This window comes from Pedobacter petrophilus (assembly GCF_009674725.1).
GTDB lineage: Bacteria > Bacteroidota > Bacteroidia > Sphingobacteriales > Sphingobacteriaceae > Pedobacter > Pedobacter petrophilus.
In genome coordinates this window covers 1-115,343 of record NZ_WKKH01000007.1, presented here as the reverse complement: position 1 = coordinate 115,343, position 115,343 = coordinate 1, and the positions used below count along the sequence as shown (strand labels likewise).

Below are 115,343 nucleotides of genomic sequence, written 5' to 3'. Positions count from 1 at the left end.
TCTCATTATAAGGCTGACCGGATTCTACCCGTCTTTTAAATTCATCAAGATAAGCCTGTGAAAATTTTTGCGTTTTATTGGCATTTTGAGGGAAAGCACCGTCACCGTTTACAAAAGCCTCTGAGAACATTTTTGCCCAGGTATAACCGTCAGTAACAAAATCCGGCACCTGCAGGGGGCTTTTTATGGCATAATTGCTCGAGTAAGAGACATTTGTACGCCCTTTTTCAGCCTTTTTGGTGGTGATCAATACCACACCAAATACACCTCTTGCACCGTAAATAGCAGCCGATGCAGCATCCTTTAGAATAGAAACACTTTCTACATCATTTGGATTGAGCAGACTCGGATCACCTTCAAACCCATCAATAAGAATTAAAGCGCTACCACCCTGCCCGATTGAAGTCGTTCCCCTGATGTTATAGCTTGGTGACTGCGTTGGTTTACCATCCATCATTTTAAGATTTAAATTGGGAAGTAAACCCTGAAGGCCTTGCGTTAAATTGGTGATTGGTCTGTTTTCTATGCTCTTCGCAGTAATCTGATCTACAGCACCTGTTGCATTTTCTCTTTTTTGCGTACCATAACCTACCACAAGAACCTCATTTAAGGTACCTGTTTCGCCTTTTAAGGTGATGTTTAACGGCGTATTTTCACCTGATTTAACCAGAATTTTGTTTAAGGTTACACTCGTGTAAGAAATAAAACTAACCATCACATTATAGGTGCCAACTGGCACAGAAATGCTAAAACCTCCATCCAAATTACTCTGAACAGACTTATTTAATTCTTTAATCAGGACACTGGCCCCTGGAAGAGGCAAGCCGTTTTCATCGACAATTTTACCCGTGATGGTTCCGGTTTCCTGATTTTCATAGACAGAGCGTGTACTGTCAAAATTAGCTGCAGCTAATGTCGGTGCAGTGACTGTACCGGTAAGCAAGCATGCCAATGAAGCACAGACAACTATCTTCTGCTTTAAAAGTAGATTTTTTTTCATTGATGGAATAATTATTACAGACCAGTAAATCGTTTTACCAATTGGCCTTGTGTTACTTTAAGGTTTGGGCAAAACTAAATCACTAATGTGAAGACTGTGTTAAATTATTTTAACATATAAACTCGAGTTGGCCAAAAGGTAACACCAACTATTTAGGCCGGATCGTGCCCATTTATACAAAGCAATTTTGATAACTCCATCACGTGAACAAGTTAGATTGAATTTAAAACGCTTTTTCGTGAAGGAGAAAAAATCCTGTTATATAGGGAGTTGATGTTTATATCTTTACAGACGAAAATGTTGAAAGTTCATTAGCTAAGTACTGCTCTAAAATAGGTACCAACCTGATAGTTATCCCCATTAGAAGCCTTTAAGATGATAAATATTATATGCATTTAAACTTAAGTTGAAGAAGCCAGCTTAGATATTGTTAAGATTAAAGAAAACAGAGAAGTGAACTTTTTGGGTTACTGCTTATTTAGACATCCGGAATCCTTTTCTAATAATAATGCCTGCCTAAGTGATCAGATCGTCATTAAATTTAACGCGTGTTTTTTAAGGATCTGAAAATATGTGCTGATGAAAAGTAGTTTATAAACGACCGGTTAAAAACGAACAGCGACCTATTTCAGCCCGGTTACAATCCAAAAAGGTCTTGTTCTTTCTTTGTCATCCCTTCCTTTTATCTGCTCTGTGAGTGGCGTGGGATCAATATTTATAAAGCCTGATTTTCGGAAAAGGGCTTTCACTTCATTAATATCGTAAAAATTAAAATCAGCCTGTGTCCAGGGCAGGTCTGCACCAAATTCTTTTTCAACAAACGCGAGCGTAAATATCCCTCCTGTTCTCAATACGCGGTAAATTTGCTCAAAATAATACATTGGATTCTTCCAGAAGTAAATGGTATTGACTGTTATGCAGCAATCAAAAAAGCCGTTTTCAAAATTTAGATTACCATTTTCTTCTTCAGGCAGAAACTTTGCGGCGCCTTCTTTTATTTTTAAGTTCAGTTTCGATTCGGCTTCCCTCACCTGCACTTCAGAACCAATCCCATAGTAACTGATTTTTTTTCCCTTGTTTAGAAGATATTTCAGATGTGAAGTATTTTTAAAGCCCAATTCCAGTACGAAAGAATGATCTGCCAGCTTTAATTGTTCTACTAGGATAAAAGCTGCATCATTTAAAGGTAGCATCATCTCATGTCCTGATTCTTTTTCTTTCATCTGAATAGGGACGCACATTTTATTGCCTGCTTTTTTATAAGTTATTTGTGTCTCTGTCATTATTTATTAATTCTGCACTTATACATTAGTGGTTTGAACTGATGGCGGTTTGCTGCAAAATTGATTAATAGCAGGTAACGGGATTTACAAAAAAGGGATTTTCTTTTACAAGAAATGTAAATTTTTAAAATCGTCTGTTATAGTTTCGTTTTTTTTGTCATAATTGTAATTATGGGAATTAATGTGAGCAAAAGCCAAGACAGCTGGAAAGAGGTAGGAGGTAGCTTTAAAAAGCTTCCCCGGCAAGAAAACTACCTTAAAGAGAGAAGAGACAGATATAATTTTTCCTTTAGTGACGCTGAAGTGTTTCAGATCAATACCAGAGACTTATATATTGTATACACCGATAGTTTGTTCAAACAACATCAGCTGCATTTTCGTCCGGATGGCAATGTGCCAGATATGGTCAAATTACGCTTTACCCTGTCTGGCAGTGGTAACATTTACAATCAGGTCAATAAACAACAATATCTATTTCGTTCCAACCAGCAGAACATCATTTATATGCCCGAGCTTGAGGGCACTGGTGAATATGATACGACCTGCAACTACCGGTTCTTTGAAGTGCATTTTACCAAAGAAAAATTTCTACAAATCGCTGAGAATTCCAGCGGTCTCCTGCAGGTTTTAGCAGACCGGCTGGATGGTGGGCAGTTTGCACAGATCCACAAGCAAAGCCTGCCGATCTCCTGGGCGATGCAGAACTGCATCCATGAAATTATCCACTGTAGCTATACCGGAAAATTAAAACTTTTGTTTATTGAGTCTAAATGTACAGAATTACTTGTGCTTCAGGCGGAAGCATTTGAAAAATCAGTGACCAAAAACAACAATTTACTGCATTTATCTGCCTATGATATAAACTGCATTTATGCGGCAAGAGATTATCTGATCGAGAATATTAATGAGCCACCAGGCATGGCGCAACTTGTCAAGTTATGTGGCATTAATGAATTTAAATTGAAACAGGGATTTAAGAACCAGTTTGACAAAAGTATATTTGCCTATGTGAGTGATCACAAGTTGAACCAGGCCAAAGAGCTCCTCTTAGAAGGCCATTCTATAAAATCTGTTGCATTTCAATTGGGATACTCATCTGTTCAGCATTTTGGCAATGCTTTCAGAAAAAAGTTTGCAGTTTCGCCTGGAAAGCTTAAAGTATAAAACCTGCGGATTTATATAAAGTCAGGATTAATCCCGGTGCGTAAGATTCCTGCAAGCGCTACTGTCTTAACAATATCTCGTCAACGAATGTAGGCGATCAATAAGTAAGGGCTTTTAAAGCTAAGGCGGTGAACTACCCACTCATATGGTGGCCATTATGATATACCAGATCACCTTTATTTCTGTGGTCTATAGCCTTCAGGCCCGTCGGAATTGATATTAATTCACCAAAAAAACAAATACCTGCAAATTATTGATTTGCAGGTATTTATTTTTTTTGGACCTCAGAATTTAGGATTGGCTATTATATAATAATTTACGGTATCAGCAGCTTCCCTGATTTCTTGTACCCAACATTAAGGTTATGGCTGAAGTGTAAATATAGCCTCGTTTTGCCTGTTTAAAAATTTCTTACTGAATTTGTTGGCTTCTGCTATAGTTAGCTTTTTTAACGCGGTTTTTGTTTGAAGAACATCCGGTAAAGAACCATTATCTTCCAGCTTTGATTGTACATAATCCACCCAAAACCCATTTGATTGCATAGCCACATCATTAGCCAAAATTTGTTCCGCCACAAATTTTCTAAGTTCATCATGAGTTAATCCGGATGATGACAGCTTAGAAATTTCATCATTAGTAGCTGCAATCAAATGCTCAACCCTTCCTGGCTCACAATCAAAGGATATATTTAAAACAAAGAAATTAATCGGTAATTTTGATTTACTAACGGAAACCTGCGGAGAATAAACGCCACTTTCTACTTCCCTTAATCTGCTGGTTAACCTCATTTGTATAGCAGATTGTAATAAATCGAGATATAGGTTGCTCTCCTCCTGATAATTATATTCCCCACTCAGAACAAGCTGTACCGTTGCCTTATTAATTGTCCTTCCCCTTAAATCTTTCCTGATCTTTCCCTTTGGATACCGGATTTTAAGGTCTTTTGCTTCCTCCTTGCCACTCCCAACAGGCAGACTACCTAAATACTGGCAAACCAGGTTCTTAAGGGAATCAACATTGAAATTTCCACTGAAAACATAAGTAAAGTCGCCTGGATTTGCAAAACGCATCAGAAATATCTCGCGAATTCTGTTCTCCTTAATTTTATCAAAATCTTCTAATCCGGTAGGTTTTCTTCGTTCGTTATAGCCGGATAACACGTAAGTGACGGTGTCAGCCAAAGCACGTTCAGGATTTTGAGTACGATTTCTGAATGCTGATTTTGACTGAGAAATTATCCTTGAAAATATTTTGGGGTCTAACCTTGGGTTCGTGTGGTAGAGGTATAACATTTCAAATGCCGTCCTAAGATCTGCAGTTGAACTCATTCCTTCAAACCCTTCAGATCTGTCTCCGATATAAGGCTGCACTTCAACCGCTTTTTTATTGAGCATACTTTCCATCTCACTCGGGTTAAACTGGCCAAGGCCACTGCTTTTGATAAAAGCGGTTGCATTTTTAACGGTTGGAAAATCTGCATTGCTGTAGAGAGAGGTTCCGCCTTTGCTAAAAGCGGCAAATTGTACCTGATTATTTTTAAAGCTGGTTGGCTTAGCATAAATGTTCATCCCGTTAGCCAGTTGCCAGTGGTACATTCCAAGCAAGGGTATGGAATCTTCATTTATCATTTTCCCGGGCTGAGGAGATTGAGAAATCAGCTGATCAGGTTCATTCTGCCTTTCATAAGGCTTGATCTCAATTTTTTCAACAGTGCTGATCCAGGCATTAAGTAATTGCTGATCTGGCATCTTATCTTCAATTGCCTTCGGACTAAGTACAATGATTGATTGATCTGCACTGCTGAAGTATTCTTGAAAATATTCACCTATTTGTTTCGTATCAATGGCATTAATGTTCAGCTTTACTAAACGGTTTCGCTCCTCAATGGTGAGGTAAGCATCACCTTTCAGAAAATGCTGGAGATAAGCTTCTGCATAATCAGCAGATTTCACATTGCTACTTTCAGACAAAGCTATTTCCATGGAACGGGCAAGCCGATCGCTGGCAGATCGAATCTCTTCTGCAGAAAACCCAAACCGTTTAATCCGCTCTACTTCAGTCCAAAAACCAATAAAACCGGCGTTAACCTTTTCAGGATCCAAAACTACACTCATGCTAAGCGCATCAATGTTAGCGATCAGTGGCGAGATGGATGCATTCGCACCAAGATAGGCAGGAGAATCATCGCTATACACCTTTTGAAATCTTTTTGCAAGAAGCATATTTGTTAACTTTTCCGTCAATTCTCTTTTAAAATCACGTTCGCTTGTCAATGTAAACCCCTCTTTTTTGAAATAAAATTGAATAGTAGCCTGACCAAGCTGTGCTTCACTAAGCTTAATAAAATCCTTTTCTGTCTTCAACTTTACCTTATATTCAGGGCGGGCAACCGGTTTATCAGCGGGTTTGAGATCTGAAAAAAGGTCCTTGATCTGCTTTTCTACTGCATTTACATCAATATCTCCTACTACAATTAACGCCTGAAGATCAGGCCGGTACCATTTTTTATAGAAATTCCTGGCAATTGATACATCAGCACTCAATACCACATTATCCGTCCCGATAGGCATTCGCGCTGCAAATCTGGAGTGGTTGTACAAGATAGGCCGGTAAACTTCTGCCAGTTTGGTACCCGTATTTGTCCGGAGTCTTCTTTCTTCCTGGATCACTCCCCTTTCACGTTCAAACTCACTCTTACTCATAGTAGCATCCGCTGCCCAATCACGCATGATTTGCATGGCATTACCCCACAATTTCGGATCTCCGGTAGGTATAGGCAATTGATAAACAGTTTCATTAAAGCCGGTATAAGCATTCAGATCTGCACCAAATTTAACTCCTGCAAGCTCCAGGTAACTAATCAGTTCATTTTTAGGAAAATGCTTTGTTCCATTGAAATTCATATGCTCAATAAAATGAGCTATCCCGCGTTCGTTATCCTCCTCGAGGATTGAACCTACCTTATTGGCTAAGAATAAGGTGGCACGTCCGGCAGGGGTAGCATTCTTTTTTAAATAGTAACGAAAGCCGTTTTTTAAAACACCTGTTTTTACAGTTGGATCGTTGGTAATAGCTACTTCTTGCCCTAGTACAATTTGATAAAAGCATACCAGGGCCAATATTGTTGATGTGATTATTTTAGTCATTAATCTTTATATTTTATGTTAGCATCCATTTCTGATCTACAAGCTATCGCTTGATCAGGAAATTCACCTACCTTCTCTTTCTGGATATCAGCATCAAGGAAACAGACACGGCAATAAGCCCGGGTAAAATAGCCAGCATGGCCCATTTTATCCATTTAATCTCCTCATCACTCACCAATATATGATTATCAACTGGTTGAGGACGGGTGGTATCAATAGGAAACTGCCCCTTGCTAAACCATCCCAAGAGTTCTGTTACGAAAGTAAAATTAATGGCACGAGGGTTTGTCCTCACCATCTCCGCATTACTCATAAAGTCTGCATCCCCAATAATAAACATGCGTTGTTCTGTTCCAGACTGTTTACGGCGCAATGCGTACGCAATAGGAAAAGATTTCTTATTCTCGTTTTTTCGTAGATCTACTAACTCACTCGTCTTGTCTGCGGCTAAACCATCAATCTGCCAGGTATCTGCGGCCTGGGTAACCAGAACAGGCAGATTTTCAAAACGATTACCCGGCAGTTGCTCCAGTACGGCTGCCGTTGGTGTAGTCACGAATGCAGTATCTTTATTCACAAAACTGCTATTTTTAACTAGTTTGGTCCAGTTCTTTATCGCTAACCCGCCCAATATAAATGACGGATCAAAGTTTTTACTTTTCTGAACGAGCATACCAGGGGCAAGTTTTGTATTCAGCAAGGCAAGAACCGGATTAGAAATCACCGCACTGCCTGGCTCAACAGCGATAAGCATATTTCCACCTGCAGCAATGTAATTGGTTAGATTTTTAATTTCTTTGGGATTTAAAGAGGTGATGGCATCAGCCAATACGAGAATGTCAACATGTTTAATTAGTGCAGTATCTTCTAAACTAACTTGCTTCACATCAAAGCCCTGATTAATGAGTGAATAACGAAAAGCAATTTCATTGGTTGAAACCTGGTAGTCACGATCGCCGGAACGGGTAATGTCTCGCTCGCGATGACCTGTTGAAAAGCCAACCCGCGGCGGGTTAACAATCAGGCGTTTCAGTGCGGCAGAAATCTCTTTTTCAGATGGAGTCTTGAATAAATCATCAAAGATTCTCAGCATGGTGCTTTTTCCTTTATAAGCAACCACCCGGACAACTCTATTTCGTTCTGGCTTAAGATCTATTCGTTTAGCAATCTGTTCCGGACGAAGCAATGTTTCAAAATCTAAATCACTTGCCTTCGCAACCTTTCTTGCTAATTGCTCATCGCTCAAGCCAGGATTTTCCTGATATAGCCGCTCATTTGTGGAATGATCCCAATAAAGCACATAATCCATACGCATATACGGCATATAACGAAAATACATGTCGAAGTTCTTCTTATCAGCGTTTAGATAAGATGGAAGGCCCATGTAATAGTTTTCATCAAGTAAGTTTACATAGGTAGTTATGGAAACGGGCTCGTCAAACTTTGCAATTATCTTTCTACTTTCCAGGGTCAGTGTGCGGCGATGGTTAGCCGTCATATCAGCATAAGCAATGAGCTGAGGCCGGGAACTTAAATAGCCCAATAAAAGCATACTCACTACCAGTAAGGTATACTTCAACATTTTAGCTGAAAGACTTACCGTTCGCCGCTCAAACTGGAGTTTTAATAAGGTTAGACCCAAAAACAACACGATAACGATCAGGAAATAAAAAACATCATTGGTAGACAGCAGGCCATTAATCGATTCCTCTGCCCTTCCGTTAATAGACAAAAAGTAAGTGATATCCCTGACAAAGTTGATATCTTGCCACAAGGTGCCTACGAAGTTAAGCATTGCCAGAACAACAAGGGTGCTAATGGCAGCCACAACCTGATAACTGGTAAGGCTAGACATAAATAAACCAATGGCAGAGTAAGCACAAATTAACAGGTAAAGCCCGATGATTCCCGAGAGAATGAATAAAAAATCTGCATTTTCAACTGTAAACATGGTAATTGCGCCTAACAGAAGCAAACAACCCATCAGCATCAGGCAATAGATAATCATTGCCAGGTACTTTCCTCCAACAATGTCAACCATTCTGATGGGTGAAGAATACAATAGCTTGATTGACCCGCTGTGGGTTTCCCGGCTAATCAGTCCCATGGTAAGTAAAGGAATATATAGATACAGGTATTCCTGCACCTGAGGAAATAGTGACCGGAAACCCGCAAAGATGATATTGGTCAGATCAGTTGCCTGCTGTCCCATTTGTTGTGCCTGTTCCATGCGCTCCAGCATGGAAGCATATAGCCAACCCGTCTGGAAGATGAAAACAAGCAGAACTATCCAGGCTACAGGAGAATAAAATAGCAAGCTAAGTTCTATCTTCGCAATCCTTAATATATTTTTCATTTTATTTCAAATTATCTTTGTACAAACTGCCGCCCGTACTTCATGAAGTAAAGTCACAGCAGGTACAATGTTTTTCTTATGATGATTTCTGATTGGACAGTTGGGCAAAAATCTGATCCAGTGAACTTTTTTCAAGCGAAATTTCAGACATCCGCCAGCCATATTCTACACTTGCCCGAATTAAACGTTCGGTTATGCTTTGCACATCGGCAAAATGGATTCTGAAACGGGTGCTACTGATGGCCACAACACTTTGTACCCCATCAAAATTTTGAAGCGTGCTGATTGCCGGAGGATTTAAAAGCGTCATGACTAAACTATCCGGCTGAATGTAGTTATTGAATGCATCCATGGTGTCAGAAAATACCATTTTCCCATTATCAATCATTTTAATCTGACTACAGGTTGCCTGAATTTCAGAAAGGATATGCGAAGAAAAGATCACGCATTTTTCTTCTCCAACTTCCCTGATCAACTTTCGGACCTCAAAAATTTGATTTGGATCTAATCCGTTGGTGGGTTCATCCAGCACCACAAGTTTTGGTTCATGAATAATCGCCTGTGCAATGCCCACCCGCTGCTTGTATCCTCCTGAAAGATTCGATATTAAACGATTACGAAAATGCGCGACTCCACATTTTGCCATCGCTTTATCAACTGAAGAAGGCACATCTTTTTTATCTATAAGCCTTAAATGTGCACACTGCGTAAGATATTCATGAACGGTAAGCTCCATATGAAGCGGGGCGTTCTGAGGCAAAAACCCGATCAGCTTCTTTGCCGATATGGGATCATCCTGCATGTTATACCCTCCTATTTTCACTAAGCCCCGGGTCTGATTCAGCACCCCGCACATGATATTCATGGTAGTAGACTTCCCCGCACCATTTGATCCCAGCAAACCAAATACACCCAGCTCACTGATTTCTAAATTGATATCTTCTATCGCCCAGGATGCGCCATAGCGGTGCGAAAGATTATTAATCTTTACAATATTGTTTTCCATTAAATTTGTGGTTTTGTTTCATTGGCCTGCAAAGAATACCGAAACTTGTAAATTATCTGTAGCCCTGATTTTGGGTTAAATTTGGATTCGCATCAATAGCTGTTTGAGGGATTGGATACAACTGCGCAAAACTTCGCCAGGTTCCGGGCTTTGCTAAGGCCATCACAGCATCAATTGTACGTGATCTTCTTAAGCTGAGCCAACGGTCGCCACGCTCGCAAAAAAATTCTATCCTTCGCTCCTTTACTACTGCATCTGCTAAGTCTGATCCAGCTGGTAATGGAGAAATACCCGCTCTCAACCGAATAGTGTTTAAATCCGCTATTGCGTTCGCATTATTTCCAAGAGCAACATTTGCTTCTGCTCTCAGCAAATACATTTCTGCCAGGCGTAAAACAGTCGGCGCCTCTGTTCGCGTTGACTGAGTGGCCGAATCAAAATTGTAATTTTGGTATTTGAAAGGCTGTTGCGCCGTTACACCATTAAGTGTTACCTCCTTAATCCATGCGGTTCGCCTTAAGTCTCCTGGTTCAAAAGCACGGAGCAAAGCTGGAGTCAGGCTAAACCTTACTGAAAAAGAAGACGGACTGCTCACAAATTCCTGTCCCTCATTGGTGTAGCCTGAAGTGGCACTTAACGCCGAGCCGAGCTGTAAAATTGCTTCGCGTGAGTTTACTAAAAATACATTACCAAGCTGATTGCCAGGCAACAAAGTATATAAATCAGTGCGATCAATCACTTCACTGGCATTTGTAACGGCATTTTGCCAGTTACCTACTTGCAGATATGCTTTTGCAAGTAATGCGCTGGCTGCACTTTTATTCACCTGAAGTCTGCTCCCTGATAATCCGTTGGTTACATAGGCCTCTGCTAAATTGGCTTTTGCTGCCCTAAGGTCCAGAATAATCTGCGCGTATACGGCTGCGAAAGGTGTTTTCGGAAGTAAGGCGGTTTCAGTTATATCAGTTGAAAGTACAAGCGGAACATCTCCGAAAAGATTTGCCAGTTGCATGTAACAATATGCCCGCATGGCTAAAGCTTCTCCGGTAATTTGTTTAGCCAAAGTTTGGGGTACTACAGTGTTATTATTTAATCCGGCAATAATACTATTGAATTGATAGATGCTGGTATAGCTATCCGCCCAGATATCGGATATTAAACTGCTTGTTTGTGCTTCATAAGTATTGTTTTGAAGTACATTATATCTTGTCGCTCCGGATAAGGAAACCATTTCATCTGCGGCAAGCGCATTGATCAGGGTGAGGTTTAAGCTATAAGTCTGCGACTGTGTCATGCCCGAATAGGCACCTGATAATGCAGCCATTGCTGTTTCCGAAGATCCAAAAACAACCGAAGAAGGACGTTCATTGCTAGGTGGATCAATGTTTAATAACTTTTTACAGCTTGTACTTGTAAACACCATCACCGCAATTAGCGCTATAGTAAAGAATTTATTGTTCATGGTCATTCTGTTTAAAAGGTAAATTGTAATACACCAACTATCGTTCTCAACGGTGGCAAGTTTAATCCCCTGAATTCAGGATCAAAGCCTTCATAATTTGTAATTGTAAAAAGATTTTGCCCCTGCAACTGAAATCTGAGATTCTGCAGCTTTAATCTTTTCAACCATTTACCCCTGAAATCATAAGAAACACTTGCATTTTTAAGCCTGATAAATGAGGCGTCTTTATATATGGCATCCGAACTAGTGTAATTGCTATAGGCATCATAAGCATTATCAAAGTTACTGGTGATTTGCGGTTGATTACTCAGACCGGAATTGACGTATTCCAGAATAGGACCGGAAGCAGCATTGTTCATGAATCCGGGAGGAAAGAAAGATTCCGACAATATGGTTCGGGCTGTTTGTTTTACAAACTGGAAAAGAAAATCTACAGTTATCCCTTTATAAGATAATGTATTTGATACACCGCCATAAAATTTTGGCTGTGAACTGCCAGCGAAATACCTGTCACCTCTCCCCGTTTCAAGAAAGCCAACATTGATCGATCCGTTCCCGTTCAGATCTGCAACGGTAGGCAAACCAGTGGTTGGGTCCATTCCGGTATATTGATAAACCAGATTACTCGTTAACGGCCTGCCTACCAAATATCTGGAATAGTAAGATGTATTTTCTATATTAGGGAAAGACAATAGTTTATTGCTGTTCACAGAGAAATTGATGTTTGTACTCCAACTGAAGTCTTTACTTTTGATGTTCTGTGAAGAAAGGGTAATTTCCAATCCTTTATTTTCAACAGTTGCAGGTAAATTTCCCTGATAACTTGAAAACCCTGCCTGGATACTTAAAGGAAAGCTTACCAGTTGGTTTCCGGTTACGTTTCGATAGTATGCGGCTGTTAAGGAAATCCTGTCTTTAAAAAAACCCAGATCAATCGCTACCTCTAGTTTTTTTGTCTCTTCCCACCTGTAGGCATCGTTTGCAATCCTTACCGGAGTAAGTCCATTGATTCCATTATATTGATAGGGCACAGAAACATAAGAATCCAGGTATTGGTAATCACCAATTTGATCACTTCCAACAATTCCATAACTTCCTCTTAGTTTTCCAAAACTTAGCACCGATAATTCCTTGGCAAATTTTTCCTCGGTAAAAATCCATGCTGCACCTACCGAACCAAAGTTTCCGTAACGGGAGTTCGGACCGAAACGAGATGATCCGTCTCTTCTAAAATTCAGATTGACTATATATTTACTTTCCCAGTTGTAATTAACCCTGGCAAATACTGATGCATATTTGTATTGGCTGGAACTACTTGAAACGCTTACCGTATTGGCAGAGGCAAGATCTGTCAGGAAAGCATCAGAAGCAAAACCCCTTGCAAGCGTATAATAAGGCTGATTAGAATTTTGCGATTGCCATGTGCCGCCAATCATGGTCGTTAATTTGCCTTTTAAGATGTTACGGTTATAATTTAATTGTGGCTCTATGATGTAATTGGTAGTATTATTATTTACAAACATACTGCTGGACTCATTGGTACTTACCCCGGGATCCATCGAAGACATGGGATTAATTCTGGATTGATCCATATCAGACCTGCTAAAACCCAAAGACGTTTTGAAGCTTAAACCTTCCAGAATATGGTAATTAAGCACCATATTGGTTAAGAGCGTATTCGTCTTATTATCCTGTAGCTGACGAAGTTGCCCAAGCGGGTTAACCGGAATTCCGAAAGCAACCCCACTCCAGTATAAGCTTCCATCAGGATTGTATAATGGATAATTTGGCGGAAGATTATAAGCTGCGGAAGTAAGGTCGAGCACAGAAATATTATTCTGTTCTGCACTGTAGATGGCAGAAATGTTCACTTCAAACTTCCGATCTAAGCTAAGGTGGCCTACATTGAGGTTGGCAGCCGTTCGCTTATATCCCTGATCTTTGGTAAACACATTTCCCTGGCGCCAGTGCGTTCCGCTAATGCGAAAATTGGTACGCTCATCCCCACCTCCAAGCGCAAGGTTTGCTTCAGTCATATTCGCCGTATTGCCAATAAGCAATTTCTGAAAATCGGTTTGCGCACCCTGATCCCAACGGGTTAAATCGAAAGCAGAATCATCTATCGGATTAACTCCGGTATTTACATAAGCCTGGCGGCGGATTGCAAGGTAATCTTGTACATTTAAGGTATTCACAAAGTGACTTACTTCTGAAACACCATGTTTAACTATTCCATCAAGCGTGGTTTTACCTGCTTTGCCCTTCTTCGTGGTGATGAGCACGACACCATTTGCACCTCTCGATCCATAAATGGCAGTTGCATCAGCATCCTTTAGAATATTAATGCTTTCAATATCAGCAGGATTTATACTATTTAAAGGACTCGTTGATCCATTCGCAGCATCAAGCGAATTGCCTGTTTGTGCATTAACCGCCTCAGCTAAATAAGGAACGCCATCTACTATAAATAAAGGATTGTTTCTTCCTGCAATCGAATTGGTACCCCTAATGGTAAACACCATTGGTGCTCCCGGAGAACCGTTTCCCTGTGTAATGTAAACCCCTGCTACCCTACCCTGCAAGGCCGCTGCCGGATTAGAAGCAGGTGTTCTTTCCAGTTCTTTAGCAGTTATGCCCATATCTGAACCTGTACTGGTCCGTCTCGATGCCGTTCCATATCCAATCACATTTACCTCATCCAATCTTCCGGGATCAGGCTCCAGCCTGGATACAATTTGCTGGCCGTTACTGGCAAGAACTGATTTATTCTTATAGCCGATATAGGTGAATAAAATTAAGGTTGCGCTGTTGGGTATCCCGATTTGGTAAATCCCCTTCGAATCTGTAAAAGCAATATTGGTTGCATTGTTGAGGTGCACAGATACGCCCGGAAGTGGTTTCCCTATCTCATCGAGTACAATACCGCTTTGTAAAAAGCCCCTTTCTGCAACGCCTTCTGCTTTAGCATTGGATGTAGGCTGGCTTTGCCTGGCGGGATTACTTTTTAAGATGACAAATTTATTATCGACCATTTCGTAACTGATTTCATATTGTCTCAGTATTTTTTCTAAAACAGTAGAGAAGGTTTCGGTCTGAAAATTGCCGTTTATTTTTTTTCCCTTATTGATAAGGGCTTCATTGTATACAAACTTAACTTTAGTTTGAAGTTCTAAATCTGCAATAATCTGCTCTAAAGAATAATTAGTAAATGCAATGCTGATTTTCTTTTCGGAAATGGATTGTGCGAAAGATTGCAGTTGCAATAAAAGCAAGGTGAAAAGCAGCAGGGATGGCAGCTTAAATTTGCCGGTTTTTTGCGATGGTTCGATCGCAGGTTTCACTGGCAATATATGGACACGGAATTTCCATGTCAAATATTTTTTGTACATTTGTTTGGTTTGTTTATTTGAGAAAGTAAGAAAAAAGCCAAAATCGTTAGTGTTGTCGCACTGGCGTTTGAGCTGACAGGTTGGGGTTATTTATACCATCAAAAACAGCCCCCTCCTGTTAGTTTTATTTTGTTATCATCAATTTTATAGTTTGCATTGATAGCGCTGCATAAAATCTGCAAAGATTTGTTGAGTGATAAATTAGTTAAGTCTGCAGTAATCACACAAGCGTTATACTCACCGGTATAGCCTTCAAATTTTATATTGAACTTTTGCTCGAAGCGTAACATAATTTCCTCAAAAGGGACTTTATCGAAAGCCATATCATATTGCGTACCTGAAGTAAGGGTTTTGATTTTATCTCCTTTACCCTCTTCCTTAAATTGTTCTACCTTACCCACCAAAGCTTTAAAGCTTTGATTTGCCTGAACAAAGTATATTTCGTTTCTACCATCCTGACGATTGTTGGAAACTTCAACTTTCCCGGTTAAAACATCGATATCATATTCATTATTCCCCGTTCCCGACCGAAGGTTGAAACTCGTTCCCAATACGGTGGTGGTGAAACTTCCAGACTTAATTTTGAATGGCCAACGTTTGTTGTGAGCGATTTCGAAAAATGCTTCTCCATTTAAAACAACTTCTCGTTCGTTCTTTGCAAAGTCTTCCGGAAAAGATAGCTTGCTATTCTTTTTAAGCCAAACAATACTGCTATCGGGGAGGATAATTCTTTTTGTACTTCCATTACTTTCCACCTGGTGTACAGTGGCCATATTTTCTTTTGTTTGTTTATTGTTTATGAAATAAAGGGAAATTCCAGCAACAATCAGTATAGCCGCTGCAACCCCTGCCCATAGCGGATTTAAGAAAAAACTCCGTTTTTCACGTATCCCCAGGGTATACTGAATACTGTTAAACATTTTTAATTTGGTGTTTTGCTCATCTCCATCAATCTCTAAATTTTCTGGAAGCGGCTGATCATACCAATCGTCAAGCTCTTTTTGCTCAACTTCATTCAGCTGCTTCTTTTTCCATTTTAGAATTAAGAATTTTATATGTTCGGGAACAGACATGTTGAATTGGTTTGGTTGATTTATTATAATAGCGTGTAATTTTGAAGCGAACACGTACGCTGACTGAAAATAAAAAACAAAAATCCCTGTTATTTATTTAAAAATTCAAAAAAAACCAATAATATATAGGAATTATAATCTTTAAATGAACTTTTCAGCACGCGAATGGCTTTACTGATTTGTGTTTCGACTGTTCGATGGGATATTTTGAGTTCTGAGGCTATATTTTTCGCACTCAAACCCTCGTTTCGGCTCATTTTAAATATAAGACGACATTTTTCCGGCAATTTATCGATAACGACATTAATCTGCGACTGTAGTTCTTTCATTTCAAGCGAATGAAATTCTTCATCTTGTATCCAAAGGTCAAAATTTTCTGAACCTTCGAGCGAAATATCATTTCTTCTATGCTTTTGTTTAGCAATAAAACTAAGAATCTCATATCTTAAAGATGCAAAAACGTAAGTTTTGAAGGTAAACAACAATTGGATCTTCTGGCGGCGATGCCAGATGCTGATAAACAACTCCTGAACTACTTCTTCTGCGTCCTCCTTGTTTTTCAGCCTGGCAAAGGCCTTAGCAAGCAAAGCCTTCCAATACCGGTCATAAAGTTCAGAAAAAGCCGATATGTCTCCATTTGCTGACATTGAAAGCAACAACTCATCGGATTCATTCGGGTATCTATTCATTTACCTATCACACTAAAACCCCTAATATAGATAAATTACTTCGTACTAAAACAGAATGCAATGAGCAGGGCCTGGTTAGCTGCATAGCGTTCGTCTATTAAAAAGGTTTTCGCTTAACCATGTTAACTTTATAAACAAAGGCCTGCTTCTCAGCATTGCCGGCTGGTAGATAAATATTCGTTTTCCTCCGCATCGCTCACTGCCAGCCATAAAAAACCAGGCATTTAAACCAGATGGTGATCCTATAAAATAACACGCCTGTTATTATTGCTAACATTCGTCATCTGACTGCCCCGATACCTTGAAATTCCACAAAAAAAACCAATGGCTCCAACTAAATATCAGAAGTGAAAACACCTGAATTTAAATCGTTTTGCTTATACTTCATGGTAAGTATGAGAAAGTTTACAACTTAGCTAAAAAAAATGCTTTCGTTGCTTAAAAGAAAATTCTAATTCAGTAGATTTGAATCCTTATCAGCAATATTTTTTACGTCCCCAAAGAACAAAGTACAACACCTAACCAATGAAAAGAATTATCACATTTTTCACTATTCTTTTATTTTCCTTCAATACTTACGCACAGGAGAGCTTTATTGGGAATATTAATTATATGCTTCTGGAGAAGTATGTTGAATTGGCCAAACAAAACTACCCTAAAAGAAAAATGTACAAAGCCAGCGAATTAAGTGCTAAAGCTAAAGTTGGAGTAGCCAGAGCTACTTACCTGGATGCGTTTACGGCCTCTTACAACTATAGTCCAACCAATGCTTCTAAAATAAACACAACCAATAACTATACGCTGAACGGCCTGCAACTTGGTATTTTTTTTAACATGGGGATAATATTCAGGACACCGGCATTTGTTAGGCAGGCAAAAGAAGAACATAATGAAAAGATTTACCAGGCCCAGGAGTACGACATTTTACTGGCTTCCGAAGTAAAGAAAACCTATTACGAATATTTACACGAAGCTGCAGATTTGAAAGTTAAGGCGCAAACGTATACCGATAACAAAGCGGCGAGTGACGGGCTCAGGTATAAATTTGAGAAAGGTGAGGCTAGTCTGGATGATTACACTAAAGCAAAGACGATAGCTTCCTATGCTAATTCAGAGCGATTATTGGCAGAGCTTAATTTATTAAAAGCTAAAGATTCCCTCGAAGCATTAATTGGTGTACCCTTAGAGAACGTGAAATAAGCAATTATGAATATTCAAGAATTTTTAAATCTGACGCGAAAATACAAGTGGCTGATCATTTCAGTCCCTGCCCTGACGCTGATAATCACTTTTTTCTTTATTAAAAATCTCCCGAAAGAATATAAATCTGAAGCAAAGATTTCTACAGGTTTGTTAGACCCATCCCGGCAGGTTGCAAACGAATTACAAGGTTATTCAGGTCCGGATGTTATTATAAAACTGAACCAACAGTTTACCACGATTATCGATGTAATGAAAATGCCGAAGAACATGAGCATTTTGTCTTACAGGTTGATCTTACACGACCTTAAAAATCCAACGGCACCCTTTAAGCCGTTAAGTGATAATCTTAAAAACCTAAATAATGCTCAAAGGCAAGAGGCTATAAATTTGTTCGAGAGCAGACTGATTAAAAGAGAAGCGTTAACACCGCTGGATAATGGTAAGCCGATGCTTTATGATCTTGTGATGTCTATGGGCTATGATGCAGAAAGCCTTAACAGGAAACTGAGTATTAACCACGAGCAAAACAGCGATTTTATTTCCGTAGATTTTTTGTCTCCGAACACTTTGCTTTCTGTTTTTGTGGTAAATACCCTCTCCAGCGATTTTATCAATAATTACAGTTTAGATCAGATCAACAATAAAAATACATCCATCCTGGTGCTGGATTCGCTCCTGAAGAAAAAGGAAGCCATCATGAATGAACGGATTTTGCAGCTGAAAGATTATAAAATTAAAAACGGCGTATTAAACCTCGATAAGCAATCACAAATCATTTATCAGCAAATTACCGATAATGAGAATAAAAAGAGCCAGGCGCTAATTGATAAGCAGGCTGCGCTGGCTGCATTAAAAAGTGTAAACAATAAATTAGACGGCAGATACATTGACAAGTATCTTGGGGCAGAAACAATCGTCGATAATCAGGATATTATCAATTTAAAAAATAAAATCGAGGCTGCAGAAAATATTTATCTGGACGGAGGCTATAAAGCTACGGATAAAAAGAAAGTAGATTCGTTGCAGCTTTTACTAAGCGCAAAACTATTGAAATCAAATGACCGGTACGTGAGCGACCCGCTCATCGCTAAACAAACGCTGGTTCAACGACGCATCTCCATAGGCATAGAATTAGAACAAACAACAGCAGGCATAAAAGATATTGACCGCGAACTGGATAAATTAAATGCAAAATTTACCGGGATGGTTCCATTTGATGCGGGAGTTCAAAACTTTGAACGCAATGCCGATGTAGCGACCAAAGAATATCTTGAGATATTAAGCCGATATAATCAAACCAGCCTGGATAAAAATATTGGTTTGCGGTTACAACTGGTACAGGAAGGCGTGCCAACCAGACCGGAATCGTCTAAAAAACCATTGTACCTGGCATTGAGTGTTGCTGCCAGCTTCGCGATTTGTTTCTTTCTGTTATTTATGATTTACTTTTTAGATCATTCTATTAACGATGCAAAAGAGTTAAAGGCAGCCACTAAAGGCAAAGTGATTGGTGAATTGAATTCCATTAAACCTAAAAACAGAGATATCAGGAAAGTGTGGCTGGAGGAACATCCCGAGGAGGAAATTTCCCTATTCAAAGATCAAATGCGGGCGCTTCGCTTTGAAATTGATCATCTGCTTGCTGTGGGGAACCAAAAAGTTTTAGGCATCACAAGTATAAAATCATCGAAATCTCCAATCTTCACACTCCTCAGCTTAACTTACTCGTTCGCTTCGCTGGGCAAAAAAATCTTGTTGATTGGTGATGCTGAAATAGCAATTGAACTGGAAAAATTAAAGATCCCTACTCATCAATCCATTGGGAATGTTCTGGCAGGATCACCAGTTGTAGCAGATCAGTCTGTTACTTTTTTAAGCAATAATTTAGGGGGTAAATCACTGCTGGAGAAGGGCCATCAGGAAGGTATTGATCAGATCTTTAATGCATTTAATGTACAGTTTGATTTAATCCTGGTGTATTTAGATCCGGTTGATAGTTTATCAGCCGTTAAAGAATGGATCTTTTTTACAGATCGTTACATCGCTTTATTTATGGCCGGCGATTCCATTGATGGCCAGGAACTGGAAAAACTTGTACAGCTAAATGAAGATCAGAAGTTTACAGGATGGGTTATTAGCGGCGTTAAAGCTTAACAAGCAGGTCAGATGCTTCAAAAACTGAACACCTATATCATCGATCATAAAAAAAAGATCATCTTTTTTATGATCTCCGCGTGCCTCTCCATACTGGTTGCAGGTTCCATTAGCAAATTCGGATTTTTAGGGCCTTTGTGCGCGGTAGCTGTAGCAGTGGCAGGTGCATTTTTAATTTCTGCTTTTAAAGACCCTAAACTTGCCTTTTGGGTCTATTTTGCCTATTGCTTTCTGTTAGGTTTTTTAGTTAAAGCTTTCCTCCAGATTCCGGTGGGCCTTGCATTGGAAGCAATATTACTGCTCACCTGGTGCAGCATCCTGATTAATATGGACAAATTCAACTGGCAAAATTTAAAAAATGACCATGTTTTATTATCCGTAGTCTGGTTTGGCATTAGTTTGCTGCAAATATTAAATCCTTACGGTGGAAGCATGGTGGCCTGGTTTAACGAACTCAGGTTTGTAGCATTAAGCTGGTTACTCATCGCACCATTGGTATTTTTAATATTTAACAGCCGTGCAGACTTAAACCGGTTTATTATCTTCATTCTGCTTTTCTCCTCACTGGCCTGCTTATATGGCGCAAAACAACTTTATTTTGGGCTGACCCGTGGCGAACAAGAGTGGATGGGGATGGGTAATGAGGTTACCCATATGATAAAAGGTAAACTCCGGGTGTTTTCCATTTATTCTGATGCCGGTCAGTTTGGTGCCTCACAAGCCATCATGGCGGCTATTTCTTTAGCCCTGCTGATGGGTCCATTCAGCTTGGGCAAAAAAATAATTTTCGGTTTAGCCACCCTGGTATTTCTTTATGGAATGGCCATTTCAGGAACCCGGGGAGCACTGTTCGCCCTGGCAGCAGGCGTGGCATCTGCTTTATTTTTAAGTAAAAATTTTAAAGTGTTACTGGTGGGCGTTCTTTTTTGCGCAAGTGGTTTCATCATATTAAAATATACAACCATCGGGGAAAATATATTTCAGGTTAGTCGTTTACGTAGTGCATTAAATCCGGCAGATGCCTCTTTCAAAGTGCGGTTGGATAACCAGGTTAAACTAAAATCAATATTGAAAGATTTGCCTTTTGGTGCTGGTTTAGGGATGAGTGGGATGAATGGAACCACTTATAATGGCGATAAACCCATAGCCAACATCCAGCCAGACAGCTATTGGGTAAAGATTTGGGTAATGTATGGAATCGTTGGCCTCATCATCTGGTTTGCCTTTACCTCGTATATTATCGGTAAATGCAGTGGCATTGTGTGGAAGATTCAGGACCCCAAGTTAAAGGCAAAGATGAATGCCCTTACTGCCGGAACGATCGCCTGTTTTATTTGTAGTTATGGTAACGAAGTCATGAATGGAATGCCTTCTTCGGTAATTATGTTTATGTCATGGTCGTTTGTGTATATTGCACCATGGCTCGATAACAAGCTAAAACAAACTGAATTTGATGGAACTGATCATAATTAACATTCTAAATATATTATTTTGGATTTTAGGCATTTACCTGCTTTTAAATTGTTTGTATTTAGCCTTTTTCGCCATCGCAGGTTTATTTGCATTGCCCAAAACGCAAAAAAATGCCAGTGAATATAAAAAGATTGCACTGCTCTTCCCAACCTATCGGGAAAACAGTGTCATTATAGAAAGTGTAAAATCAGCATTAAAACACCAATATAACGGCCTGTTTGAAGTGGTGGTTATTGCAGATGGCTTACAGCCCGAAACCAATGTTACTTTAACAAAATTGGGCGCCAAAGTAATTGAAGTTTTTTTTGAGAAAAGCACCAAAGGTAAGGCGCTTCACTTTGCCATGGAAAGGCTTAAAGATCAGGGTTTCGATATTGCGATGGTATTAGATGTTGATAATGTACTCGGGATAGATTGTTTAAATTACATTAACAGCTCCTATCAACAAGGAAACAAAGTTATTCAGGTACACCGGACAGCTAAAGATGTAGACACCAGCTTTGCCTTTTTAGATGCCTGTAACGAAGAAGTAAATAACCAGATTTATCGCAAAGGCCATGCGGTTATGGGCTTATCGGCAACGCTGATCGGATCGGGTATGGCTTTTGACTTTCCGTATTTTCATAAATTATTAGGCGATATCGGCGAAACGGTTGGTGAGGATAAAAAACTGGATTTTATTATTGCCAAAGATAAAATCAAAGTAGCTTATTTAAATGATGTGTTTGTTTACGATGAAAAAGTAGATAATGCCCAGGTGTTTACCAACCAGCGCACCAGGTGGATTGCCTCGCAAATAGAGTTCCTGAAAACATATGCCCTGGAAGGATTGGTAAAATTATTTCAGGGAAACATAGGGTTTTTTAATAAAACATTGCAAACCTTTCTGGTACCCAGGATATTGTTGCTGGCATTGTTGTTTATAATGGCCATTCAAGCCTATTTTAACCCTGTCGGACCAGGCAAAGTATTCTGGACAACTTTATTCCTGAGTATTTGCTTCACCTTGTTAATTGCCATACCAAAAAAATTCTACGTAGATAAAAGACTTTATTTAGCCGTTTTACAAATCCCAAGGGCAATGATCGGAATGGTCATCGCATTATTCAGCATTGGTAAGGCTAAAAAATCTTTTATGGTAACTCCACATCATAATAAAACAGTTAACAACAACTAACCATGCCAGTAGAGCTGCTCGCCGTTATAGGTATCCTGTTTGGAATCATCGGTTTTATTAAAGGGGTAAACACCTCAAAACATACCATAAAAAAGTAGGAAATGTCGATTTTAAACAACAGAGACATTATTGTAGTGGGCCAACAACCCTGGGATACTGCTATTGGCAGTAACTGCAAGGATCTGGCACTGGAATTTAGCAAAAATAACCGCGTATTGTATATCAATGCACCACTGGACAGAAGGACAAGTTTTCAGCAAAAAGATGCCGAAACGGTTAAAAAACGTTTGCGAATCATTGCGGGAAAAGAAGAGGGTCTTGAACAGGTATCGCCGAATTTGTGGGTTTATTACCCCAAAATAATAGTCGAATCCATTAACTGGATTAAAATCGTCCCCCTCTTTCGCTGGCTAAATAAACTAAACAATCAGAAATTTGCCAGAGATATCAATTTTGCATCAAGGAAATTGAACTTTGAAAATTTCATATTATTTAATGATAATGATATTTTCAGGAGTTTTCATCTAAAAGAACTTTTAAATCCAGCGCTCAGTGTTTATTATTCCAGAGACTATATTATTGCTACCCCCTATTGGCAGTATCATGGCAAATACTTAGAGCCTCGGTTGATTGAAAAAAGTGATCTCTGCGTAGCAAATTCCGTTTTCCTGGCTAATTATTGCAGGAAATATAATCCTAATTCTTTTTATGTTGGACAGGGTTGTGATTTCACGCTCTTTAGAAATGATGTTCATATCCCTATACCCGAAGACCTTTCCACAATTAAAGGCCCGATACTGGGATATGTAGGTGCCATATTATCCATCAGACTTGATGAAGAAATTCTGTTACACCTGGCAAAAGAACGGCCAGACTGGAGCATTGTATTGGTTGGACCAGAGGATGATGATTTCAAAAAAAGTGAACTCCATCATATGGGCAATGTACACTTTTTAGGAAGCAAAAAGACTGAAACCTTAGCGGCGTACATTAATGGCTTTGATGTGTGTTTAAATCCGCAAACGATAAATCCGCTTACCATTGGTAACTACCCTCGTAAAATCGATGAATATCTGGCGATGGGTAAACCCGCTATAGCTACCAAAACGGAGGCAATGAGCATTTTTGAGCATCATGTGTACCTGGCAGAAACGAAGGAAGACTATGTGGCATTAGCAGAAAAGGCATTGGCAGAAAACAGCGAAGATATATCCCGTGAGCGGGTTAACTTTGCACATACCCATACCTGGGAAGAAAATGTAGCGCAGATTTACAAAGCAATTAATGAGGTGTCGAATAGCGTTACCGGGGATAAAAGTTAACATAAATATTTATAGAACGAATGCCTACCACTTCCATTATAACTGTCAATTTTCATCAGGCAGCAGTAACGATCGCATTACTCGAATCCATCGATAAATATTATGACGGAAAAAATGTGGAAGTCATCATTGTGGATAACGGAGCGGAACAAAACCAGGAAGAGATCTTTTCTTCCCATTTTGGAAATATTAAATATATCCAGTCCAGAGAAAACTTAGGCTTTGCCGGTGGTAATAATTTAGGAATTAAACAGGCAAGTGGCGATTATATCTTTTTGTTAAATAATGATACCGAATTACCTGCTGGTTGTATCGAAAGCCTGTGCGCTGAATTTGAAAAAAATGAAAACATAGGACTTTTATCTCCATTATTACTGTATTTCGACAGAAAAGACGTGATTCAATATGCAGGTTTTACCCCTGTAAATTACCTCACTGGCAGAAATGCAACCATTGGAGAATTAGACCACAATGAAGGGCAATATGCTGATAAAAGTTATCAAACAGGATATTGCCATGGTGCTGCAGTAATGTGCCGCAAAGTAGATTTGCTAAAAGCCGGATTAATGGACGAAAACTATTTTCTGTATTACGAAGAGCTGGACTGGTGTGAAAAATTTAAAAAAACAGGTAAGCAAATCTGGTTTACAGGTAAAACCCACGTGTACCATAAAGAATCAATAAGTGTAGGTTTGCAGAGCCCCATGAAGATCTATTTCCACACCCGCAACAGGATGCTCTTCATTAGAAAGAATACAGGTTGGATGAATACCATTTTCTTTTCCATCTACTATACTTTCATTGCTTGTCCGAAGGCGGTGTTTAAATTCATTTTCAACCATCAATCGCATTTGGCAAAATGGGTAATCAAAGGCCTGTTATGGAATTATACCCATGGTAAAGAGAGCAAAATTTTAGGATTTAAACTGCGCCCATAAATTCTATCTACCGCAGCCTTTTCAAAATGGTTAAAACTGCATATTTGCTAAAATGATACAGAGACTTTACCAGGCCTAATTTTTCACTTTCTCTCAAAATCTTCCAGGTTTTTACAACAGCCTTCAGTTTATTGGATGAAAGCGAATCCTTCCTGATTCTGTATAAAGCCAGCGGTTCATTAATCCCGTATCCCAACTTACATTTTTTAAATAATTGAAGAAAGAAAATCCAGTCTTCATGCCCCGCCGGTGAAAATTCTAAATTGCCAATCACACTTTTTAAAACCATCGAGGTTGAAAATATAATCATATTGTGAGATAGTAATTGTTCGTAACCAACACTAAAGGGAGCCGGAGTTACCCCTGAGATTGTCACGCCATCCTCGTTAATCCGGTTATAGGCGCAAAAAGTCATGGCCAACTTTTTATCTTCCATATAAGCCACCTGCCGGCTTAGTTTGTTTTCCAGCCAGATATCATCACTATCCAGAAACGCGATATACTTACCGCTGGCTTTTGTCATCCCAAGATTTCTCGCATTCGAAACCCCCATATTTTTCTGCAAAGGAATAAATTGCACGTTGCTATACTTGCGGGCAAATTTTTCTACGATTGTAGAGGTATCATCTGTTGATTGATCATCGATAATAATTAATTCCCATGACGGATAATCCTGGGCAACGATTGAATTCAGGGTCGCCGTAATAAACTTAGCAGAATTATGGCAGGGTACAATAATCGATACGAGTGGTTCCAATTTGATTTGTTTTAAAATCTGATGCGTGAGGACTAAAATATAAAATTATTACAGACCTTTTAAGCTTCCGTAAAATTTAAATAAAAACCAGTACTTTAGTCAAGCTTTTTATATGGATAGAAGACGTTTTGTAATCAACCTGGTTTCCAATCTTTTTAGTGCCCTTTCCGGTATAGGAATTTCGTTCTTTTTAACCCCATATATTGTAGCGCATTTGGGTAAAGAGGCTTATGGCTTTTTTCCATTAACCAATAACTTCATCATGTATGCAGGTATTGTTACCACTGCGCTAAACTCGATGTCGAGCCGGTACATTACCATAAGTTTAGAAAAAAAGGAAATCAAGGAAGTAAATACCTATTTCAATTCGATTCTGTTTGGAAATTTATTAATTTCTTTCTTTTTCATCCTGGTGAGCGCATTATTTTGCTATTTCATCAGTAACATCCTCGACATCCCGACCCGCCTGTTTGCCGATGTAAAGTTGCTTTTCATTTTCATGTTCATCAGTTTGATCATCAATGTCTCTTCAGCTGTTTTTTCCGTAACGGCATTTGCACTGAATAGATTTGACAGGTTAGCCTATATTAATATTGCTTCAAATATCATAAAACTGGCCATAATTATTCTGTTGTTTTATTTTTTCACGCCAAAGATTTACTTTCTGGGGTTGGTTACAGCCATTCTATCACTTTATACGCTGATCGCAAATTACAGGCTTACCAAAAAACTGTTGCCTGAAATAGTGATCGATTGGTCTTTCTTTTCCAAAAGCACACTATCCGTGGTTGTTGGTGCAGGAATCTGGAACTCCATTATGGCACTCTCGAATGTAATCAATACGCAACTTGATTTACTGATTGCCAATCATTTTTTTGGAGCATCTGGTATGGGTTTTTTATCCCTCACTAAATTTATCCCGAATGCTATATATATCCTTCTCGGGATCATCGTACCTATATTTTTACCGGAGATGTTTAAGGCTTATGCCCGAAATGACATGGAAAAATTAAAACACACTTTAGATCAGTCGTTTAAAGCCATATTCCTCGTGGTTTTAGTCCCGCTAGCTGTCTTTTTTATTTATGGTGAAGACTTTTTTCATTTGTGGTTACCAACTCAAGATGCCAGAGGGCTGCATATTCTTTCGATTATTACGCTTGTTCCCTTTATCGTTCATGGAACGGTTGAAACGGTTTATCATGTTTTTGTAATCACCAATAAATTAAAAATGGCATCTGTGTGGGGCATTTTCATCTCCGTTTTAAATTATGTTTTAGTGATTCTGTTATGCCTGTACAGTAATTTAGGTGTATATGCCATACCTGTTGCAGCCTTAATTAGCGGTGTATTCAGCCACCTTACTTTTACCCCATTATATGCCGCCTACTGCCTGGAAGAAAAGCGATGGTACTTTTTTGTTAAAATGATTAAAGGGCTTGCCGGATTTATATTACTCTTATTGCTTGCCTATTGCTGGAAAAGACTAAATCTGTTTACGATTGATTCCTGGATTACCTTTTTAACCAATAGTTTAATCATCGGCTTAATCCTTTTGGTAGTCTCTTTATTTATGAAGTTTGAACATAGCGAGTTGTACGAAGGTTATAAAAAGATTAAAAAGAGAGTTACGCGATGATACCGAAAATTATACACTACTGCTGGTTTGGAAGAGGAGAAATGCCGGATCTGGTATTAAAGTGCCTTGCCTCCTGGAATCAATATCTTCCGGAATATGAAATTGTAGTATGGAATGAGGAAAATTTTGATGTGAATCAGTATCAATACGCCCGCGAAGCCTATCATGAACGTAAGTTTGCCTTCGTCTCCGATGTTTGCCGGTTATATGCCCTTAAAACGATTGGCGGTATTTACCTGGATACAGACGTAGAATTTCTTAAACCACTCGATAAGGCTATAGTGGAGCATATTGCTTTTACAGGATTCGAAGATAACTTATTACTATCGTCGGCCATTATGGGAAGCATTAAGGGGAGCCAGTGGATTGATGATTTACTCTCCTATTATCACAACAGAAGCTTTTACCTGGCAAATGGCGGGTTAGATCTCCATCCCAATACAGAGAGTATAACGGCGTTTATGAAAGCGCAAAAATCACTCAAAACAGATAATACTTTACAAGTCATCGATAACTATTGTACGATTTATCCAAGTGATTATTTCAGTCCTAAAAGCTGGAAAACACTAAAAATAAATATCACTGAAAATACTTACAGTATCCATCATTTTGCAGCCTCCTGGCTTCAGCATTCCAATTATAGCCCTATGGGCAAATTAGCGAACTTATTACTGGGAAAAAGAATTTCCGATTTTTTAGCTAAATACTATAGAAATTTTAAGCGTTAAGGATTGGAAACAAGTGATAAACCAGGCCCATTAGTTTAGTTATTCGTTTCGTGCTTTGATCTCTAACTGAAGCTCCCTGATCACTTCATCAAGAATCCTGTTCACATCGTCAATCATCGGGATCAGTTCCTCTTTACTGCCATCTTCATCGCTCAGCGATTCAATGCTCCTGATGGTACGTTGAATCGATTTGATTTCCAGATGATCAATAGTAGATTTTAACTTGTGTGCCAGTTTTGACACCTGGGGAAGATCACCTTGCTGAAAGGAAGCATTCAGATTAGTTAAGGCATCAGGCACCTGTTCGCAAAACATCTCAATCATTCGGGTTACAAAATCTTCCCTCCCCTTACTGATTACCCTCAAGCCAGCTAAACTATATAATGGCTCAATAAATTCAGGCTCAGGAGTATAAACTGGTTTCTTCTTTATCCAACTGTCAATCACATCGATAAGATGTTCTTCATTAATAGGTTTGGTAAGATAATCATCCATGCCGGCAGCCAGGCACTTTTCTCTTTCTCCCGGAACAACAGAAGCCGTTAGTGCGATGATCGTGCCAGCGTATCCCTGTAATCTTAACATTTTGGTCGTTTCATATCCATCAAGTACCGGCATCTGGATATCCATCAGAATGATATCATATACATCTTCCTTAGCCATATCCAGCGCAATCTGTCCATCCTCAGCATTTAACACCTGCGAGCCATAACTTAATAATATGGTACTGGCAACCAGCCTGTTCGTTTCATTATCATCAACAATAAGGATTTTCCGCCCTTCAAATAACTCCTCATTGTAACCCGTTTTTGCCACTTTCGGGAGGTCAGTATCCAGTCCTTTCCCGAGTTTAATCACAAAAGAAATTGCTGACCCCACTCCTTTTTCACTTTCCACCTTGAAATGTCCGCCCATTTGATCTACCAGTTTTTTGGAGATACTCATCCCCAAGCCTGTACCTCCATATTCACGGGATACAGATTCGTGCTCCTGGCTGAAAGTATCGAAAAGACGGTTTACAAATTCAGGATCCATTCCAATTCCGGTATCTGTCACTAAAATATCAATTTCCTGGCTATCTTTCTCCTCTTTTAAAACGGTAGCGGTTAAGCGGACTGATCCTTTTGCGGTAAATTTAATGGCGTTGCTCATCAGGTTCCATACCACCTGGTTAATTCTATGCGGATCGCCCATTAGTACCGGAGAGATATTCTGACTTTCAGGAAGAATACAGCTAATTTCTAATCCCTTTTTCTGGGCTTTATGGCTGATTACCTGCATAACATCAGAAAGAACGCCAGAGAGATCAAAACCAATATGTTCCAGGTTCAGTTTTCCGGCATTAATTTTTGAGAGATCTAAAATATCATTAATAATCACCAAAAGGGCTTTTGATGCGGTTTGTATCGTTTGGTTGTAATAATCCTGTTCGTCGGTAAGCGTAGTTTTTGCAAGCTCATTGGCCATGCTGATAATCGCATTCATTGGCGTTCTGATTTCATGGCTCATGTTTGCCAAAAACATTTCCTTTACATCTGATGTTTTTTCCGCATCTGTTTCTGCGGTGAGGTTTGGCGAAGTCTGCTGATTATTTTTCAACAGAAACTTTTCCCCGGCAAATAGAAACGATTTTTCAAATCCGAACTCCTCCCACTTCCCCGTAACAGCACCGGCTCCACCTTTTGGACTAATATTTATACCAATGCCAAAATTTTGTGAATCAAAAATGTCTTTCTCATCAGATTGCTCAAAATGATCAAAAAAATTTCCTCCAATACAATCACCGCAAACATTTTTCAATAGCGCTCCCATATGAGTGATGTTCATATTGGGATCCAACAAAATGAAGTAAGGAAAAAGCCTGTTTAATTGTACAGTACCGAGGGATAAAAAATTGGTTTCCATTAATCTGATGGTCTTAATCTGTTTAAATTTATAAAAAAACCCATAAAATCAGAATTTAAAAGACCATAATTATATAATACCGTACCTATAATCATTTTATTGATTATACTTAGATTAAATTATGTGGTTTTGCAGGCATTTAGATGAATGTTTACCTAAAAATATTCATTCCGGTCTTCCTTTTGTTCATTCTGATTCCTAAATAAACTGATTGACAGGCCTCATGAATTAAACAGGCAATAATGCGCTTTCAAAAAGCTATTCTTTTATGTCTTTTAAAAAATACTGATTAACTGAGTTCTGTTAAAAACTATGCTCCATATACTACTTTTACCGCTTTAATAACCAAGCAAATAACAAGGCAGGTCATGATTATGAAAACATTACAAAATTACTACTCCCTAAAGGAATAACACAAAGATGGACTACTTATTTTTTCTTATTATTGTAATTGACCAGTAAACATTTATAAGATGTCCGGGATTTGAAATGTATTTATTTATACGTTACACATTCAGGTAATTAAGATCGCTTTTGAATTAACTTAGTGTTACTACTATTTAACTTAAGTCTTTTGGCGTTTTTTGGTTAAATCTATAATACGTCGTCCCCAATGAGTAAAATTAACAATCCCCAGATACACATCCTCCTCGTTGAGGATGATGAATTCATGCAAGCTGTACTTGATGAGATTCTCAACGCAACCTATCGTATCGATATAAGACCTGACGGCCTGAGTGCATTGGCTTTTCTACAGGGTGGCAACATTCCAGACCTGATCATTTCAGACCTTAATACACCGAACATGAATGGTCTTGAATTAATACAGCAACTTAAAATAAGCGATTTCTTTCGTTCCCTTCCTATTATGATCTTATCTGGTGAAGAAAGTTCAGATAAACGTATTAAATGTCTGGATGCGGGTGCCGATGATTTTGTGGTGAAGCCCTTTAACCCGGCAGAATTAGAGGCGAGAATAAAAATGGTATTAAGACGAGCTGGAAAAAGTGTGATCTGATGGAAAAACATGATGGAACAGATCTTAATCTCCAGATCGTTGCCCTAATAGGCTTTGATGGGGATTTTTTGCATTCTTTTTTCGGGACTTGTGATTTTGAAGGCAGACAGCTGGTTCATTTTGAAAACGGGATGATACTGGTACAAGAATGGGAAGCTAAAACGCTAAACATAGCGGCTGTTATATCGAATAGTGAAATATTATCTAACGGTGGCCTTTCTTTGATAGAGACACTTAAAAACAGAAATCTGCCAGCGGTTCCTTTTTTTCTGGTATTAAGGTATTTCAATTCAAATTTAAGAATCCTGGCGCTTACCGCGGGGATTTCAGACGTATTCCGGCTCCCGATACAAAAAGACCGTTTGGAAGAACGTGTGCTTTTCTCAATCCGAAACTGGCCTTCACTCATTAAAGAACTGCCTGCTCAAACCAGATCAGTTTATCAGATTGGCCTGGCCAAGCGCATGTTCGATATATTTTTTGCCGGCATGGCACTCATCATTCTTTTTCCACTGCTCCTTTTGGTGGCGCTTTTCATCCGGCTGGAATCAAAAGGGCCGGTACTTTATTATTCTTTAAGAACAGGAACAGGCTTTAAGATATTCAGATTCTACAAATTCAGATCAATGTATATCAATGCTGATCAGAAAGTGAAAGACCTGATGCACCTTAACCAATATAATAATGAGGAGAAAAAGGAGCAGTTCAACCAGGTAAATCCGGTACTTTGTGAAACCTGTGCGCAAACGGGAAAATGCCAATATCCTATTTATGCAGATGGGGCAAAGTGGTGTGAGAAAGATGAGGTTTACCTCCACTCACAGAAAAACGGATCTGCTTTTTTTAAAATTACTAATGATCCCCGGATCACAAAGGTGGGTAATTTTATTAGAAACACGAGTATTGATGAATTACCACAGCTTTGGAACGTAATAAAAGGCGATATGAGCATTGTTGGCAACAGGCCTTTACCCATTTATGAAGCAGAAAAACTTACCACCGATAAATCCGTACTGAGGTTTGCCGCTCCGGCGGGATTAACAGGTTTATGGCAGGTAGAAAAACGTGGCAAAGGAAAAATGAGTGAAGAAGAACGTTTAATGTTAGATAATACCTATGCCAGGAACCAAAGTTTTACAAACGATATTAAGCTGATATTAAAAACAATACCAGCAATTTTTCAAAAAGAAAGTGTATAAACACTGGGTAACATGCAATAGAAAGACAAATATCTGTCAGACTTTCCTGTTGCAAATAGAATTAAGCCAGAAACCCGTAATTAAGCTATAACCTCAGAACAATCACTATCTCCTACCATATTGCAGGATTAAAAGATATTGAATTACGCCAAAAATTTGCGGGCTGCTGTAAAAAGCTTGCAGGTACAGAACGGCGCTTAACTGATTCGGCTTTTGGTGATGACCACGGTGCAAAATAAATTGAAATGCAAGAAAATGAATCAGCCCGCCTGCGCGCGCTCTACAGTTATGAAATCATAGACTCAAATAAGGAGCGGGATTTTGACAGGCTCACAGAAATTGCTTCTTTGATTGCGGGTTGCGAAATCTCACTGATTTCCTTTATTGATAAGGACAGGGTTTGGTATAAATCAGCTACAGGGCTTTCTGTAGAGGAGGCTCCAAGAGGATTTACCATGTGTGAATGTACCCTGGCCTCAAATGAGATGTTTCTGGTAGAAGATACCCTGAAAGATGAGCACTGGAGTCTGCATCCGATGGTACAGGAGGGACTTAAGGTGCGGTTTTATGCCGGATTTCCGCTTATCGATCCAAATGGATTTACGCTGGGCTCCCTCTGTGTCATCAGTACGGAACCAAAAAAAATAACTTCATCACAACAGCAGATGTTATCACTGCTGGCAGAAGAAGCCATCGCGGCGATTATAGACCGCCGAAAAAAGCAGGAATATAAGCAGTTTAGTCGCCTTATTAATGAGTCCAATGACCTTATTTGCATCCTAACGCCGGATTTAACATTTAAGATGGCCAACCCCTGCTTTAACAAGCGCTTAGGCTGGACTGAGGAAGAACTACAGTTTAAAACCATTTTCGATATCGTTCCGGCAGAAGATCAGGATAAAGCACACGTACTTTGGTCTAATATCAAAAACTGTCTTTCGGAGGAGCATGGTGAGCATCAGGTATCGATTAAAGCTGGTGGCTATCGGGTGATCGAGTGGACGGCTACAACTCAGGAAGCGGATAAGAATATATTTGCAATTGGAAGGGATATTACTGCCGAAATTGAGAAAAACAAGGCATTAAAAGATAGCGAACAAAAGTTAAATAAGTTTTTTGAGAGTTCGCAAGGTTTAATGTCTACGCATGATGTTAACGGTAAACTAATCACGCTTAATCCGGCCGGAGCAGAAACATTAGGTTTCTCCAGAACGGAACTACTTAACAAAACTCTTTTCGACATTATCCCAATAGCGCGACATGATAATTTACGCCAATACCTTAAAGACATAGTAGCACATGGCGTTTCAAAGGGCTACATGGTTGTTAAACGAAAATCTGGTGAAGAGCGTTTGTGGTTATATTCAAATGTACTACAGCAAGATCCTAATGGCGAACCTTATATTGTTGGCAATGCAGTGGATATTACCGATCAGAAGAAATTAGAGAAAGATCTTATTCACACCAAAAATTTATTGGAAGAAACCAGTAAACTATCAAAAATAGGTGGATGGGAACTTAACCTCATCGATGATCAGGTTAACTGGTCGCCGATTACCCGTGAAATTCACGGCGTACCGGAAGATTTTATCCCTACCAAAGACAATGCAATTAAGTTTTACAAAATCGGAGAAAGCCGGGAAAAAATTCTGCAGGCGATAGACGAAAGCCTTCACACGGGGAAGGACTGGGATCTGGAACTTCAAATTATTGACTTTAACGGAAAAGAAATTTGGGTACGGACCAAAGGAAACGTGCAGTTTGCAAAAAACACTCCAACCCGCATTTATGGTACTTTTCAAAACATTGATGACCAGCAACGTGCGCAGATGGAAGTGATTGCAGCTAAAAAACTACTGGATGATGTACTCTCGGCAGCTACCGGAGTGAGCATCATCGCCACAGATCTGGATGGAACCATCACCGTATTTAACCAGGGCTCCTCGCAATTACTGGGCTATACTGCTGAAGAAGTGATAGGCACGCAAACGCCTATCATATTTCATGATCCGAAAGAAATAGATGATCTATGTAATGATTTTAATACTGTGCCGGGTTCCGAAGTTTCGGGATTTGGTTTTTATAAACAATGTGCAGATCACCCTCAAAAAGAAAGGACATTTACTTTTATCACTAAATTCAAAAAACGGGTAAGGGTTTCCTTATCCATTACCTCGATAAAGGATAGCAAGGGTAAGGTTATCGGCTATCTGGGCATCTCTACTGACATTACCCAAAAAGAAAAATTCGAAAACGAGCTTGCTACAGAAAAAGCTTTACTCATTGCGTTCATTGAAAACGCACCCGCATCCGTAGCCATGATTGATGAAAACATGCATTTTCTGATCGCCAGCAAAACGTGGTTAAAAGAATATACTCAAGTGGAAGGAGATATCGGCGGACGCTCCTACTACGAAGTATTCCCAGATTTATCCGAAGAGCGTAAAGCCGTTCATAAAAGGGTGCTTAAAGGAGAGGTTGTTAAAAAAGAGGAAGATGTCTATTTTGATAAAAGAACAAATACGCCATATCATATTGCCTGGGAAATGAGGCCCTGGTATAGAGCAGATCATTCTATAGGGGGCATGATGATTTTTACGCACAATATCTCGGCAAGCGTTAAGCATCGCGAAGAGCTCACCGTAGCAAGACTGCGTGCCGACCTGGCCAACATGGCCAAGTCTGAATTTCTTGCCAATATGAGCCACGAAATCAGAACGCCATTAAATGGAGTGATAGGCTTCACCGATCTGGTATTAAAAACCCAACTTAATCATACCCAGGAGCAATACTTAAAAATTGTAAATCAATCCGCCAATGCACTTTTAAGCATTATAAATGATATTCTCGATTTTTCTAAAATTGAAGCAGGTAAATTTGAGCTCGACATAGAAAGGTGTGATCTTTACGATATCGCCGGGCAGGCCAGTGACATTACTAATTATCAAATCCAGACTAAAAAATTAGAAATGCTGCTTAATGTGCAGCCAAATCTTCCGCGGTTTATATGGGCTGATGCCCTTCGCCTCAAACAGATATTAATTAACCTGTTGGGAAATGCAGCTAAATTCACCGCAAAAGGAGAAATTGAACTTAAAATACAAGCCCTAAGTGAAACTAAAGACCATCACTTACTTCGGTTCAGCGTTCGTGATACCGGTATTGGAATAGCCAAAGCAGTACAGGCAAAAATCTTTAATGCCTTTTCGCAAGAGGATTCATCTACCACAAAAAAATATGGCGGAACAGGACTGGGATTAACTATTTCTAACAAGCTACTAAAGATGATGGACAGCCACCTCCACCTGGAAAGTTCTCCAGGAGAAGGCAGCACCTTTTACTTTGACATAAATTTACGATCTGAACATGGTAATCCAACCGAATGGGTTGGAATGGAAAGTATCACTAATGTGCTGATTGTAGACGATAATAAAAACAACAGAGATATCTTAACTGATATGCTTTTGTTAAAAAATATCCATTCTGATCATGCACAAAACGGTTTCGAAGCGTTGCAGTTTATGGCAGAGGGCAGAACCTATGATGCTATTTTGATGGATTACCATATGCAATATATGGATGGGATAGAAACTGCAACCAAAATCAGGGATAATTTTATGAGTGAAGATGAAAAACTTCCGGTAATTCTTCTCCACAGCTCCTCAGATGATGGTACCATTATTAAGGCATGTAGTGAGTTAAAAATTGAGAACCGGCTACTCAAACCCATTAAAATGGATACGCTTTTCCTTACTTTATCCAGGTTAAAATCCAAGGAAATATCTCCGCAGGATCTTGAAATCACGGCACCATTACTTGCAGATCAAAACCCGGACTATAGTTTTTTGATTGTGGAAGACAATGAGGTGAATAGATTCCTTACCCGTTCTTATATAGAAAAAATTTACCCTAAAAGTATAATCATGGAGGCTGAAAATGGCACCATAGGGATTGAACAATTCAAAAAGATGTCCTTTAGCCTCGTTTTTATGGATATACAGATGCCAGAGATGAATGGTTACGAATGCGCGAGAAAAATCAGGGCTTTTGAAAAAGAAAAACGAACGCCTGTTATCGCTTTAACAGCAGCAAATGTAAAGGGAGAGAGAGAGAAATGCGTTGCTGCAGGCATGGATGATTTTATCACCAAACCTATTTTACAGGAAAATATTGAGGCGATATTAAACAAATGGTTAGTTCAGCCAGATGAGCCGGAATTAAGTAAAGTGGAACAGGAAACTGATCAGGATCTGTTTCATTTCGATTTCAAGAAACTGGCCACCTACTTTGGTAAAGATTCGGTAAAATTTAATAAAATTATTGGAATTACAGTTGAGCAACTTAAGCAGGCGCAGCAACAACTCGCTAAAAACATTCAGCTGGAAGACACTGAAATGATGCTTGCCCTGTCGCACAAGTTGTATGGAATGTCTACTTCCGCAGGACTAATAAAATTAGCGGATATCTGTAGAGAATTGCAGAAACACAATGTTGATGACCATCTTTTGTTGCAGACCGGAGCCGAAGAACTCAGAGAAGAAATAAAATTGCTTATTCCGATATTATTGAAATACTTAAGTTAATCAGGTTAAAAGCTCCGTAAACAGGAAATTAATCATCTGTTTAAATTCCAAAAAAGTTCTACAAAAGTTGCTGTTCGTAATAAACACAACTTTTGTAGAACCAGTTCAGGGCAGGCGTTACCAGCCGTAATTCTGTTTTAATTCCGGGTTTTTATCAATTTCAGTTTGTGGTATTGGCATAAGATAATGCTTATCGGCAAATACCCTGTCCTGTATGGTAACTGGCTTATACAATACCGCTACACCCGCAGCTTCGCTATTAATATCCAGTCCTGTTGCGCTTAATTCGGCTGTTGACGGACGGGCATTTAGCACATGAAATTGACCATTCTGAGTCGTTTTGGCAATCAACCAACGCCTGACGTCCCAGAAACGATGCCCTTCGAAGGCAAATTCGACGCGGTATTCATTTTGTATCCGGCGGCGCATGCCATCTTTGGTTTGATCCTCTGGTAAAACCGGAAGCTGTGGCATAGATACCCGGCTTCTTACCAGGTTAAGATATTGATATACGCTTGCATCAGGGGCAGACAGATATTCATTCATGGCCTCTGCATAGCTTAAATAAATCTCAGCCAGGCGGAATATCGGGAAATTTCTTCTAGCCGTACCGGTATTGGCATTTCTATCAACATCCGGAGAAACCCATTTTCTTATGTTATAACCCCATGGATTCGTACCCGATTTACTGGTTGCCCAGCCATCAGTCTGTCCGTTGCCATTACCCCACCAGGCGAACTTAGTAGCCCTTTTCATCGCATCAAAACGCCATAAAGAATATTGAAAGAAAATAGAAGCATAGAAACGCGGATCGCGGTTTTTGTACATATTCGAAATATTACTTACCGGTTGAAATTTCAAGCCGTCCCACATTTGGCCGCTCCAGGTTCCGGCAATCGCATACTGCGAACCAGGCTGATTAATTGGATAACCATTATTCATTTCATAAGCATCAATCAACTCTTGCAAAGGCGTAAATTTACCATTGCCTTTAAACGGCGGACCATTAGGCAGCTGGTTACCTTCAATATCAGTATTATTGGTAATAATCCTCGGTAAAATGGTTTCTGTATAATCGCGGTTATAAAACTGCGCTGCATAATTTTGAACCGGATTATTTGGGAAAGGGTTATAAAGGCTATAAATCCCTAAATCAATTACTTCCTTAGCCGCATCTGCTGCTTTTTTCCACTTTTCCCTGTCGTAAGTGGCATTAAAAAGTTGCTTGCCATCCGAATTTCTAATGCTGGAGTATAGCGGATTGCCATTAAACAAAGGGCTGGCCGCTGTTAATAAAACCCGCGTCTTTAAAGCAAGTGCCGCGCCTTTGGTAATCCGGCCGATTTGTGCATCAGCCTGACTTACCGGCAATATCTTGGCTATTTCATCACACTCTGAAGTGATAAAACCTACTATTTCATCAACAGAATTGCGGGTATATTGCGTTTTCCCTAAATCATTAGGATCAATATCAGCCGGGCTGGTAAGCAGCGGGACAGCCCCATATCTTTTAAAAAGCTCAAAATAGTACTGCGCTCTTAAAAACCGTGCCTCAGCTTTGTATCGGGGTACCCAGATTTCATAATAAGCCTTTCTATCTAAAGGAATGGGCACTAAATCTATCCGGTCAATGAAAATGTTTGCCCGCCTGATGTCCTGGTACTTTCCGCCCCAGTTACCTAAAGGATTATCGGTGATGCTCCAACTGCCCAGGTTAAATTTATAGGCATCTATGGCTCCCCCATTATCAAACCAGTGATGGTAGGATTCATCTGTGTATGCGGTGATGTCAGATCCAAGGTCGTTTGGCAAAGCATTATAAAGCCTTGCAAGTGCTTGCTCGGTAAGATCAATGTTAAAATAAACATCGTCTTCTGTAGTATACTCTGAGGGTACAACATCCAGGTATTTTTTACAGGCCGTAGCCGTTAAGAGCAGCAGGGATAGAAATATTATATAGACTTTTTTCATCTTTCTAAATTTTTTATGGTTGATGAAGCTTTTGTTTAGCAGTGATTATGTTTGCTTTAAGCTTGATCATTTTAGGTTTACATCGCTACGTTTAATCCGAAATTAATTACTCTTTGCTGTGGGTAACTACCAAAACCATCAGGCATCTCCGGATCAAATATTTTCAATTTATCCCAGGTGTACAGGTTTGTACCGCTTGCAAAAACCCTGATATTGGTGAGTTTTAGCTTTCGGATCAGCGGTTTCGGCAATGTATAGCCCAGTTCTACATTTTTAACCCTCAGGTAATCTGATGATTTTAGCCAAAAAGTAGAATTCTGGTTGTTGTTTACATTGTTTGATGACGATACTCTTGGCCAACGTGCATTTACATCCGGATTTTCAGCCGTCCACCTACTGTCCAGATAATCTGCCAGTACAGAGCTATTGGAAGAGAATGCCCATGCCGAGGTACCCGTTAACCACCTATAGCCACCCTTTGCACCCTGAAGCAAAGCATTAAAATCGAATTGTTTAAAGGAATAGCTAATGGTAAAACCAATAATTGATTTTGGCGCTGTGGCTTTACCTAAATAGCCTTCATCCTGACTGTTAATTACACCATCGCCATTACGATCCAGATATTTAATATCACCAGGTATAACTTTGCCATACTGCTGGTTCGGGCTACTGTTAATATCGGCCTGATCCCTGAATAAACCAAGAGCGGTAAGTCCGTAAGCCTCAAATACCTGCGTACCTTTAAGGCCTTTGTAGGCCAGTGTATAATTGGGTTCGGCTGCATAATCAATATTATTGGTGGCATAAGAGTAAGATGCCCGCAGCATAAGGCTTTGATTGGTGAATTTTTTGCGCCAGGTAAGTTCGGTTTCAAAGCCCTTGTTACTTACCCTGCCCGCATTTATGGCTGGCAGATTGAGTACGCCTGTTACATCAGGAATGATGGATGCGGTGGTTAATATGGAGGTTCTTTTTTCTGAAAAGATGTCACCTGTAAACTGTAAGGTATTATTCAGGAGTCCAAGTTCGAGCCCGATATTCGCTTTTTTGGCCCGCTCCCAGGTCAGGTACTCGTTTCCTGTTGCGCTTTCCTCCGTGCTGCTGTACCGGTCTCCATCGGCAGCTAAGCCAAACTGGTAGCCGCGGTCACCCCCTGTATTCCAGGTACTCAGGTAGGCGAAACGACCCACGCTATTATCAACCCCAACTATACCATAAGAACCCCTGAGTTTTACCAGATTGAAGGTTTTAGAATTTTTAAGGAATTTTTCGTTCGAAACTATCCATGCTGCAGACCCCGCAGGGAAGAACCCCATTCGGTTACCTGTTTTAAAATTTTCCGAGCCATTGTAGCCTGCATCAAATTCAAGCACATATCTGCTATCAAATGCATAGTTTAAACGGCCTACCAATCCCAGCTGTTTATAAGGCAGTGCGCCAATGGCATTAGTAGCGTCGGTAAAACTTTGCGATTGGTTATACCTCACCATCGCGGTTACCGCATGTTTCTGGTTAAATACCCGGTCATAGTTCAGGTATCCTTCATAAGTAGATTTTCTACTGGTATTCGCTCCCGAAACATTAAAACCAAGTAAACCTGTACCCGTTGTTAACTGGGTATAAGTTCCTTTGCTCAGATCAGTTTCCTGATCGTTACCCAATGCATATACATAAGTAGAATAGCTTCTTGCCCTGGTTAGGTTGCGGTAGCTTTGCGAATCAAAAGCAAAACGGGTTCTGGCGCTTAGCCCTTTGGTAATAAAAGACATATCGAGTCTGAATCCTGCAATAGCGCCTAATGTATTTTCAAAAAGCCGCTGGTAGCCAAACTGCGTAAGCCTGCCATAGGGATTGGCCGGCGAATCTTTTTTTCCCGAAATGGTTCCATCCGGGTTGGTCATTGGATAGATGTAAGAAGGAGTATTTCTGAGTTCGGCCCAGAAACTGTCACCAGATTCATTCGGGTAATTCCGGTCACGTACCACATCACTCAGGTTTAGTTCCAGGGTAAGGTGTTTGGTGATATCAATATCAACGTTGCTCCTGAAATTGTATTTGTTTAAATAAGCATTGATGTTATAATTATTTAAATCATCAAATTTATATAAACCTTCCTGCCCAAGGTAAGACATGGATACAAAATACCTTGCTGTAGATGAACCACCACTTACATTAAGGTTGGTTTGGTTCATCATAGAATTTGATTTTAAAAGCTCTTTGTGCCAGTCTACATTGGGATAAAGGTATTGATAGCCTGGCTTGCTCCGATCTCTGAATTTATCAATATACGCATCGGTATAAAGATTATAATTTAATCCATCGTTCATCAATCCTTCTCTGAAAAGCTTCAGTGCATCATAAGAATCAAGGTAATCTGGCAACCTTACCGGCGACTGGCTGGCCATCTGGGTGGTTAACGATAACACAGGCTTACCGGTTTTACCTCTTTTTGTAGTCACTAAAACTACGCCATTGGCACCTTTCATCCCGAATACAGCGGTAGCTGCAGCATCTTTTAAAATACTTACGTCTTCTACCTCATTGGCATCAATACGGTCTATGGCATTTTCAATTCCATCTACCAAAATTAAAGGGCTTTTGCCTTGATAGGTACCGAAACCTCTGATGTACAAAGTAGAGCCATCTGCGCCGGGTTCGCCACTATTTTGTATGGTAACCAGCCCGGGTAGCCTGCCGGCCAAACTGTTGGTTAAGCTGGCCGTTGGGGTGCGCAGCATTTCTTTGCTCGAAACTGATGTTAATGCACCGGTTACTTTGGTTTTAGTTTGCGTACCGTAACCAACAATTACCACATCTTCCAACATCGCCTTATCTTCCAGGAGCTGTACCCGGATGTAGTTTTTCCCGCTCACAGCAATTTCACGCCTTAGGTAGCCGACCGAAAAAAACACCAGTGTGGCATCTTCAGGAACCCTGATTACATAGTTACCATTCTGATCGGAAGTGGCGCCTATCCCCTGCATCCCTTTAACAGTAATGTTTACGCCAGGCAAACCTACCCCGGTTGAATCGGTAACTACCCCCCTGATTTCGATATCTCTTTCACTCAGGTTTGCACTTTTGGCAGCTCTTTTTATAATCACCACATCATCTACAACAGAAAATGCAAAGTGGTTTTTAAACAAGATCTCCTGCAATACACTTAATAGTTTGTCACCGTTAAAATCGTAACTCAGTTTAATGTTATCTTTCAAAAGCACATCAGGATAGGCGAACTTAACATTTGATTTTTTAGAGATCAGCTCAAGAGCCCTTTCAAGGCTTACGTTTTTCCCCTTCATGGTGAGGGTTGTCTGGAGTATTTTTTGACTGTAGGAAACATTAGCAAAGGCAAGCGAGCAGCATACACAAAGCGTGCATAATATTACGGTGCTATACTTCATGAGGATATAAGGATAATATAATACTCTATGATCTAATAGAGATTTTTTCATAGTTTTACATGTTAGTGTGAAAATGGAATAGCCGCTTGTATTGATTTCTCAGGTCCAGACGAGCGTGCTATTGTTTGATTTTGCATTTCAGCCCGGGTCAAACTTTTTGTCCTGGGTTTTTTTGTGTAAGGTTTAACTGATCATAGATTTTAGGTGGGTTTATTTGGTTAGCAACTCTTTCCGCTTAACAGGTAAGCACCGTTTTTAAATTCATAAGTGCCCTCTACCAATTGGGAAAGTACTTTTAGAAGTTTTTCCAAACTTGGGTTATCCAGTTCGGCGGTTATTCTACAGTTTTTTAGGTGGTTAGGGATTTTAATGGTTACATCGTAGCTGCGGGCTATCTCGTCTACAACATCAGCAAGCCTGCGGCTTTTGTACAAAATTTTTCTTTCGTGCCAGGCCACCAGTTCGTTTACATCAACCCACTGCGGATTGCTGATGCGATCATTCCCGGCATCAAAAAGAATTTGATGGTGAGGTAACAATGTCTTTGTCTGCTGCTTCGTTTTACGCTTCTTTTTCAGGTAAACAGAAACTTTCCCGGTGACTACCGTTACGGATATCATTTTATTGGTGTAGGCACTGATGTTAAAGCTTGTGCCCAATACCTGAGTGGTTAGCTTATTGGTATGAATAATAAATGGTTTATTTTTATTGTGCGCTACTTTAAAAAAAGCTTCGCCACTTAATGTTACCTCACGGGTATTTCCTTTAAATGTTTCAGGGTAGGTTAATTTACTTTCTGCATTCAGGTAAACAACGGTTCCATCTACCAGCGTTAAGCTAACGATTTTGCCTCTCCCTACGCTTTTCTCCACCATTGCAACCTGATGGTTCGGAGTTGCCGGCTCAACCCGCAGCATGTAAATTACCAGGCAAGCAGTGCTGAACAGCAATATTGATGCGGCAACCTTGAATATGCTGATGTATCTGTTGGTTTTTCTTTTTTGCCCGATAACGTTCAGAACATTTGCATATACCTTATCGCGTTCAAAGTTTATTTTGTCATCCAACTGAAAACTATCTTGTTGCGCCGCATCAAAATAAGCAGTTAACTTATTTTCTATCGGCTCTGTTGGTTTTGATTTATCCTTTTTCATGTGGTTATGGTGTATGATGCATTTTTAGCAGTTACCCCCCAAAAAGAATTCATTTTTTTTTAGATATATTTAAATTGTAAAGATGAGCGGATTTCATGCCCAAAGAACATCAATCGCGAGGTTTAAGTGATGCAGAACTTCTCTGAAAAATTTTAAATGGTGTACAATCGCAGTTTTAGCCGAACGCTATAAATCCCGCCGAATCAGAATTATGGGGAGCCCGTGAGGTAGACGGGCAAAGGGTTGATGGAAATATAGAGATGTGCAATGACTTATTTAATTATAAGCCAGGCAGGAACAGAACAAGCAAGATTAAGAAATCAGTAAGATTAGCTTTAAGCCGCTTTAACGCAATACCAACTTGATTTTCTACCGTTTTAACGGAGATATTTAAATGTTTGGCAATTTCCTGATGAGAGTACTGGGACTCACGGCTGAGCTGGAAGATCTCCGCACATTTGCGGGGAAGCAGGTTTATTTCCTGATTTAGCTTCTGCTTCAGTTCCATTTCAAGTAATCTATTGTCAGTATGATTACTATCGGCCAAAAATGCAAGGGCATCAGCATCTATTGTAATTTTCCGTTTTCTAAGCTGTGCTAAAATCCTGTTTTTCGCAGCGGTATACAAAAACCCCTGCAAAGAAGTGGTAATATTCAGCTTAGCCCGTTTTTGCCACAGGTCTGAAAAAAGATCCTGTATCACATCCTCACTGGCTTCTTTATTCCGGACTAAATTATAAACGGTATGGAAAAGCTTTGGTGCGTACTTCTCATAAATCAGTTTAAATGCAACAGTATCATCATCATGTAACAAGACAATCAAGTCATCATCAGACCATATCTGTAAATGTTTTTGCATTATGAATTTAGTTCTGTACAGTAAATTTTAAAATCACAATCTGAAATAATAACTTATTTCCTGCTTAGCGTCAATAAATCATCTGTTGTGATCAGAACCTTTATATTTGGTTAAGTAAAAATAGTTATTTCGCACACAAAACAAAATATATTGCAGACCATTTCGAAGAAACTCCTCCTCATTTTTAATCCTCGGGAGCATCGGGAGGAATTTTGCGGAAGTTCTGCAGATGTGGTAAAAAAGGCTTACAACGATTGCTCCTGTAACCCTGTATCTAAATTAACGTGCCCAATCTTAACAAACTGTAGTGTAGCACGTTCACCTTTTTCGTTGCAGATGGTATGGACTTTCCCCTTTCGATGTGCTTTATCATATTTTTTGCCTGAACAGGCGAAGCGGAAAGAAACTTTCATCACAAAATCTTTACGTTAATCTATGATAGTAGTTGGCGCATCACGAAATGTTTTGAAGATTCTTCCATAAAAAACCGGTGATAAGGCGTTCAATTACATAGGGTATTTAGCCTTTTAATGAGGTTTGTTTCCTATAAAACAATAAATCCGATAGGTTGAACAGTTCAGCCTATCAGATTTTATTGTTCACATCTTTACAGCAGCGATTAACGATAATAATAAATGCCATTAACCATGGCCACACCACAGGTAGTTTCAAAGGCATTGCGTACGTTATCCGGCGTACGGGTTCCCCAGATATTCCACATTAAACCTTGTGCATTACGGATCGACCAGGCCTGGGCAGCGTTTGCATCCAGCCAGGCTCCGTAGTTACCTGCCGTGCCTGTATTTTTTACAAAAAGGCATGCCCATCGGGCAAAGATGCTTTTCATGCCCTGCGTATCCGCAACGGCGTTTTCATCTTTCAGTATTCCGCCAGATTGATTGCACATGCTGTTACGTGCATAATCCATGGCTTTTAAACCCATACCAAGATAGTTAACCGCAGGATAATCTGCACGCAACAAATCACAGGCGCCGATAAAAGTACCCTGGGTATAAGAAAGTGCACCTTCAGTAATGTTTCCGGCTTGGTTGATGGCACCTTTAACTTCACCGGTAGAGGCATCGTAAAGCTTCAAAACCATCCAATCCATAATTTGCCTGGCCCTGGTCTTATAAACAGCATCACCGGTAGCCTGATACAATAGCATGGCACATATTACTGCCGGTGCATTTACGCAGGTGTTTTTCGTCTGGTTATCGGTGGTCCACCATAATCCCCCGCCCAGGGATTGTGTATCCCAGGCCCTGTTCCACATCATATTGAAATTATTTTTTGCCATATCCAACATCCCTCCATCGTTGGTGATCTTAAAAGCCCTGACACACATTAACGCCCCCCACACGATATCATCATTATAAATATTGTTAGACCATAGCAATCCGTATCCATCTCTCACACCATTGTACAGATAGGTGATTTTATTTTTTAAATCGGCGCTCGGGTTAATGTTATAGGCATCAATCAGTGTTTCAATCGCCTCTTGTTGCGTCCAAAAATCCATCCGGCCGGCGTGGTTGTCATCTTTCCAGTAATATGCTTTGAAAGATGAACCGTAAGTACCGTACTGGTTGTAAAAATGATTATTATAAACCTGCATGGCGAGTAAAGCTTCATTCTTGGTTGGCAGTGAAACTGCGGCCAGGCCGGAGGTGTTTGATTGGGTAGCCAATGCCGCAGGCAGTTGAAGTTTATCTGCGCCCTGTTCTTTTTTACAGCTGACCACCATGGTGGCCAATCCTAATGCGATCATTGCAACCAATTTTTGGCTGCCCTGAAACAGGCGCGCTGGTTTGCACGCCGGTTTCAGGCTTTTGTTTTTTCTTGTTTTCATAGTTTAGGTAATTATATTTGGTTATTGTTTTTGGCTGTTAAGGCCAATAAAAAGGTAGTATTTTTTTTTAAATTAAATCAAAATAAAACAGCTGGTGTCTCCATACCAAACCGGGCCGTTAGTATATGCCTTTATTTCCCTTTAGTGTTTAATAAACTGATTCTTGCATAAAGCTCAGCAATGCAGGCCTCATCCAGCAGCCATTTTGGTTTCTTTTTAGCAGCTTCATCCAGAGCCCATTTGGCAGTTAAAAAACCATATCGATCGGAAGCATTTTCCCACGCCTGATCTAAATCTGACGTTATCGCATTGATATAGAAAGGATTGTGATTAACATGATAAAGTGCTTCATAACCCCGAAACAGCACAGTTACAAACCATGGAAGATCAATTTTGAAAACCCTTTTGTTGTTTTTACCCTGGGTTGAGAAGAACTGGTATGCACTTTCCGCAACGCGTTCTGCTTCCTTCAGGTATTTAATATCATTGGTAAACCGGAAAAGCAATACGGCCGACTCGAGCATCGATCCGGTATTGTAGGTATAATAAACCTCGTTTGGCTTACCATCCATCTTTACATCGTTATAATAAATGCCCTGGGGGTTTTGAAGGTGGTTGTGCATCCAGTTGTAAAACTTTTTTCCCCAGTTTAAATAAAGAGGATCTTTGGTACACTGGTAAAGTTTTAAAGCGGCTAGCGTAGCCATACCATTGCTACAGGCAGGTTTCTGGTCTTTATGCCCTTCCAGCCAATATACACCGCCCCCCAATTGATCATCCCATCCGCTTAAAATAAAATTAAAAACCTCTTTTGCTTTAGGCAGGTAGGCCTCATTACCTGTGTTTAAATAAGCTTCCAGGTAATCGATGCAAACTAAAGCATTATCATCATAATACCGGTCTGATTTTTCCAGGCCTGAAGGGTAAGCCTGATAGCCTGCGGGCGATCTTGTCGTATCGCGGTAGGCCCACACCCCGGCAGTCAGCGTATCCAGATAAACAGCATATTGCTGCTTTAAATCCGGAAACCTGATCAGCACATTGGCAGCAGAAAACATCCCGGAAAAAGGCCACAGAAAACTAACGACCTTTTCATTTACCCGGGCACCCTGAAAGTAATCAAGCGAAGCGCTTTTGCCTGAAGGGAAATTCTCGGTAAATAAACCAGGGTATGTTGGCGCCCGGTAGTATTGCCAGACTTTCCTGAACATGGCATCTGCACGTTCCTTCTGTAAGGCATTGTATTTTACCTTTTGGCAATACCCTTCAAAGCAAAACATCAAGCTGATGATCAAAAAGAAATATCTCATTTTTTTACGGTTAATTACAGAAATCTATTGCTTCGTTAACTTATTGTGCAGACGGTGGCAGTACCTTTACCCCCCAGCTTTTGTTAGGCCGGCTTCCCATTGTTAAAGTGAGTTTTCCGCCTTTCATTAATTCATCACGGTACATCCATGCGTTGTTCAATGCTTTTCCGTTCCAGGTAGCAGCCTGCACGTACACGTTTTGCGCTGAGTTGTTGGTGGTTTTAATCACCAGTTTTCTGCCGTTGCCCAGCTGAATTTCAGATTGATCAAAAACAGGACTTCCCAGCTGAATGGTTGGTCTTGCATCTGTTAAACCTTTTACATCAAATAAACCAATAGATGCCATTACATACCAGGAACCCAACTGCCCCTGGTCTTCATCCTGGCCGTAGCCATAACCGTGAATACTTTCTGTTCCGTAAAACTCATTGCAAATTGCCCTGGTCCATTTTTGGGTAAGCCAGGGAGCCGATGAATAATTAAAAAGCCAGCTGATGTGTAAGTTTGGCTGATTGCCGTGGTTATAAAGCGATTGGATCCCTGCAAAAGCATCTATTGTTTTGCCTCCGCCGAATGCATTTTGCTGCGATTTTTCAAAAATATCATTTAACCGGTTGTTGAAGGTTTCACTGCCTATAGCCGTTACCAAACCTTTAGGGTTTTGAGGAACGTAAAAAGTATATTGTGTGGCATTCCCTTCCTGAAATCCTCTCCAGGCCTCAAGCGGATTAAATTTACCGATAAACTTCCCGTCTTGCGTTTTCGGGCGGATCAGCTTTAACTCTTTATCAAACAGCAATTTCCAGCCATTGGATAAAGCCAGAAGCTTCTGATAGTCTTTGGGTTTTCCCATTTGCTTTGCAAGCTGGGCCGCAGCGAAAGCACTGTAACTGTATTCCATGGTATGCGAGCCTGAAAAATGCGCGCCAGTCGAATCCGTTTTATCCGCTTCCAGGTAAGGAACAAACCCATGCTGTACAAAGCTTTTGGTATCAGTTTTTCCAGATCCGACTAATCTGTTCTGGTAATTTAGCTCATTCCCCAATACGGCCCTGTAAGCTAAATTCAGATCATAATCCCGAATGCCAGCCTGGTAGGCGCCCGCAATAGCAAGACCAACAAAATTTGTCCCTACTCCCGATACGAAATTGCTGTTGGCAATCCCATCTCCGAACCAGCCTCTTTCTTTATAAATTTCGAGCTGGGTATGCACAAAATCATTATAATGCGCAGGGTAAGACAGGGCCCATAATTGCGTGAGGTTCCAGAAACCGCCCCAAATGGCATCGGTATTCATAAAGTGATAACTGAATTTGCCATTTTTATCTTTAGGCAATTGCCCGATGGTACCATCATGTCTTGGAAAACTGCCGTTAACATCGCTGGCTATTCCCCGCCCAAGCAGTGCATGGTACAAGCCGGTATAGAACTTTACCAGATCCGGTTGATTTTTAGTGGTCACCTTGATTTTGCCCAGCTCCCTTTGCCATTCTGATTGTGCCGCTTTTTTAGCCCTGTCGAAATCTAAATTTCCAGCTTCGGTTTGTAAATTCAGTTTCGCATTTTGAACCGAAGTATAAGATAAACCTACCTTTATTTCTACACTTTCATTTTCTTTGGTGTGGTATCCCAGAAATAATCCCGCCCCCGGGCCGGCTGATGATTGGCTACCGCTACTGATTTTCTTCTGATCAAAAGCGCCTACACTGGCTGGCTCCTTGCTCAATTCACCAAAGAAATACATGGCTACCCTTCCCCCTTCATCATAGGTTTTAACATATTTTGGATAGGTAATCACAAAGCCTTCAAAATGTGTTTCATCAATCATTTTTACAGACGCATCTGTTACGGGTCCACTTTCACCCTGAATATTACCGATAGACAGCATAATTCTCGACTCCTCATTTTTAGGAAAAGTGTAGCGGTGAAAACCTACCCTTTTAGTGGCAGTAAGCTCTGCCTTGATTTTGAAATCATCGAGCAATACCGCGTAATAGCCAGGCTGCGCAACTTCGTTTTTGCGATCAAATGCAGATCGAAAGCCACTTGCCGGCTTATCCAGCAAACCCGGAACGGTTTTTAATTCGCCGGCCGTAGGCATGAAGCTTACTCCGCCTACCTGCCATTCGTGGAAATGAACAAAACCTTCTATAGAATTGTGCCGGGTATCATATCCAACGGCTTCCCAGCCTTGCGCATTCCCGTAACTACCGTTGGTGGATGGGGCAAGTTTGGCCATCCCGTAAGGTACCGCAGCCGGGGTATAAAAAAACCACCGGCTGTGTGCAGTACCGATATTTGGATGAACATATTGTAGAAGATCCTGTGCAAATGCACACGGCATGAGGAAAAACGTAAAAACTAAAAGGAAAAGTGCTTTATTGGCCGTATTCATAAGGGTTGCTTTTTTTTAACGATTAATATTTAGAAAGTAATGCCTGAATCCGTTGCATCCAGGCCTGGTCTACCGTTTCAATTTCCGGTGCACGGTTTTGCCCGTCAAAGCCTGCGAAAAAATAATATCCGTAAGTGGCAGGATTTCTGTTGGCAAGGTTTAACCTGTTAATATTTTCTTTGGCATACACCAGCCAGCTTTCATCTTTATCAGCTTCGTATAAACGAATCATCGCCTGCGATCCCCAGGCACACCAGGCCGGATTAATTCTTGTTTCATTCGTATTGAAGATGTATCCCTTCCAAACCGAATTCCAGAGTGTAATGTTCATGGCTTTACCCAGGTTTTGCGCCTGCACCAGATAAGCCGGATCATTCATGGTTTTACTGTACAAAATAAGCGCTTCTACCATAATGGCATTGTCATAAGTAAATTTATCGGTGTGCTTTTTCCCCTCCCCGGGTCCATCAATTTTCCAGATATATAAGCCACTCACCGCATCGTACATTTTGGCATGGAGCCAGTCGTTTACCTGGTTTGCCCAATCACGATAAATGCTTTCACCAGTCAGGCTGTACAGTTTCACAAATAACTGCAATGCAAGTCCGTTGGTTTGCGTAGGTTTTTCAGGCTTCTGGGTATTCCAGTAAAATCCACCACCATAAACGTTATCCCATAGTCCGCTGCTGATCAGCCAGTCGGCGCAAGCTTTTGCTTTTGCTAAATAGGCCTGTTTATCGGTACCTGTAGTTACTTCATAAGCTTCCAGGTAAACCATTCCGCTTAAGGCGTTATCATCTACGTATTTATCGCCCCCGGCATTGCTGCCATCTAAATTTACAGAAGCGAAATAGCCGCCACGAAGATCCTTTTTATCCCACATGTTCTCCATAAACCTGAAGGTATTGTTCATATAGGCCAGGTGTTTACTTTGCCCGATGCCCACCATTGCGGCGTCTGCATAAATCTGACTCACATTGTACCACTCATAGCAATTGTTTGCATGTGTGGTGGTATTTGCCCGGTAACCGTATCCTGCAGTTAACAGGTTATTGGTGGTAAAAGTATGGGTTTCCAGGGCCAGTTTAAGGTAATCTATCTTTGCACCAGGCCCTACCGGCGGAACAACCGGAGGGGGCGTTACCGGCACAGCACCGGGGTCTTTTTTGCAGGCAGCGCCAACCAGGATAGACAATACCAGCAGCGTATTTAAGAATATTTTTTTCATAGGTAGATTTATTATAATCAATGTAAAGGTTAGCGTTTGTTAATGATTACCGGATGCTCACCTGGTGTGTATAAGGCCCGTCAGCATTCAGGTTTACCACTACCTGAACATTTTTATTATCTGCTGCCGGATCAAATTTGTAGGTATTGTTCCACTGATCGTTGCTCACCGCATATAAATAAGAATAGGAAGCACCCTGCCCCACCGGACTTGAATTATTTACATTACTGCTTCCAAGATACCGGAGCCCTGCCGGGGTGTGCAGGGCAAATTTATAGCGTTCGTCTCTACCCCATGAAAACGGATAAAATACCACCGGGATGCTGCCCGATTGCCAGGTACAATTGGAGGCATAAGTCAACTGACCAATTTCATTCCCATAGGCAGACATGTACAAGCCCAATCCCTGCACTTCAACCGCATCTAACACGGAAGCTACATTGAAATCATATTTCAAATAGTAAACTTTAGCTGTACCGGTTACATTAATGGTATTGGTTCCTTCTTTTAGGGTAGTGCCTTCAGGATAAAATTTTCTTGCGGCCTGCGTGGTTTGATCAGTAAGTTGGTAGGTGCCTGGCTTAAGGCTTGTGTAAATTTCAAACACCCCATCTTCCAGCTTTTTAAATTTGATTGCCTTGGTTATCTCCGCTCCCGCTTCGGTTGCTGTACCTGTAATGAAAAGATTTGCCGGTGCCTCTGCAAAACCTGCCGGCCGCTCCAGTTGCAGGATTCTGCTATCTGATCCTGTTTTTTTGAGGGTTGCCTTAGAAGCGATGACGGTCCATTTTATATTTCCCGTGCCCGACGAATTGATGCCACATAAGGCCGCGATTTTAGTCAGGTCTTTATGCGTAATGGTAACTTGTGGCAATACACCGGCGCCGTCGGAAACGACCTTGTAAACCGGTTTGGTAAAATCGCCGCTTTCTTTATCGAAGGCTACTTCATATAAAACCAGGCCACCTTCTTCTGCGCTGGCCGTGGTCCATTTAAATTGCTGGGTTGCCAATGCGTTAGATGGCGTAAGTTTGATGCTTTGCTGATTTTGAGGAAGCGTTAAGCTGCCTACGGAATTGATATTTTCGTTCAGTTCCTTCTCCTCTTTTTTACAAGATGGAAGCGCGAACATGGCTAGCGCCAGGAAAACAAAAGTTATTTTTAAATTTTTCATGTCGCGAAGATTAATAACCAGGGTTTTGAGTTAAGTTTTTGTTTAAGCCGATTTCACTCGAAGGAATGGCCCAGAGGTAATCCCGCTGCGGATTAAATTTGCGTTGCTGTGTGCGGATATAGCCGTTATCAAGATTTTGATCTGCGGCGAATTTTGCACCATGTGCGAAACCGTTCATGGTCAGTTCCGCCAGCTTCCATCGCCTGATGTCATCTACCCGTAAACCTTCCATCGCCATTTCTGCCCGGCGTTCCCTGCGGATCACATTGGTTAAATCTCCAGCCGGTAAATTTAATGCAGCGGCATCCGTGAAACCCGCCCTTGAGCGGAGTGCCCCAATGGTTTTCGCCCAGATGGCTGCATCCATTTGCCCCAGGCTGTTTTTAGCCTCTGCGTAGGTAAGCAACACTTCTGCATACCTGAATAGGTGCAGGTTGTTACCGGAAACGAAACTCGACAACGCACCCGGATCGAAATATTTTCTCCAGTAATAACCAGTTGCAGATGCACTTTGAGAACCCGGCGAATACTCATCCAAACCTGGCTGAACCGGATCTGAACCCGGCCTGATGTAAATGGTTTTGGTGGTATTGTTAGGGTTTGTCCAGATGTACCTGTCGTAAACAACGGTTGCCGTAAGCCTCGGGTCGCGGTTGCCATACGGACTGCTTTCCTGATATCCTGATCCCGCTTCTTTAATGCCCTTTCCATTTAGCATCACATAATCGTCTACCAGCTCCTGCGTTGGTGCCATGTTGCTTACCCGGCCGCCAACTGTTCTTGGGGCAAAATCCCAGAAATTCTGCCAGGTTCTGATCGTTGGTACATACTGTAAGGATAAAATACTCTCGTTATTGTTTTTATTTACTGCAGGATCACTAAACAACGCACTATAACTGGGTGCCAGCGAATAGCTTCCGTAAGTAGCCTGTTCGTTGATTAATTTTTCACACACTGCAATCACTTCTGCAGCTTTGTTTCCTTCGTACAGCAATACCCGCATTTGCAGGGCCAGTGCTGCGCCCTTTGTAATCCTGCCGTTCTCACTGGCAGGGAGCTGATCCTTGCCGGGAAGATTACTGATCGCATTATCCAGCTGACTGATGATAAAAGCATTCACGGCCGCTTTTGAGGTGCGGGGAATTTGCTGTGCTTCTTCAGGCGTTAAATCATGATCCGGAAGTGGAACATCACCATACCACTTGCTTAAGTTAAAAAGTGCAAAAGCCCTCATAAACTGGTTTTCTGCCTTCATCCTGGCAATGGTTGCCGGTGGCAAGGTGGTATTCTGATCGATATTCGCCAGAAAGATATTTACCGATTTTATCGTGCGGTAGTAACTTGCCCAGTCGCCCTGAAATTTAGCAGTAAGCGATGTTGCATTGCCACTGGCAATCAGGTTCAAATCTCCCGAAGGAGAATACGCATTATCAGAAAGTGCTTCCGGTTCAAAGTAAAGGGAACTGTTGTAGAGTAAACTGTAGTTATTGTTCAACGCGTTGGTTACATTCAAATCCACTGTCCAGAAGGTTAAATCAGAAAACCGGTCGGTTGGTGCAATATCAAGTTTTTTACATCCTGCAAATACAACGATTGCAAAGGCTATAATGAGGTTTTTATGTAGGTATTTCATTTTATTTAATCTAACCGTTATCGTTAAAAAGTTATATCCAAACCAGCGCCATAAAAAATTGGCAAAGGATATTGGCGGGCATTGTTTGATCCAGAACCTGTGCTTACATTGTTGCCGAATTCTGAAGTTTCCGGATCAATAAATTTAAGTTTGGTCAGCGTAAACAGATTTTGCCCGATCAGCGAGACCCGGAAACGCTCCACACCAAATTTTTTGGTTACTGTTTGGGGTAAGGTGTAGCCGATATTCACATTTTTTAAACGGGCATAGGCCGCGTCATATTTGTAAAGGTCTGATCCTGTACGCCAGTTATTGGTATTGGAAGGCGAGCCGATGTTTGCAAAAATCGGGTAGCGGGCATCCGGATTATTGGGTGTCCAGTGGTCGGTCATGTGCTGGTATACCGTTGCACCATATCCATAATGGAAAGGTTCCACCAGTTCTCCGCGCAGAAAGGTTTCGCGTTTTCCTACCCCCTGGATAAAGAGCTGAAAATCAAAACCTTTTACCGCCAACCGGTAGGTAAAGCCGAAGGTATACCTTGGAAAAGGATTGCCCAGAGTGGTTTTATCATTGGCATCTATAATACCATCATGATTAAGGTCTTTAAATTTTACATCGCCGGGCACTACCGGATTGCCTGCAATTTTAGGCGAATTATTAATGTCTCCCTGATTTTGGAAGAAGCCATTGGTTTCGTATCCATAATACTGGGTAACTGGCTCACCAATTCTCCTCAACAACTGGAATACATCCTGATTGATGATCTGCTCTGTTGCCCCGCCTGATAACTGAAGCAATTTATTCTGATTATCAGCCAGGTTTACACTGAAACTTTGCGTTACATTTTCACCCCGCAGGTTATAGGTTAAGGAAGCTTCCCAGCCCTTACTCCTTACTTTTGCCACGTTAAAATCTGGCGTAGCTGCCCCAAAAATGGCAGGGATATCCTGTCTTGGCTGCAGAATATCGCGGGTTACTTTATTAAAATAGTCAAAAGATGCAGTTAAGCGGTTGTCAAAAAAGCCTGCATCGATTCCAATATTCAGGGTCGATGCCTTTTCCCAGGTTAAATCCCGGTTTGATAAAAGCGTACCGGCACCCCCAACAGGTACATTGTTAAAACCATAAGCACTTGCATAGTTAAAATAAGTGGTCTGGTATTGGAAGTTCCCTACATTCTGGTTGCCTAAAACACCGTATGATGCCCGGAGTTTTAAATTGCTGACGGTATTTTTGACAGACTCCATGAAAGATTCTCTGGTAATGTTCCATCCGGCACTTACCGAAGGGAAGAAACTGCCCCGGTTGCCCCTGGCGAATTTCGACGACGCATCATATCTCGCCGTAGCTTCAAATAAATATTTATCCTGGTAGGCATAATTTAACCGTCCAAATAAGGAAAGCAGGCTATTGGAATTTATCGCCAGACTATTGCTGGAGTTGATGGGATCAACAAGCGTTCCGGTGGTAGGCGTTCCAAGCAATTGATCGGTAAGGGTTTTCTGTAACTGAAAGCCACGTTGAGAAAAGTTTTCGCTCGATGCACCCACTTGCACCTTAAAATCATGCGAAGCTATTTTTTTCGTGTATTCTACATACAGTTTAGTGTTAAAAAGCTGCGATTTGCTGTTGCCATCCAATACCGAACGGTCATCACCGTAAACCCCTGAAGGCAGGTAGTTTACCTGGGTTCTGCGAAAGAATGTTCCGTTATTCTGAAGCGTACCACCAAACTCTCCGGTAATTTTTAAGTCATTGGTCACGTTAAACTGCCCGTTAAATGCACCAAAAATTTCATCATTATCGGCCTGGTTAAAACCACCTTTTTCTAAAACGCCATATTCATTATATTGAGAAGCGATGGGGTTAGTAAGGTAATTGCCGTTATCATCCTGCCAGCTGTAATTCAGCGGAACACGATTGGCATCTGCGAAAATGTTATTGTCGCCAATGCTATTGGTTTTATTGCGCGTTTTGGTGTAAAGGAGAATAAAGTTGGTTCTGAATTTTCCGATAACGTTACTTTGATTTAAACGCAGGTTATATTTTTGGTATCCAAAATCAGGCCCTTCACCCCCATTTCCAATAAGATTACTTTTCTGATCCTGGTAACCTGCAGAAATGTAAAATGAACTTTTCTCACCACCACCTACCATACTAAAGTTGTGCGATTGTTGCGGTGCGGTACGCAAAAGGTGTTCAATATCCCATGTGCCATTGCCCTGATCTTTCAGTTGCTGAATCTGATCGGGCGTGTAGGCCGGGCTCAGGCCCGAATTAACCAAAGATTCATTTTTGTAATAGGCATTCTCCCAGGCCGGAACTTTCTCTACCAGCACGTTTGCATCCTGAATGCCGTAACTTCCGTTGTAAGAAACCGATGTTTTCTGGTTTAATTTTCCGCCTTTGGTGGTGACAAGGATCACCCCGTTTGCCGCCCTCGAACCATAAATGGCTGCAGAACCTGCATCTTTTAATACGGTTACGCTTGCAATATCATTTGGATTAAGGGTATTTAAATTTCCGCCTACAATTCCATCTACCACCACCAGCGGGGTGTTATCACCAAGGGTGCCAACGCCACGAATATTTACGGTAACATTGCTGCCCGGATTTAATGAACTCTGCTGAATAATTAAGTTTGGAGATTCACCCTGAAGCGCCTGGTATACGTTTAACACAGGCTTATTCTCAATGCTTTTCGCATCGATGGTATTGATGGCGCCGGTTACCGAAACCTTTTTCTGAACGCCATACCCCACTACCACCACATCATTAAGTGAATTATCCGCATCAGCCTTTAACTGAATATTAATCGTGTTGCGGCCGCCAATCGCTACTTCCTGACTCACATAACCTAAATAGGAATAAGTCAGGCTGCCTGTAGCCAGGTTCTCCGGAACAGAAAGGGTGTAAAGTCCGTTGGCATCGGTTACCGCACCTACCGAACTCCCTTTAATCTGAACGCTTACACCGGGAAGCCCGATACCCTTTTCATCCACCACTTTTCCCTTAACGGTAACATTAATTTTTCTGGATTCGTTAATGGTAACCAGATTTGGTGCCGCCAAAAGCGGGTGGGGTAAAAGCGGGATAGCAAGTACCGCCAGCATGGCAAATCGCCAGCTGGGCACCCGTTTAGCTTTTTCTGCTTGGTAAAATTTTAATCTCATAACGTTTAAGTTGAGCTGAATGCCTTTCGGCACCAGCATATTTGGTTAGGTATTTTTGGTGTTGTAATTATTTAAAGATTTTTAGGCTGGGTGGCCCGCCAGTGCGCATCTATTTCCTCTAGTGATCGTCCCTTGGTTTCAGGGATCAGTTTCCAGGTGAGGTACAATGCCGGTGAGCAACAAATGGCGAAAATCCAGAAGGTCCAGGCAGAGCCGAGCCCCTCTAACATTAACGGGGTAAGCTGTCCGACAAAAAAGTTTCCGATCCACAGGGTTAGCGTGGCTAAAGACATGGCCTTCCCCCTGATATTATTGGGGAAGATTTCGCCGATTACCACCCAGCATACCGGCCCAAAGGAAAAGGCAAAACAAGCAATAAAAGCCAAAATGAAAATTAAGATCCAGGGCCCTGAAGTGACCCCAAGTTGAAAGAGAATCCCGATGATGATCAGGGAAATTACGGCACCGCCGATACCAAAATACAACAAAGGCTTTCTTCCCCATTTATCAACCGTAAATATGGCAACGAAAGTAAATACCACATTCACCAGCCCGATGGTTACCTGCCCGCCTAAAGCATTGTTAAGGGTAAAACCAGCCTGTTCTAAAATTCTCGGGCCATAATAAATTACGGCATTTATCCCGCACACCTGAGACAGAAAAGGCAACAGCAGCCCAATCCACAAAGCTTTACGGTATACCGGTTTGAAAAGTATCCCGATGGAAGCATCTTTTTCCGTTTCGTTCTGAGACAGGAAGGCATTTACTTCTCTCGTTGCCGATTGTTCGCCATCAATCCTGATCAGGATTTTTCTGGCCAGCTCCGTGCACCCTTTGGTTAACAACCATCTCGGTGATTCCGGAACAAGGAATAGCGACAACAGAAAAATCAATGCAGGTACTCCGCCTAAACCCAGCATACCCCGCCACACCTCTGCAGAAAATATTTTTTCCGTTTGGCCACCTGCAAAATGATCGCCGGTATGACTGGCTAAAAAAGAATTGCTGAAATAAGCAGTTACAATACCAACTGTTAAGGCAAGCTGATAAAGCGACACCATGGTACCACGCAGTCGAGAAGGTGCAAATTCGGAAATGTATAGTGGCGAAACCATAGAGGCAACACCTATCCCCAAACCGCCTATTAGCCTGAAAGTGATCAGCGCAGTAAAAGAAGCTGCATACATGCAGCCCACTGCAGAAATGAGAAAGAGAAAGGCAGAAAGAATAAGTACGATTTTTCGCCCATAAGTATCGCTTAATTTACCTGAAACGCTTACGCCAATAATGCAGCCTAAAAGGGCACAGCTTACAAACCAGCCTTCGCTCACGGCATTGAGGCCAAAATCACCTTTAACCAAACTAATGGTGCCCGAAATTACCGCTGTATCAAAGCCAAAGAGGAACCCGCCCAGGGCGGCCACCAGGCACACCAGATACAGGTAAGTTTTATTGCTTTTCACAGCCAAATGTTGTGTAGTACTATTCATGAGGTTTATTTTAAAAAGGCTTTAATCACTTTAGCCCTTTGCCGGCCATTGTTAACTATTTGATAACTAACTGCCGCAGCAGGGATTACGAAGGTCTCTGCAAATGCAAAAGTTGACCTGGTGCCGTCAGCAGAAGTGACGGTAATGGATTCCCCTTCTACCAGCATCAGTATGTGGCATATATTTTCCGTTTGAACTTCAATTTCGTTGTCGAATTCCAACCGGTGAACATCATAGAAGTGTTCGCGATGGGTGGGAAGATGATAGCCTACCTGGTCATCCTGTTCAAAAAAAACATATGGTTTAGAAATGAGTTCCTGCTGAACCTGATCACCTTTTCTGCTAAAATCGAGGTTTTTAAAGGCATGATCAATGTTAATCGGCCGGGGCTTTCCATCTAAACCGGGCCTTACCCAATCGTACATTTTGAAGGTAAAAATGTAAGGTGTGGCACTGATTTCCAACACCAGGTTTTCTGCGCCTGCACTATGCACTGTTCCGTTGGGAATCAGAAATAAATCGTGCTTTTTTGCCTGGTGCACCTGAACATACTTTTCTATGTCGATCGCCTCATTGTTTGCATTACTTTTTTCGAGGCTTTCGCGAAAACGATCAGGTTCGATATCTTCCTGGAAACCGAGATAAACCGTTGCGTCTTCTTTACAGTCTAAAATATAATATGTTTCATCCTGGGTGATGTTTTCACCGAATTCTTCGCGGATGTAGGTTAAACCGGGGTGGCACTGAATAGAAAGGTTGCCGCCTCCGAAGGTATCCAGAAAATCAAACCTGATGGGAAATTCATCGCCAAACTGCGCTGCATGTTTGCCCAGAACATTTTCATTATGGCTAAACATGAGCAGATCAAAAGAAACTTCTAAAAGCAAACCGTCACTTTCAAATACCATTCCGTTCTCCGGTACAATCAGTTCAAAAGACCAGGCATAGTTAACTTCATTCTGGTTGAGCTGCGGCATTTTTTCTTTCATCCACTGCCCGCCCCATGTGCCTGGAGCAAACCACGGCCGTGCCCGGAAAACTGAAGTTGAAATGCGGCCCAGACCTTCCAAAACGTCTTTTCCGAAAGCCCAGTTTAGCCCGCTTTCGGATTGTGCATCTGCAAAAACTGAAATCTGATGCAGTAGCGCTTTCTTGTGCTTATTTAAAACCACCCAGTCTGCAAAGTAAAAACGTTTGTACATTTCCATTTGTCCTTCCGGCTGGCGCATTCCTAAATTACAGATAGCCCCTGCGGCCATCCGGTGTTGAAGTTCATTTTTAGGCAGGTCTACATAAATTAATGGGGCATCCCAGCCGGCCAGCGCAGCACCACAGCCAATCATGATGTTGATCTCAGCGGCTGAATCTACTGTGGTTCTTTTTAAAGCATCGAGGTTAAAATAATCGGAAAGGGATAGCGTAGTCTTCTTTCCCCAAACAGCGTCTTCAGCACCTAAAAAAGGTACAAGGAGGGTGTTGATTTCCTGCTCATTTTTAAAGTAAGAACTGGTCTCTGTAATATTTACAATAAGCCCCCTGGAGTTTAATTCTTCAGCTAAAGCGTTAATTAACCGGTTCCAGTATACCCCCACGTAGCCATCAATTATAACTGTTTTTTGTTCAACAATATAATCGCATAGCGATGGGTAACGGCTAAATATTTTCTGGTTCCCGAGCGAATAATAGGGATAAATATCATAACCGGCCGGTTTGTTTATTTTACTGGTGCGATCAGGCATAATCTCCTGTTCGGTTTTTCTCATTGGTTCTTCTATAGACATCACTTGATTAGGAATGTGGTATGGATTAATTGGATCGGGCTTCATATATAACTTTGTGTGTACATTTATAACTTACATATGCTTTAACACTTATTTTAAGACTTTCTTATTGATTTTCGTGGTAACTGAATGAACCGTATATGCCATGTAAAACCAAATTTAAGCTCACACAGGTACGTTTTAATAAAGCAACCCATCGGCTCTGGTAGATTAAACTGTTATAATTGGCTAGACAATACATTCAATAGTATGTATATACAAATGTATTATTTATAATTTTAGATGCAAGTATTTTTTACCTAATTTTTAAAATACTTACCTGTTAGCTAAAAAAAGCGGTTTCCTGTTTTAACCCGATAGGCGATTATGTACAGACATGCCCTGTTGATCTGATTTTTTTTATATCATTGTACTAATTATGAAACTTAAAATCGATCATAAAAGCCAGATTCCTTTACACATTCAGGCAGAAGAACTGCTCAGGCGACTTATTGAGTCGCCGGAATATATCGATGGAAAGCTTTTACCGAACGAAGTTGAACTTTCCAAAATCTTAAGCATTTCCCGAACTACCCTTCGGCAATCCATCAATAAACTGGTTTATGATGGTTTACTTACCCGGAAAAAAGGCGTAGGTACCAAAGTGGTCGAGTCAAAATCGCTCAGCTCGAAATCCAAAAACTGGATGAGCTTTTCGCAGGAAATGAGTGCAAGGGGCATTCCTATTAAAAATTTCGAGCTTCATGTAAGCTGGGTTCTTCCAGAAAAGCGCATAGCCAGTTTCTTTGGCATTAAGGAAGATAAAAAGATTTTAAAGCTGGTGAGGTTGCGCGGACGCCCGGAAGGACCATTTGTATATTTTGAATCCTACTTCCACCCCATCGTTGGCCTTACCGGCGAAGAAGATTACAAAGCACCACTATATGAAATGCTGGAGAAAGCCCATGGAATTATTGCCATGGTTTCTAAAGAAGAAATTAGTGCGCAACTGGCAGACGAGTTTATTGCCGAAAAACTGGAGACGAAAATTGGTGCACCTATTTTATTCCGCAAAAGATTCGTATACGACATTAATGAAAGCCCGATCGAATATAACCTCGGTTATTATAAAGCTGATAGTTTTGTTTATACCGTAGAAAGCAGGCGGGAATAATTTACCCATGCTCACGCTCGTTTCCAACCGAGTGTGCAATAGCTCTTCAATCTGTGACGATAGAAAGTGCGATAAAATCGAAAAAATATACTGCACCCGTTATAAACGAGCGCAAGCCAGGTATCAAAAGTGAAATAAAGTCACGCTCACGCTCGTTTCCGAACGAGCGTGGAATAGCTCTTCGTCTGTGACGATGGAAAGCGTGATAAAATCGCAAAAATATACTGCACTCGTTATAAACGAGCGCAAGCCGGCTCGTTATAAGACAGGCTCACGCTCGTTTCCGAACGAGCGTGGAATAGCTCTTCGTCTGTGACGATGGAAATAGCAATACTATCCGCAATAATATACTGCACTTGTTATAACGAGCGCAAGCGAGGGTAAAAAATTATGCTCACGCTCGTTTCCAAACGAGCGTGGAATAGCTCTTCGTCTGTGACGATGGAAATAGCAATACTATCTGCAATAATATACTGCACTCGTTATAAATGAGCGCAATTATGCTCACGCTCGTTTCCGAACGAGTGTGAAATAGCTCTTCGTCTGTGACGATGGAAATAGCAATACCATCCGCAAAAATATACTGCACTCGTTATAAACGAGCGCAAGCCAGGTATCAAAAATTGAAATGAAGCCTCAATTTAACAGACATTAACTTCCGGATTTACTACTTCCTGCTTTTACATCATCGTTGCTGATACTGCGCTGATTCTTTTTAATCGAGTCTTTTAATTTGCCAAATTTCCAGTTCAAACTTGCATTAAAGGATCGGTTATAGTTTTGGCCACGGTATCGCTGCGTAAAATTCGGTCCTTCGGTTAACGTTTCATAATACCTGTATTTCATAAAAGGATTATTCACCCCTGCCGAAATCGTCAGCTTATCTTTAATTACTTCCTTACTTCCACTAAACGACATGTAAGAATACTGGCCGGATCTTCCCTGCAGCAATACATCTGCTGAGCTATAGTTAAAACTTGCATTGGCGCGCCATTCCTTTTCAAACTTGTAACCTGTATTTACATAAACACTGCCCGAGAGCCCTTCATTTTGGGTAAGCAAACCATTAATGGCACCTTCCAGCCACACATAACCGGCATTTCCACTTAAACTGAGGTTCCATTTTTTCGTTAAAGGATAATTGATATTTACATTGGTGGTCAGGTTTTTATTTTTACCCACGTTTGCAAAAGTACTTCTGGTAATTTTATCCACATCGTTATATATAGAAATGTTCTGGATGGTATTATTGGCAAAATTGTAACCCAGGCCAATATTAATAGCGCCTGTTTTAAATCTGCTATACGTGAGTTCGAAATTGTTACTCAAAACAGCTTTCAGCTCCGGATTACCGGTCGATTCAAAATTCGGGATAGAGCGGTCAACAAAAGGATTCAAATTGTCAATTCCCGGTCGTTCGATCCGCTGGGTAAATCCAAAGTTTAAATTGCTTTGATTTTTAAACTTCCGGTTTACGGAGAAAGACGGGATGATATTGAAATAGTCGGTATTTACTGTTGATGAATTGCTGATAAAGTCAGCGTTCACAAAGGTTTCTTCCACCCTGACGCCAGCTTTGAACCCCCAGTTGGTGAGGTTGTAAGCATAAGAGTTGTAGGCGCCGATTACATCCTGATTATTATTAAAAATATTTGTTCTTGCGGGGTCAACCTGGTAATCTCCGGTATTTTCCATTAATCTCCGGTACTCGAAATTACTATCGTTATCCCGTAAAATCCCTTTTATTCCGGCTTCGATGTTTAACTTTTTAAATGGATGAATGTAGTCGAGCTGAATGGTTTGCTCTTTTGAGCGACTCTCATTTTCCTGAATGTAATTGGGATCGCTAAAGTTCTGCCGGTTGATGAAGGTCAGATCGTTTTTTTGAGGATTGTTACCATTGCTGTATTTGTATGAAAAAGTAAGCAGGCGCTCCTTATTATTTTTAAAACCGAGCTGATAGTTTAAGCTCATATCAAGGCCACCCCAGTCGAACCGGTTATTGCTTAATAAATCATAGGCCGTAACCTGAGCGGGCGAAGTAAGGCGAAAAACCTGGTTGTTGGTAGATTTATTATAACCACCGTACGGATTAAGTTCTGCAGTAATCAAATTTAAGGTATCAATTTCAAAACTCAGTTCCGCACCGCCATAGCGATAGTTATTGTTAAATTTCCGCGTACCGATATTTAATAAATCAGACGGGTTTGTGCCGGTGGTGGTTCTGGAATTAATAATTTCTGTTGCCGGCGCACTGTAAAATCCTGTTCCGCCATAGGCAGTCATACCAAATTTCCCTTGTTTAACGGTTACAAAACCGCCAAGGCCTGGCCCGCCGACTGGAAACTGGTGCCGAAGATTTAAACTCCCGTTATAACCATTGTCGATTTTTTTATTGGTGATGATATTTATAATTCCGGATAAACCCTCGCTATCATATTTAGCAGGCGGTGTGGTAATCACTTCAATCTTTTGGATGGAGGAAGCCGGCATACTGCGCAACACATCTTTGGGACTTCTCGCCACCATACTGGATGGTTTTCCATTAATCAGGATTTTATAATTCCCACTCCCTTTCAGCTTGATGTTATCATCGGCATCCAGCGAAAGTAGCGGCACTTTGCGCATCATATCCAACGCCGTCATTACCTTACTTTCAGGGTCTGCCTGGATATCGTAACTGATCCGGTCTACCTCTTGTTTAATAATGGGTTTGGTAACACTTACCGATACTTCTTGCAGATTGTTTAGCTGAGCGGCCAGACTGATCTGCCCGGCATTGAATGAAGCTTTTTCAGCACTGATTTCGAATGGGAGAACTTTTGCATTGTAGCCAACAGCAATAGCCGTTAAACTATATTTCCCTGCCGGGATTTTATCGAACTTAAACCCGCCGTTTTCACCCGTAACAGAAGTTTTAATCACCAAACCCTCTTTTTTAAGGGCGAGCGTAATAAATTCAACTGCTTTTTTTGAGGCAGAATCTACCACTGTACCGCTCACGGTACCCGGGCTTTGTTGCGCAAATGAAATTAATGAAGAGGTGGTGAACAAAATAAAAAGGAGAATACCGGAGCGTTGAAGATAATTCATTGGAGATAAAGGATTTCGTAAAAAAAAATGGAATAGAAAATAACTGGTTAGTGCGTTTAATGATTAAAAACGCTTTTAGGTAGACGTTGAATAATTAAAAAAGTTGCACGCATTGATGATTTTTTTTTTACAATTATGTTTTGCAACCTGCCTGTGAACCCGTTAAACGATATATTCCGAAGATTTAAGACATGGTTGAGGTAATGAAATAAGCAAATACACATTTGCAACCTGGCCCGGTGTTCATTTATTCTTTTATGATTCAATTCCCATAAATCAGACTTTATAATCAGGTAATATTTCAACGCATGGCGATCTTGCTTTCAGCTGTAGCTGATCGTTATTAGTGAGCAATACTGCCAAGACAAACCGGAGTTCTCCGCGGCATAAATGAATCTATTCCCTATCTCTTCTTTTTTTGGAACCTACATCGGGTCTGCCGGAAGAACCGGCATAAATTTCCGCTTGTTCCAGAGTCTGCGGTAAGCTTTTCCATCCAGAAAACGATAAAAGCAAGTGGCTCTTACATGACCAGACTGCGGCATCATCAACGTGATGCAATGGCCTGCAGGCAGATGAATGATCTGATGAATATCGGTTGCTTTAACAAAATGTGATGTACCAGGCTTGCGTTCAATATCCTTAACATTAATGTTCCCAACATCATCTATACTATACGTTCGTTCTGTATAGCCGCCACTTAAAATGTGCGTAATGAAATCAAAAGGATGATCATGCGGATCACCGGTATCCGGGGCACTAAACTCATTGAATGAAGCTGAAAAAGGCAGACCTTCAATATGATACTTTTTAAAAACCCGTGATAGTTTCTCAGGTGTAATGGATAATTTCATTTTTTTTGCTGACTTAATTTTTCTGATAGATGGCAGATTGAATGATCTGTATGCCAAGGTAACCAGGCTTATGCTCATTTCCTAACAAGTGTGGAATGTTCCTGCGTCTGTAACGATGGGAAGAGCAAAGATCTACCGTCCAAAGAGCAAAGGAGCAGCATCTACTTAAAAAGAAAGATCCTGAATCAAGTTCAGGAAGACGACTGTTTTACTGCTCTCGTTATCAATAAGCCCACCACGCTCACGCTCGTTTCCGAACGGGCGTGGAATATCTCTTCGTCTGTGACGATGGAAACAGCAAAGATCTACCGTCCAAAGAGCAAAGGAGCAGCATCTACTTAAAAAAGAAAAGGCCCTGAATTAAGTTCAGGAAGACGACCGTTTTACTGCACCCGTGATAAACGAGCGAAAACTTGTGGCAGCATATTTTGCACCAGCCAGGATTAAACCACCGCAACTAAACTTCCGGAAATTTTACCCAAGGCTTAATATTGATTTGCCAATCTTTTATAACTTGCTATCATGAAAGCACTAATCTCCTATATTTTACAATTTAAGCCGCTTAACCAACCGGAAATCGACCTCATTACCAGCAAAGCCTTAGCCGTAACGCTTAAAAAAAACGACTATTTTTCTGAAGCAGGAAAAATCCCCAACCAGGTGGGCTTTGTGGTAGATGGGGTGATCCGGGGTTGTTATTACCACAACAAAGGCGAAGAAATTACCCGCTGTTTTATCAGTGAAAATAGCCTGGTTTGCGATTATGTCAATTTTGAAGCCAACACCCCCTCTTCAGAATATCTTCAGGCCATTACTGATGCTCAGCTGCTGGTGTTTTCCAAACCGCATTGGGCAGAACTTTCCCAGCTCATCGCAGGCTGGGATCCTGTTAAAAATAAAATGGTGCAACGCTGTATGCACCAAAAATCGAGAAAAGGCCCGGTAATCTCTCAAGATGCAACCACCCGGTATTTAGAATTTATGAACACCCATCCGGCGCTGCTCAACCGGGTCCCTTTATCCCATATTGCTTCCTACCTTGGGGTTACCCAACAGTCGCTCAGCAGAATACGGAAAAACATCCGTTAATTCACTTTTTACCAAATGGTAAATCAAAATCGTTTTCAAAGCTTAAACTTTGCATCAATAATTTAAAAATTGATGAAAATGAAAACGGCACTAATCACAGGAGCAAATAAAGGAATCGGTTTTGAAACCGCCAGGCAGTTACTACAAAAGGGATTTTTCGTATTTATCGGAAGCCGTAACCTACAAAATGGTTTAGATGCCGTTGCGCAATTAAAATCAGCAGGACTAACAAATGTAGCGGCCGTAGCGCTGGATGTAACAGATCCAAATGCGGTAAAAACCGCACATGCGGAGATTGCTAAAAAAACAGCCGTGTTGGATGTGCTGATCAATAATGCCGGTATCAACGGCGGTAGTGCGCCATATACCGTGCTGGAAGCTACAAACGCTGAATACCTGGCCGCATTCCAAACCAACATCATCGGCGCTGCAAACGTTACCCGGACTTTTATAGATTTACTAAAAAAAGCTGCCGAGCCAAGAATTGTAAATGTGAGCACTAGTGTGGCTTCACTTTCCCTGCAAAGCAACCCCGAATGGCCAGCTTATCACTACGCCAAATATGGTGTGTATGCAGCTTCTAAAGCTGCACTAAATATGTTCACCATCCACCTGGCTTACGAGTTGAGGGATACCAATATTAAAGTAAATGCAGTATGCCCCGGGCTTACCAAAACAGACTTTACCTTTTTTAACGGCGGGGATGTGAGCACCGCTGCCGAACGGATCATCAGGTATGCCCTGATTGATCGCAATGGCCCCACGGGGAAGTTTTTCAGCGAAGAAACCAATCCGGAAACAGGCGAAATTACCTGGTAAAATGATTTAGATAAAGTGGTTTAGTTTTAAACCACTTTATCTTTTTATATCGATAAACATCACAGTGATTAATCCCCCTGTTAAACTCCAGGCTCAATTGCTTTCATTTCATAAGTTTTCCGAAATCCACTTTCAATGCCTTAAATTAGGCAGGTGTTCAAGATTAATACCACCGGAATTGTTTGTTATAACTGCTATAAATCTTCAGAAGAGAACTGTATCACTTCAACCTCGAAAGGAGATTTGTTTGTATTCCAGTAAGCTTTTTGTTAAAAAAGCACCACAATAACCTAATCGCTCTTATTGGTCAATTACAAACTTCACTTTCTTAACCCCACAAATTCATCCCTATCGATATTCTTTCTGGATGCAGTTAAATCATAGAGAATAGAGACCAGAAAAACATCTATGCCTCGCGAAAATGGCTTTTCACCCTGCCACATGCTGCCTTTACCACAGTTATAACACAAATCAGGAAAGATTGGAATAAGTTAGCCCAAACTTTCATGATTAAAAATGACCTATGAACTTTCGAATTTTAGCCGGATTATTGACACCGAAATTTATGAGGTAACGGCTGGAGACCAGGATCTTGCCGGGTTGCTTGTAGAAATAAATCAGGAATCAAGGGAAATACTTCGCTTTATACAACAAAGTATAACATTAATGGAGTATGAAGAGTGTAAATATGCTTTTACAAAATATCAGCAGGAATTCACATCGTTGCTAAATAAGCTGGAAAAAACAATCGTGAAGGACATTCCATTATCTAGCCTTGATTTTCTAAAGAACGAAAGGTTAAGTATTTGTAAAAATACCGTTCTGGATCTACTGGCTTCATTGGAATCAGATTTCCCTTTGTATTTCAATTATAGCATGTTGCTAAATCTAAGTGCATTAACAAGTTTACGCGTAAAGTTAATGGAGCTGATTGAAGAATTTGCAGCAGAACTCAAACAAAAAGATGTTGATAGCGAGACCATAGAAAGCTTTCAGCTTGTTTTTCGGCAGCTGCTACACCCAAAAAAGACCTTTTCTTACCAGCAGTCAGCTTATATTAAAGATTTTTTCAACCAGCTTAACGAATGGTGTGATGCAACTGATAAACAAATTGAAACACTCGATATCGTGCTCGTCATCGTATCACTAGGTTTTAATCACCCGGCATTCTACCATTTCTGCTGCCGGTATTTTACCGAAGCACTTGAAGAGTGCGATAATATTAATGATCAGCGCCAGATGCTAAGTTTTTTAAAGAAAATATTTAAGCAGGTATTTAAGCTTTCGACCTCACCCTACGACGTGAATTTGCCAATTATAGAAGATGCTATTCAAAGATACCTGGATGCTGAACTTAGTTATTTACATGCTATTGAATTGACCGCTGAAGACCTCAGCTCCGGAGGATTATTGGAGAAAAATTTCCAAGTGACCTTTACCGTCCGCCAGCTGGCCATTTTTATTCAACTTCAGGTTGAGGCTAATATTATTTTTTCGAAAAGCCCGAAAGTGCTTCATCAATACGTAACCAGGCACTACAGCAGTGTGGAAACAGAGAAAATATCAGAGAAGAGCTTCAAAAACGCTTATTACAGAACCAGAGATAGCGATATGGAAAAAGTAATTGAAAAAATTGTAACCATGCTGGCGCTGGCACAGGACAAATGCTAGCCGAGTAAATAAATCAGTTCTTTCCTTTGAAGAAAATCTACAAATTCAAAATACCAGCGTTCCGAATAGTTATCCCTTGTGTGCAGTTCCTTAAGATTATCGGTTAAAATATCCTGTAAGGTAAAAAAGCCCATTACCTTACTACGCAGTTTAAATTCCTCGCTTAAAGGCAGTTCAACAATAGGAAGGTTTAAAAGAAAAAGATTTGATTCGACAGAATGATCCATAAAAAACGTGGGTTAACCCGCTATCCGCTTTAGAGGCACCGCGAAGAGCCTTAGACACAAGATAAACAGGCACCCACGCATAGCGTAGGCAACTATCTATTTTTCCCTGTGTCTTCTGAAAATTTCGCGGTTTTCTAAAACAGTAAAATAGCTATTGCTACAATATTATATAATTAAAATACTTTATTTCATGCTCCAAATATAACAGATTCTATGCTTTTATCGTTTCCAGCAGAAAAATAAAAGGGTTGCTAAAGGTTGCGCCTCCAGCAACCCCAAAAAGTTAAGCGTCATATTTTTTGAAAATACCTGACATGCTATGGAAAAAGAAAAATACCTACAGACACTATCAGCCTATCAAAAACTTTCACCAGGTTTAAAAAGCTATCTGAAAATCACCCTTCAGGAGACTGTATTTGATGGATTGGAAAAAATTAGCGCATCAGATACCAGCTTAGGCGGATATTGTTATTTAAGAAAGGGAAGCGCCAGGCTTTTTCTTTACGATACAGAGAGCGAACAGGAGGTGACCATACTCTTTCTAAATTCCACACAAGTAATTCCTGATCTTCAACCCATTGCCAGCCACTTTAAAGGAAACCTTTTCATAGAATTTCTCGGAAGCTCCACTTTATTTTTTATTCCAGAGAAGCATATTGCTAACCTTCATAAATTGTTTCGCGAAGCCATTCCCCTACAAATGGCCATTAGCGCTGAAGCCTGGGCGCAGACCATTAATGCGCTTTCAGACCTCAAGTTACTTAATGCACATCAACGGTTAAATAAACTATTGGACTACTTTCCTAATATTTTTAATGTAGCTGCAGTAAAAAACGTAGCCACATACCTCGGTGTACATCCCTCTACGCTTAGTGCAATGAGAACGAAAGGAATAAAATCAAGATGATGAGAGAGAACCTCAATGACTTAAAAAAGAATCACTGCAGTTAATAATGTCCCATTTAGATATACTCACAATTGAGCAATAACAGCCTTTTTCCCACCTGGATGTGATATCCAAAATCCCGGAAACGCCAACTTTGAATAAAAAAACTTAAATAATGAGTGGCACTAGGTATTCATATTATGCATCACAGGTGATCTCCGGAGCATTTATCTTGCTATGGACTTACACCGCAGGAAGCAAACTGGCTAACTTTGGAGCCTATACGATGGAAATGCACCGCCAGGTATTTAGCGCTGAAATATCAGTTGTACTTATGTACATTTTACCTATTGTTGAATTATTGGCCGTAATCTTATTATTGTTTCCAAAAACAAACAAAATTGGACTAATACTCTCCCTTTTACTTATTTCCACCTTTACAGGCTATGTGTTACTGATTATTATTGGATATTTTCCAAACGTTCCCTGTAGTTGTGGTGGAGTAATCCGTGCGCTGGGATGGAAAGGCCACCTCCTATTTAACCTTGTTTTTTTAATGCTAGCAATTAGTTCACTATTTATTAAACCAAAGCGGGAGGCAAGTGACAAAGAGGTTTAACTAAAAAGGGCCCGGCTAGCCCTAATCCAACTAAACCAAGTCCGACGGCCACCGAAGAGGACAGATGGGCCAACTGCTTAAGCCCTATTAAATAAGCAGAAACTCAAACTAAATAACATGTTAAAAAAAATCAATTCAGGTCTTGTAGCCCTTGTATTAGGATTCGGCCTTATTATCACTCAAAGTGCTTTCACTGCTTCAACTTTTGGAACCCTGTATCATTACAAAACAGATAATGGTCTGATTCAAGATGAAAGCTCTTGGGAAACTGTTTCAACAGCACCATCTTTTAGTTGTAGTGAGGAAGATATACTTCCCTGCACTATCGAAGTAACAGGATCGCTTTCATCTTATCTTCAAAGTAACCCTACTGCTGAGAAAGTAATGGCTTCGCCAGAAATCAGATCAACCAGAGATTAAAATGGAAAGATGCCAGGTAGCAGATTGCCTGGCACCTTTTCCGATTACGGATTTTGCTGCATGCCCGAAATTTCAATTACTGATTCTGGAATAGGTAGCACAAATCCAGAGGAATTGGGTACAAGAACATATGTTTTCCCGTTTACAGTTCTTGTCAAACTAATCCCCGCACCTTCTTTATTTAACCGTTTCACATCTGCCCATCTTAATCCCCTCATTAACAGCTCCTTTCTCCGTTCATTCAGTACCATATCAATAACCGCGTCCTGGTTAGAACTATTTCTGTCAATAAATGTATTTCTCTTATAACGGTTTCGAAGAAGTTTGTTGAGATCCGCTAAGGCTTCGGGCAGCCTGTTCAGCCTGGCAAGACATTCAGCTCTGATTAGTAAAACTTCATCAACAGCCACCCCGGCAAAAAATGTAGTGAATCCCTCATAACTTCCTTTAAAACCATAAGTCCCGTTTTTATTATCATTGAAGAAAACAGTTCTACGCAGATCATTAAGTTCATATTGGGTAAAGAGTTGAGGATCAGTCTTCGCCCTTACGTTTGATAACGGAACACCGGTAAAGTAACTATCATGAAGTACCTCAACATTAAATTGTGGAATGGGCAGCGTAGCGGCTGCATTGAGCGTATTAAAATCCATTAAACTACTTTTTAGCTGTAGCGAAGAGTCGGCGTAAAGATAAGCTTCGCTGTACCTTCGCATGGTTACCAGGGTCCTGGCAAGAAGACCAAAGGCCGCCGCCCTTGATGGCCTCATCACGTGAACCGCAACGGGCGGCAGTTGCCGTATCGAAACCTTTAGATCTGAAATCACCTGTGAATACCCTTCTTCTACACTTGCCCGGACTGACGGTACATTGAAATCTGAACCGGTTCTGAGCGGAACACCCAGATCCTGTGCTGCCGAGGCGGCGTCATAAGCAGGAGCCCATACAAATAGGGTCTTAAGAATATTCTTTGCGCGATAATAGTGAGCCTGACCACTAACATTGTCCCATTGGGAGGTATTTGCAGTGTTCCGCTGTATTTTTCCAAGATTCTCAATCACGCTGTTGGCCCTGTAAACGGCCCTGTAATTATTTCCCCATTCATTAATCTCTGGCAAAAAGATATTCGTCCGTTGCCAGGTATACATGTTTCGTTCATTCTCCAGCCTGGACAAGAAATCGGTATCGGTGAGGTAAAAATCGGTCGAACTTATCTCCGCAGCATTCCCATCTGCCTGGTTAAGCACCTGGTAATGATCTAAAAGTGATTGTTGATCTGCCAGGGTTTCGGCGAGGGCAATCGAACTATCTGATTTCTCCTCCAAAAATTTCTTACAGGAAGCCAGTGCCAAAAGCAAAGGCAGAATAATATAGTAGTATTTTTTCATGGTGTTATGCTTATAAATTAGTTTTAAAACCGATTGCAATGCTCTTCGGGTCAGGAATAGCGGCAAAATCCGGATCTATATGCTCACGGTTCTCCCGCCAGATAATCCCGAGGTTGGAAGCCACTATAAAAATATTTGCCTGCGAAAGGAATTTATTTTTAGTATTATGACCTAAAATATCAAAGCCAATATTAATATACTGAAGACGTATATGGTCTCCCTTGAGTACATTTACCTCCGATCCAAAATAAAATTCATCTCTACTGGATGAAGCAGGATAAACCATACTTGGAACATCCGTAAAACTTTCATCACCCGGCTTTTGCCAACGTGAGGCGAATGCTCCATTGCCGTTCCGCCCAACAAAAAGTGATGTATAACTTAGGGATGGCTTCCTGAAATAATAGCCCAGCTTGTAGCTTAACCTGATGCTGGCATTAAAGCGGCCGTAAGAGAAACTATTTCCCAGTGCTCCGGAAAAAACAGGAAGTGCTGATCCGTGATACACCATATCTTCCAAACGCAGCGAAGTACCGATCAATGAAGAATAATTTTTGTTCACTACACCTGCCTGTGTCCCCTGCGGATCGCCAGTTTTCGGATCAAGGCCTGCCCACTTATAAGAGAACATGCTGAATAACGGATAACCAACGATCCCTGCGGAAGAAAGATTACCGGCTACCAACCCACGCCCGTTAAAAGCCCCCATATAATTTTTGACTACTTTATCTTTATAATAATTAAAGAAAAAGTCACTAGACCATAAAAATTTCCCGGTTGTATTTATGGTATTGATCTCCAAATCCAGACCATCTCCTTGTATAGAACCTGAATTTTTAACTACCGTATACCCGATTCCTGCAGTTAGATCAATGGGGTTTAGGGCCAAAAGGTCAATAGATTTTTTTCTAAATACCTCAACACTTCCCTTTATCCTGTCCCCTTTGAAACCAAAATCAAGCCCGGCATTAAACATATAAATCCGCTCCCATTTCAACTCCGGGTTATTAAAATTATTAAAGATTGCATAGGGTGATTGGGTGTAAGGTGAATTAATACTGGAGAAAATGATGGAAGTGGCGGCAGATCCTTTCGGATCGGTATTTCCACTGGCTCCAAATGTCATTCTCAATTTCAACAGCGGTAGCAAAGCAGATTTATAAAACTTTTCCCTACTGATATTCCAGGCCAGCCCTGAAGAAAATAGCGGGTTCCACTTGTCGTTGGTGGCTAACCCAAATAAATTGGAAGCATCCCTTCTTCCGCTTAACGAAACCGTATAACGTTCATCATAAGTGTAGGCCGCGTTGGCAAAAAGAGAAACAAAACGAGATATCGAACCTGAGAAGCTATCTACATTAGGCACAAAAGCATTTGCACCGTTGATAAAAGTTCGGTAAGCGTTTACATAATCCACTACTCCCGAAGTAAGCGTCGACTCGTTTACACCATAAACCCGTTTATTTTCTCCATCCACAGCAGTGCTCCTGATTTCTGCACCAGCTAGGCCAACAATGGAATGGCGGCCAAATGTTTTATTAATATCAACTTGTCCACGACCATTGTGTGCCGTAAGCAGGGAAAGCCCACGATCTCTGATCGTTCCGGATGGAATGTTTCTTTTAAATATTCCGTTTGCATCAACAGTAGAAAATAAGTTAACGAGATTTCTTGTGAAGTAACTTCCTTCCAGATAATTCGTATTGTTCTGGCTATCCTGCTGCTCGAACTGGTAACTTGCCGTCAATTTTAACCAATCCATAAGCTGATAACCTGCTCTGAACGATGCCAAAACAGCGTTAACCCTATTGGCACCGGTAACACTTTTATAATCTTCCAACGGAAAATACTGCCAGTCTAGAAGGTTTCCACCACCAACATTAGCAAGATAGGAAGCCCTGTAATCCCTCATTACTGCAAGCGGATTACCATCTCCATCTGACAGGCGGGTGTAAGGCGGAAGGCTGCCGGTTGAGGTATTTAAGCCGGATACATCTTCCCTCCCTCTCCCTGTGAGAGAATGTGTCAACATTAAGCTTCCGCCAAGCATCAGCTTATTTGTTACCTTAATGTTTTGCTCAGCCTTAAGGCTATACCTGTTAAATGGATTACCTAACGACCCTGTGTTTCGATCAGCTCCGAAAGAAACTAACCAGTTCCTCTTTGCACTGCCGCCGCTTAAACCTAATGAATACTGCTGCGCTGTTGCCTTAGAAAACACATATTGGTTAAGATCTGAACGCAAGTCGTATCCCCTGAGGAGATCCATTTGCCTTGCAGTTTCCTGTGCAGAAAGTCGTCCATCCCTTGCTGCAATACGCAGCTCTACTACTTCTGAAAGTGCAAACTTATCTGCAGCTGTTTCTACATTATTGTAGTATCCCTGGTCGAAAAGATAATTTTCAACATCTATAAAATCTCCCACACCAATTTTATTCTGATAAAACAGGTCGGGTTGATCTGTGACCTTAAAACTTCCTGAAAAGGAAACCTTTAGTGGCGCATTGAATTTAGCTTTTTTAGAGGTGATTACCACCACCCCATTTCCTGCCCGGGCACCCCAGATTGAAGCAGCAGCTGCATCTTTTAGTATGGTAACACTTTCTATATCATTTGGGTTGATGTTATTTATATCCCCTTCATAAGGGAAATTATCGAGTACAATCAGCGGTGCACGGATTCCACGAAGGGTACTAATCCCCCTGATGATGATTCCGTACCCTCCACCTCCGTTACTCTTGCGGTCTACACTATATCCGCTCACCATTCCCTCCAGCCTGCCAATAATATCTGTAGCTACCTGTTCGGCAAGCATTTTGCCAGACACCTGGGCAAAAGAACCGGTTGCCCGTTCTTTAGGTAAGCGCTGATAACCGGTGCTCACCTCAACCGTCTGCAACTGCCGATCATCCAATGCGAGTGTAACTTTAAACATCCCGTTGAAAGGTATCGATATAACGGTGTCTAACTCAATAGTGTTTAACCGCGAAAAGCTAATTTTGTGCCTTCCCATTCCAAGAGGGAGCGAAAATTCACCTTCATTTGAAGAGACTGTCGTGGTACCCTTATTAGAACGGATAGTAATCCCTTCAAGCGGCTTACCGTCTACGCCTAAAACTATTCCATTCAGGCGCTCTTGTGCTGTTGCAGACAGGCATAAGCTCACTATTAACAGTATAAATATCGAAATTAAGAGCAAGAAACTTGTTTTCTCGTGTTTTTTGTAAAAGCTATTTATCCGTTTCATCGTCTTAACTTATTTTTAGTTCTTAATGCATCGATATTTTTCCTTCGGCTATTCAAAGTATCCATATGCTCAAGGAGTAATCGGACATTTTCAACGGTTAAAAGTTCAGCCGTAGTTATTGCCCGCACCCCACCGTCGGCAATCCATACGTAATGTGGAAGCGCCTGGTGTGGAAAAGTCCGGAGAAAAACCGTATCAGCGATTATCACTGATAACGCTGTTGCCGAAAAAGCTTTGGATCCGGATTTGAATTTTGAGATCAGCGATTCTTGCGTATCTCCGGTGCCTACCGAATTAACCAATAGCACTCTCACCTTTCCGGGAAATGCCTTTTCAATTTCAGCCAATTCCGGAAACCGTTTAATACACGAGCCACACCAGGTAGCCCAAAAATCCAGAATAATTAATTTCCCTTTATCTGAATAAAGCGAATACGCACCTGGGGTTCCCTGCTGTAACATGGAATGCTTATAAGTCCAGAAAGACTTAGGAAGTTGCCCTCCTACCGGAACAGGAAAAATTTTATTCTGCACTATGGATTGCGCAGAAACAGCTTCAATAGTGCTTAAAAGCACCAGTAAACAAAAGAATATATTTTTAATCATCATTAATTTGGTAAGTCTGTCCACATGCATAGCACACTGACACGAAGGTCTTGGAAAGTACATTTAAGAAGCCTTGCCTGCTTTGAGAATTGCCTTTTTTAGCACCATTCATTTCAAAGAAGCGACAGGAGCATTCTGTACGGTAATGGCCAGATAGATTTATAGTTAGTGAATAGGTTAAATAAGAGGAGTAAACATCAGCGGTTCAGACAAGCGACTAAGGCTTCAATGTATACAGCCAATCCTACGGAATTGTCTATCTCTCTTCAGGTGTTGCTTGTTGGTTTTCCTTTAACCAATAAAGCGTTGTTGACCTTGCCTCCCTACAGCAATGCACAAAAGAAAATCTGATAAAGCATTGCCTCCTATCTGTATCCCATTTAGATTTTGTAGTCTTGAAAACCTGTCTCCTACTTTGAGTATATTTAACAGCCCTGTAACCAGAAGCCGTAACCTCAGCTGCTTTTTCGTTTCGCTGATTCTTAAAAACACTCAGCAATACAAAAGGACCAAATAGAAAGGCCCAACAAAGAAAAAAAAGTGGCAGATAACGTTGATCAGACTTCATCATTGGTTACGATATATTAAATAAATAAGAGTCAGAAGCAGGGACAGCCGGAAATAAAATCCATAGCAGCCCCTACCCATAGATGCAACATCCTTCGCGGACGATGTTCACATCCAGGAAAAAATCCTACCTGAAAAATCAGGACATACCAATCCCCTTACAGCAAAGCCATTTATTTTTTAAACAAAATCAAAACTATTTGGGGATATACTACAGGGAGACAGGATCAAATGATCCATCAAAAAAGAGAAAGGCAAGCTAACAATAAAGTACCTATTTCATCATTACCATAAAGGTTAGCCTGCCTAGATTAGTTATTCAGGATTTTTAGGTTTTAAGGCATAAAGCCAGTCAAATGAAAAACCTGGCAAGGATAGATGAAGAAATGTATGAGGAAAACGGTGTAGTAAAAAGAAGCCATAAAAAACTCTTGTCGCTTCAGCAGCGTTGAACTTTTTAGTCTGACTTAGATTCTGTTTTCTCATAACTATATGTTATGAGCCCTGGAGGAGTGAAGAGCACTATAGTAGGCTCTAAATACCGTTCTACCAGGCTTCTCACGGCCTTGCCAACGGGTTTACAATAGAGCCTATAGATCTATAGTACGTATAAAAGTACGCAAAATATCACTATAGGCATTAATTCTATTGTCTCGTTGGCTGTGAATTGTGAGAATTTGGTAGCCGAGACTCTTTTATTAATACCTTTTTATATCACTCAAATATAATAAATTATATCAAAAGAAGCAAAACAAGTAAGTAATAGTCGTCAATTAATCTCATTAATTAATGTATTTTTAAATCGTCGTACATTACACTTTTGGAGAATAATAAAATTGAAGACTATTTGTTTCAGTTTAATTGCATTTTTTTGTTTTAAAAGCAACGGCTGAATACAATTTTAAAGTTTATTTATTATCATAAATTAAAAATCATATAACCATTTAGTTGCCAGTGCAGTATTTCGCTAACTGATTTTGAGAACATTCCGGAAAAGAATATTTTATTTAAATTGTTTAACCTAATCATGACATCATGAAAAACTTTATCTCTTGCATCATCATTGATGACGACCCTACAGCAATCAGCATTTTGGAACATCATATTGCGGAGATTCCAAGATTAAAAATTAATAAAACCTACACTAGACCTGTAGAGGCGCTTTATGACATCAGCAGAGAACGCGACAAACAGCTCATCTTTATGGATATTGATATGCCGGCGATGTCTGGTCTTAGGCTTGCAGACAACCTTAAACATAAATGTCACAATATCATTTTTACCACCTCCTACCCTGAATATGCAATGGAGGCTTTCAAAGTAAGGGCGAAACACTATCTTTTGAAACCTTTTAATATTGGCGACTTTGCAGAAGTGGTAAATGAGATTGTGACAGAATATTATGATGCTCAAAATGTGGTTAGCGAAACCGATAAGGCATTTTTCCTCAGAACTAATGGAGAAAGAGGCAAACTTACCAAAATACTAAAAGCCGATATTATTTATTTACAGGGCTCAAATAACCACGTTCATATTTACACCACCAACAACAACTATTCGGTGTACATGACCATTAAGGAAATGGAAGAGCGGTTAAATGAAAACAAACACTTTTACCGGGTACATAAGTCGTATATGATTAACACTGGTTTCGTCAAGGAAATCAATGGCCATAAGATCGATCTTGGTAAATACGAAGTGCTAATGAGCCCGCAATACAAAACAGCTTTTATGGAATATGTAGGTCAGCATATTCTAACCTCCAAAAGACTCTAACTGTTAGTCACCACCAGGTGAATGAGTGGTAAACGTTGTTACAACCGTAATTGTACTGGTTGTAGGATCAGTCTGGATGGCAAGTCTAGTTCTGATTGAGCGAAAAACAAAGGCTGTTTTTCTGCTTTTTTTTAAGTCGATTATTCTTTTCATAAAAGAAACTTAGCCCGATGAAATACTTAAAAAGATCAACTTACGCGAAGCCAATTCTGACTTATGTGAAGCGAAATTTTAACTTAAAAAACAAAATGAAAAATTGGTTAAAAAACTATCAATGGCACATTATTTCATGGTTTATTTTCATTCTTTATGAATATTTTCTGGTTGTATTGATCCTGAATATAAAAGGGCCGCTATTGGTGTATTGCATGCACTACGTCATCAACATTTCTTTATTTTATATTCACTCAGATCTGATCCTAAAAAAGACTTTGGCTGGCAGCAAACCGAGATACTTCAAACTAACGGCACTTATTGTAATAGAAATTTTTATTTTTAGTATCATAGCATACCTTGCAGACCAATTGACTTTAACCTCGACCGCACCTATTAATCTAAAAAACGTAACGATAGATTGGAAATTTATATTCGGAGCATTATGGAGGGGCATATATTTTATCCTGTTTGGAACTGCCTATTATTTTGTAAAGCGTTACATCCAGCAAAAACAGCTTACCGCAGCATTGGAAAAAGAAGCTATCAAAAAAGAACTGGAAGAAAAACAGATTGCCATAGAGCTTGCAGATGCAAAAAACTCTTATTTAAAAGCACAGATTAATCCACACTTTTTATTCAACACCCTTACCTATATCTATAATAGTACTCATAAATCCGAACCAAGAGCTGCTGAAGCAGTTAGGTACCTCTCTAAATTAATGAGGTATGCGCTGGAGTGCGAACATGGTCCAAACATCATGAACCTGGAAGCAGAAATATTACAGGTGGAAAACTTACTCCAGCTAAGTAGAATCAAACAGCCAGATTTATACATAGATTTCCATTATGATGAAGGAATTGAGGAAACAAAAATTATTCCTCTAGCCTTATTAAGCCTCACCGAAAACATGGTTAAACACGGAAACCTCAGCGTTTCAACTGATCCTGGTAAAATTGATCTCCACTTAAACAACGGAGTATTTACCATCAGAACAAGTAATTTAGTGAATACCGGCCTGAATGATACCGGATTTCATACAGGCCTGAACAATATTAAACAGCGATTACTGCATACCTATGGCAACAATGCCAGGATTACTTATGGACAAAAAGACCAATACTTTCAGGTACTGATTGAAATCGCTATGCAATAGCCGATTCATCGAAACAAGCCACTTCCTGAACCGTTCATTACTAAGCTCATACTCGTTTCCGAACGAGCATGGAATACCGCTTCGTCTGTGACGATATAATGAGCGATAGAATTGCAGTGATATACCCCAACGTTATAAACGGGCGCAAACAATGGAGCGCTATCGCATCAAGCTTACCCCTGTCTTAATTTTATTTTAACACGCTGCCGCTATCAATTAATTCAACTTCTTTACCCATTTTCTTTTGGATGACTTCAAAATGAGACAATTCATCAGGGCTAACCAGGGAAATCGCTTCACCTATACTTCCGGCGCGACCGGTTCTGCCAATCCGGTGAATATAATCTTTGGGCGACCTTGGCAATTCATAATTGACAACGAAGGGAAGTTCATTAATATCAATCCCCCTTCCCATTAAATCGGTTGCAACTAAAATCCGGAGTTTACCAGACTTAAACAGGTATAGGGTTTCGGTTCTGGCCCCCTGGCTCTTTTTACTGTGAATTGCTTTTGCATCGAAATTATTTTTACGAAGTTTATTTACAATGGCATCTGCAGTGTGCACAGCAGAAGCAAATATCAGCACCTGTTTCATTTCGTGATGATTAATTAAATACCGTAAAAAGGGACCTTTCTTTTCATCGGAAACGATGTAAGCCACCTGTTTAATTTGTGCTAGTGATGCTTCTTCACTTTCGATAACGATGACTTCCGGATCTGTTAACAACACCTGGTGAATTAACCGGAGATCGGCATTGAGCGTAGCAGACAACAAAATATTCTGACGCTTAACCGGCAACAGGGAAATAATCCGGTCTACCTCATCCTTAAAGCCGAGATTGAGCATTTTATCGGCTTCATCGAGCACTAAAGTTTCGATACTGCCCAGGTGCACGGCATTCGAATCTACTAAATCTAATAATCTCCCGGGGGTAGCCACCAGCACATTTACATTCTGGAGGGCCGTCATTTGCGGATTGATAGAAACCCCTCCAAAAACGGCTGTGGTTTTAACCGGTACAGCAAGCCCTTTACTAAAAGCCTGGAAAACAGCTTTAACCTGCTCAGCCAATTCGCGGGTAGGCACTAAAACCAATACATGAACATGCCTGTTTTTAAGCTCAGCTGCTTTTTGCAGGTTCATGAGTATAGGTAATACATAACTGGCCGTTTTTCCGGAACCTGTTTTGGCAATCCCTAAAACATCTTGCCGGTTTAAGATCGCTGGAATGGCTTTTTCCTGAATGGGCGTAGGTAAAGCAAAGTTTTGATTTGATAATATTTTTAATAAATCTGGTGATAAACCCAGCGTAGTGAATGACATATTATTGATTTTGGCTAAAAATAAGCAAAAATCGGCATTTTGAGATTTTACCTGCACCATTCCCTGAGATAAAGCGTAGTTAGCGGTGTAAAACCGCTCCGGAAACCGCCCGGTGCAGGCCGGGGAATTGACAAACAGATTGCCTGGAATCGCCAGGCCTGAGCCGCATTCCCCTCATCCGGGCAAATTTAATGGTATGGGCTGGCAGCCTGGTTTGGCAGAAATAAATTTATTAACTCATGTTCCGTACAAATGCTTTCAGGGTGTGGAGATTGGCATGTGCAGTGCCCATGGTGTTATTGAAATAGACAAATACTTTTTTCCCTTCTGCAAGCCACTCCGCAACGTAACCGGCATATTCATACATTACATCATCTTCATAACTTCCCCGGTAATTACCGCCGGGGCCATGGAAACGGAGATAAATAAAATCGGGATGCGATACGCGAAGCGGCGAACTGGCTGGTGTTTTATCATGGATCACCATCCCCAGCTGATACTCATCCAGCAGTTCATATACCTCATCTACATAAAGAGACAGGTGCCTGAATTCAAGCGCAATCTTCCATTCCCTATCCGGGTCATTTTCACGCAGCACGGCCATTAAATACCGGAGCCGGGTAAAATGCTCAATCCTGATGCTTGGCGGAAATTGTACCAACAGGCAAGCCTTTTTATCCTGTACATTGGAAATTACATCGAAAAACCTGGAAACCAGTTCCTCATCAAAAGCAAGATCTTTACGATGGGTAATTTCTTTAAAAAGCTTGAAGGTAAAACGGAAATGATCCGGCACATCTGCTGCCCATTTTTTCATGGTAGCCGAAAGCGGGATCTTATAAAAACTACTGTTAATTTCAATCGTATCCATTAGCGAGGCGTAATAGCATAACCTCGATTTATCCTGAAACGCTTCCGGATAATGGAGTTTATTGGGAACAGGCAGCAACAGCCCGCTGGTGCCGGAATAATAGTGGTTAAATGTAGCATCCATATAACCAGATAACAATGGAAACTTAGCAATTGTTGGCAGGAAATGATGGCGGTACCCGGCTAACGCACCAACAGCGCCTGAAATGCCTCAAGGCCATTACGGGTGATTTAATTCCCTGCGTAATTTGATATTTCTGCTACCCGGGCTGGTTAACAGGATTTGTAGTGGTATATTTGCATTTTATTGCAATGAATATGAAATTACTGCCGACATTTTTCTTCCTCCTTTTTATTTTTGGTACCAAAGCACAGAACATCGTTAATCAGCCGGTTAACAATAGCTTTATTCTGGGGAAAACAGAAGTGTTTCATTCTGATATCTTATCAGAAGACCGGACGCTAAACATTTACCTGCCCGAGGGTTACAACAGTAAGTTAAAATACCCGGTAATCTATTTACTGGATGGATCGGCAGACGAAGATTTTATCCATGTTGCCGGCATTGTTCAGTTTAATACTTTCCCCTGGGTAAACAGGATTCCAAAATCGATTGTTGTGGGGATTGCCAATACGAACCGAAAGTTTAATTTTACTTCGCCGGGCGGTAGCAAAAGTGATGAAAAGTTAATCCCCAAAAATGGCGGATCTGCACCGTTTATTTCGTTTATAGAAAAAGAACTTCAGCCCCATATTGACCAGAAATTTGGAGGCAATAAAGACAATACCATTATCGGCCAATCATTAGGTGGCTTGCTGGCTACAGAAATTTTATTTACCAAACCTCAGCTTTTTAGCAAATACATCATCATTAGTCCGAGTTTATGGTGGCGGGACGGTTATCTTTTGCGGGAAAAGCCAGCCATTCTGAATAGCGGCTACACCAGCCCTACCCATGTTTATATTGGCGTTGGCAAGGAAGGATCTATAGATGGTTCTAAAAACCACATCATGGAAAAAGATGCCAAGTTATTGGCAAAGAAAATAAAAAATGGCTTATCTAAAACTGTAAATGTATTTTTCAATTACCTACCGGATGAAGATCATGCTACGGTTACCCACCAGGCGGTTTTTAACGCTTTTAGAGCGCTATACCCTAAAAAAAAATAAAGGCCAGCGATAAAATTTAACCGGAGCATTACTTAACGGATATTACGGCAACTCAGATTTTTAGCTTAAGGGAATGAACGGGCAGTTGGCAGGTTTTTAGATGGAGATGCGATTCCTTTCTGTTAGCGCCTTCAGTTTTTCTTTCACTGCATGAATATGACGCAATCCCCTGATCAATTAAGTTAAAAATTACTTAAACTTTTGCTTCTTTATTTAGTTATCTGATCTGAATCATACCATTATCATTTTGTTAAACACCTTACAAAACAAATCCATACGGAACAACGCGATGAGTAACCTTACCCAAAATCCTGCCTATCAATACGTTCTTGATCCGGATTTAACAAGCATAGACTGGCCACGCGTTCTTCAATTATTCCAGTTGGTAAACTGGAAGCACCGGGTTGCAGCTGAAATAGAAAAAGCTTTCAAATTAAGCACAAACACCATTTTTATTTACCACGAAGGGGAAATTATTGCTTTCGGCCGTACCATAGGCGATGGCAGGTATTACGCCATGCTGGCCGACATTGTAGTAGACCCTGCCTGCCAGGGCAAAGGATTAGGCAAATATCTGGTAACGGCTTTAAATAATTTGTTGGAAAATTATCATTTTGTAAACCTTAGTGCAGCGCCCGGCGCAGACGATTTTTATAAGGGCCTTGGCTGGAAAAGACAAACCACAGCCTTTATCTGGCCACAGGGGCCCAAGCAATTGCGGCAACACTGCGAAAAAGACGAGGAATAATTAACCGGATTCTGAAGCTGTATTGATTAGAAACGCGGCCTAACTGATTGTGCCGCCTTGTGATCTTAGCCATAATGTTTAAATTCGCAGCCAAATTGTGCATTTGATATCAAATGCGCATGATGTAACCCATACAACGAAAAGAAAACACAATGGAGGAAAATGACTTCGTTTCCATCTGGCTGGAGGAAACCGGAAATCCTGCTATAGCAGAACTAACACAACGGAACCTGAACCTTGCCGGTGAGGCTGCTGCGGTTTTAGCTGAAAGAAAGATTGATTTGAATGCGCTGGCTATTCCCCTGGATATTAATCCGGAGGAGTTGAATAGGTGGATGCAGGGCAGACATTCTTTTAGTCAGAAAGTTTTAACAGAGATAGCGGCCCTGATTAAAAATTAAATGAAACGCTTCAGGTTATCAATTTGAAGAAATAGGAGTCAGATGTTCAATAATCGGGCTAAAGCCTAAATCTTTCGATTGCTGCCGTTGATAAATTAATGCAATGAGGATTAAATACCCAAATGTTTCGATATATTCGGCTGATTTATAGCGAATATGGTTACAGCAGAAAAGGTTTATTATTATTTCAGGCAGAAATTCATCAGAAAGTTTTTATACCGGTTTGGTTTCGGTAGTCCTGTAGGCAAAAATGTTTGGGAAGAACAGTTCAAAAACGGTGCATGGGATTATCTTTATTCGGATACGGAAGCCCTGCACTATAAAAGTATTGTGAAATTTTACAACCAGTATGGCGGTGGCAGCGTACTTGATGCAGGTTGCGGCCAGGGTGTTTTATTCCACTACCTTAAGCCTTACATTAAAGGGCCGGAAAATTATCTTGGCTTTGATATTGCAGAAAATGCCGTGGCAGAAGCCAGGGATAAATTTCCACCATATCGCTTTGTGCAGGCAGATTTTAACATCTCGACTCCTGATGAAAAGTTTGATGTGATTATCTTTAATGAGTGTATTTACTATTTTAGCAGGTTAATTGAACAGTTAGATTCTTGCTTTGCCAAAAATTTAAATCCTGGTGGCCGCGTAATCATATCAATGTTTTATTATGCTGAACATGCACAACTGTGGAAAAGATTAACCGATCGCTACACTTTTATCGATTGGGAAGAAGTACAAAATGAAAGTGGCCAGAAATGGCGAATCTGTATTTTTAAACCCTAGTCGAATTGGTGGAAGCCGGTCTGTGTTATAAATTAATTATAGACTTTAGCCCAATCGGTAATGTATACCCGATAGGTTTCGCTTTTCTAAAAGCGCGGGCTGCTGCTCGTGAATAAAACGGGCAGAACTGGTGATGGCTATACTAAGGTAATCCATCACCCGCCATTTCAAATGGGGTGTGCGTTTGCCATGCCACATGGTCTGGTAACTGGAAAACGGCCCTTTACGTGCCTTTACAGGTAATCATACGCAAACCAGACTAAATCCCCCATTAATGGTCACCCTTTATTTACCTGATTTTTGGGTAATGATGAGGGCAGTACATACATGTTAATATCTTGCGGCAATCGGCTAAAAAAGATTTATAGAAACACTCGGGTTCTTGCTAACTTTATCGGTATTCATCAGTAATGGTGTTTTGCCTATATTTTAATTCATATTAAAGCAGATAAAAAAGCTTTTGGCTTTTAAGTAATGAACCCACCGGTTTGGGTGTGAATTTCATTTCTCCTGCTTTGATGGCCAGTTTTAAAATAAATTAGCAAACCAATACCTTGATTTAGCAGATTTAACTATGAAAATATATTACAAATTCTTACACGCCACCTTACTTTTTATCGCTTTGCTTGGCGGCGTAAATACCGTTAAGGCTCAAAATGGCGACCAAATTTTAGATGGAATCGGGGAAACCGGATTAAGCGCACGTTATTTATTTAATGGCGATGTGAGGGATTGGTCCAGAAATAATTTTCATGGGAAGATTCAAGGTACCGCTCAGTTTATCAACGATAGCCGGTTTGGTAAAGTACTATCGCTAACCGGAGGTGAGGCATCGTTCCTGACCATCCCTTCGGGCGTGTTAACAGATTTAGAATCCATCAGTATTACCGGATGGGTTTACCTGCGTTCCAAACAAAGTGGCCAGCATTTATTCGATTTTGGTAAAGATGCAGCAAACCATTTTTTTACGGCGCCGGTGGGTACCAAAGAAAAAGAAGGTTACCAGGCTTCGGTGGCAACGAAGGCAAAAACCTATACCGCCCTTGCTCCGGCGCCTGAACTTAATAAATGGGTGCTTTTTACGGTCGTGGTGGATGTTCCTTCCAAAGCTATTGTTACCTATTTAGATGGTAAACCTGTAGCAGAAACTAAAAATAGTCCGGTAGTGCTATCAGAAATTTTTGATCAGTCTGCCGGCGGGAAAAACACCCTTTATATTGGAAAATCCCTATCAACCGGCAACCCCAACTTAAATGCCTTACTCCACGATTTACGGATTTACCGCGTTCCGCTCAGCAGAAACCAGGTAGCTGGAATTTATCGCAATGCGCAAAGCGGATTGCAGGCAGCTGCAGTAAATACAACGGAAAAGAAAGAAGACGATTTGCCGCAGTTTTCGCCAGCAAAAGCACAGCTTTACAACGCATACCTTACACAGGTAGCAGATGTAGAAGTAACCACTCAGGTAGGAGATTTACCCAGATTGCCGGGGCATATACCGGGAACCTACCGTAATAAACTAAAAGGGCCGGATGTACAGGTAATATGGCCTGCTCCAACAGACAATTCTACTGTTTTGAAGCCCGGAAAAATGACCATTACCGGGCGCGTTGCCGGAACAAATTTCCAGCCGAAAGCATTTGTAACCATAAAACCAGCTGAGCAAACGATCACACCTGCGTTGAAACTGGAAACGTTTCATTTAGATCAGGTCTCTTTAAAATCGAACGTGCAGGGGCACGATACCAAGTTTATTGAAAACCGAGATAAGTTTATTAAAACCCTGGCCAAAACAGACCCGAACTCTTTTTTATACATGTTTCGCCATGCATTCGGTCAGCAGCAACCGGAAGGCGCTAAACCTTTGGGCGTTTGGGATAGTGAAGATACCAAACTACGCGGCCATGCAACCGGCCACTACCTTTCTGCCATTGCACAGGCTTATGCCGGTACAGGGTACGACCAGGAATTGCACGAAAATTTCTCCAAAAAAATGGAGTATATGATTAATTCACTTTACGCATTATCACAATTATCAGGAAAGCCTAAAAAACCAGGCGACCAATATATAGCAGACCCTACGGCAGTACCGGTTGGGCCGGGCAAGGCGGCCTTCGATTCAGACCTGAGTGAAGCAGGTATTAGAAATGATTACTGGAACTGGGGAACCGGCTTCATTAGTGCCTACCCTCCTGATCAGTTTATTATGCTGGAAAACGGAGCCAAATATGGTGGGCAGAAAAACCAGGTTTGGGCACCATATTACACCTTACATAAAATTTTAGCGGGTTTATTGGATGTTTATGAAGTGAGCGGGAACAAAAAAGCACTCGAAATTGCGGGTAATATGGGCGATTGGGTTTATGCCCGGTTAAACAAGCTGCCTCAGGAAACGCTGATTAAAATGTGGAACACCTACATTGCTGGTGAATTTGGCGGAATGAATGAATCGATGGCGCGTTTATACCGCGTTACCGGAAATCCAAATCACCTGAAAACTGCGCGGTTATTTGATAACATTAAAGTGTTTTACGGCGATACCGCCCATTCTAATGGCCTGGCGAAAAACGTAGATCTTTTCCGTGGATTGCACGCCAATCAACATATCCCTCAAATTGTAGGAAGCATAGAAATGTACCGTGTTTCGAACGATCCCGCTTATTATAAAGTGGCCGATAATTTCTGGTACAAAATGGTGAATAACTATATGTATAGCATTGGTGGCGTTGCCGGAGCGCGAAACCCGGCAAATGCCGAATGTTTTATTGCCCAGCCTTCTACACTTTATGAAAATGGTTTTTCTGAAGGCGGACAAAACGAAACCTGTGCCACTTACAACATGTTAAAATTAACGGGTGATTTGTTTCTTTTTGATCAGCGGGCAGAACTGATGGACTACTACGAACGTGGACTATACAATCATATCCTCGCCTCCGTTGCCGAAGATAGCCCCGCAAATACCTACCATGTTCCACTCAGACCGGGCTCAAGCAAACAATTCAGCAATGCAGATATGACTGGCTTTACCTGCTGCAATGGTACGGCTATAGAAAGCAGCACGAAACTGCAAAACTCTATCTATTTCAGAAGCAAAGATAACCAGGCCCTGTATGTAAATTTATTTATCCCTTCTACTTTAGCATGGACTGAACGCCAGATTGTGGTGGAACAAACCACCAATTTCCCCAATGAAGATCAAACCCGTTTAATGATAAAAGGACATGGGAAGTTTGACCTGAATGTGCGTGTTCCAGGCTGGGCTACCAAAGGATTTTTTGTAAAAATTAATGGCGAATTGCAGAAGATTCAGGCAACACCAGGTACTTACCTTAAAATAAACCGCACCTGGAAAGATGGTGATGTAGTTACCTTACAAATGCCTTTTCAGTTTCACCTGGATCCGGTAATGGATCAACAAAATATCGCCAGCCTTTTTTATGGCCCGATCTTACTGGCTGCACAAGAGCCTGAAGCGCGAAAAGATTGGCGGAAAGTGGTTTTAGATGCGAATGATTTAAGCAAATCAATTCAGGGTGATCCGAAATTGCTGAAGTTTACCATTGGTGATGTAGTTTTTAAACCGTTTTACGAAACCTATGGCCGCCATTCGGTATACCTGGACGTGACTTTGAAATAGAATTTTTAATAGCCGGTGCCATTATCTTATGAGCTATTAAGCGACAATGTAGCGGCAAGCCCACGCAAATTAAGTGGGCTATTTGCTCAAAAACGATGTTATTACAACAATCCACGCAACTGCAATTATTTGGCAATAGTGCGGAAGCATATTAAATTGCCTATTACAGCAGTTAGTAAAGCCATATGGGGTTACACCTGACTAGGAATACGAGCTGAACCATCCTTCAAAAGCATGCGAGCCAGTTTTAACTGTTGTGCAGTTACTTTAGCACGATCATAAACCAGGTATAAGGTATTATCTGTTGGAATCTGTCCTTTCCATATTAATTTCAGTTTATTTTCTACCAGCATTTCATTCAAAAGATAATCTGCGGTAATGGTTAGCCCTGTGCTACTGCCCAGGGCGTTTAAAATGACATGCATATCTGGGATGACAAAATGCGGTCTGATTGCCGGCCGCTTTTTGAAATTTTTAAGCCAGAATCTGCGAATCATAGCGAGATCAGAACTGTAAGCAAACCATGTTTGATTCAGCAACCAGTCTTCCACCAGCTTCCAGTCCTTTCCCTTAACCAGTTTGTTAAAAGCAGCGGTATCTATTCCTATACTACCCGCAATTACGAAAGTCTCTTCAAAAACCGGCTCATAAACCAGGTTTTTATCATCTGCTTTTTGTGTAGCAATTACAAAATCCAGTTCCCCTTTAATAAGACGGGAAATGAGTTCTTTAGTCAGTCCAAAAGAAATCAGCAGTTCAGCAGGCACCTCCATCAGGGATTTTGATAATACTGCCTGAAAATATTCTTTAACCGTACCAATCCGTAGGCTGGGAAGTTTAGGGCTGTTACAAATCGCCTTGAAAGCCGACTCTACCGCTTCGAGTTTTTCTAAAGACTCCACAATCTGGGTATAAAACAATTTCCCATAATCTGTTGATACTAAACGGGGCTTTCTTTCAAAAAGTTGTTTGCCTACGTGTGCTTCAAGGGCAGACAAATGTTGGCTTACGTTAGGTTGGGAAATGAATAAAATTTTGGATGCAGCAGTGAGTGAGCCTGTTTGATATACCGCTTTAAATGTTCTGTACCATTCCAGATTTACCATGATGCAAACATAAATATTTTTATGAAGATGGATAAATTTTATTATTTTCTTTATGTGCATGATTATTTCAACTTTGCCTCAATGAGAAAACACTGAAAATGAAGAAAACCAATTTGACTAAAATATTCATCATTAATGCCGGGGAGCACTTTCTTCATGCCCGCGGAAAATTTAATACTGCGGTTACAGCGATCACGACCGGTTATTTTTCATCACGGACTGATGCTCCGGATATACAGGTAACAACCCTTAAAAATGGATACCTAGTGATGGAAGAGGTAGAAAAATACAAATGGGCAGACCTGATTATTTATCACACGCCTATCTGGTGGTTTAATATTCCTCATGGCCTTAAGCGATACTTTGAAGTACTTTCAGCAGGAAGGTTAAACGGTCTCTCGAAGGGAGACGGACGTTCATCGGAAAATCCTGCGATTAATTATGGAACTGGCGGCCGCCTGACTCAGAAGCCATACCTGGTAACAGCCAGCATGAATGCCCCTGAAAACGCATTTACCGCGCAGGGAGGTTTTTTCAGTCAACATAGCGTTGATGACGGCATTCTTTTCGGATTTCATCGCATGCATGCGTACATGGGCATGCGAAAACTGGAGAGTTTCCATTTCTATGACCTCATCAAAAATGCCAATACTACTGAATACTTAAACCAGTACAAATTACACCTGGAAAAAATAAACAGAATAATATGAAAAAAGTTGCCTACATAGGTTGTTTGGGAATGATTGGCGTGATTACGACAGAATTTGGTGTCATCGGTATCTTGCCTCAGGTAGCAGAACACTATCAAATTTCAATCGAAAAAGCAGGGGTTTTACTGAGTGCATTCGCCATGGTGATTGCCCTCACCGGTCCGTTTATGACTTTACTCGCATCAGGTTTCGACCGTAAAAAGGTGATGCTAACTGCAATTTCTATCTTTCTGGTAACAGGAGTAGTTTCTTCGTTTGCGCCTCCTTTTTGGTTGCTGTTATTGGTTAGAATCCTGCCTGCGTTTCTTCAGCCAGTTTACATTGCCGTAGCCATTGCTGCAGCAACTGCAGATGTTACAGAAAACAAAAAAAATGAAATGATGGGAATTGTGCTTGGCGGTATTGCAATTACAATGGTAACTACTGTGCCGCTTGCCACCTACCTTGCAAGCAAAATGACCTGGCAGGTTTCGTTTATGATACAAGCTGCCGTGACGGTGATTGCACTCTTTGCCATTCTAAAAGGCCTGCCCCCTATGCCAGTGCGGGAAAAGAAATCTTATGGCAGCCAATTCAAAATACTTACAGACAGATCTTTTATCTTGAGCACGGCGATGAACTTTTTGATGATTGCCGCCTGGTTTTCTACCTATAGCTATTTTGCCGATTACCTCACCAAAACAAAAGATATGAGCGATGAAATGGTCAGCTATATGCTCTTATTATTCGGCATTACGGGTGTCTTTTCAAACTGGCTTTCAGGAAAAATGCTGAACAAGAACATTCCGAAAACAACGGCATTATTTTTATCAGGCACAGTAATTATTCCGGTATTGCTGTATTTTTCAGATGGCAGTACAATAGCAGACATTTTTGTTATCGCTATCTGGGGGTTCTTTTACGCGCCATGCTTCTTAAATGCATCTGCTTATATGATTTCTGCTGCACCTCAATCTTTAGCGTTTGCCAATAGCCTGGCTACTTCATTTGGTAACCTGGGCGTAGCGATTGGAACCACAGTAAGCGGCTGGTTTATTTTCTGCTACGGCGTGGCGATTACCTCATGGGTAGGCGCTGCATTTGGCATTGCAGCCCTTGCTATGATTGGTTTGAGGAGTTTTCTTGAAGTGAAGAAGACAGGTTGAGCTAATAGCATTAATTAATTGTAACGCTTCTTTAAAGCCCTATTTAATAGATTTCACCACTTCAGATTGACAATATTGTATTCGTTTCAATTGATTCAAATCATCTTAGATCCTGTTTAAATTTAAATGAAAATAATTAGCATGTCAGTCTGAGCCTGTCGAAGACCTTATTTTTAATGTAGAAAAAGCACTTCGTCAAGCTCAGTGTGACAGAAAAAGTAACGTCTGTAATATAATTGAATAAAATTTAAACAGGCTCTTACTGATCAAAATAAACACTATTAATAGAAAACGTCAGGTTTTAGCCAAACCAAACCATCTGAGTGTTGGAATTGTTAGCTTAATTAAATGTCAAAACTGCGCCAGCCTTCCTATCTTAATTTCGACCAAAACCAATATCCATGGAAGCCTGATATTGATTACCGGGAACACCCCGAAAGTTATCGCGTTGGAAAGGGTGAACAAGGTGTACTGATTTGTGAGCCATATAAAACGGAAATTGGAATGCACTGGCGATTTAAAAACCCAGGCATTGCCACACAAAGCAGTGAAGAAATTTTCAAATGTTTTCAACACTATCTTAAGGAGCATGATTTTGTAGGTGCCGATATGGCCTGGAAATTTCTGCAAATGGGTTATACCCGTGCAAGAAGATATGCCAACTATAAAGGCGGCAAAAAATACGACAAAGAGAACAATTATGCAGAATTAGCCCGTGGAACCGGGGAAGCAGAAAAGGCAGAATCTGCTGCTATTTTTTATGAAAAGTGGAAACTGGCAGAGGCCGATCTGCAGTATACGCAAATGAAAGCCGACTGGAAAAAACAGTATGGATAAGTTTTTTCAGGTTTAGTACCGGAATCGGGTATTGCAAAGTCTGGCGGTGATCTACAAGATATCACCACCCCTCTTTATCATAAACAGCCTCTTACCTGATTTCCGGAGCAGCTGTATTTTCTATATTTCCTGTTTCTTGCCACCTGAGAAATTATAAATAAAAAAGATCCTGCTTATCCTAATCAGAAAAATAAATAAAAAAAATTAATTGCGATACAATAAAAGGCTGCAAACTGCGTCTTATTATGGAGAGCGTTAATTTAGATTAAACGGGGATCGTCCACTGGATGATTCCCGTTTTTCATTTAAAGCCAGTTTCCTTTATTGGAAGCCATGTTGAACCTATCGAAAACCCACCTGCTTTACTCGACCAGCTTATAACGCAAGGAGCACTTCTGCGACTTAAAAACTCACCATCAATAATTATGTATGCCTAAGCGAATCTATGGCAGGAACCCACTCATCCTTTCCGCAACGCTGGCAAGAAAAGGGTTTGCTGAGGTAACTAACACGGGCGCAGTGGGTACAGGCGTAATCTCCGCTTTCTGGTATTTCGCGAGACTTGCCGGCAAATTGTTTTGGATAGACCGGCATACCCTTCTTCACTTTCTCATTCGGATAAAACAGAAAACTCACCTGACCATTAGATTCTAAAACTGCTGTACGAACCTGGCCAACATGTTCTATATTTTGTCCGCGCATTTCGGCAAAAAATTCATCCTGGGCAAAATTAGCATCTCCCTCCTCTTTTAATGTAAATATGCCGTCTTCGATAATATAAATGGGTTTCCCTTCCAGAATATTTTCTATCCGCTGGTTTTTTGCAGCCAGATAAGTAATAAGCCTGTAGAATCCTAAAATTACAATAAATACCAGTAACGATGGTAAAATAGCAGATTCACTGTTCAGCATCGGGTCGCCGGCAGCAGAACCAAGCGCTATAATTATGGCAACTTCAAAAATACTGAGCTGCCTCACTCCTTTTTTGCCTGATGACCGAAGAAAGATTAAAACCAGTGCAAACATGATGATCGTTCGGAGACCAATTTCAAGCGCCAACTCTAAATCCAGATCACTTAAGAAAATATTTCTAAAATCTATTGCTAATAAATACACAGTGTAATTTTATATATCCAACACCATGTAAAGCTTTTTGTTGGGAAAAGCTGTCGAATATTATCTTAATGTTTATCCGGAATAGGCTAAACCCCTAAATAGGTAACCAGATATCCCTCTGCTTCCTGTAATTTAACGCTATATAATCCGAAATTTTCATGAGCATTAACGATAGGCCGAAGCAGATTAAAAATAGCAATACAAAGCTGATCTGTTGTGGCAAGTTTTCCTTTGATAAAATCTACATTGAGGCTGAGATTTTTATGGTCTATTTTGGCAATAATTTCGTTTTCCAGGACATTATCCAGAGCCTTCGGAAAAGGTAAATCTTCATTCGCAGGTGTGGGCTTTTTACTAAAAGTTACCCAAAGGTTAAAATTATGCCCATGATAATTGGCATTAGCAGCCTGGCCGAATACCTTAAGGTTTTGATCTGGTGTCCAATCTTCACGATAAATACGTTTTGCCGCATTAAAACGTACGCTCCTGGTGATATAAATTTGCATGGATTAATGTTTACCTGCTGTAAATGGTGTTTTAACTAAAAAAAATGCCGCACCCAGGCGGCATTTTTATATTATAAAGCTGATTTATACTTGAGCTAAGACTTCCTGACGCATTTCCTGCGCAGCAGCAACCATCTCGATCAGTGCTTTTTTGGTTTCATCCCAATGGCGTGTTTTTAATCCACAATCTGGATTTACCCAAAGCTGATCTGCAGGAACCACGGCTCTGGCCTTTTCCAAAAGCTGTACCATTTCTGCTCTTGATGGTACTCTCGGAGAGTGGATATCGTAAACACCAGGACCGATTTCATTAGGGTATTTAAAATCTGCAAAGGCATCTAATAATTCCATTTGCGAACGCGAACATTCAATAGTAATTACATCAGCATCCATATCTGCAATATTTTGGATGATATCGTTAAATTCAGAATAACACATGTGTGTATGAATCTGCGTTTCATCTTTTACGCCGCTTGCAGAAATTTTAAAGGCATCTACCGCCCATTTCAAGTATTGCTGCCAGTCTTTTTTTCTTAAAGGCAAACCTTCTCGAATGGCCGGCTCATCTATTTGAATTACTTTGATGCCTGCTTTTTCCAGGTCAATCACTTCATCACGAATGGCAAAAGCAATCTGGTTACAAGTAACCGAACGCGGCTGATCATTACGCACAAACGACCATTGCAAAATGGTTACCGGGCCGGTTAACATACCCTTTACGAGGCTTTTGGTAAGGGATTGTGCATATTCTGTCCAGTAAACCGTCATCGGTTTCGGACGATCTACATCTCCATAAATTATTGGAGGTTTAACGCAACGGCTGCCATAACTTTGTACCCATCCGTTTTTGGTGAAGGTGAATCCATTCAGCTGCTCGCCAAAGTATTCAACCATATCATTACGTTCAAACTCGCCATGCACCAAAACATCTATACCAATTTGCTCCTGCCAGTGAATGGCTTCTTCTGTTTCTTTTTTCAACAGCGCATCGTACTCAGCAGGTGTAATTTCGCCTTTTTTAAATTGTGACCTCCAATTCCTTACCGCTGCAGTTTGTGGAAATGAGCCGATAGTGGTGGTTGGAAAAAGCGGCAAATTCAGAATATCCTTTTGTGCTTTTTTCCTGGAAGCAAAAACATTTAAGCGCTGTGCATCTGCGGCTGTGATTGCACCTATCCTTTGCTTAATCTGTTCATTATGAATCAGCCCTGAAGTTCTTCTGCTTTCAATTGCCTTTTTATTTTGCACTAACTTTGCTAATACATCAACATCAGGATTTTCAGTTGCCAATGCTTTTAAAGTCACAATTTCTTCCACTTTTTGTTTTGCGAAAGCTAACCACTGTTTAATTTCAGGAGTCAAGGTTTCCCCGTTCGTTTCCAGGTCTAAATCGCAGGGCGAATGCAATAAAGAGCAAGATGGTGCTATTAATATACGGTCACTACCCAATTTTTCGACCGCTTTATCAATTATGGCCAAAGATTGTTCAAAGTCATTTTTCCAGATATTTCTGCCATCTACCACACCAAGTGATAGCGTCAATTCAACAGGTATGGCATTTAAAACTTCTTCTAATTGCTCCGGGCAACGCACTAAATCGATATGCAAAGCCTTTACCGGCAATGAAGTAGCCAGTGCCAGATTATCTTTCAATCCTTCAAAATAAGTAGCCACCAATACTTTTAAATGAGGGAATTGTTTTTTAATTTCCGCATACACATATTCGTACGCTTTTTTCGCTTTTTCATCAATATCAAGCGCTAAGAAAGGCTCATCAAACTGTACCCATTCTGCACCCTGTTCTTTCAATTCTGCAAGAACCTGCAAATAAACCGGTAACAGTTTTTTGATCAGGTCCAATTTATCAAAACCAGCTTCTTTTTCTTTTCCTAATAACAGGTAAGAAACCGGACCAATAATTACGGGTTTAGTAACGATCCCGATTTGCCTGGCGCTAATAAATTCGTTAACAATTTTACCCGAAAACAAACTGAATTCCTGGTCTTTATAAAATTCCGGAACAATGTAGTGGTAATTGGTATCTAACCATTTAGTCATCTCCATTGCGGTAATATCAAGTCCGTCTTTTTGATAACCTCTGGCCATGGCGAAATAAAGATCGAGCTCATTATTACTTTTTGTAAGGACAACCTTATTGTAACGTTTTGGAATTGCGCCAACGGTTAACGACATATCCAGAATCTGATCATAATAGGAGAAATCGTTTGATGGAATCAAATCTATTCCTGCTTCCTGCTGCAATTTCCAGTTTTGCTCAGAAATGCCTCTTCCTTTACTTAACAGTTCTGCTAAAGTGATTTTTCCAGCCCAATATTGCTCACTGGCTTTTTTAAGTTCTCGGTTGCTACCAATTCTTGGATAGCCCAGGTTGTGTGTTTGCATTTTCAACTTTTTAAATGGTTAATCATCATTGTAAAAAGTTCTTTAAGTTTTCGGGATGCTTTGCGGAAGGAATATAGAAGGAAAAATACAGACAAAAACAATCAGGCACCCCAAAACAAAAGCAGTTGGTGCTCGAAAAATGTATTCATCAGACTTTTAGCTTCAAATCGCGAAAGCAATGTCAATCGAAACAGGCAGGTATCCTAGCTTGTAACAGTTTTTATCATCCTTCCCGCGTAAGCAGTGGAACTATTTTAATAAAAACCCTCATGTTACTTACAGTTGCGCGACAGCTCGTGATTTACACACGATTCCCTATTCATTCACCCTTAAGTAAAACCTTTTCAATGTCGAAATAAAAAGAACTTTTGATTTTACAATCAGTTTTTAATTCTGATCAAAGATATACAGTTAGTGATTAAAATCTTATTAAATAAATTAATAGGAATAAAAAGCTTTAAAAATACAACAAAGTAGAATACTATACTTTTTAAGCTGTATTTTAGCAGGGTTAAAAGAAAATTATGCTATGGATGGTCTTGATGATATCGATTTATTGCTTTTAAAAATTTTAAGTGATAACTCCAGTTATACTACAAAAGAACTTGCCACGAAGGTAAATTTATCCACTTCACCTGTTTTCGAGCGGGTAAAAAGGTTGGAAAATAACGGTTATATTAAGAAATATATTGCCATCCTGGATGCCGAGAAATTTAATAAGGGGTTTATTGTTTTTTGTAACATCAGGTTGAAGCAACATGACCGGAAAATCGGTAATCACTTTGTGAAAGACATCATGCAGATTGATGAAGTGGCGGAGTGTTATAATGTTTCTGGCGATTACGATTTCATTCTAAAAGTATATGCCAGGGATATGAAACATTACCAGGATTTCGTTTTCAATAAGCTAGGGTCTGTTGAGAGTATTGGAAGTACCCATAGCACTTTTGTAATGGCAGAAATTAAAAATTCGCACAACATCAGTTTGTAGATGAAACTTAACGGTTATTACGCCATCCTGAAATAATCCCGAATGACGTAATTGATGAGGTTAAAGAATTTGCGGGCCTTATAACCCTGCTATTTTTCTTTGTGAATAAGTGCTTTTTGGTAAGTTCTTCAAGGTTTCATCCAGGTAACTTACTTTGCCGTTTTGCAAATCATAAACAGCACCAATAATTAGAATCTTGCCATCATTATAGTTCTTTTTAAGTACAGGATCTAAATTCCGTAACTCTTCTACCTGATTAATGACATTTAAACGAATGGCATTATCCAGAACATTTCCTTTCATTACCGCTGCAGTATCAGCAGCACGCTTAATGGAATGGATTAATTGAGAAATGTGACCGGGCAAATTGTCAGGATGCTCTACCGCAGCTTTTACTGCGCCACAGTTGGTATGACCTAACACCACAATCAGTTTAGTTTTAAGCATCAAATCAGCATATTCAATAGTGCCGTAAGAGGCATCTGTCATCACCTGTCCGGCTGTTCTGGTTACAAATAAATCGCCAAAACCCTGATCGAAAAGTATTTCTGCAGATACCCTTGAATCGGAACAACCCACAATTAGTGCAAATGGCGACTGGCCCTCTGCTAACTTCTTAATCAAGGCTGCATCCTGGCGTGGATAAATACTTCGTCCTTCTACAAACCTGCGGTTACCGCCTTGTAGTTTCTGGATGGCATAATATGGATTGGCAAAAGCAGAATCGCGATTAACAATATAATTTTCTTTGCGCCATTTAGGTGAGCTGTATTTTAAATCGTTTTTTGATCTGATTATTTCCTGTTTTTTGGAACCGGAGATTTTTTGACTAAACGCCACATTAGCACATGCGAAAATTGCAATACAAACGAGTGCAATGGATTTTGATTTCATTTATTTGGTTTTTTATTTTATAATGATTTTATCGTAGAGCGCTATAAAAACAAATCTGATATTGATACCGGAAAAGGGATAGCATTTGACATCAACCAGCTTATTTGTTGTGGTTATTGTATTTCTGTCAAATGTACAATATTCCAATGCCAACATAACGCGATACCAGCTTAACTTATTGTGATCCTGTCTCTTTAGTGCGATTATACGTTAAGGTGACAATTAATCTTTTAGCTATTGATTCCTTTGTTAACACAAAACTATCACATAACTAAACCTACAATTTGCGAAAATAAATGTTCACCAGATCGGGAACCGGAGCATCGGGATTATATAGCTATCTTAACTCCATTTGCCTGAATTTACTTTCTCGCCACAAGAAACCGCCAAGGGTTTCAAGATTCCGGTTGCCGGATAGGAGGATATTTTGTAACGGTAAATTGTTTAATGATCAACCTGGGAATCTTGTTGCCACCTGGCGATGAAGCAACCTTACAAAACATTCTAAACAGCGAAACTATCTTACCAGGAACCATTTCCCGGCAACAGGTTAATGATAGAATTTCTGCCGTTTCCTTTAAATCATTATTAATATTTTTCCGCTGCCGATAGCATACGTTAATATAAAAATTTCATTTACAAGAACATGTCTGATCTTTAACAAGGAAATACTTCCTTAACCGTAGACATTAATCCCACTTCTCTAAGGGCATTCGATACCTGACCATCGATTTCTTTTCGGGAAGAAATTCTCAGTACCTTATCGATATCTCCGAAATCGATTGTCCAATCATTAATATCCGTAAATACGCTCAGACACGCAGAAACTTCACTAAGTTGCTCTTCTCTGGAAATATTGGTGTACATGATGGTAATATAATTGTTCATATTTTCTGGCTGTTAATTTAAAGAGCGGAAGATTTATTTCCTGCCTGAAGCAAAAGTAATCAATTATTACTACTTAGTAATCAAAGATTATTAAATATTTGTTTTATTTTTGTCCGATGGAAAAAAATATTGATGAAAAACTACGGGAAATTGAGCAAATGCAGGATAGAAACTGGCAAAAGCTGAGTTTTAATCTTCGTAAACATTTAGATTTATGGTCGCATGCTAATATGGATGCCAACTGGAAGGATATGAAATTATCTTACTGGCCAATAATCTGTAACATTGGTATAAATGGCTGTACGCCTTCTGAGCTTTCCAGGAAGTCGATGATTCCGAAGCAAAACATCAGCCGGACCATTAAAGAATTAGAGGCGCTTGGCATGATCGAAAGTAAAAGCAGCGAAGTTGATAAAAGAAGCGAAGTTCTTTTTCTCTCGCAGAAAGGTAAGGAACTAACCTACAAGGCAAACAATAATGTAATGGAAATGAACAACATATACCGTAAAGTAGTGGGCGCAGCAGAGCTTGAAATTACCATTACCGCCTTGAATAAAATTCTGGTTTATCACGAGGATCTTCAGAAAAATAGTTAAAAAGAACGACCAGATATCAAATATTCCATCTTCATTTTCTAAAAAAAATTAACCATTCAAATCATGTTGAAATGGTTAAAAAACAACCGTTCATCACCAATAAACCCACTAAATGAACGGTCTTCCCTTTGCCTGTTTTCAATGAAAAGCGAGCCAATAGAAAAAATAATTTGGCTATTCTTAAAAGTTTTCTATAAGTTTACCGCAACTTTAGGGGTGTCCTTCGCGGACTGAGATAATACCCTTTGAACCTGATGCAGTTAGTACTGCCGAAGGGAAAAGTGATGACAACTCATGCCATATTAAGTTGTTTTTTCTTTCCTCCATACGGGGCCATTCCTAAAGATTCACTTTTAGAAACAGAATGGAAATTACCGTAAATCAACAAAATTACCAGGTTGCCGATGTTTGCACCATGCAGCATTTAATTACCGATGTGTTAAATACACCATCTGATGGTATTGCTGTGGCTGTTAATCAGTCTATCATTTCTAAAACCGCCTGGGCGAACCACCTCCTCTATCCCGGCGATCAGATCATCATCATTAAAGCCACACAAGGCGGCTAACCATAAATCTCAAGAAAATGAAGCAAGAAAAAATTCCAACAGACCAGGTATTAACCACCACTCCCTTTGCGGCGTCGAAAAAAGTTTTTGTGCAAGGCCAGATCCATGATATCCAGGTGGCAATGAGAGAAATTACGCTGAGCGACACTAAACTCCATGGTAGATTTGGCGAAACCGAACCCAATGCGCCGGTAACTGTTTATGATACCAGTGGTCCGTATACAGATGCAAATGCAGAAATTGATGTTAAAAAAGGTTTATCCCGTTTACGTGAAAAATGGATTACCGGCAGAGGTGATGTTGAGCAGCTGGATTACATTTCATCAGATTACGGGCAGCAGCGGTTGCACGATCAAAGTCTTGATCACCTGCGCTTTAATCACACTACAAAACCGTTTCGCGCCAAAGCCGGGATGAATGTATCGCAAATGCATTATGCCAAAAAGGGCATTATTACGCCTGAAATGGAGTACATCGCCATTCGCGAAAATCAGCGGATCGATCTGTTAAAAGAACAGCTGAATGATCAGTACGACATTATGAACCACCAGCACCAGGGCCATAGCTTTGGTGCAAATACGCCTAAAGGTGCCATCACTGCAGAATTTGTGCGACAGGAAGTAGCTGCCGGACGGGCGGTAATTCCTTGCAATATTAATCACCCCGAAATAGAACCCATGATTATCGGGCGTAACTTTTTAGTAAAAATTAATGCCAATATTGGTAATTCTGCCGTAACCTCCAGCATTGAAGAAGAAGTAGAAAAAGCAGTTTGGGCCTGCCGTTGGGGAGCAGATACCATCATGGATCTTTCTACAGGAAAAAACATTCATGAAACCCGGGAATGGATTATCCGCAATTCGCCAGTACCCATCGGAACGGTACCCATTTACCAGGCTTTAGAAAAAGTGAACGGCAAGGCTGAAGACCTGACCTGGGAATTATTTCGCGATACGTTGATTGAGCAGGCTGAACAGGGGGTGGATTATTTTACCATTCATGCAGGCGTTTTATTGCGTTATGTGCCCTTAACGGCCAAACGCATTACCGGAATTGTTTCCCGGGGCGGCTCAATCATGGCAAAATGGTGCCTGGCACATCATAAAGAAAATTTCCTGTATACGCACTTTGAAGAAATCTGCGAGATTATGAAAGCGTACGATGTTTCCTTTTCGCTAGGCGATGGTTTGCGCCCGGGTTGTATTGCCGATGCAAACGATGCAGCACAATTTGGGGAGCTGGAAACACTCGGCGAACTGACCAAAATTGCCTGGAAGCATGATGTGCAAACCATTATAGAAGGCCCCGGCCACGTGCCAATGCACCTGATTAAAGAGAATATGGAGAAACAATTGCAACACTGTTCTGAAGCACCTTTCTACACCTTAGGCCCGTTAACAACAGACATTGCACCCGGTTATGACCACATTACCTCGGCCATTGGTGCGGCCATGATCGGCTGGTTCGGAACAGCCATGCTGTGTTACGTTACGCCTAAAGAACACCTTGGCTTACCGAATAAAAAAGATGTGAAGGATGGCGTAATCACCTATAAAATTGCTGCCCATGCTGCAGATTTGGCCAAAGGCCATCCCGGGGCACAATACCGGGATAACGCGTTAAGCAAGGCGCGTTTCGAATTTAGGTGGGAAGATCAGTTTAACCTTTCATTAGATCCTGATACCGCTAAAGAGTTTCATGATGAAACATTACCCGCTGAAGGTGCCAAGATTGCACACTTCTGCTCGATGTGCGGACCAAACTTTTGTTCGATGAAAATTACCCAGGATGTAAGGGAATATGCCAAAGAAAATGGCATGGGTGAAGAAGATGTACTGGCAAAAGGCATGGCCGAAAAATCAAAAGAATTTACAGAAAAAGGGAGCGAAATCTATTTGTAATGGAATTGATTGTTATCTCTGATCCGGGCATAATCGCAAATGAAGCATCGGTCATCAACCTGCTTTTCGAGGCCGGAATGACCCGCTTCCATTTGCGAAAACCGAACTGGAGCAGCAATCAATGCCATGATCTATTAAAAGAAATTAATCCGGTATTTCATCCGGATATTGCTTTACATCAGCATCATATCCTGGCAGATAATATCAATACCAAACGCTTACATTATACGGAAAAGCATCGCCTTGCGTGTAACCAAGAGGAGATTAACAGCCAGAAGCAAGAAGGCTTTTTCTGTAGTACCCCTGTACATCGATTAGCAGATTTACCATTTTTAAATGCCTTTAATTGCGTTTTTTTTAGTCCGGTGTTTAACAGCATTTCTAAGCCCGGTTATGAAAGTGAATTGAAAAAAGGATTCGTTTTGGAAAAGGCAAGTCCGTCCACGTCAGTTATTGCTCTGGGCGGAATTGAAGCGCGTAATATAGAACAAATCAGCCAGATGAAATTTGATGGGGCAGCGGTATTGGGTGCCATCTGGAAAAACCCCGAACAGGCCGTTAACATCTTCAGGCAACTGAATACATTAATTATGAATCACAAATGATAGACAGACTTCATTATATTTCCCAGCAGCCGGAAAATGGCACGCATTTAACGGCAATTAAAGCTGCGCTGGAAGCTGGTGCAAAGTGGATACAACTGCGGGTAAAGTTTGAACCGAAAGAAAACATTTTGCAATATGCCTTCAAGGCAGTCGCCTTATGCAATGAATATGGCGCAAAACTGATTGTAAATGATCATCCGGAAATTGCACTCGAAGCTGGTGCACATGGCCTTCACCTGGGTTTAGATGACATGCCCGTACAAGAGGCACGCAACATAGTCGGGCCTAACCTCATCATCGGAGGCACCGCGAATACCTTTGAACACCTTCAGCAACGGGCGGCCGAAGGCGTGGATTACATCGGCCTTGGCCCCTACCGTTTTACAAAGACCAAACAAAAGCTGAGTCCGATTTTAGGTTTAGCAGGTTATACAGATCTCATGGAAAAAGTTGATTACGCAGGGATAAAAACGCCTATTATTGCAATTGGAGGAATAGAAACCCAAGATTTAGCGGCCATTATGCAAATTGGTTTATATGGTGTTGCAGTTTCCGGGGCGATTACTCTTGCAGCCGATCAGGCAGCTACGGTTGCACAAATCTACGAACACCTAAACCAGACCTCTTTAAAAGAAGCTTAGTATATGTTACAAATAGCCGATAAAACATTTAGTTCGCGCCTGTTTACGGGTACGGGAAAATTCAGTTCTTCCGCTTTAATGGAGGAGGCATTGCTGGCATCTGGTTCGGAACTGGTTACCGTTGCACTGAAGCGGGTGGATATTAAAAACAATGAAGATGACGATTTATTGCTTCGTTTGAAATATCCGCAGATTAATTTACTTCCTAATACCTCGGGGGTAAGGAATGCAAAGGAAGCGGTATTTGCTGCTCAACTGGCGCGTGAAGCTTTGGAAACCAACTGGATCAAATTAGAAATTCATCCGGATCCAAAGTACCTTATGCCCGATCCTATTGAAACCCTGAAAGCAACCGAAGAACTGGCCAGGCTGGGATTTATTGTTTTGCCCTACATCCATGCCGACCCTGTTTTATGTAAGCGACTGGAAGATGCCGGTACAAGCGCGGTGATGCCCCTGGGCTCGCCGATTGGAAGCAACAAAGGGCTGAAAACGATTGATTTTTTAGAAATTATCATTAGCCAAAGTAATGTTCCGGTAGTAATTGATGCGGGAATTGGTTCCCCGTCTGATGCCGCCCGGGCCATGGAAATTGGCGCCGATGCAGTATTGGTAAATACGGCCATTGCAGTGTCCGGCAATCCGGTTCAAATGGCCGCAGCCTTTAAAATGGCCGTTGAAGCCGGAAGGATGGCCTTTGAAGCCAAATTGGCTTCGCCGGTTTCTCATGCCATTGCCAGCAGCCCCCTAACCTCTTTTTTAGATGAATAGCTTTAACGACCTTTTCGAAACTTACAGCTGGGATGAAACTAAAACCAGTATTTACGCCAAAACCACTATTGATGTGGAACGGGCATTGGCTTCCCCGAAACGAACCCTGGAAGATTTTAAGGCATTGATTTCTCCGGCCGCAGCACCATACCTGGAGCAAATGGCAGTGATGAGTCAGCAGTTAACGCAAAAGCGCTTCGGCAAGGTGCTGCAAATGTATGTACCACTTTATTTATCTAACGAGTGCAACAACATCTGCACTTACTGCGGTTTCAGTTATGACAATAAAGTAAAGCGCAAAACGCTTAGCCCCATGGAAATTATGCAGGAAGTTGCGGCGTTGAAAGAGATGGGTTACGACCATGTATTGTTGGTTACGGGGGAAGATAACCTGAACGTACATGTAGATTATTTCAAAAAAGTCCTCGAACTGATCCGGCCACACTTCGCCCATATTTCTATGGAAATTCAGCCCATGGATGTGGAAGATTATGACCAGTTAACGCCTTACGGCTTAAATACGGTTTTGGTTTATCAGGAAACTTACCACCAGGAAGATTATAAAAAGCACCACCCGAAGGGTAAAAAATCGAATTTTAAATACCGGGTAGAAACGCCGGACCGGCTTGGAAAAGCAGGCATACATAAGATGGGACTTGGTGTATTAATCGGACTGGAAGATTGGCGCACTGATTGTTTCTTTACGGCACTGCACCTGACTTACCTCGAGAAAAAATACTGGCAGAGTAAATACAGTCTGTCTTTCCCGCGGTTGCGTCCATTTAGCGGCGGATTGGAACCTAAAGTTGAAATGAGCGACCGGGAACTGGTGCAGCTTATTTGTGCTTACCGTTTATTTAATGAAGAAGTAGAACTTTCAATCTCCACACGGGAATCGCCGGCTTTTCGAAATAACATCATTAAGCTGGGCATCACTTCGATTAGTGCCGGTTCAAAAACAAATCCCGGTGGCTATGTAGTGGCGCCAGAATCGCTGGAACAGTTCGAAATCAGTGATGAACGCACCCCCGCCGAGATTGCTGAAATGATTGCAACACAAGGTTACGAAGCGGTGTGGAAAGATTGGGATCGCTGCTTAGCTTAAAAAAAGATGCTTACAAAAGAGGAATTAAAACAATATAACCGCCAGCTTATTTTACCTGAACTAGGGATTAACGGGCAGGAAAAACTGAAAGCAGCAAAGGTACTGATGATTGGCGCAGGTGGTTTAGGCTGCCCTGTTCTGCAATATCTGGTGGCGGCCGGTGTAGGAATCATTGGCATTGCAGATGATGATAAAGTGGAGGTGAGCAACCTGCACCGCCAGATTTTATATTCGCATGCAGATCTGGGTGAACCGAAGGCTACAATTGCCCAACAAAAACTCCGGCAGCTTAATCCGTTTGTAAACATCATCGCCCATCAGGAAAGGGTAACAAACGATAATGCTGCGAAGCTTATTTCGCAATATGATCTGATAATAGATGGTTCTGATAATTTCCCGACGAGATACCTGGTGAATGACACCTGTGTAGCGCTGGGCAAAACACTCATTTTTGGCTCTATATTTAAGTTTGAAGGACAGGTTTCTGTATTCAATTACCAGCAAGGGCCAAACTACCGGGATGTATTTCCGGAAGCACCAGCGGAAAATGAAGTGCCCAATTGCTCGGAAACCGGTGTGATTGGTGTGCTGCCGGGCATCATAGGCACCTATATGGCGAACGAGGTGATCAAAATTATCTGCGGCTTCGGCGAAACGCTTACCGGCAAACTGCTTACCTTAAATGCACTGGATAACAGCCTCAATTTATTCAAAATAAGCCCCCAAAAGCAGGAAATATTAATGCCGAACATTACTAAAAATCAATCTGGGAATAGTTTAGACACAGAAATTTCCCTGGAAGTATTAGAAACCTGGCTGGCAGATACACCTGAGAAAGTGCATTTGGTAGATGTACGGGAAGGTTATGAATTTGAAGAATACAATTTAGGTGGCGAAAACATTTCAGTTTATGACCTTGCTGAACACATTTCTTTATTCCCGCCGGATAAAAAACTCGTTTTCATTTGCCAGAGCGGGGTGCGAAGTAAAATGGCTGTGAACATTGCCAGGCCTCTTTTTAACGGTGAAATTTTCAGTGTAGCAGGCGGAATCTCATGAGTAGGAATCGTACATATATTTCCATCCTCTCCATTGCCGGATCAGACAGTGGAGGTGGCGCGGGCATACAGGCAGATCTGAAAACATTCAGCGCGCTTGGCTGCTACGGAACCTCCGCAATTACAGCCATCACAGTGCAAAACACTTTAGGTGTAAAAGCGATTCATAAAGTTCCTGCTGAAATTGTTCAGGGGCAAATTAAAGCAGTAATGGATGATATTAAACCAAAAGCCATCAAGATGGGCATGGTTCATTCTGCAGCGCTGGCCAGGACCATTGCCCTTACTTTGAAAGATTACCCGAACGTACCGATCATTTTTGATCCCGTAATGGTGTCCACCAGTGGCCACCGCCTGATTGAAAACGACACTATTGCGATGCTTCAACAGGAATTATTTCCCTTAGCCATGCTGATTACCCCCAATTTGGATGAAGCAGAAATACTCGCCAATATGAACATTAAAACCGTTGATGATATGAAACACGCTGCCGAAAAAATGATCAGTTCTGGCTGTAACGCGGTTTTAGTAAAAGGCGGGCACTTAAATGGTCCTGATCTTTTTGATGTATACCTCGATCAATCTGGAAACCATAAAATCTTCAAATCGGCAGCTATCCGCACGGAAAATACACACGGAACGGGTTGTACCCTTTCTTCTGCTATTGCAGCTTATGTAGCCTTTGGAAATGACTTAACAAATGCTATTGGGCAAGCGAAACGTTACGTGGAGCAAGCTATTATCTCCGGAAAAGAGGTTAAAACAGGTGAAGGCAAAGGCCCGTTAAATCATTTTTTTGACGCAAAAAATCTGATTAAAACCACTGTAATTTAAATTCTGATGAACAACACTGCCGGCGTAAGAAAGATTTTAACTTACATTTCCAACAGCAACAAATAAGTAAAAGAGCGTTAAAATTCACATAGAGATTATAAACTTCAGCATTCTTTGATTTTTAGTTTTAGTACATTTGAGCGCAATTTCAGCACTTAAAAATGGCTTACCGAAACTAATGCAGCTGACAAAAAAGCCATGCGCAACAGTAGAATTTACACGAATTGGATAAGTATCAAAAGCACACAGCGATGTAAAGTCGTTCGGCTACATACTGCAAATCCACCTGTAATTCATCTCCAACTATACAAATGAAGAAAAACCAATATCCCTTTCCGCTCCTCCTGATTATTATCTTATTTTTGATCAACAGCAATGTCCGGGCACAAACTGACACCAGCGAACATGTTATATCCGGTCGTCAGAATGCAGCGGATCAGCTAAAAAAGCCTTATGTGATTTTGATTTCTGCCGATGGTTTTCGTTATGATTATGCAAACCGTTATCACGCAGATAGCCTATTAAAATTAAGTGCAAACGGGGTTCTGGCCGAATCGATGATCCCAGGTTTCCCTTCGGTTACTTTTCCAAACCATTACACCATTGCCACGGGGATGTACCCTTCTCACCATGGCCTGGTAAATAATACTTTCCTGGAAGACCGTACAGGTGAAAGATATTCGATGGGTTCGAAATCTAAAGTAAAGGATGGTAAATGGTACGGCGGTGTACCGCTTTGGGTGTTGGCAGAAGAACAAAAAATGATCTCGGCAAGTATGTTCTGGGTAGGATCTGAAGCGGCAATTAAAGGCATTCGTCCAACTTATTACTATGATTATACGGAACAGATTGGCGTTGAAAAAAGAATCGAAATGATCAAAAACTGGTTGAGCCTGCCTGAAGAAAAAAGACCGCATCTGATTACGTTTTACCTTTCAGAACCAGATCATGCCGGTCATACTTATGGACCCGATGCTCCTGAAACGGAAGCGGCAGTAAAAATGGTTGATGCTGTAATTGATCAGCTTACCAAGACAATTGAACCTTTAGGTCTGCCGGTAAATTATATTTTTGTTTCTGATCATGGAATGACAGCCGTAGACCGTGATCATCCTCTTGCTACACCAAAAGCCATTGATACAGCGAAATACGTAATTGCTTCATCGGGAACACTGATGGATATTCATGCAAAAAACAAACAAGATATTAAGCCTTTATACGAAACATTAAAAAGCCAGGAAGGCACAGATTACAAAGCCTATTTAAAAACGAAAATGCCGGCCCACTTTCACTATAGCGCTAAAGATGATCGTTTAAACCGGATCGGTGACATCCTGCTTGTTCCTGAGTGGCCGAAAGTATTTTCTAATCGTAAACCTGGCATTGGGCACCATGGCTTTGATCCGCTGCAGGTAAAAGATATGCATGCCACATTTATGGCCTGGGGGCCTGCTTTTAAAAAGCATTTAAAAATAGCTTCGTTCGAAAATGTAAACGTTTACCCGCTGATCACTGAAATTTTGGGTCTGTCTTATCAACATGAAATTGATGGAAAAATTGAGGTGTTAAAACCAATATTAAGAGATCCGCAAGAGCGGAAAGAAAGCATTACCGGGAAGTAAGATAAAAAAAAGCCAACCAGAAACAAACCTGGTTGGCGACGTACTTTCGAAAGATAAATGAAATTATTGCAATCCTATTTGTTGTTCAATTTTTTAATAAGATTTACTTCTTCCTTTTTGTAAGGCGTACCGTCTTTTCTAAAAACTTCGTGGAACCATTCCTTTGGTTCTTCGCCATTTTTAAGTGGTGTATCCCAGGCGTATTTCGTATTTGATTTTCCATCAACCAAACCCCAGTTAATTGCCCCAATATTCTCCTTTTTTAACAATGGCATCACATTCTCAAAACGGCTTCCCCTTGTTCTGGCCATGTATTCAGTACAGATCATCGGGCGGCCATGCGAGCGAAGCATATCAATTACCCTTTGGTGCCATTGCGGCTCCTCATAATCATGGTAAGTAATCACATCAGAATTTAAGGCTTGAAATGCATTTAACTCTTTATAATCCCAGGCCCACAAACCTGCACTGATGGGCTGATCCGGATTCACTTCCCTTGCCCAGGTAAATACATTTTTTAACAGTGGATAGGAAGTGGTTAATTTACCGGAATTACCCGGCTCATTGTACAAATCCCATAAAAGAATGCGCTGATCAGTCTTGAAATGCGTCATTACATCCTTCACATAACGCGCCAAAGCCGGAAAGTTTGCTTCCTGTTTCGAGTCCGGATCGCCGGGATCCTGCACCCAACCGGAGTTATGAATTCCCGTTTTTGGTTCTGGTTGTTTGCCTATTTTAGCCTGCTTATTCCAGCAATCATCAAAAAACACAAAAATGGTTTTAATCTGGTGTTTGTTCGCGATGGTCAGGTATTGGTCCATTCTCTTTTTAAAGCCCTGCTGATCTTGTTTCCAGGCAAGGCTATGCAGGTAAACACGCATTGTGTTAAAACCGATTGCCTCTGCCCAGCCAAGTTCTTTATCTATCGTAGCCGGATCAAAGGTATCTGCCTGCCACATCTCCAGTTGGTTAATGGCGGTACTGGGTAGAAAATCAGCACCATTAATCCATTTATACTGTTTGTACCAGGCATTGGCTTTGTCTATCGACCATACTTTGCCCACCACTGGCGTGCTGTTTTGGGCATAAGTAACGGAGGCTACACTCAGGAATATTAATAGCAGGTAATTGAAATGTTTTCTCATATTTTGATCAGGTTATTTTTTGGTTAGCTGTTGAATAAATTTCTACTTATTTTGCGATGGAATAGCAAGTTCCTGATCGCTGCGAACCGGAATACCGAAGTTTGGCGAACCATCCGGATTCCAGGTAAATTTTTGAGCCCTTGGTGAGCGTTGCCCGCCGCAGCCCTGGCCAGGCGCTGAATTGGCGTGGTATAAAATCCAGTCTTCTTTCCCATCGGGAGATTTGAAAAAAGAATTGTGCCCGGGTGCATAAACGCCATTTTCTGCAGACTGCTTAAATACCGGTTGTTTACTTTTTTCCCATGATGCGGCATTTAATAAATCTTTACCTTTTAGGGTTAACATACCCAGGGCATAAAAATCTGTCCAGCAACCGCTGGCAGAATAAATTAGAAACACTTTATGATCATGAATTAAAATTTGAGGGCCTTCATTAACATCAACATGCGGCGGATTACCCGGATCATTTAAGTCGCCATGCTTTTCCCATTCAAATTGTGGAGTCGAGATTTTATGCCTTTTGCCGTCTATAGTCCAGGGGTTTTTCATTTTTGCAATAAAAATCTCCTGCTTCTGGTTAATGTCTCCCTCCCATCCTGCCCAAACCATATAAAGCTGGTTTTGATAGGTAAAAACAGATCCATCAATTGCCCACTTGTTCGTAGCATCGCCCACTTTACCTTTTAGTTCCCAGCTTCCGGTTAGCGGATCGTCCGATGTGTTTTCCAATACATACATCCGGTGGTTCTTGTTTTCGCCGTTATCGGCAGCAAAGTAAACATACCATTTCTGGTTAATGAAATGAATTTCAGGTGCCCAGAGTTCTTTAGCATAAGCAGTATTTGCTGTCGGAACAAAAATAGTTTTCTGCTCAGCTGATTTCAAATCTGCCAGGTTTTTAGTTTTCCAGATCACCAGTTTATTCTGCATGGAATGCGTGTAATAATAATATCCATCTTTATAAATGCTCCAGGGATCGGCTCCTGATGGCAGCAAGGGATTTTTAAAAGTTTGCGCCATGCTCACCTGGAGAACAAACATTAGCAAACAGGTTAACAGTATCTTAAAAATTACAGCTGGTTTTTTCATCATTTTTCAGGGCTCATAGACAAAGGTACATTTTGGTTAGGATCATCTGGAGTTAAACTAAACGGTTTTACTAAATTTATTTCCACCACTTATCCGTTTCGAAGGTAGATTGATTTTTCTTTAAACGATGTAAATATTTTGTTTCAAAACTTCATTGTAATGGTGGAGATGTTGAGGGGTTATAAAGATAAATTTAGCTGAAAATTATTGAGGTTAATGTATAAGTCAAGGTTGTGCCGCCAGCTGATTAACGAAAGCCCAACTGCATTAAAAATCGAATACCTTAATTGAAAGACTTTCTAAAGTTATTCGGGCTCATTTCTGTATAGCGCTTAAATAACTTATTGAAAGATTGTGGGTGTTCAAAACCCAACTGATAAGCAATTTCGCTCACGGACATGTTGGTGATGGACAGCTTCTCTTTCGCCAGCTCAATTAATTTATCGTGAATATGCTGTTGTGTACTCTGGCCGGTGAGCACTTTTAACAGACCGCTTAAATAATTTGGCGACATGCTTAATGTTTCAGCAATATACTGAACGCTGGGAAGGCCCTTTTTTTGCAGGTCATCATCTTCAAAATAAGCTGAAAGAATGTTTTCGAGGCGATGGAGAACGGAATGGTTCGATATTTTCCTGGTAAGGAACTGTCTGTGATAAAACCGGTCAGAATAAGTAAGCAGTAATTCAAGCTGGGCAATCATTACGCTTTGGGTAAATTTATCGATGTTGGAATGGTACTCGTGTAGAATGTTCTGCATGATTGCTGCAATAGTGTGCTCTTCTTTCTCCGAGAGAAAAAGTGCCTCGTGTACAGAATAATCAAAAAACTCGTTTTGCTTAATGCTTTTGGCCAGAGGGGTGTTCCATAAGAAGTCGGGATGAACGAGTAACATCCATCCCGAATGCTTTATGGCCATTTCATCTTCTACTTCGATGCGAAAAAGCTGCCCTGGCGAAATGAAAAACATAATGCCTTCATCAAAATCATATTGTTGTTGCCCGTACCTCATTTTCCCATTAAAGTTCCGCTTCAGGGCAATAGAATAAAAATCAAACACTATGCTATTTTCTCCTTTAGGCATTTTTTTTACATCATCCAGATTGATCACGCTAATGAGCGGATGCTCTGGTTTCGGCAAACCCCTGAACTGATGAAATTCACTAATGTTTTTAAATCTATGAAAGTGGATGTTTGCCATATACTAAGCTAATTATTATTGGTTAAAAGCCGCTGCAAATTCTTTTGCAAAATCGGCCATTTTTACCTTACCCATTACCGCAGGTTTATTTTGATAATAATCTTGTGCCAATAATCCACTATGAAGTGCTGCATACATCTCTACTAAACCCGCAGCTATTTTCGGATTCATTCCGACAGCTATTAAACCATTTAAAGTTTCTTCGTCAGAAACAAGCACCCATTTTAAATCTGGCTGACCAATGGCCTCGCCTAAAATGCTGGCCGTTTCATGTCCGGATAGATCTTCGCTCGCTACTGAACGTGCTTTCCTCCCCTCAAACGGTGTAGTTAGTTCTTCGGCAATTGCAGCGGCAATATCAACCGGAGATACCCAGGGGATAATGTCATCGCCTCCATAATTTGCAGCAATCATGCCCATTGATTTAATCATTGGAATATACCCGAGCAAGTTATAATAGAATGAGTTTGGCCGCATGTGGGTAATGGCAACGTCGGTTGGTAACGCGTTTAAAATTAACTCCACTTGATGCGCGCCACGCAAAATCCCATTCCCTTCGGCTAAGTTGCCACCTATTGTACTTAAATTCACCACCTTTTTCACACCAGATTCCAGAACTGCGTTGGCATATTTCTCACCTAAACCTTTGTAGTAAGCCAGCAGATCGAAATTATGATCCATGTAATTTCCCGGAGGAACCATGGTGTAAACTGCATCTGCGCCAGTGAAAGTCTGCGTTAAAAATTCAACGTCATGCAAGGAGCCAATGGCTGCCGTTGCACCAACTGCTTCAATATCCTGCTGCCTTTCCGCGTTGCTACTGATTACGGTAACTGAATGTCCTTTCTGAACCAGTTCTTCGGTTAAGGGTTGGCTAATATGGCCCAGGGACCCTGTAATTATAATTTTCATTTTCTAATGTTTTGGTTTTTCAAATGTCTGCACAATCCATTCTTCAAATGGAGCCAAATCTCTTTTTGTTGTAGCCAAAAAATGAGTAATGAAGTATTAAACGAACTTAGGGGTGAGACTTTTTAAAGTGAAACAAAAAAAAGTTTACAACGAAAATGTTTCGCGTTTTGTAAACAATCTTTTTGTAAACAATTAAAAAGTTTACACATATTTTGTTTACAAATGAATTCACACCCTATAAAGGAATAAGGAACGCAATCGCGGTAAAAAAAAACAAACATGCTAAGTCTATTATTAGGTAGTAAACCATAGGGAAGTTGATATGAAAAGGGTTTTCACCACACAATTCCGAAGAATTGAACAGGTTAAGTACCATCGAATACTTAAAGGAAGATGCTGCTAAAATCCAGGCAATACAAAAACAGTTTAATTGATCAAAAAGCTTTGGTAGCCATGCTGAAAAGCTTGATATAATCTAAACTTGTGGAACTAAAGGCGAAATAATTCGAGAATGGAGCGGCTATGCCAGAAACCCTAAACTGCGGCGTATAATAGAAAGATTAGCCTTATTTGTTGCTGGGCGTTGCGCATGGTAGCGTATAATATAATCAAAATCAAAAGCCAGTTCTTTCATCAATTACTGCATTACATTTAGATTCATAAGCATTTAGCAAATCTTAACTGGCTGCTATGGTAATTGTATTTATTATCGATTACCGTGATTACGCGGAGAACTTTCGATATTGCCAGGTACATCGTAGGCATTGGTTTCATTCATCGTAATCCCCGTGCCGATTGAACTAGTTAACCTATTCAGTTTATCATAACCGTAAGACATATAGATACCTGAAGACAGCGGATTGGAAGTGGCCGACCAGGATTGCCTGCCAATATTGCCATTATACAAGCCGCTACCATTTTCATTATAATCCAGTTTCATACTGAACTGGCTATTGATGCTACTCCGCAGCCAACCACGTTCATTGTAAACAAAGCCGGTAGCCTGTAAAAAGTTCACCTTATCCTCACTGTGCTGGCTCTTGTTCTTCAGCGATCAAAGCCAGTCTATTAAATTGGTATGTAACAAAAATAAAACGACTGGCAATGTTTAAACTGCCAATTTTCTCATTGCTATTTTGGTACCCACCAAAAGCTCGCACATACAAACTAACTAACACTTTGGTGTAAAAACGGAAGAAATTTAACACAAAATCAATTAAACTTGGACAGGTAAAGGAATAACAAAGCCGGCAAGTTTTTAAACTGCGGGGCTAAGCTATAATCCATTTCTCACAAGTCACAGACCTACGCTTGCGAGGGCACTATTCTTCGCCATTAACGAACTCGAAGCCCTCGCCCAAAAAGGAAACTAGGGTTTAGCATGAAATGAACAAGAAGATGAATTGCTTGCAGAACGCTTTAACGAAGGCACCAAGATTATCCAACTCGCTAAACTCCATTTTCGTATCTACGGAGCAATATAAGCAAGGCTAATTAAACACAAACTCCTACAAAAAAGCAAAGCCTAACAATTTTACATTGATAGGCTTTTGCTTTATTTATTTTAGTAGACCTACCACCTTAGCCGAGATGGATTTATTCTTTTAAAGTACAGTTGCTCATGTTTCCCATTAGAAATAGACATACTAATAACAATATTCTTCTCCATTGGATGAAAGAAAACATTAAAGTATACTACCATTTCAACTTTGCAAGAGAAACAATTCTTTTTATGAGCTGGCTCCCATGTGTATTGAATGAATTTATTATTCATAAATGCATTTAATTCTTTGTAGATTACCAATTTACTGCTTCTTACTGACTTAACATTTCCGTTGGTATCTATCTTAAAATCGAAATTATAGTTACCTCCCAGTTTCTCTCTTTCAAGCTTTTTATAAATAGTATTTAAGTGTACAGAAGACAAAATCTCTTTATCAAGAATTATTTG

General features: G+C 40.7%; 87 protein-coding genes and 2 riboswitches (1 of these 89 running past the window's edge). Of the genes, 40 read left to right on the top strand and 47 right to left on the bottom strand.

Going from position 1 to position 115,343, the window contains the following annotated elements:
* On the bottom strand, positions 1-1,000 hold the 5' end (the start) of the coding sequence (locus GJU39_RS06635; protein ID WP_154279914.1) for a SusC/RagA family TonB-linked outer membrane protein. 2,309 nt of this gene lie to the left of the window's left edge; the window shows 1,000 of its 3,309 coding nt (coding positions 1-1,000); it begins with the start codon at positions 998-1,000; its stop codon lies off the left edge, out of view.
* 623 nt (positions 1,001-1,623) lie between these two features.
* On the bottom strand, positions 1,624-2,283 hold the full coding sequence (locus tag GJU39_RS06630; protein WP_154279913.1) for a class I SAM-dependent methyltransferase: 660 nt from the start codon (positions 2,281-2,283) through the stop codon (positions 1,624-1,626).
* Between the two features lie 183 nt (positions 2,284-2,466).
* Here GJU39_RS06630 and GJU39_RS24185 point away from each other — a divergent pair, with 183 nt between their 5' ends.
* Positions 2,467-3,447 (top strand): helix-turn-helix domain-containing protein, encoded by a 981-nt coding sequence (locus tag GJU39_RS24185; protein WP_167515659.1) that lies wholly within the window; start codon positions 2,467-2,469, stop codon positions 3,445-3,447.
* A gap of 362 nt (positions 3,448-3,809) precedes the next feature.
* Here the strand turns inward: GJU39_RS24185 and GJU39_RS06620 are convergent, their stop codons facing one another.
* The 7 genes from GJU39_RS06620 to GJU39_RS06590 all read right to left on the bottom strand — a co-directional run bounded on the left by GJU39_RS06620 (position 3,810) and on the right by GJU39_RS06590 (position 16,568).
* Positions 3,810-6,593 (bottom strand): M16 family metallopeptidase, encoded by a 2,784-nt coding sequence (locus GJU39_RS06620; RefSeq protein WP_154279911.1) that lies wholly within the window; start codon positions 6,591-6,593, stop codon positions 3,810-3,812.
* 67 nt (positions 6,594-6,660) lie between these two features.
* The gene (locus GJU39_RS06615; RefSeq protein ID WP_154279910.1) at positions 6,661-8,949 is read right to left on the bottom strand and encodes a Gldg family protein; all 2,289 of its coding nucleotides are present in this window, start codon (positions 8,947-8,949) and stop codon (positions 6,661-6,663) included.
* A gap of 76 nt (positions 8,950-9,025) precedes the next feature.
* The gene (locus tag GJU39_RS06610; protein WP_154279909.1) at positions 9,026-9,955 is read right to left on the bottom strand and encodes an ABC transporter ATP-binding protein; all 930 of its coding nucleotides are present in this window, start codon (positions 9,953-9,955) and stop codon (positions 9,026-9,028) included.
* Positions 9,956-10,007: 52 nt separating this feature from the next.
* Positions 10,008-11,417, bottom strand: a complete 1,410-nt coding sequence (locus GJU39_RS06605) for a RagB/SusD family nutrient uptake outer membrane protein (RefSeq protein ID WP_167515658.1) — start codon at positions 11,415-11,417, stop codon at positions 10,008-10,010.
* 11 nt (positions 11,418-11,428) lie between these two features.
* On the bottom strand, positions 11,429-14,806 hold the full coding sequence (locus GJU39_RS06600) for a SusC/RagA family TonB-linked outer membrane protein (protein WP_154279907.1): 3,378 nt from the start codon (positions 14,804-14,806) through the stop codon (positions 11,429-11,431).
* Between the two features lie 98 nt (positions 14,807-14,904).
* Positions 14,905-15,879, bottom strand: a complete 975-nt coding sequence (locus tag GJU39_RS06595; RefSeq protein WP_154279906.1) for a FecR family protein — start codon at positions 15,877-15,879, stop codon at positions 14,905-14,907.
* Between the two features lie 89 nt (positions 15,880-15,968).
* On the bottom strand, positions 15,969-16,568 hold the full coding sequence (locus GJU39_RS06590; protein WP_154279905.1) for an RNA polymerase sigma-70 factor: 600 nt from the start codon (positions 16,566-16,568) through the stop codon (positions 15,969-15,971).
* A gap of 525 nt (positions 16,569-17,093) precedes the next feature.
* Here GJU39_RS06590 and GJU39_RS06585 point away from each other — a divergent pair.
* From GJU39_RS06585 to GJU39_RS06560, 6 genes are all read left to right on the top strand, one after another.
* Positions 17,094-17,768 (top strand): TolC family protein, encoded by a 675-nt coding sequence (locus GJU39_RS06585; RefSeq protein ID WP_154279904.1) that lies wholly within the window; start codon positions 17,094-17,096, stop codon positions 17,766-17,768.
* Positions 17,769-17,774: 6 nt separating this feature from the next.
* On the top strand, positions 17,775-19,925 hold the full coding sequence (locus tag GJU39_RS06580; protein ID WP_154279903.1) for a GumC family protein: 2,151 nt from the start codon (positions 17,775-17,777) through the stop codon (positions 19,923-19,925).
* Positions 19,926-19,937: 12 nt separating this feature from the next.
* Positions 19,938-21,398, top strand: coding sequence for an O-antigen ligase family protein (locus GJU39_RS06575; RefSeq protein ID WP_154279902.1), 1,461 nt, complete (start codon positions 19,938-19,940; stop codon positions 21,396-21,398).
* Positions 21,379-22,575, top strand: coding sequence for a glycosyltransferase (locus GJU39_RS06570; protein WP_154279901.1), 1,197 nt, complete (start codon positions 21,379-21,381; stop codon positions 22,573-22,575). Before GJU39_RS06575 ends, GJU39_RS06570 begins: the two co-directional genes overlap by 20 nt.
* 101 nt (positions 22,576-22,676) lie before the next feature.
* Entirely contained in the window at positions 22,677-23,897 is a 1,221-nt protein-coding gene (locus tag GJU39_RS06565; protein WP_154279900.1) for a glycosyltransferase, read from the top strand.
* Between the two features lie 20 nt (positions 23,898-23,917).
* The gene (locus GJU39_RS06560) at positions 23,918-24,835 is read left to right on the top strand and encodes a glycosyltransferase family 2 protein (RefSeq protein ID WP_154279899.1); all 918 of its coding nucleotides are present in this window, start codon (positions 23,918-23,920) and stop codon (positions 24,833-24,835) included.
* 7 nt (positions 24,836-24,842) lie between these two features.
* On the opposite strand, the gene GJU39_RS06555 is transcribed toward GJU39_RS06560, so the two are convergent.
* Positions 24,843-25,592: a glycosyltransferase family 2 protein gene (locus tag GJU39_RS06555; RefSeq protein ID WP_154279898.1), complete on the bottom strand. Its 750-nt coding sequence runs from the start codon at positions 25,590-25,592 to the stop codon at positions 24,843-24,845.
* Positions 25,593-25,704: 112 nt separating this feature from the next.
* On the opposite strand from GJU39_RS06555, the gene GJU39_RS06550 reads away from it, so the two are divergent.
* A complete protein-coding gene (locus GJU39_RS06550; protein WP_154279897.1) occupies positions 25,705-27,231 on the top strand; it encodes a lipopolysaccharide biosynthesis protein in 1,527 nt (508 codons plus the stop codon).
* Positions 27,228-27,959 (top strand): glycosyltransferase family 32 protein, encoded by a 732-nt coding sequence (locus GJU39_RS06545; RefSeq protein ID WP_154279896.1) that lies wholly within the window; start codon positions 27,228-27,230, stop codon positions 27,957-27,959. The genes GJU39_RS06550 and GJU39_RS06545 overlap by 4 nt, the downstream gene beginning before the upstream one ends.
* A 39-nt stretch (positions 27,960-27,998) precedes the next feature.
* Here the strand turns inward: GJU39_RS06545 and GJU39_RS06540 are convergent, their stop codons facing one another.
* Complete coding sequence (locus tag GJU39_RS06540) at positions 27,999-29,864, bottom strand: hybrid sensor histidine kinase/response regulator (protein WP_154279895.1); 1,866 nt, start codon at positions 29,862-29,864, stop codon at positions 27,999-28,001.
* 613 nt (positions 29,865-30,477) lie between these two features.
* On the opposite strand from GJU39_RS06540, the gene GJU39_RS06535 reads away from it, so the two are divergent.
* From GJU39_RS06535 to GJU39_RS06525, 3 genes are all read left to right on the top strand, one after another.
* On the top strand, positions 30,478-30,882 hold the full coding sequence (locus GJU39_RS06535) for a response regulator transcription factor (RefSeq protein ID WP_154279894.1): 405 nt from the start codon (positions 30,478-30,480) through the stop codon (positions 30,880-30,882).
* On the top strand, positions 30,882-32,081 hold the full coding sequence (locus GJU39_RS23535) for a sugar transferase (protein WP_209437598.1): 1,200 nt from the start codon (positions 30,882-30,884) through the stop codon (positions 32,079-32,081). Before GJU39_RS06535 ends, GJU39_RS23535 begins: the two co-directional genes overlap by 1 nt.
* A 245-nt stretch (positions 32,082-32,326) precedes the next feature.
* Entirely contained in the window at positions 32,327-36,664 is a 4,338-nt protein-coding gene (locus GJU39_RS06525) for a PAS domain S-box protein (protein WP_154279893.1), read from the top strand.
* Positions 36,665-36,781: 117 nt separating this feature from the next.
* Here the strand turns inward: GJU39_RS06525 and GJU39_RS06520 are convergent, their stop codons facing one another.
* The 14 genes from GJU39_RS06520 to GJU39_RS06455 all read right to left on the bottom strand — a co-directional run bounded on the left by GJU39_RS06520 (position 36,782) and on the right by GJU39_RS06455 (position 60,136).
* A complete protein-coding gene (locus GJU39_RS06520) occupies positions 36,782-38,635 on the bottom strand; it encodes a RagB/SusD family nutrient uptake outer membrane protein (RefSeq protein WP_154279892.1) in 1,854 nt (617 codons plus the stop codon).
* Positions 38,636-38,712: 77 nt separating this feature from the next.
* A complete protein-coding gene (locus GJU39_RS06515; RefSeq protein ID WP_154279891.1) occupies positions 38,713-42,090 on the bottom strand; it encodes a SusC/RagA family TonB-linked outer membrane protein in 3,378 nt (1,125 codons plus the stop codon).
* A gap of 167 nt (positions 42,091-42,257) precedes the next feature.
* The gene (locus tag GJU39_RS06510) at positions 42,258-43,193 is read right to left on the bottom strand and encodes a FecR family protein (RefSeq protein WP_154279890.1); all 936 of its coding nucleotides are present in this window, start codon (positions 43,191-43,193) and stop codon (positions 42,258-42,260) included.
* A gap of 280 nt (positions 43,194-43,473) precedes the next feature.
* Positions 43,474-44,052, bottom strand: a complete 579-nt coding sequence (locus GJU39_RS06505) for an RNA polymerase sigma-70 factor (RefSeq protein WP_154279889.1) — start codon at positions 44,050-44,052, stop codon at positions 43,474-43,476.
* A gap of 245 nt (positions 44,053-44,297) precedes the next feature.
* Positions 44,298-44,465 (bottom strand): hypothetical protein, encoded by a 168-nt coding sequence (locus tag GJU39_RS06500; protein ID WP_154279888.1) that lies wholly within the window; start codon positions 44,463-44,465, stop codon positions 44,298-44,300.
* Positions 44,466-44,671: 206 nt separating this feature from the next.
* Positions 44,672-45,904, bottom strand: coding sequence for a glycoside hydrolase family 76 protein (locus GJU39_RS06495; RefSeq protein WP_154279887.1), 1,233 nt, complete (start codon positions 45,902-45,904; stop codon positions 44,672-44,674).
* Between the two features lie 131 nt (positions 45,905-46,035).
* Positions 46,036-47,214, bottom strand: a complete 1,179-nt coding sequence (locus GJU39_RS06490; RefSeq protein WP_154279886.1) for a glycoside hydrolase family 76 protein — start codon at positions 47,212-47,214, stop codon at positions 46,036-46,038.
* A gap of 40 nt (positions 47,215-47,254) precedes the next feature.
* Positions 47,255-49,609, bottom strand: coding sequence for a GH92 family glycosyl hydrolase (locus GJU39_RS06485; RefSeq protein ID WP_154279885.1), 2,355 nt, complete (start codon positions 49,607-49,609; stop codon positions 47,255-47,257).
* Positions 49,610-49,631: 22 nt separating this feature from the next.
* Positions 49,632-50,837: a glycoside hydrolase family 76 protein gene (locus tag GJU39_RS06480; protein ID WP_154279884.1), complete on the bottom strand. Its 1,206-nt coding sequence runs from the start codon at positions 50,835-50,837 to the stop codon at positions 49,632-49,634.
* Positions 50,838-50,883: 46 nt separating this feature from the next.
* Entirely contained in the window at positions 50,884-52,011 is a 1,128-nt protein-coding gene (locus GJU39_RS06475) for a SusE domain-containing protein (RefSeq protein WP_154279883.1), read from the bottom strand.
* 10 nt (positions 52,012-52,021) lie between these two features.
* A complete protein-coding gene (locus GJU39_RS06470) occupies positions 52,022-53,644 on the bottom strand; it encodes a RagB/SusD family nutrient uptake outer membrane protein (protein WP_154279882.1) in 1,623 nt (540 codons plus the stop codon).
* A 23-nt stretch (positions 53,645-53,667) separates the two neighbouring features.
* Positions 53,668-56,820, bottom strand: a complete 3,153-nt coding sequence (locus GJU39_RS06465) for a SusC/RagA family TonB-linked outer membrane protein (RefSeq protein ID WP_154279881.1) — start codon at positions 56,818-56,820, stop codon at positions 53,668-53,670.
* Between the two features lie 71 nt (positions 56,821-56,891).
* Positions 56,892-58,310, bottom strand: coding sequence for a sugar porter family MFS transporter (locus GJU39_RS06460; RefSeq protein WP_154279880.1), 1,419 nt, complete (start codon positions 58,308-58,310; stop codon positions 56,892-56,894).
* Positions 58,311-58,315: 5 nt separating this feature from the next.
* Positions 58,316-60,136 carry a class I mannose-6-phosphate isomerase gene (locus GJU39_RS06455; protein WP_209437597.1) on the bottom strand — a complete coding sequence of 607 codons (1,821 nt, stop codon included), beginning with the start codon at positions 60,134-60,136 and terminating at the stop codon, positions 58,316-58,318.
* 373 nt (positions 60,137-60,509) lie between these two features.
* On the opposite strand from GJU39_RS06455, the gene GJU39_RS06450 reads away from it, so the two are divergent.
* Positions 60,510-61,244, top strand: coding sequence for a GntR family transcriptional regulator (locus tag GJU39_RS06450; protein ID WP_154279879.1), 735 nt, complete (start codon positions 60,510-60,512; stop codon positions 61,242-61,244).
* A 651-nt stretch (positions 61,245-61,895) separates the two neighbouring features.
* On the opposite strand, the gene GJU39_RS06445 is transcribed toward GJU39_RS06450, so the two are convergent.
* Both GJU39_RS06445 and GJU39_RS06440 read right to left on the bottom strand, forming a co-directional pair.
* Positions 61,896-64,337, bottom strand: coding sequence for an outer membrane beta-barrel family protein (locus GJU39_RS06445; protein WP_154279878.1), 2,442 nt, complete (start codon positions 64,335-64,337; stop codon positions 61,896-61,898).
* Between the two features lie 425 nt (positions 64,338-64,762).
* Positions 64,763-65,191 (bottom strand): hypothetical protein, encoded by a 429-nt coding sequence (locus GJU39_RS06440; protein WP_154279877.1) that lies wholly within the window; start codon positions 65,189-65,191, stop codon positions 64,763-64,765.
* 522 nt (positions 65,192-65,713) lie between these two features.
* Between GJU39_RS06440 and GJU39_RS06435 the strand changes: the two genes are divergently transcribed.
* The 3 genes from GJU39_RS06435 to GJU39_RS06425 all read left to right on the top strand — a co-directional run bounded on the left by GJU39_RS06435 (position 65,714) and on the right by GJU39_RS06425 (position 68,770).
* Positions 65,714-66,280 (top strand): Crp/Fnr family transcriptional regulator, encoded by a 567-nt coding sequence (locus GJU39_RS06435; protein WP_154279876.1) that lies wholly within the window; start codon positions 65,714-65,716, stop codon positions 66,278-66,280.
* A 78-nt stretch (positions 66,281-66,358) separates the two neighbouring features.
* Positions 66,359-67,099, top strand: coding sequence for an SDR family NAD(P)-dependent oxidoreductase (locus GJU39_RS06430; protein ID WP_154279875.1), 741 nt, complete (start codon positions 66,359-66,361; stop codon positions 67,097-67,099).
* Positions 67,100-67,615: 516 nt separating this feature from the next.
* A complete protein-coding gene (locus tag GJU39_RS06425; protein WP_154279874.1) occupies positions 67,616-68,770 on the top strand; it encodes a hypothetical protein in 1,155 nt (384 codons plus the stop codon).
* On the opposite strand, the gene GJU39_RS06420 is transcribed toward GJU39_RS06425, so the two are convergent.
* Entirely contained in the window at positions 68,767-68,997 is a 231-nt protein-coding gene (locus tag GJU39_RS06420) for a hypothetical protein (protein WP_154279873.1), read from the bottom strand. The genes GJU39_RS06425 and GJU39_RS06420 overlap by 4 nt on opposite strands.
* Positions 68,998-69,316: 319 nt before the next feature.
* Here GJU39_RS06420 and GJU39_RS06415 point away from each other — a divergent pair, with 319 nt between their 5' ends.
* The 3 genes from GJU39_RS06415 to GJU39_RS06405 all read left to right on the top strand — a co-directional run bounded on the left by GJU39_RS06415 (position 69,317) and on the right by GJU39_RS06405 (position 70,922).
* Complete coding sequence (locus GJU39_RS06415) at positions 69,317-69,904, top strand: cyclic nucleotide-binding domain-containing protein (RefSeq protein ID WP_154279872.1); 588 nt, start codon at positions 69,317-69,319, stop codon at positions 69,902-69,904.
* Between the two features lie 154 nt (positions 69,905-70,058).
* Positions 70,059-70,502: a MauE/DoxX family redox-associated membrane protein gene (locus tag GJU39_RS06410; RefSeq protein WP_154279871.1), complete on the top strand. Its 444-nt coding sequence runs from the start codon at positions 70,059-70,061 to the stop codon at positions 70,500-70,502.
* A gap of 117 nt (positions 70,503-70,619) precedes the next feature.
* Positions 70,620-70,922, top strand: a complete 303-nt coding sequence (locus GJU39_RS06405) for a hypothetical protein (protein WP_154279870.1) — start codon at positions 70,620-70,622, stop codon at positions 70,920-70,922.
* A 44-nt stretch (positions 70,923-70,966) separates the two neighbouring features.
* Here the strand turns inward: GJU39_RS06405 and GJU39_RS06400 are convergent, their stop codons facing one another.
* From GJU39_RS06400 to GJU39_RS23400, 4 genes are all read right to left on the bottom strand, one after another.
* The gene (locus tag GJU39_RS06400) at positions 70,967-72,310 is read right to left on the bottom strand and encodes a RagB/SusD family nutrient uptake outer membrane protein (protein WP_154279869.1); all 1,344 of its coding nucleotides are present in this window, start codon (positions 72,308-72,310) and stop codon (positions 70,967-70,969) included.
* A gap of 10 nt (positions 72,311-72,320) precedes the next feature.
* The gene (locus tag GJU39_RS06395) at positions 72,321-75,557 is read right to left on the bottom strand and encodes a SusC/RagA family TonB-linked outer membrane protein (protein WP_154279868.1); all 3,237 of its coding nucleotides are present in this window, start codon (positions 75,555-75,557) and stop codon (positions 72,321-72,323) included.
* The gene (locus GJU39_RS06390; RefSeq protein ID WP_167515657.1) at positions 75,554-76,165 is read right to left on the bottom strand and encodes a TlpA family protein disulfide reductase; all 612 of its coding nucleotides are present in this window, start codon (positions 76,163-76,165) and stop codon (positions 75,554-75,556) included. The genes GJU39_RS06395 and GJU39_RS06390 overlap by 4 nt, the downstream gene beginning before the upstream one ends.
* Positions 76,166-77,044: 879 nt before the next feature.
* Entirely contained in the window at positions 77,045-77,215 is a 171-nt protein-coding gene (locus GJU39_RS23400) for a hypothetical protein (RefSeq protein WP_167515656.1), read from the bottom strand.
* 549 nt (positions 77,216-77,764) lie between these two features.
* Between GJU39_RS23400 and GJU39_RS06385 the strand changes: the two genes are divergently transcribed.
* Positions 77,765-78,505, top strand: a complete 741-nt coding sequence (locus tag GJU39_RS06385; protein WP_154279866.1) for a LytR/AlgR family response regulator transcription factor — start codon at positions 77,765-77,767, stop codon at positions 78,503-78,505.
* A 3-nt stretch (positions 78,506-78,508) separates the two neighbouring features.
* Here GJU39_RS06385 and GJU39_RS06380 read toward each other — a convergent pair whose 3' ends face one another.
* Positions 78,509-78,658 carry a hypothetical protein gene (locus GJU39_RS06380; protein WP_154279865.1) on the bottom strand — a complete coding sequence of 50 codons (150 nt, stop codon included), beginning with the start codon at positions 78,656-78,658 and terminating at the stop codon, positions 78,509-78,511.
* Between the two features lie 95 nt (positions 78,659-78,753).
* Here GJU39_RS06380 and GJU39_RS06375 point away from each other — a divergent pair, with 95 nt between their 5' ends.
* Positions 78,754-79,815 carry a sensor histidine kinase gene (locus GJU39_RS06375; RefSeq protein WP_167515655.1) on the top strand — a complete coding sequence of 354 codons (1,062 nt, stop codon included), beginning with the start codon at positions 78,754-78,756 and terminating at the stop codon, positions 79,813-79,815.
* A 190-nt stretch (positions 79,816-80,005) separates the two neighbouring features.
* Here the strand turns inward: GJU39_RS06375 and GJU39_RS06370 are convergent, their stop codons facing one another.
* Together GJU39_RS06370 and GJU39_RS06365 are read right to left on the bottom strand one after the other, a co-directional pair.
* Positions 80,006-81,199 (bottom strand): DEAD/DEAH box helicase, encoded by a 1,194-nt coding sequence (locus GJU39_RS06370; protein WP_245227704.1) that lies wholly within the window; start codon positions 81,197-81,199, stop codon positions 80,006-80,008.
* Positions 81,200-81,371: 172 nt separating this feature from the next.
* The gene (locus GJU39_RS06365) at positions 81,372-82,133 is read right to left on the bottom strand and encodes a DUF72 domain-containing protein (protein WP_154279862.1); all 762 of its coding nucleotides are present in this window, start codon (positions 82,131-82,133) and stop codon (positions 81,372-81,374) included.
* 194 nt (positions 82,134-82,327) lie between these two features.
* On the opposite strand from GJU39_RS06365, the gene GJU39_RS06360 reads away from it, so the two are divergent.
* The 5 genes from GJU39_RS06360 (at position 82,328) to GJU39_RS06340 (ending at position 88,745) form a co-directional block, all read left to right on the top strand.
* Entirely contained in the window at positions 82,328-83,179 is an 852-nt protein-coding gene (locus GJU39_RS06360; protein WP_209437596.1) for an alpha/beta hydrolase, read from the top strand.
* 289 nt (positions 83,180-83,468) lie between these two features.
* The gene (locus tag GJU39_RS06355) at positions 83,469-83,927 is read left to right on the top strand and encodes a GNAT family N-acetyltransferase (RefSeq protein ID WP_154279860.1); all 459 of its coding nucleotides are present in this window, start codon (positions 83,469-83,471) and stop codon (positions 83,925-83,927) included.
* A gap of 152 nt (positions 83,928-84,079) precedes the next feature.
* Positions 84,080-84,328, top strand: coding sequence for a hypothetical protein (locus tag GJU39_RS06350; RefSeq protein ID WP_154279859.1), 249 nt, complete (start codon positions 84,080-84,082; stop codon positions 84,326-84,328).
* Positions 84,329-84,484: 156 nt separating this feature from the next.
* The gene (locus GJU39_RS06345; RefSeq protein WP_154279858.1) at positions 84,485-85,108 is read left to right on the top strand and encodes a class I SAM-dependent methyltransferase; all 624 of its coding nucleotides are present in this window, start codon (positions 84,485-84,487) and stop codon (positions 85,106-85,108) included.
* Between the two features lie 574 nt (positions 85,109-85,682).
* Positions 85,683-88,745: a beta-L-arabinofuranosidase domain-containing protein gene (locus tag GJU39_RS06340; protein WP_154279857.1), complete on the top strand. Its 3,063-nt coding sequence runs from the start codon at positions 85,683-85,685 to the stop codon at positions 88,743-88,745.
* A 191-nt stretch (positions 88,746-88,936) separates the two neighbouring features.
* On the opposite strand, the gene GJU39_RS06335 is transcribed toward GJU39_RS06340, so the two are convergent.
* The gene (locus tag GJU39_RS06335; RefSeq protein WP_154279856.1) at positions 88,937-89,911 is read right to left on the bottom strand and encodes a LysR family transcriptional regulator; all 975 of its coding nucleotides are present in this window, start codon (positions 89,909-89,911) and stop codon (positions 88,937-88,939) included.
* A gap of 38 nt (positions 89,912-89,949) precedes the next feature.
* On the opposite strand from GJU39_RS06335, the gene GJU39_RS06330 reads away from it, so the two are divergent.
* The 3 genes from GJU39_RS06330 to GJU39_RS06320 all read left to right on the top strand — a co-directional run bounded on the left by GJU39_RS06330 (position 89,950) and on the right by GJU39_RS06320 (position 92,543).
* Positions 89,950-90,561, top strand: coding sequence for an NAD(P)H-dependent oxidoreductase (locus tag GJU39_RS06330; RefSeq protein ID WP_245227702.1), 612 nt, complete (start codon positions 89,950-89,952; stop codon positions 90,559-90,561).
* A complete protein-coding gene (locus tag GJU39_RS06325; RefSeq protein ID WP_154279855.1) occupies positions 90,558-91,706 on the top strand; it encodes an MFS transporter in 1,149 nt (382 codons plus the stop codon). Before GJU39_RS06330 ends, GJU39_RS06325 begins: the two co-directional genes overlap by 4 nt.
* A 348-nt stretch (positions 91,707-92,054) precedes the next feature.
* Positions 92,055-92,543 carry a DUF4385 domain-containing protein gene (locus GJU39_RS06320; protein WP_209437595.1) on the top strand — a complete coding sequence of 163 codons (489 nt, stop codon included), beginning with the start codon at positions 92,055-92,057 and terminating at the stop codon, positions 92,541-92,543.
* 423 nt (positions 92,544-92,966) lie between these two features.
* Here the strand turns inward: GJU39_RS06320 and GJU39_RS06315 are convergent, their stop codons facing one another.
* The 3 genes from GJU39_RS06315 to metE all read right to left on the bottom strand — a co-directional run bounded on the left by GJU39_RS06315 (position 92,967) and on the right by metE (position 96,568).
* Entirely contained in the window at positions 92,967-93,659 is a 693-nt protein-coding gene (locus GJU39_RS06315) for a DUF421 domain-containing protein (RefSeq protein WP_342448181.1), read from the bottom strand.
* Between the two features lie 86 nt (positions 93,660-93,745).
* Positions 93,746-94,165 (bottom strand): 6-carboxytetrahydropterin synthase, encoded by a 420-nt coding sequence (locus GJU39_RS06310; RefSeq protein ID WP_154279854.1) that lies wholly within the window; start codon positions 94,163-94,165, stop codon positions 93,746-93,748.
* 84 nt (positions 94,166-94,249) lie between these two features.
* A complete protein-coding gene (gene metE / locus GJU39_RS06305; RefSeq protein WP_154279853.1) occupies positions 94,250-96,568 on the bottom strand; it encodes a 5-methyltetrahydropteroyltriglutamate--homocysteine S-methyltransferase in 2,319 nt (772 codons plus the stop codon).
* A 176-nt stretch (positions 96,569-96,744) separates the two neighbouring features.
* Positions 96,745-96,927: riboswitch (cobalamin riboswitch) on the bottom strand.
* Between the two features lie 170 nt (positions 96,928-97,097).
* On the opposite strand from metE, the gene GJU39_RS06300 reads away from it, so the two are divergent.
* Positions 97,098-97,559, top strand: a complete 462-nt coding sequence (locus tag GJU39_RS06300) for an Lrp/AsnC family transcriptional regulator (protein WP_154279852.1) — start codon at positions 97,098-97,100, stop codon at positions 97,557-97,559.
* A 78-nt stretch (positions 97,560-97,637) separates the two neighbouring features.
* On the opposite strand, the gene GJU39_RS06295 is transcribed toward GJU39_RS06300, so the two are convergent.
* Together GJU39_RS06295 and GJU39_RS06290 are read right to left on the bottom strand one after the other, a co-directional pair.
* Positions 97,638-98,453 (bottom strand): carbonic anhydrase, encoded by an 816-nt coding sequence (locus tag GJU39_RS06295; protein ID WP_154279851.1) that lies wholly within the window; start codon positions 98,451-98,453, stop codon positions 97,638-97,640.
* A gap of 657 nt (positions 98,454-99,110) precedes the next feature.
* A complete protein-coding gene (locus GJU39_RS06290; protein WP_154279850.1) occupies positions 99,111-99,341 on the bottom strand; it encodes a hypothetical protein in 231 nt (76 codons plus the stop codon).
* Between the two features lie 116 nt (positions 99,342-99,457).
* Here GJU39_RS06290 and GJU39_RS06285 point away from each other — a divergent pair, with 116 nt between their 5' ends.
* The 10 genes from GJU39_RS06285 to GJU39_RS06240 all read left to right on the top strand — a co-directional run bounded on the left by GJU39_RS06285 (position 99,458) and on the right by GJU39_RS06240 (position 109,042).
* The gene (locus GJU39_RS06285; protein ID WP_154279849.1) at positions 99,458-99,937 is read left to right on the top strand and encodes a MarR family winged helix-turn-helix transcriptional regulator; all 480 of its coding nucleotides are present in this window, start codon (positions 99,458-99,460) and stop codon (positions 99,935-99,937) included.
* Between the two features lie 202 nt (positions 99,938-100,139).
* Positions 100,140-100,232: riboswitch (TPP riboswitch) on the top strand.
* A 69-nt stretch (positions 100,233-100,301) separates the two neighbouring features.
* Complete coding sequence (gene thiS, locus GJU39_RS06280; RefSeq protein ID WP_154279848.1) at positions 100,302-100,505, top strand: sulfur carrier protein ThiS; 204 nt, start codon at positions 100,302-100,304, stop codon at positions 100,503-100,505.
* Positions 100,506-100,522: 17 nt separating this feature from the next.
* Positions 100,523-102,406: a phosphomethylpyrimidine synthase ThiC gene (gene thiC, locus GJU39_RS06275; RefSeq protein WP_154279847.1), complete on the top strand. Its 1,884-nt coding sequence runs from the start codon at positions 100,523-100,525 to the stop codon at positions 102,404-102,406.
* A complete protein-coding gene (locus tag GJU39_RS06270) occupies positions 102,406-103,011 on the top strand; it encodes a thiamine phosphate synthase (RefSeq protein WP_154279846.1) in 606 nt (201 codons plus the stop codon). The genes thiC and GJU39_RS06270 overlap by 1 nt, the downstream gene beginning before the upstream one ends.
* Positions 103,008-103,652 (top strand): thiamine phosphate synthase, encoded by a 645-nt coding sequence (locus GJU39_RS06265; protein ID WP_154279845.1) that lies wholly within the window; start codon positions 103,008-103,010, stop codon positions 103,650-103,652. Before GJU39_RS06270 ends, GJU39_RS06265 begins: the two co-directional genes overlap by 4 nt.
* Before the next feature lie 3 nt (positions 103,653-103,655).
* Positions 103,656-104,423 carry a thiazole synthase gene (locus GJU39_RS06260; protein WP_154279844.1) on the top strand — a complete coding sequence of 256 codons (768 nt, stop codon included), beginning with the start codon at positions 103,656-103,658 and terminating at the stop codon, positions 104,421-104,423.
* Positions 104,416-105,528 carry a 2-iminoacetate synthase ThiH gene (gene thiH / locus GJU39_RS06255; protein WP_154279843.1) on the top strand — a complete coding sequence of 371 codons (1,113 nt, stop codon included), beginning with the start codon at positions 104,416-104,418 and terminating at the stop codon, positions 105,526-105,528. Before GJU39_RS06260 ends, thiH begins: the two co-directional genes overlap by 8 nt.
* A gap of 6 nt (positions 105,529-105,534) precedes the next feature.
* Positions 105,535-106,587: a HesA/MoeB/ThiF family protein gene (moeB, locus tag GJU39_RS06250; RefSeq protein ID WP_154279842.1), complete on the top strand. Its 1,053-nt coding sequence runs from the start codon at positions 105,535-105,537 to the stop codon at positions 106,585-106,587.
* Positions 106,584-107,420 (top strand): bifunctional hydroxymethylpyrimidine kinase/phosphomethylpyrimidine kinase, encoded by an 837-nt coding sequence (gene thiD / locus GJU39_RS06245; RefSeq protein ID WP_154279841.1) that lies wholly within the window; start codon positions 106,584-106,586, stop codon positions 107,418-107,420. Before moeB ends, thiD begins: the two co-directional genes overlap by 4 nt.
* Positions 107,421-107,731: 311 nt before the next feature.
* Entirely contained in the window at positions 107,732-109,042 is a 1,311-nt protein-coding gene (locus tag GJU39_RS06240) for an alkaline phosphatase family protein (protein ID WP_154279840.1), read from the top strand.
* A 74-nt stretch (positions 109,043-109,116) separates the two neighbouring features.
* Here GJU39_RS06240 and GJU39_RS06235 read toward each other — a convergent pair whose 3' ends face one another.
* From GJU39_RS06235 to GJU39_RS23530, 6 genes are all read right to left on the bottom strand, one after another.
* The gene (locus tag GJU39_RS06235) at positions 109,117-110,190 is read right to left on the bottom strand and encodes a glycoside hydrolase 5 family protein (protein ID WP_154279839.1); all 1,074 of its coding nucleotides are present in this window, start codon (positions 110,188-110,190) and stop codon (positions 109,117-109,119) included.
* Between the two features lie 42 nt (positions 110,191-110,232).
* Positions 110,233-111,231 (bottom strand): glycoside hydrolase family 43 protein, encoded by a 999-nt coding sequence (locus tag GJU39_RS06230; RefSeq protein ID WP_167515654.1) that lies wholly within the window; start codon positions 111,229-111,231, stop codon positions 110,233-110,235.
* A gap of 331 nt (positions 111,232-111,562) precedes the next feature.
* Positions 111,563-112,480, bottom strand: coding sequence for a helix-turn-helix domain-containing protein (locus tag GJU39_RS06225; RefSeq protein WP_154279838.1), 918 nt, complete (start codon positions 112,478-112,480; stop codon positions 111,563-111,565).
* 15 nt (positions 112,481-112,495) lie between these two features.
* Positions 112,496-113,392, bottom strand: a complete 897-nt coding sequence (locus tag GJU39_RS06220; RefSeq protein WP_154279837.1) for an NmrA family NAD(P)-binding protein — start codon at positions 113,390-113,392, stop codon at positions 112,496-112,498.
* A gap of 706 nt (positions 113,393-114,098) precedes the next feature.
* Positions 114,099-114,410 (bottom strand): hypothetical protein, encoded by a 312-nt coding sequence (locus tag GJU39_RS06215; RefSeq protein WP_154279836.1) that lies wholly within the window; start codon positions 114,408-114,410, stop codon positions 114,099-114,101.
* 555 nt (positions 114,411-114,965) lie between these two features.
* Positions 114,966-115,343, bottom strand: a 378-nt coding sequence (locus tag GJU39_RS23530; protein WP_209437593.1) for a hypothetical protein, incomplete at its 5' end; no start/stop codon positions are given.

Bases quoted from the DNA above. Each gene is read 5' to 3' on its own strand.
- GJU39_RS06525 (WP_154279893.1), top strand. From the start codon at position 32,327: ATGCAAGAAAATGAATCAGCCCGCCTGCGCGCGCTCTACAGTTATGAA.
- thiD (WP_154279841.1), top strand. From the start codon at position 106,584: ATGAGTAGGAATCGTACATATATTTCCATCCTCTCCATTGCCGGATCA.
- GJU39_RS06295 (WP_154279851.1), bottom strand. From the start codon at position 98,453: ATGAAATCAAAATCCATTGCACTCGTTTGTATTGCAATTTTCGCATGT.
- thiH (WP_154279843.1), top strand. From the start codon at position 104,416: ATGAATAGCTTTAACGACCTTTTCGAAACTTACAGCTGGGATGAAACT.
- GJU39_RS06570 (WP_154279901.1), top strand. From the start codon at position 21,379: ATGGAACTGATCATAATTAACATTCTAAATATATTATTTTGGATTTTA.
- GJU39_RS06435 (WP_154279876.1), top strand. From the start codon at position 65,714: ATGAAAGCACTAATCTCCTATATTTTACAATTTAAGCCGCTTAACCAA.
- GJU39_RS06420 (WP_154279873.1), bottom strand. From the start codon at position 68,997: ATGGATCATTCTGTCGAATCAAATCTTTTTCTTTTAAACCTTCCTATT.
- GJU39_RS06345 (WP_154279858.1), top strand. From the start codon at position 84,485: ATGGTTACAGCAGAAAAGGTTTATTATTATTTCAGGCAGAAATTCATC.
- GJU39_RS06540 (WP_154279895.1), bottom strand. From the start codon at position 29,864: ATGGAAACCAATTTTTTATCCCTCGGTACTGTACAATTAAACAGGCTT.
- GJU39_RS06560 (WP_154279899.1), top strand. From the start codon at position 23,918: ATGCCTACCACTTCCATTATAACTGTCAATTTTCATCAGGCAGCAGTA.
- thiS (WP_154279848.1), top strand. From the start codon at position 100,302: ATGGAAATTACCGTAAATCAACAAAATTACCAGGTTGCCGATGTTTGC.
- GJU39_RS06580 (WP_154279903.1), top strand. From the start codon at position 17,775: ATGAATATTCAAGAATTTTTAAATCTGACGCGAAAATACAAGTGGCTG.
- GJU39_RS06395 (WP_154279868.1), bottom strand. From the start codon at position 75,557: ATGAAACGGATAAATAGCTTTTACAAAAAACACGAGAAAACAAGTTTC.
- GJU39_RS06565 (WP_154279900.1), top strand. From the start codon at position 22,677: ATGTCGATTTTAAACAACAGAGACATTATTGTAGTGGGCCAACAACCC.
- GJU39_RS06470 (WP_154279882.1), bottom strand. From the start codon at position 53,644: ATGAAATACCTACATAAAAACCTCATTATAGCCTTTGCAATCGTTGTA.
- GJU39_RS06445 (WP_154279878.1), bottom strand. From the start codon at position 64,337: ATGAATTATCTTCAACGCTCCGGTATTCTCCTTTTTATTTTGTTCACC.
- GJU39_RS06505 (WP_154279889.1), bottom strand. From the start codon at position 44,052: ATGCAAAAACATTTACAGATATGGTCTGATGATGACTTGATTGTCTTG.
- GJU39_RS06545 (WP_154279896.1), top strand. From the start codon at position 27,228: ATGATACCGAAAATTATACACTACTGCTGGTTTGGAAGAGGAGAAATG.
- GJU39_RS06265 (WP_154279845.1), top strand. From the start codon at position 103,008: ATGATAGACAGACTTCATTATATTTCCCAGCAGCCGGAAAATGGCACG.
- GJU39_RS06260 (WP_154279844.1), top strand. From the start codon at position 103,656: ATGTTACAAATAGCCGATAAAACATTTAGTTCGCGCCTGTTTACGGGT.
- GJU39_RS06620 (WP_154279911.1), bottom strand. From the start codon at position 6,593: ATGACTAAAATAATCACATCAACAATATTGGCCCTGGTATGCTTTTAT.
- GJU39_RS06230 (WP_167515654.1), bottom strand. From the start codon at position 111,231: ATGTTTGTTCTCCAGGTGAGCATGGCGCAAACTTTTAAAAATCCCTTG.
- GJU39_RS06610 (WP_154279909.1), bottom strand. From the start codon at position 9,955: ATGGAAAACAATATTGTAAAGATTAATAATCTTTCGCACCGCTATGGC.
- GJU39_RS06425 (WP_154279874.1), top strand. From the start codon at position 67,616: ATGACCTATGAACTTTCGAATTTTAGCCGGATTATTGACACCGAAATT.
- GJU39_RS06575 (WP_154279902.1), top strand. From the start codon at position 19,938: ATGCTTCAAAAACTGAACACCTATATCATCGATCATAAAAAAAAGATC.
- GJU39_RS23535 (WP_209437598.1), top strand. From the start codon at position 30,882: ATGGAAAAACATGATGGAACAGATCTTAATCTCCAGATCGTTGCCCTA.
- GJU39_RS06440 (WP_154279877.1), bottom strand. From the start codon at position 65,191: ATGAAATTATCCATTACACCTGAGAAACTATCACGGGTTTTTAAAAAG.
- GJU39_RS06335 (WP_154279856.1), bottom strand. From the start codon at position 89,911: ATGCACATAAAGAAAATAATAAAATTTATCCATCTTCATAAAAATATT.
- GJU39_RS06605 (WP_167515658.1), bottom strand. From the start codon at position 11,417: ATGAACAATAAATTCTTTACTATAGCGCTAATTGCGGTGATGGTGTTT.
- GJU39_RS06585 (WP_154279904.1), top strand. From the start codon at position 17,094: ATGAAAAGAATTATCACATTTTTCACTATTCTTTTATTTTCCTTCAAT.
- GJU39_RS06430 (WP_154279875.1), top strand. From the start codon at position 66,359: ATGAAAACGGCACTAATCACAGGAGCAAATAAAGGAATCGGTTTTGAA.
- thiC (WP_154279847.1), top strand. From the start codon at position 100,523: ATGAAGCAAGAAAAAATTCCAACAGACCAGGTATTAACCACCACTCCC.
- GJU39_RS06355 (WP_154279860.1), top strand. From the start codon at position 83,469: ATGAGTAACCTTACCCAAAATCCTGCCTATCAATACGTTCTTGATCCG.
- GJU39_RS06330 (WP_245227702.1), top strand. From the start codon at position 89,950: ATGAAGAAAACCAATTTGACTAAAATATTCATCATTAATGCCGGGGAG.
- GJU39_RS06370 (WP_245227704.1), bottom strand. From the start codon at position 81,199: ATGGTGCAGGTAAAATCTCAAAATGCCGATTTTTGCTTATTTTTAGCC.
- GJU39_RS06455 (WP_209437597.1), bottom strand. From the start codon at position 60,136: ATGAAGCCCGATCCAATTAATCCATACCACATTCCTAATCAAGTGATG.
- GJU39_RS06325 (WP_154279855.1), top strand. From the start codon at position 90,558: ATGAAAAAAGTTGCCTACATAGGTTGTTTGGGAATGATTGGCGTGATT.
- GJU39_RS06365 (WP_154279862.1), bottom strand. From the start codon at position 82,133: ATGGATGCTACATTTAACCACTATTATTCCGGCACCAGCGGGCTGTTG.
- GJU39_RS06475 (WP_154279883.1), bottom strand. From the start codon at position 52,011: ATGAAAAATTTAAAAATAACTTTTGTTTTCCTGGCGCTAGCCATGTTC.
- GJU39_RS06600 (WP_154279907.1), bottom strand. From the start codon at position 14,806: ATGTACAAAAAATATTTGACATGGAAATTCCGTGTCCATATATTGCCA.
- GJU39_RS06350 (WP_154279859.1), top strand. From the start codon at position 84,080: ATGGAGGAAAATGACTTCGTTTCCATCTGGCTGGAGGAAACCGGAAAT.
- GJU39_RS06460 (WP_154279880.1), bottom strand. From the start codon at position 58,310: ATGAATAGTACTACACAACATTTGGCTGTGAAAAGCAATAAAACTTAC.
- GJU39_RS23400 (WP_167515656.1), bottom strand. From the start codon at position 77,215: ATGAGAAAACAGAATCTAAGTCAGACTAAAAAGTTCAACGCTGCTGAA.
- GJU39_RS06385 (WP_154279866.1), top strand. From the start codon at position 77,765: ATGAAAAACTTTATCTCTTGCATCATCATTGATGACGACCCTACAGCA.
- GJU39_RS06485 (WP_154279885.1), bottom strand. From the start codon at position 49,609: ATGAATACGGCCAATAAAGCACTTTTCCTTTTAGTTTTTACGTTTTTC.
- GJU39_RS06270 (WP_154279846.1), top strand. From the start codon at position 102,406: ATGGAATTGATTGTTATCTCTGATCCGGGCATAATCGCAAATGAAGCA.
- GJU39_RS06290 (WP_154279850.1), bottom strand. From the start codon at position 99,341: ATGAACAATTATATTACCATCATGTACACCAATATTTCCAGAGAAGAG.
- GJU39_RS06405 (WP_154279870.1), top strand. From the start codon at position 70,620: ATGTTAAAAAAAATCAATTCAGGTCTTGTAGCCCTTGTATTAGGATTC.
- moeB (WP_154279842.1), top strand. From the start codon at position 105,535: ATGCTTACAAAAGAGGAATTAAAACAATATAACCGCCAGCTTATTTTA.
- GJU39_RS06515 (WP_154279891.1), bottom strand. From the start codon at position 42,090: ATGAAAAAATCTCTATTAGATCATAGAGTATTATATTATCCTTATATC.
- GJU39_RS06400 (WP_154279869.1), bottom strand. From the start codon at position 72,310: ATGAAAAAATACTACTATATTATTCTGCCTTTGCTTTTGGCACTGGCT.
- GJU39_RS06360 (WP_209437596.1), top strand. From the start codon at position 82,328: ATGAAATTACTGCCGACATTTTTCTTCCTCCTTTTTATTTTTGGTACC.
- GJU39_RS06535 (WP_154279894.1), top strand. From the start codon at position 30,478: ATGAGTAAAATTAACAATCCCCAGATACACATCCTCCTCGTTGAGGAT.
- GJU39_RS06590 (WP_154279905.1), bottom strand. From the start codon at position 16,568: ATGAATAGATACCCGAATGAATCCGATGAGTTGTTGCTTTCAATGTCA.
- GJU39_RS06235 (WP_154279839.1), bottom strand. From the start codon at position 110,190: ATGAGAAAACATTTCAATTACCTGCTATTAATATTCCTGAGTGTAGCC.
- GJU39_RS06380 (WP_154279865.1), bottom strand. From the start codon at position 78,658: ATGAAAAGAATAATCGACTTAAAAAAAAGCAGAAAAACAGCCTTTGTT.
- GJU39_RS06240 (WP_154279840.1), top strand. From the start codon at position 107,732: ATGAAGAAAAACCAATATCCCTTTCCGCTCCTCCTGATTATTATCTTA.
- GJU39_RS06500 (WP_154279888.1), bottom strand. From the start codon at position 44,465: ATGAAAGTTTCTTTCCGCTTCGCCTGTTCAGGCAAAAAATATGATAAA.
- GJU39_RS06480 (WP_154279884.1), bottom strand. From the start codon at position 50,837: ATGAAAAAAATATTCTTAAATACGCTGCTGGTATTGTCTATCCTGGTT.
- GJU39_RS06450 (WP_154279879.1), top strand. From the start codon at position 60,510: ATGAAACTTAAAATCGATCATAAAAGCCAGATTCCTTTACACATTCAG.
- GJU39_RS06285 (WP_154279849.1), top strand. From the start codon at position 99,458: ATGGAAAAAAATATTGATGAAAAACTACGGGAAATTGAGCAAATGCAG.
- GJU39_RS06375 (WP_167515655.1), top strand. From the start codon at position 78,754: ATGAAAAATTGGTTAAAAAACTATCAATGGCACATTATTTCATGGTTT.
- GJU39_RS06490 (WP_154279886.1), bottom strand. From the start codon at position 47,214: ATGAGATATTTCTTTTTGATCATCAGCTTGATGTTTTGCTTTGAAGGG.
- GJU39_RS06225 (WP_154279838.1), bottom strand. From the start codon at position 112,480: ATGGCAAACATCCACTTTCATAGATTTAAAAACATTAGTGAATTTCAT.
- GJU39_RS06595 (WP_154279906.1), bottom strand. From the start codon at position 15,879: ATGTCTGTTCCCGAACATATAAAATTCTTAATTCTAAAATGGAAAAAG.
- GJU39_RS06615 (WP_154279910.1), bottom strand. From the start codon at position 8,949: ATGAAAAATATATTAAGGATTGCGAAGATAGAACTTAGCTTGCTATTT.
- GJU39_RS06465 (WP_154279881.1), bottom strand. From the start codon at position 56,820: ATGAGATTAAAATTTTACCAAGCAGAAAAAGCTAAACGGGTGCCCAGC.
- GJU39_RS06510 (WP_154279890.1), bottom strand. From the start codon at position 43,193: ATGAAAAAGGATAAATCAAAACCAACAGAGCCGATAGAAAATAAGTTA.
- GJU39_RS06520 (WP_154279892.1), bottom strand. From the start codon at position 38,635: ATGAAAAAAGTCTATATAATATTTCTATCCCTGCTGCTCTTAACGGCT.
- GJU39_RS06415 (WP_154279872.1), top strand. From the start codon at position 69,317: ATGGAAAAAGAAAAATACCTACAGACACTATCAGCCTATCAAAAACTT.
- GJU39_RS06220 (WP_154279837.1), bottom strand. From the start codon at position 113,392: ATGAAAATTATAATTACAGGGTCCCTGGGCCATATTAGCCAACCCTTA.
- GJU39_RS06550 (WP_154279897.1), top strand. From the start codon at position 25,705: ATGGATAGAAGACGTTTTGTAATCAACCTGGTTTCCAATCTTTTTAGT.
- GJU39_RS06630 (WP_154279913.1), bottom strand. From the start codon at position 2,283: ATGACAGAGACACAAATAACTTATAAAAAAGCAGGCAATAAAATGTGC.
- GJU39_RS06310 (WP_154279854.1), bottom strand. From the start codon at position 94,165: ATGCAAATTTATATCACCAGGAGCGTACGTTTTAATGCGGCAAAACGT.
- GJU39_RS06340 (WP_154279857.1), top strand. From the start codon at position 85,683: ATGAAAATATATTACAAATTCTTACACGCCACCTTACTTTTTATCGCT.
- GJU39_RS06300 (WP_154279852.1), top strand. From the start codon at position 97,098: ATGGATGGTCTTGATGATATCGATTTATTGCTTTTAAAAATTTTAAGT.
- GJU39_RS06410 (WP_154279871.1), top strand. From the start codon at position 70,059: ATGAGTGGCACTAGGTATTCATATTATGCATCACAGGTGATCTCCGGA.
- GJU39_RS06495 (WP_154279887.1), bottom strand. From the start codon at position 45,904: ATGAAAACAAGAAAAAACAAAAGCCTGAAACCGGCGTGCAAACCAGCG.
- GJU39_RS06390 (WP_167515657.1), bottom strand. From the start codon at position 76,165: ATGATGATTAAAAATATATTCTTTTGTTTACTGGTGCTTTTAAGCACT.
- GJU39_RS06320 (WP_209437595.1), top strand. From the start codon at position 92,055: ATGTCAAAACTGCGCCAGCCTTCCTATCTTAATTTCGACCAAAACCAA.
- metE (WP_154279853.1), bottom strand. From the start codon at position 96,568: ATGCAAACACACAACCTGGGCTATCCAAGAATTGGTAGCAACCGAGAA.